Genomic DNA, 115343 nt, shown 5'->3' with positions numbered 1-115343 from the left:
CATCTTTGGCCTGGATGACAGTGTTGCCGTGGTTATCGGGGGAACGGGCGAGCTATGTGGGGCCATGGCGGAGGGCCTGGCCGGAGCGGGCGCCCATGTCGTCCTGGTCGGCCGCAGTGAAGAAAAGGCGCGGATCCGGAGGCAGCGCATCGAGTCAGCCGGAGGTTCAGCCTCCTTCCTCGCGGCGGAGATCAGCGAGCGCGTCGGGCTGGAAAAGCTCCATGATTCGGTCATGGAGGCCTACGGCCGCGTGGACATTCTGGTCAATGGAGCCGGGGTGAATTCGCCGACCCCGTTCCTTGATATTTCGGAGGAGGAATTCGATCGGATCATGAACATCAACGTGAAGGCGGTCTTTGGCGCGTGCCAGGTTTTCGGGAAGACCATGGTCGGGCAGAAGTCCGGTTCGATCATCAATGTCGGCTCCATGTCGGGCCTGATCCCGCTCTCCCGGGTCTTCACCTATTCAATGTCGAAGGCGGCCATCCATAATCTTTCAAAGAACCTCGCCCGCGAATGGGCGCCCTCCGGAGTCCGGGTGAACACCATTGTCCCGGGTTTCTTTCCGGCAGAACAGAACCGCAAGGTCCTCACCCCGGACCGGGTGTCCAGCATCATGGGACACACGCCGATGAAACGTTTCGGTGAGGCTTCCGAGCTGGTCGGGGCGACTCTTCTGCTGGCTTCCAGGGCGGGATCCTTTGTCACGGGAACCGAGATCGTGGTGGACGGTGGCTACGCGGCCATGACGATATAGAGGAACGCGGGTCGGTGCGGCCGCGGCGCACGGAGAGGGGGTCGCCTGCATTCGGATCCGCCTTTAGGAGTCTGATGGATTGATTTGTGCTTTTCCCGAGGCAGGGTAGGTATTCTGTATGAATCGATTTGTCTCAGCTGCTGTCTCAGGGTTCTTCCTGCTACTCTCATTCGGTTGCGCGCGCAGTGATCGGTCGGAATCGGCGGTCACGGGATCGGACCCCGGCACCATCGTGGTTCAGTTGGACTGGGTGGCTGAACCGGAGCACGGCGGCTTTTACCAGGCCGAAGCCCTGGGGTATTTCACCGAGGAGGGACTGGATGTCCGACTGGTCCAGGGTGGGGCGAACGCTTTTGTTCACCAGAAGATCGCGACCGGGCAGGCGCAGTTCGGCCAATCGGATTCCACCAACACACTGCTGGCAATGGCCCAAGGCCTTCCCCTCATCAACGTGGCCGCTGTCTTTCAGCACGATCCCTCGGTTCTCATGCTCCATCAGAGCAATCCGATATCCAGTTTTGAGGAGTTGAACGGAAAGACGATCATGGCCCGGCCGGAATGGGCGTTCCTGGCCTACCTGCGTCAGAAATACCGGATCGATTTCAATGTCATTCCGCAGAATTTCGGGCTCGCCCAGTTCATCGCAGACCCCGGGTTTATCCAGCAGGGATTCTATATAGCGGAGCCGTTCTTTCTCGAGCAGCAGGGGGTCACGCCGAAATTCCTCTACGCATGGGACGCGGGGTTTGATGCCTATACCGTGATCATCGGCAATCGGGATTTTGTCCGTGATCATCCCGAAGCGACCAAAGCATTCCTTCGTGCCTACATCAGGGGTTATCGAAGCTACCTGACGGGGGATCCCGGACCCGCCCATGCGATCATGCTGCAAATCAATCCGAAGGTCACCCCCGACTACCTTGAGTTTTCCCGGGGGATGATTCTCTCGGAGAAACTCGCCACCGGGCCTGAAGGCGATATGGACACGGTCGGTCGGATATCACGTGATCGATTTGCGACACAGATTGAACAACTGGAGACGCTTGGAATTCTGAAGCCCGGATCGGTTTCTCTGGACCGTGTGATGATCGATTGATCTGGAGCGGGGCGAGCCTGACGCAGATACGGTTGTATAGGAAAAGACAGATCGAAATAGGATTGCCTTTATTGAATGTGCTTTGATAAATTATAGCTTATGTTAACTGAAATTCTCAAAGAGATCGATCATCAGAAATCAAAACTCGAAGCACTCGGGCAATCAATGCTTGAGAATCTCCATTCGATGCTGGGATACGAGAGTCGTTCTGATCTGATCAAGAAATTACAGGGTCTTGGTGCTCCGAAGAAGGCGACCCGAACCAAGCGCAAAGCGGCCGCCAGGTCGTCGAGCAGGAAGGCTCCGAAGGCCGCCAAGAAAGCACCGGCAAAGGCCGCGAAAAAGGCGCCTGCCAAGAAGGCTGCCAGGAAGGCGGGCGGGCGCCGCAAGCGGACCACGATCACGCCGGAAATCCGCGATGGCGTCATCGCGGCAGTCAAGGGCGGGGCAACCAGCGGTGCGGTGGCGGCTCAGTTCGGTGTTTCCGTTCCGACCGTTCAGAACATCAAGAAAGCAGCCGGTCTCACCAAGAAGAGCTGAGGTCGACAGAATTCTCCATTAAAGAGCCCGGCTGCGATGCGGCCGGGCTTTCCTTTTTCCGGGGAAGCGACCATCCTCATGGAAATATCGATGCCCTATATCCAGGCCAATTCAAACGGGATGCTTCACGATGCCTCCCAACCCTCGATCTCCCCGCTGGATCGGGGTTTTCTTTATGGAGATTCGGTTTATGAAGTCTGGCGGACGTTTGGCGAGCACGTCTTCGCCTTTGGTGAGCATTGGGAACGTCTGGAGCGTTCCGCCGGAGCGATCGGCCTCGTCCTTCCGGTGGACCGATCAACGGCGATCCGGGAAATCGCCCGGACGATCGCGGCCTACAGGCAGGTGACTTCATGGTCGGGCGCCTGCTATATCCGCCTACAGATCTCGCGCGGCAGCGGACCGATCGGTCTGGATTCCGCTTTGGCCGATCGGGCCCGCTATTTCCTTTATGTGCAGAAGCTGACCGAATTGAGCCCGGCCCAATTGGAAGGCGGACTCCGTCTGCATCCGGCCCGGCGTTTTCAGCGCAATCTGCGGACGGCGGTGGATCCCTCTTCGAAGACCGGAAACTATATGAACAATCTCCTTTGCCTGCGGGAGGCGAAGGAGGCGGGAGCCGATGATGTCGTCATGTTCAATCAGGCCGGGGATGTGACCGAGGCCGCCACCGCCAATCTGTTTTTTGTCAAGGGCAGCCGGGTGGTGACGCCACCCCTGTCCAGCGGTATCCTGGGCGGAGTGACGCGGCAATTGCTCCTTTACCGGATCGAGCGCCCCGAGGGCCTCCAACTGATTGAACGGAGAATCCCGGGCACGGAGATCGAGGCCTTTGACGAATGTTTCATCGCATCGACCACCCGTGATATCGTGCCGGTTGCGGGGATCGGCGGGAAGGGCTACCGCACGGGAGCCGGCACGGTATCCAGGCGATTGAAGCGGGCTTTTGAAGACTACCTCAGCGCGTATCCGGGCGTGAAATACACGGACTGAAGGGTGTGCCCTTCCGACCGTTGGGCCCTGCCGCGGCCTGGTCCTAATAACGGGGGATCTTCGGATCGACGGTCCGTGACCACGCATCGATGCCGCCGCGGATATTGACGACCTTCTCGTAGCCGCGGGCGCGCAGAAACTGGACGACCCTTGCACTGCGGTGGCCGTGGTGACAGAGAACGAGGAGGGTTCGATCCTCGGGTATCTGATCCAGTGAGCCGGGAATCTGCCCCATGGGCAGGTCGAGGGAGTCGTCGATCCGGCAGATCGCCCGTTCATAGGGTTCACGGACATCGAGGACCATGGAAAGGGGGTCCGACTGAAGCAGGAGGTGGACTTCGGCGGGGTCCATTTCGAACGGCAGGTCCGTGCTCATGGGGGGCGGGTCGGGTGGTGGTTTGCGGTGGGAGGCCAGGGAGGTGATGCCTGGCGAGACCGAGCAAAGCGGACAGTCCGGATTCTTCCGGATGCGGATTTTTTGAAAATGCAGGTCGAGGGCATCCACAATGAGCAGGGTGCCGCTCAGGCCCTGGCCGATGTCCAGAATCCGCTTGATGGTCTCGGTGGCCTGAAGGCTGCCGATCACTCCGCACAGGGCGCCGAGGACTCCGGCTTCCGCGCAGTTGGGGACGGCCTCCCCGGTCGGTGCTTCGGGGAAGAGGCATCGGTAGCAGGGGCCGCCTCTCGCCGTGTCGAAAACGCTGACCTGGCCCTGGAAGCGGAAGAGGCTGCCGTAGACGAGTGGTCGCCGGGCGAGATGGGCGGCGTCGGCGGTCAGGTAGCGGGTCGGGAAATTGTCGCTGCCATCGAGAATGAAGTCGTAGGCCGAGAAGAGCTCGACGGCGTTGTCCGGAGTCACGCCCTCCGGATGCAGTCGCACGACGAGGTGCGGATTCCATTCGGCAAGGGCATCCCGTCCGGATTCGGTCTTGGCCCGACCAAGATCCCGGTCGCGATGAAGGATCTGGCGCTGTAGATTATGGGCTTCGACCTGGTCGAAATCGGCCAGTCCGATTGTTCCTATGCCGGCTGCCGCCAGGTATATGGCGGCAGGGCTCCCCAAACCACCGGCGCCCACGACCAGAACCTTCGCCTGCTTCAATCGGCTTTGACCCTCCAGACCGATCTCCGGCAGCATGAGGTGGCGACTGTAGCGGACAGTCTCCTCTGCCGAGAGCTTTGCGGCGGGAGCGGAAGAGTCGGGTGAGTCGGAATCGGATCGGGCGGGCATGGGAACGGGCAGTGGATGAAAGGAAGCCGGGATTTCGGGGTGCGTCAACCGGTCCCTTGCCTCCGGTCTTCCTCGTTGACCTGTCCGGCCGGCGAACAGATGGTAACGCGGATGAAGAATCGATTTGTGGTGGTCATGGCCGGAGGGAAGGGAGAGCGTTTCTGGCCGGAAAGCCGGCTTCGGCGGCCGAAGCAATTACTCCCGATTGCCGGCGAAGAGCCGATGCTTGTCCAGACGATCAATCGTTTGCCGGGGCTGGTCCCGCTGGAAAACGTCCTCATCCTGACCAATCGCGAGCAGATCGCCGCCGTAAGGGAGGCTTGCCCGCATCTTCCGGCCGAGAATATCGTGGCCGAACCGGAAGGCCGAGATACGGCGGCCGCTGTCGGTCTGGCGGCCCTCATGGTCAGAAGCCGTTGCGCGACAGCCACCCTGGCCATGCTGCCCGCGGATCACGTCATCCGCGATGGCGCCGCCTTTCGAACCTCGCTCGAGGCAGCCTTTGAAGCCGCTGAAGCCGATCCGGTGCTGGTCACCCTGGGGATTGTCCCGACGGAGCCGGCCACCGGATATGGTTATATCCAGCGGGGCGAGCCTTGCTCCACCGCGGCGGAGCAGAGTGTCTACCGGGTCCGGCGTTTCGTGGAAAAGCCGGATCTGGAAACGGCAAAGGCTTATCTGGCTTCCGGCGACTATTTCTGGAATGGGGGCATCTTCGTCTGGCAGGTCTCCACGATTGAAGAGGCCTTCGAAAGGCACGCCCCGGAACTGCGCGAAGGATTTCGGACGATCGAGACCGCCCTGGCGGCGGGTGGGGATTTCGCGACCGTTCTCAGGGAATTCTTTCCGGGTCTGCGTCGGATTTCCGTGGATTTTGCCATCATGGAGAAGGCGGACAATGTGGTGACGATTCCGGCGGGTTTTGAATGGGACGATGTCGGGTCCTGGCCGGCGGCGGCGCGCCATATGAAGAACGTCGGCGACGGCAATGCGGTGCGGGGGCAGGTCATGATTGAGAGTGGGACGGGCAATATCGTGGTTTCCGGAGAGGGTCACCTCGTTGCTCTGATCGGTTGCGACGATCTGGTGGTGATTCATACAGCCGATGCCACCCTGGTCTGTCCGCGTGGGGAATCGCAGAGAATCAAGGATCTGGTCACCAGGCTGGGCCGGGATCCGGCCTATCGTCACCTGCTCTGATTTCCCGGTTCGGGTTCATTAACACTTGTCATGCGTTGTCTCGGAATCGACTATGGCGAACGCCGGATCGGATTGAGTTACGGGGACGAGATCGGCGTGGCCACGCCCCTGCCGGCGCTCGATGCGATCGATCGCGCCGAGGGATTTGTCCGTTTGGCAAAGATCCTTCAGGATCGCCGGATCAGCGACCTGGTTGTCGGTTACCCGCTGAACATGGACGGGACCGCCGGCTTCAAGGCGCGCGAGGTCGATGTCTTCATCGACGAGCTTTCCGCCCGTTTCGATCTGCCCGTCCATCGGGTGGATGAACGATTGACCACGGAAACGGTGCGGACCTCGTTGCCGAAGGGTCGCGACGACGCCCTTCGCCGTTCGGGAAAGATCGATTCGATGGCGGCCGCCGTCATCCTTCAGGATTTCCTCGACCAACGGACGGGTCTCGAAATGTGGGCACCCGAAGGGGAGGGAGGCTGAAGGATCATGCGTTGGAAGTGTGTCTGTGCCTATGATGGAGGGGCCTTTCATGGCTGGCAGAGTCAGGCCAATGCCCTTTCGGTTCAGGATGCGATCGAAGACGCCCTGGCATCGGTTTTCCGGCGTCCGGTGCGCATCCATGGCAGTGGGCGCACGGATACCGGGGTTCACGCCGTGGGGCAGGTATTCCATTTCGACGGCGAGTGGAGGCATGGAGGAACGCGGTTGACCGGGGCCCTGGGCACCCATCTGCCGCCGACTGTTCTGGTGAAATCGACCGTGCAGGTGGCGGACGGATTTCACGCCCGTTTTGATGCGACCGGGAAGCGCTATCATTACCGGATCATCCTGGGGCGGGCCGAACCTCACGAAGCGGCCTGGTGCCTCGCCTTGCCGGGGCCGCTGGATCTCGGCCTCATGAGGGCGGCCGCCGCTGTCCTGATCGGCCGGCACGACTTCGCCCCGTTTGGGGCGTCCAATGGTGATGAAATTGAGGATACCGTCAAAGATCTGCGGTGCCTGCGGATCTCCCGCCGGGGGCGTCGGATCCGGATCACGGTTGAGGCGAGCGGGTTTCTCTATCATATGGCACGCAGCCTGGTTGGAACCCTTCTGAAAGTGGGTTTGGGGCGCCTGTCGGTTGCGGAGGTCAGTCGTGTCCTGACCTCCGGTCACCGCATTCCGCTGATCGAGACCGCTCCGGCCCACGGTTTGTTTCTTGAGAAGGTCTTTTATCGAAGCGACGGGGAGGCCGGACCTTCGGGGCCACTGCGTCCGGAGGTGCCAAGTAATTCTTGATATGAGGAAACGCGGACAGTGGGTCGGCGGATTCCTGGATGTGATCTTCCCCCGGAGTTGTCTCAATTGCGGCCGGGCGGTGAACGGGGACAGTTTTCGACACCTCTGCCAAACCTGTGGTCGCCGGGTTGTCCATGCGGTGGCACCCCGATGCGACACCTGCGGTTATCCGGTTTTCGGGGCAGTCGAATCGGCCAGGACCTGTCCGCATTGTCTCCACCTCGACCCGGTTTATGGAACCGGCCGAACCGCGGCTCTCTTCCAGGGCCCGGTCCGCTCACTGATCATCGCCTTCAAGTATGAGCGGGCGGAATACGTGGTGGGAGATCTGGTCCGGCTCGCGATCGAAAGCCCGGGCTTCACCGATTTTCTCCGTGGGGCTGTGCTGGTGCCGGTACCCCTGCATCCCCGGAAACGGAGGGAACGTGGCTACAACCAGAGTGAGGTCATGGCGCACGCCCTCGCCCGGGCGGTGGGAGAGGGCACGCGGGTGGCAGATCTTTTGATTCGAGTGGAAGATACGGTTTCCCAGACCCGATTCTCCCGCCGGGAGCGGCAGACCAACCTGAAAAATGCCTTTGCCTTGGCGGCGGATGCCCAGATACTGACCGATCAACGTCACATCATCATCGACGATGTTTTCACCACCGGTTCCACCCTCAACGCTTGTGCACTGGTCCTTCGCCGTTCCGGGCTGAGGGCGCTTGATGTTGCCACCATTGGCCATGGGTGAGGGGGCGGGTCGGGTGGTGAGAGTTGGTGGAAACGGGTTCTCGAATCCAATCTGAGCGGAATTCATTTCATGGCGCTTTTCAGTAAACCTAAGTATTCAACCGTTACTGTTCGCAAGCGGGACATTCCCGAGGGACTCTGGAAGAAGTGCCCGGTCTCCGGAGAACTCGTCTTTGCAAAGGAACTTGATGCCAACCAACAGGTTGTCCCGGGTAGTGGCTATCATTTCCCGATCACTTCCGAGGACCGGATCCGTTTTCTGCTCGATGAGGGAAGCTTTGAGGAGTTCGACGTCGGCTTGCTGCCGATGGACCCTCTCGAGTTCGTCGATGCGGTGCCCTATCCGGAGCGACTGAAAAAATACCAGAAGAGCAGTGGTCTTCCGGAGGGGGTTGTCTGTGGGGTGGGGGCGATCCATCAGATTCCTATTTCATTGGCGGTCATGGACTTCCGATTCAGTGCCGGTTCGATGGGATCGGTCGTGGGTGAGAAGATCACGCGGGCGATCGAACGGGCCGTTGAGCGCAAGATACCGCTGGTCATCTTCTCGGCTTCCGGCGGTGCCCGGATGCAGGAAGGCATTCTCAGCCTGATGCAGATGGCCAAAACGAGTGCCGCCCTCGCCCGATTGGATGATGCCGGGTTGCCGTTCTTCTCCGTGTTGACCAATCCGACTACCGGGGGCGTGACAGCCAGTTTTGCCGTGCTCGGCGACGTCAACCTGGCGGAGCCCGGCGCCCTGATCGGGTTCGCGGGTCCCCGGGTCATCAAGGAAACGACTCAACAGGATCTTCCTGACGGATTCCAGAGCTCGGAGTTCCTCTTGAGGCATGGACTGATTGACCAGATTGTTCCCCGAACGGAAATGCGGGAACGGCTCAGGGATCTGCTTCTGCTCTTCGGTTTCGACCCGAAGGGTGCGGTGATGGCGGGCAAGTAGCCGGACTCGGTCCAATCGGTCGGGCTTGCTCTGAATCGGCGCCTTCGCCAGCGTCCGCGATTGTGAATCGTTCTCCCGATCTCATCGATTACCCCGCAGTCCGGGATTATCTCTTCAGTCTCAAGCACCATGGTGCCAAGTTCGGCATCGATCGGATGCGGCTATTGTCCGAACGGCTCGGGCATCCGGAAAGAGCGTATCCGGTGGTGCATATTGCCGGCACCAATGGCAAAGGATCGGTTGCTGCAATGGTTGACTCCATCCTCCGGCAAACCGGTCTGAAAGTCGGGCTCTTCACCTCGCCGCATCTTGTCCGGCAGGGTGAGAGGATTCAGGTCAACCGGGAGATTCTCCATGAAAATGAAATCGTGGCCTATACGCGGGAATTGCAGCACGTGGCCGAGGCCATGGCCCGGATCGACCCGGAGGATCATCCAAGTTTTTTTGAGTTCATGACGGCGATGGCCTTTCTCCACTTTGCCCGCGCGCGGGTCGATGTCGGAGTGATCGAAGTCGGCCTGGGTGGCCGGCTCGATGCAACCAATGTCGTCCGGCCGGCGGTGACCGCAATCACCTCGATCGGCCTCGATCATTGCGAGATCCTGGGGGATACCATCGCCCGAATTGCGGCGGAGAAAGCCGGGATCATCAAGTCGGGTATTCCGCTGGTTCTCGGCCAGGTTCCCGATGAAGCGGAGGACGTCATCCGGTCGGTCTGTCTGGAACGCGGATCGCCCCTGTTCCCGGTTGACGAACACTTCGGCGAACATATCGACGATTATCCGAGGACCAACCTGGAGGGTGACTATCAGCGCATCAACGCGGGTACAGCGACCCTGATCTGCAGGCGACTCACGGATCGATTCGAAATCCCGGAGGCCGCGCTCAAAGCGGGGCTGGGTGGTGTCAGTTGGCCGGGGCGCTGGCAACGGATGGAGGTGGGAGGCCGTCATCTCATCCTCGATGCGGCTCACAATGTGGATGCGGCCGCGTGGCTGGCCGCCAATCTGGCCCACCTGGTGGCGCTGAACGGGTGCAAACCGAAGGTGGTGGTCGGATGCCTGGGCCGTCCTCGGGCGGTCGCTCTGCTTGCCGTTCTCGCGGAGTATGCCGCCGAACTGTTCCTGGTCGTGCCGCATCAACCCCGGGCCACCGGGTTCGGCGAACTGGAGACGCTCGTACCGGAGGGATTCCCGGGAATCGTTCACCGATCGAACCTGGCGCAGCTCTTTCCCTCCCCAGGAGACTGCTCGGTGGGGGCTCCCGGCGATACCGTGTTGGTGACCGGTTCGATCTACCTCCTGGGTGAGGTGATGGAACGCCTTCACTTCGCTGAATCTCCCAATCAGGGAATGCTTCAGGACGGTTGAGGGCGGGCGATCCGATCTCCGGCCCCGGGGCTTTTCAGGAGCCACCCTCAAGTGGACCGCCGCCTGCAGACAGGGGCAATGATGCATCCGGAACGGGTGGTCGGGCGAACAAGGGTTCGGGACGGGAAACATTCCCGATTCACAAAATCAACCGCAGACACACACACGTTATGAACAGGTTTCTCACTTCACTCGCACTTGTCACTTCCCTCTCGATGGGCGGCACGGCGTTCGGCATGAATCATGGAAAGGCAGACATCGTCGACACGGCGGTTTCGGCCGGATCATTCTCCACCCTGGTGGCCGCAGTGCAAGCCGCCGGGCTCGTCGATACACTCAAGAGCGAAGGTCCCTTCACGGTATTCGCTCCCACCGACGACGCCTTTGCCAAGCTTCCGGAAGGCACCGTCGCTTCGCTTCTGCTTCCAGAGAACAAGGACAAGCTGATCGCTATCCTGACCTACCACGTGGTGCCGGCCAAGGTCATGGCTGCCGATGTCGCGACGGGCGAGGCCCCGACGGTCAACGGGAAGGCCCTTGCGATTGTCGTGTCCGACGCGGGGGTCATGGTGGGGGATGCCAACGTCATCAAGACGGACATTGAGACTTCCAACGGTGTCATCCATGTGATCGACACGGTGCTCCTGCCCTGATCTCGGAGTTATTTGTTTGGTGAAGAGCCCGGCACCGCATGGTGCCGGGCTTTTCTTTTCCGGGCCCCGACCTCGCTTGGATGATCCGCCCCGAAATGGGTTTTCAAACGGATTGTCATCGGACCGGATAGCCGTCTTCATTCGGGACGGTAGGTCGGCCCCCAATCAGGCCACGGCTGCCCAGTCTGATGAAATTGTCGGTAATCATTCCCTGTTACAACGAGCGCTCGACCCTCGAGGTACTGCTCGGTCGTGTTCTCGAGGCCGTGCCGGCAGACAAGGAGATCATCCTGGTCGATGATTGTTCGACGGATGGAACCCGGGAGTTGATCGAGACCAAGTTGGCCCGGCAGGTGGATGTCGTCGTCTTTCACGAAAAGAACCAGGGGAAGGGCGCCGCCCTTGCCACCGGGATCAGCCGGGCGACCGGAGACATCGTGCTGATTCAGGATGCGGATCTGGAGTACAACCCGGCCGAGTATCCGAACCTTCTTCAGCCGATCCTCGACGGCCATGCCGACGTCGTTTACGGATCGCGCTTCATGGGCGGGCAGCCGCACCGTGTCCTCTACTTCTGGCATATGGTCGGCAACCGGATCATCACCCTGTTTTCCAGCATGACGACGAACCTCAACCTCACGGACATGGAGACAGGCTACAAGGTCTTCCGGCGGGAGGTCATCCAATCGATTCAGATCGAGGAGAAGCGATTCGGCTTCGAGCCGGAAGTGACCGCCAAAGTGGCGGCGATGGGGGTTCCCATCTACGAGGTTGGGATCGCCTACCATGGCCGGACCTATGCGGAGGGGAAGAAGATCGGCTGGAGGGACGGGGTCCGGGCCCTCTATGTCATCGCGAAGTATTCGCCCTTCCTGCGTCGTAGGCCGCGATGATTTTCTCCAAGCCCCCCTTTCCGCGTCAACTCCTGGCCGTCCTTCTTGTCGGATCCCAGGCCGCCGCCGTCGTTTTTCTCCTGCTTTCCGTCGCGGGTTTTGCCCTGCCGGGAAAAGGACTGACCCAGTTGATCTCCTTCGGCTCCCAGTTTGCCGGCAGGGCGATGCCCCAGATCAGGAACACGCCCCATTTCATCCTCGAGAACTCGGCGGGCTACGACGGGCAGTTTTATGCCCAGGTCGCGATGGATCCCCTGCTCCGGGACCGGAATCTTCCCCACGCGGTCGACAACTTCAGTTACCGCACGCGGCGGATGCTGATGCCGGCACTTGCCCATGTTGCGGGCCTGGGGCGACCCTTCTGGATCCTCCAGGCATTTTCACTGATCAATGTGGTGGCCTGGCTGGGACTGGCCCTGCTGGTGCTTCGCTGGTTTCGACCGGGTGACCCGGAGGGTTGGATCCGGTGGTTCGGCGTCCTGTTCGGAGCGGGTCTTCTCTACAGCATCCGCAATGCGCTGCCGGATGGGCCGGCCCTGCTGCTGATCGCGCTCGGCCTTGCCCTGGCCGAGCGCAGCCGGATGACCGGCGGAGCCGTTGCCCTGGCCCTGGCCACCCTCACCCGGGAGACCAGTGTCCTCGCCGCGGCCGTCCTGCCGCCTGAGACGGATTGGCGGAAATGGCGGGTGTCCCACCTGCTCCTTCTCGGTCTGATCATCGTGCTGCCGATCGGGTGCTGGCTGCTTTACGTCTCCACGCGTGGGATGATTCTGGATACGGACCGGAGCCTGGGCGCCCGCAACTTCGCCTGGCCGTTCTTCGGGTTGTTCGGGGCCTGGCGCGACACCTTTCTCTGGGACGACTGGACCTCGCGGGTCTGGGTCAATCGCGTGGCCATGATGCTCAGTGTGACGGTTCAGATGGGTTTCTTCCTCTTTCGATGGCGGATCGGGGAGAGGGCGTGGCGATTGGGCCTGGCCACCTGTCTCCTCGGCATGGTTCTTGGACCGGCCGTCTGGGCCGGATACCCGATGGCGACAATCCGGGTACTCCTGCCCCTGAGCCTGGCCTTCAATCTGGCCGTTCCGCGGGGGCGGCGCTGGCTTCCCCTCCTTCTGATCGGCAATATCTCGGTGGTGGCCGCAACCTCGGCCTTGGCGGCGCCCCATCTGAGCCGAATGGCAGTGGTGACCGGGGTGGAGGCCGATGCCATGCTGGACAGTCATGCCGACTGGAGCATGAACTTCGGCCCCGAGTGGTTCCCCTTGGAAAGCAAGGGTCGAAGGCAATGGCGCTGGTCTCCGGGCGAGGCGACGGTCCTGGTGGAGAACAAGCTGGATCGGACGGAGAGAGGGGTCTTGTCGTTGGCCTTGCGGGCCCGTGAGTCCTGTGACCTGACGGTGGCGGTCGGGGGAGAAACGCTCTGGTCCGGGCACCTGGCCAGGGAGACGCAGATCATTGACCTGCCGGTCGAGCTTCCGCCGGGGCGGTCGGTGATCACTTTCGAGAGTCCGACCGCGCCGGTGGCGGCCTCCTGGCAGGATGAACGCATGATCCTTTACCGGATCGAGCAGATCGAACTGAATCTGCTCGGCCCAGCCGAGCCTACCACAGAGTGATGGCGCGAAGCCGCTGCTCGTAAAGGCCGCCGATAACCTGCGGCGCGAACAACCGGAGGATGGTCTGACGGGCGTTGTATCCGAGTTCCCGGCACAGGATGGGATTGGCGGCGACCTGGCGCATGAACCCGGCGGCGTGATCGATGTCGGGATCGGCCCAGATCTGGCCCTTGCCGTAGGGGCCGATGGAGCGCTCGAGTTCGATCAGGCGGAAGTTGACGGGACAGCCGTTGCCGGGATTGACAAACTCGGCGGTGGCCGACCAGTCGGTCGAGATGACGGGCTTCTCCAGAAACATGGCTTCGGCCACTCCGAGCCCGAACCCCTCGGAACGGTGGAGGGAGACAAAACAATCGCAGGCGGCGATCAAGTCGTAAACGGAAGCGCGGGCGAGGGTTTCGGCGATCAGGTGGACACCGGAGAGTGGGGCGACGGCCTCCGTGAGTTCGGCGAAGGCGGCTTCGTTGCCCTTGAGGCCGTGGACTTTCACCACCAGGCCGACGTCTTCGGCCCCGGAATTGAAGGCACGGGTGTAGGCCTCGATAACCGCCCGAGGGTTTTTGCGCTCCTGATAGCTGTTCAGGTCGTACATCATCAGGAAAAGGAAGCGATCCTCCGGAAGGCCCATTCGATGCCGTGAACCACCGGCCGGCTTAGCGAAATCGATGACGTGCGGCATCGTCAGGACGGGCAGCGGCGATTTCCGGCCGATCGCTTCGGAGGTGAAGCGGCTCGGTGTCCAGACCTCGTCGAAGAACTTGAAATAGCGTATCCACCCATCGGGAAATTCGGGGAGTTCCCAGGCCCAGTAGGCGATGTTGTAGCGATTGCTGCGGAAATCCGGCCCGTGGTGGTGGTCGATATCCGCCGACTGCGGAGCATCGATATGGAAGATGTTGATCGGATAGGGATTGTCTCCCTGGATACGGGACCGGTAAGTGGTGTCCCCCTGGGCGGCGAGGCAATTGAGCCGGCAATCGACGAGGGCGTGAGGGATCTTGGCGGCGTCGATGGCCTTGGCGGCGCAGCGGACGGATTCGCCGACCCCGAGTTCTCCTGCGAACCAGCCCACCAGGTTGATTCCCAGTTGGGTATGGCGCTGGGCAAAGTCGTAGACGAACGGGGAATTCGGCCTGGCGAAGTCGAGGACGTCCTCACCGTTCACACCGATGCGGGTGATCTGAAGCCGTTGGTTGAGGGGTTGCGGTCGAAATCCCTGAAGAGTCTCATGGAGCCGGGCGGGCAGGGGCCAGGTTGCGGTCACGCGCCCGAAATAGGCGAGGGCGTTGCTCCACCCTGTCCCGATGAGCTGGATTTCCAGAACGGAGGACGAATCTTCGTCCAGAAATTCCCTCTCGACCTCGGCGATGAATGGCCCGGTCGGGATCGATCGCAGGGTGGCGATCGAGGTGTCATCCATGATGAGGCGGATTCCGAGGCGGCCCCGGGCCTGTTTCACGCCGGTGGGAGCGGGAAGAACCAGGCCGCGGACATACATGCTGCCGACGGGAATGCCGGCCGGAAGGGTGACCCGGGCGTTTTCCTTGATCCAGGTGGCTCCCTCGACCTCTGAGGAGTGGAATCCCTCGTACTGAAACTCCCGGAGGAGGGAAGGTTTGTCGCGTCCGACACCGCCGCCCAGTTGTACCTGCCAATGATCCTCGGTGACCCCCATTTTCTGACGGACGAGGGCCAGGCTCTCCTTTCCGGGCTCGGATCGCAGACCCATGGCCTGAGCAAGTGCGGTCAGGAAAAGACCGGGTCGGAACCGGACTCTTCTGTGGAAAACCGAATCCAGGTGGTGAGCGGGCCATTTTTGGGCCCCGAGTCGGGCGAGGTGGTCGGGCCACTTGGCAAAAAGACGACGGCAGTTCTCCTCATCCTGTATTCCCGGGAGCCGGGAGGCACCGACGTGGTGGCGGATGCGGCTCCGGTTGGCAACCACGATGCGCCGATTCCGCGCCGTCATCTGGAAGCAGAGGTCGACATCCTCGGCTCCATTGACGAACTGCTCATCAAAACCGCCGAGCTCCAGAAAATCCGACCGCCGGATCATCAGGCAGGCGCCGGTCACGGCCGCGACCGAGGTGGTGGTGCACCATCTACGGGTCAGGCCGGCTTTTCGCAGGTGATGGGGTTTGCCGTCGAGAGCGATGAAGATGCCGGCATGATCGAGGGCGCCGGTGGCGAAGGCGGTTTGGATATTGCCGACAATGCCGACTTCGGGATCCTGCGCGAACGCGTCGAGCATCGGTTCCAGCCAACCCGGTTCGAAGACGAGATCATTGTTGATCAGGCAGAGAAACTCACCTCGAGCGATCCGCCCGGCGGCATTGTTGGCACCGGCATAGCCGAGGTTCTTCTCGTTGAGAATAATCCGGGTGTCGGGGCGATCGATTGTCGTCAGAAATTCCCGCGTGCCATCGCTGCTTCCGTCGTCGACGATGATGATCTCGCGATCCCGACCAAGCGCGGTCTCGGACAGGGTCCGCAGGCATTCACGGGTCAGCTCGAGACCGTTGAACACCGGAATGATGAAAGTGATTCTGGGTGTGGCTTCCACGCGTTGGGTTATTCGAATCGTTCACCGCTTCTCGGGAAGTCCGCGAGAGAAAAGTCATCCTTGCGCAAGGTCAGGTTGCGATTGTAGGCCGGATCCCGGTAGAGGAGATGCCCCCAGCGTTTCTCCATCACGGCGACTTCGCGGGCGAAGGCGTCGACCCGGTCCGGTCGGAGGTCATCCCCGCGGGAGGCGGATTCATGGTGAATGAACTCGGCGAATGGAGTCCAGACGGTCCGGTAGCCCCGTTCCCGGAGGCGCAGGCAGAAATCGACGTCGTCAAAGGCGACCGGCAGGTCGACCTCATCGAATCCACCGACCGCCTGGTAGAGGTCGCGGCGGACAAGCAGGGTGGCTCCGGTCACGGCGCTGTAGTTCTGGACGAGACGGGCGCGGTTGAGCATGCCTTCGGAACCGCGGGCGAATCCCTTGTGGGCATGGCTGGCCACGCCTCCCACCCCGAGAACGACCCCGGCATGCTGGATGGTGTCGTCGGGGTAGTAGAGCATGGCTCCGACGGGGCCGACACCGGGGCGCAGGGCGTGACTGACCATTTCCTCCAGCCAGTCCGGGGTGATGACCGTGATGTCGTTGTTGAGAAGGCAGACCAATTCCCCGCGGGCTTCGGCCACTCCGCGATTGACCAGGGCAGAGAAGTTGAAGGGACCGTCCATCCGGACGACCCGGGTGCAGCCGGCTCGGGCCTCGGCCAGGATCTTAAGTGCCCGTTCCTCGTCGGAATTGTGGTCGACCAGGACGACTTCGTATTCTGGGTAGGTGGTCTTCTCCCGGATGCTGGAGAGGCATGCCTCGAGCAGGCGGCCCGCATTTCGGGTCGGGATGACCAGGGAAACGAGGGGGATGGATGTCAGGGGATAGCGGGTACGCCAGTGTCCCCCGGGGACGGGGATGAGTTCTCCCTGGACGCCGGTCCGCGCGAGGTGCTCGCCCAGGGCCCGCCGGGCGGCATGGAGGGCATAGGTTTTCTCGGTCATTTCCAGCGCCGTCGACCCCATGATCGCCCGCCAATGGTAGAGCACGCGGTCGATATGCCGGATCTGTTCGGGGTGGATCCGCTCGATGATGCGGAGAGCCAGATCCCAGTCCTGGGATCCCTCGAGGCCCGGGCGGAAACGACCGACCCGCTCAACCCAGTCTCGGCGGTAAACGCCGAGATGGCTGATCAGGTTCTGGCCGTTGAAGAGGTCGGGATTCCAGTCAGGCTTGAAATAGGCCTCATAACGGTTCCCCTCTTCGTCGATCTTGTCTTCGTCGGTGTAGATGACAGCGGTTTCGGGGTGATCCGCGATCACCCCGGCGACCCGGAGAAGAGCGTCCGGGGCAAGTTCATCGTCGTGGTCGAGAAGGGCGACATGGCTGCCGTTGGCCAGATCGAGGGCGCTGTTGGACGCGCGGCTGATGTGTCCGTTACGTGGCCGGTAGACAACATGGATTCGTGAATCCATCGCGGCCCGATCTTCGATCACACCGCGGATTGCGGGATCGGTCGAGGCATCGTCGGCAAGGCAGAGTTCCCAATTGGGGTAGACCTGATTGCGGACCGAATCGATGGCCTTCTCGAGGAACCGGGTAGGCGGATTGTAAACAGGAAGGAGGACGGAGATGAGGGGACGGTCCCTCATTTGCGCCAGTTGATCCAGACTGTCCCCCTGGCGCTTCGGGGACCACTCATCATGCTCGACCACCCACTTGCGGTAGGGAGCGAAAGGGTCGATCGGAGCGGGCTCGGTCATGATCAACCCTTGCGGCGGGTGAAGGGATCGATGAAGTGTCGCCGGAGCCAGCGAAGCGGGCCGGTTATCCGCCATGACAGGGTGGCCCGGACCCGGGCATCCCGCTCCACCAGGCGATCGATTTCCTTTCGGGCGGCGATGAGATCCTCGCGCAGGGCGACGAGGGTTTCCCTGCACTCCCGGCCGAGGCGGTGGGCTTCGGCGGCGTCCCGGCGGACATTGTCCCGGTCGGCGGTCAGTTCGCGGGCTTGTCCATCAAGATCGTCCACCTGTTTTCCAAGCAGGAGGATGCGTTCTTCCTGGGTTTCAATCACCCGCCGATCGGCTTCGCGTCCCTGGGTCAGATCCTGGATGACCTGCTCCAGATTTGCCTTTGCCGATTCAAGCCGGACGCAGGACTTCTTCCAATCTTCGCGTTCCACCTCGATGGCATGGGCCAGCTCCTTCAGGATTTCCGTTTGGCCGGCCGTTCCTCCGGTTTCGAGTCGTCTGGCCGCGTCGGAGGCGGTTGCGGCGAGAAGGTGGAATTGATCGCGACCGGTTCCTTTGAGAGACTTCCACGGGGACGCATCGCGCTTGCGGATGATCGCTTCGTAGAAGCCAGCGAGGGCGGCGGCCGCACTTTCCGGGTCAAAGGACTCCCGGGCTCTCGCCACGGCGTTGCCGGAGAGACGGGCCGCCAGATCGGGCTCCGAAAAAACGCGGCGACAGGCTGCGGCGATCTCGAGCGGGCTGCCGGTCCGGAGAAGGAGGGCGTCCTCCTCATGGACCAGCTGCAGTCCGAGGTTGGTCGCGGGAACGATGACCGGACGTCCGGAGGCGAGAAACTCCGGTATCTTGCTCGGGAGTCGGTAGTGATTGAAGGAATCGTCCGATCCGGGCTGGACGAGGACATCGGCAAGGGCGAGAAGCGGCGGGAGTTCGCGTCGGTCGACAAAGCCCAGGTCGATCACCTGGCTCCCGGTATCGTAGCCGAATGATCCGACAAAACCCGGATCATTGTAGCCGGTCCGGATCAGGCGGGTGGGGATGCCATCGCGGTTGAGTAGGGCGACCGCGAGGTAGAGTTTGCGGAGATCGCCCCGGTTGGCGCTGGTCACCGATCCATGGTAGACGATGACCTTTTCACCGGGGGCGATGCCGAGTTTCTGCCGCAACCGTGCATCGGGTGGGCGGGGCGCGAAGAAATCGAGGTCGACGGGCGGGTTCAGGGTGATCCGCGGCGTTTCCGGAGCAAGGAAGTCGGCGAGTGCGGAGGTGATCAGGGTGGCCCCGTCGGCCAGATGAATGAAGGACCGGAACCGGTTGGGATGGCTCAGGTCACGGGTCCAGATGGGGTTGAGCTCGGCCGGCACCCGGTGGCGAAGCTCCTCAAAACTCATGCGGTAATAGGTCTCGAGCAGCCGCTCCTCATTGTCCTCGAGGTGAACGACGACCGGAGCAGAATATTGTCTCTGATAGGCCTCGACAAAAAGGCGGACGCCTTCGCGGGGAGTCCAGGCATGGATCAGGTCGGCCGGCCGGGAATCGGGAAAGTGGTTGGGCACCCGGAGGACATGGTCGAAACCGGCGGGAACGAAGAGGGGATCCGGCAGTAATCGGACAGAATCGGTATTCTTCGGGACGGCGACCAGGCAATCGTGCCCGAGCCGGCACAACTCGTTGGCGAAGCCGGCGATATGGTTGAGACTGTTGGTGGCGAAATCGCCGTAGTTGGCGAAGAGGATGTTCAAGATCGGAAAAAGCGCGGGTCAGGAGCCGCCGCGGTTGAGCAGGTTGCCGAGGTATTCGCCGTAGCTTGATTTGCCGTGCCGTCGCACCTGGGCGCTGAGGACGTCGGCATCGATCCACTTCCGGTCAAAAGCGATTTCCTCGAGACAGGCGATCTTGAGCCCCTGCCGGTTCTCGATGACCTGAACGAAATTGGCGGCATCGGTCAGGGAGTCATGGGTTCCGGTGTCAAGCCAGGCGATGCCCCGGCCGAATCGTTCGACCCGGAGGTTTCCGGCTTCGAGGTAGAGGCGGTTCAGATCGGTGATCTCCAGTTCGCCCCGCGCCGAGGGTTTCAGGTTCCGGGCCTTTTCGGTCACGGTCGCATCGTAGAAGTAAAGTCCCGGCACCGCGTAGTTGGATTTGGGATGGGTGGGCTTTTCCTCGAGGGAAACCGCCCGGCCGTCGCGGTCGAAGGAAACGACGCCGTATTGGCGGGGATTCGACACATGATAGCCGAAGATGGTCGCTCCGGACTCGTGTCGGGAGGCGGCCTGGAGGGCGGACTCGAAATCGTGGCCGTAGAAGAGATTGTCGCCGAGGACGAGGGCGGCAGCCGCTCCGTCGAGAAAGGCCTCGCCGATGTGAAATGCCTGGGCGAGGCCTTCGGGCCGCGGTTGCTCGGCATAGGAAAAGGCGAGACCGAACTGTGACCCGTCCCCGAGAAGGCGTTGAAAGAGGGGAAGGTCATCCGGGGTCGAGATAATGAGGATCTCACGGATATCGGCCAGCATGAGGACCGAGATCGGGTAGTAGATCATCGGCTTGTCGTAGACTGGCATCAGCTGCTTGCTGACCGCGATGGTGAGGGGGTAGAGGCGGGTGCCCGACCCCCCGGCAAGAACAATTCCTTTGCGGGGTTTCATCATGAAAGGGACGGCGGGAGGAAAGGGGGATTGCGTGGGGGATCAACCATCGTTCCTCAGTCAGTGCCGAGACGCTGGCGCTGGTAGCGATTCTCGCTTATATCCGCACACCATTCCTGGTGACCCAGATACCAGTCGACAGTCTCGGCCAACCCGGTCTCGAGGGTGCGGGTGGGCGCCCAGCCGAGTTCCCGGTGGAGTTTGCCGAAATCGACGGCGTAACGCCGGTCGTGGCCCGGCCGGTCCTTCACGTACTTGATAAGGTCGGTGTAGGGCCCCTCCGGACGTGGCCGGCGCTGATCGAGCAGCCGGCAGAGCGTATTCACAATTGTGATATTGGGGTGTTCGCAGGCGCCGCCGATGTTGTAGGTCTGGCCGGGCCGGCCTTGGCGGGCGACCAGCCAGAGGGCGCTGCAGTGGTCTCCGACGTAGAGCCAGTCGCGGACATTGGCCCCGTCGCCGTAGACGGGCAGGGGTTTGCCCTCGAGCGCGTTGAGGATCATCAGCGGGATCAGTTTCTCGGGGAACTGGTAGGGGCCGTAGTTGTTCGAGCAGTTCGTGGTGAGGAAGGGAAGGCCGTAGGTGTGGTGGTAGGCCCGGACGAGGTGATCGGCCGAAGCCTTCGAGGCCGCGTAGGGGCTGTTCGGCGCGTAGGCAGTGGTCTCACAGAAAGAGGGATCGTCAGGTCCGAGGGAACCGTAGACCTCGTCGGTCGAGACATGGAGGAGGCGAAAGGCCTCGCGGGCGGCGGGGTCGAGGTCCCTGAGGTAGTGGCGGACGGCCTCCAGCAGCCCGAGGGTGCCGGTTACGTTGGTCCGGATGAAGGGCTCGGGTGAATCGATCGACCGGTCGACGTGGGACTCGGCGGCGAGGTTGAGGACGAGGTCGATCCGGTTATCCCTCAGCAACCGCCCGACCAGTTCCTGATCGCCGATGTCGCCCTTGACGAATCGGTAATCGGGACGACCTGCGAGGTCGGCGAGGCTGGTCGGATTCCCGGCATAGGTGAGCAGGTCGAGGTTGACGACCCGGGTGGCGGCGCCGTCGGTCGCGGTCAGGAGATAGCGGACAAGGTTGCTGCCGATAAAGCCGCAGCCGCCGGTAACGAGAATGTTCATGGTCTTTGAAAATCGGTTTCGGCGACTTCCGGTTGAGCCGTCGGTCGTTCGGGCTGAAGGTGTTCGACCAGGTCGATGGCCTGATCCTTCCAGGTTCGAACTAGGCGGGATTTCGCCTCCTCCGTCAATCGTTGACGCAGGGCATGGTCTCCGGCCAACCGGATGATGGCCCCGGCGAGGGCCTCGGGGTCGGTGACATCGACGGGGAGACAGCCGCCGCCGGTCGCGTGTTCGGCGGTGGCGCCGGTATGGGAACAGATGCAGGGGCGGCCGTGCCAGATGCTTTCCAGGACAGGCAGTCCGAATCCTTCGAGGAGCGAGGGGAAGACGGTGAAATGGGCGGACCGGTAGGCCTCGATGAGGGCGTCATCGCTGACGCCCTGGAGCCAGGAGAGTCCGGGGAGCCTTCGAGTGGCCGCATGGACCAGCTCGACCAGATCTTCGGCCCCCGAATAGGCATTGCCGATGAGGGTGAAGCGCAGATCAAGCTCGGGATGGTCGCGATGGATGCGCTCGAGCGCGGAAAGCAGGGTGCGGTGATTCTTGCGCGGGTCGATTGTGCCGACACAAATGGCCCGGATCGGAGGAAAGGGGGGCGGATCCTGGAAGTCCAGTTTTCCTTGAAAGGAGGCCCCGTTTGCACAGATCGAGATGGCGGGCAGGGCGATCTGCCGATCCCGGGCAAACGCTTCCAGATCCTCGGCGGATTGGCGTGAAACAGCGAGGATCCGGTCGGCCCGGCAGAGGTGGCGCATGTAGTCGGCGTGCCCCTGGCGGATTGATTCGGACACGAGTTCGGGATGGGTGACCGCGATGGCGTCGTGGAAAATGACGGCGAGTTTCAGGTGCCGGCGGCGGCAGTAGCGAACCACGCCTTTCATCTCATCCGGTTTCATCAACTCGGGGACGACGATCCAGGATCCTTTCGGGGGGTTGAAGCGTCCGGAATCAAGTCGCATGGCCAGCGAGTAGAGTTCCCCTTGGTTGGCCGGGGGCCGGTGAATCCCGGTGCCCGGTGGAATCATCGAAGACTCCTTTGGGTCCTGTGGCGGAGCAGGGGAACCGGCGGCTTCGTCCTGCGCTCTCGCAAGGGAGTCCCGTGTCTGCTTGTAGCGCCAGGCGTCGCGTTCCATGGCGGCGAGATTGAACGCCCGATCCTTCTGCAGTTGCGTGAGGCGCACGATCTGCCGGGTCATCCGGTCGTAGAGCCGACGGAGGGCGACGAGTTCACGGGTATAGCGTCGGATTCGCCGCCGGTCCCTGACCTGCACGGCGAAGTTGATCACCCGCCGGAGACCTCGGCGCAGGCTTCGCCGGCCGGAGCGCGGAATCGGCAGGTGATCGATCAGCCGAGGAACGGCGGGAATCGGGTGACGGATCGACTGGACGATCTGCTCAAATTGATGAATCCGTTCATCTCCAAGCGACGGGAATGCGGTGGAAGACCTCCCGCCTTCGAAGGTCGCTCCGGACACGGAGCCCGTCAGGTCGGGGAGGACGCGGTTGAGGAGGTCGTTGAGGGGGGTGAAGGGCGGACCCCCGTCGCGGGCCAGATTGCGTCGGGCAGTGTCGTCGAGGATGACGAACCGACGCTTTGAAGGCACCCATTCGATCAACTCGATTTGCAGGCCGGACTCCTGGAGTTCCCGGGCCAGAGACCGCGTCACCCGCTGGATCCCGGTGTTTTCCCGGGCGTGGGCCGTATGCCCGGCGGAAAGGAAGATGAGCGGACTGTTCGTCGGAAACGACTTCTCGGAAGACGGGTTGGGGGTGGCCATGGCGGTCGGAAGGCGGTGGCCGGGGGCGGCGGTCAGGCGGTACGCCAGTTCTTCAGTGCCTGCTCGACGGCTTGGTGGACTTCAGTCATCCGGATACCGGTGGCGGCGAGCTTCGAGGTGTCGAGAACACAATTGGAGCGGGGGGTGCGGGCAGCCTTCTGCATGAATTCGGATTCATCGTCAAAGAAGCTGAAGGTCTTGTCACAGACGCCGCTCGCACGGATCAGGTCGACCACCTCCTCAGTGGTGACATGCCCGGGATTGGTCATATTGTAGACCCCGGCCGGCACCCGTCGGGCCCAGCATTCCCAACAGGCGCGGACAAACTCGTCGAGTTGCGAAAGCGAATTATCCGCCTTGAGCAGGCGATCGTAGCGCATCAGCTTGGTCAGGTAGTTGCGGGGCGAGTCGACCTCATTGAAGGGGATGCGGAGTCGCCAGACGTAGCAATTGTCATCGCCGGCGAGGATTTCCTCTCCGAGTGCCTTGGTTCCGCTGTAGAAACTGCAGTTGTTGGTGCGAAAGGAGAAGTTGGGTGCATCGGTCTCGGTAAAGCCGGCTCCGTCGGCACGCCGATGATTGTAAATGCAGCCCGACGAGACCTGTCCCCAGGGCGTGCCGGTCTCACGGCAGGCTTCGGCGATGATGCCGGGCAGGACGGCATTGCCGAAAAGGCAGGCGGCCTTGTCGTCCTCGCAGGCGTCGACATTGGGCTTGCCGGTGTATCCGGCACAGTTGATGAGGAAGTCGGGTTTGCCGGAGCGAAGGGTGGAAAGGAGGATTTCGCGACGGGTGTAGTCGACCGAGGAGCGGGAGAGCGAGGTGAAGGCAATCCCCTGATCCTGCAGGAAGTGTTGGAAGGCCTGTCCGACGTAGCCTGAGCCCCCGAGTAGAAGAATCATCGCTGCAACTTCAGGCAATCCCCGGGAAGGCTCAAGCCTTTGATGCGGGGTCGGATGTGGATCCCGAGTCCGCGGAAACGGCGGATTCGCGTGGTTCCTGCCGGTAGTCGCCTCGACTGAAGTATTTCTCGAGCCAGAGGTAGGCGCAGATGAAGATGTAGCGGCTTCCCATCTCCTTGAGCTTGAGTTTGGGAACGCCCGTCCGACGGTTTCGCCAGGTGATCGGCATGGTCGTCCAGCTGAACCCTCGGACCATGGCCTTGAGCGGGAGTTCGACCGTCAGGTTGAAATGGGGGGCGATCAGGGGGCGGCATCCGTCGATCACGGTCCGGCGGTAGGCCTTGAAGGCGTTGGTTGTGTCGTTCAGTTCGGTATTGAAGGCGATCCGTATGACGAAATTGGAGATCCGGTTGAGCAGGAGTTTGAATTTCGGGTAATCGATGACTCCTCCGCCGCGCATGAAGCGACTCCCGAAAACGCAGTCCCAACCCTCATTGAGCAGTTCCCAGTAGCGGACCGCGTCGCGGCAGTCGTCGGACTCATCGGCCATCATGATGACGACGGCATCGCCGGTGGATACATCGAGTCCCCGGATGACGGCGCGGCCGAAACCGTGTGGCGGCTGGTTCTGAATCGGCACCACGTTGGGAATACGCGACTCGACTTCCGCAAGGATAGACCAGGTACGGTCGGTGCTGCCGTCGTCGACCACCACGATCTCGTGCGGGACTCCCCGGAGTTTCAACTCGACGTGGAGGTGCTCGATCATGGCCCCCAGGCAGCCCTCCTCGTCGCGGGCCGGAATCACGATGGAGAGCAGGGAGAGGGGGGCTCCGGTTGGTCGGGGGCTCTTCATCAGGTTGGGTCGGACGGGCTTTTCGGCGTTTTCATCCCGATGAGAGATCCAGCCAGTCCGGTCGGGCTTCCGCCTGCCGGGCGATTTCCTCAAAGATGGTTTCGACTGGAATCGATGGCCTCCAGTCCCAGGTGCGGGTGGCCAAGGTGTGGTCCAGGACGACCCAGGGGATGTCGTTGGGCCGATCTTCGGGCTGTGCGCCTACCTCGTGGGGCCCGAAACGCCCGGCGCACCAAGTGCTCACCTGGCAGAGTGAGCGGGCTGAGGCGAGGCCGCCGGACAGGTTGATGATGGAGGGACTTGCGGAGGGCGCGGGTTCCCTCATCTGGCGGGTGAGCGCAGTCAGAAGATCCCGCGGATGGAGGCAATCGCGCACCTGATGGCCCCGGCCCCCGAAACCGATATAGCGCAGGGGGCGTTTCTGCTTCCAGGAGTGGATCCAGAAGGAGAAAATCCCCTGATCGGGCCGACCGAATTGTCCGGCACCGGCCAGAACCCCGCAACGGTTGATCCAGACCGGAAATCCATAGGAGGATCCATACTCGAGGGCGAGCGTCTCCGAGGCCAGCTTGGTGGCTCCGTAGAGGGAAACGGGAGCGGTGGTCGGGAAAGTCTCGGCGATTCCGGCCGGACTGTATCCGCCGCCGTCGAGTGGGCACCGGGTGAGCGCGAAGGCGTCAGCGGATTCCTCGAGCGGAAGCGCCCCGAGTGCGCGGATGGAATAGACCCGGCTGGTGCTCAGGAGCACGAATCCGGCCTGCCACCGTCGGCACGTTTCGAGCAGATTGACCGTGCCGAGCAGGTTGTGTTCGACCACCTGGCGGCTGGTGGTGCCACCGGGGCCGCCCAGGCCGGCCAGGACGCTGGGATTGGCCGAAGCGTCGATGACCCAGTCACAGGCCGGGAGGTTCTCGAGGTCGGACGGGGAGCGGACGTCACCGTGGTGAACGGTCAGGCCGGCGAGCCGGAGGCGGGTGCGGTGTTCGTGGCTTCCGGGACGGCTCAGGTTGTCGAGCCCGATCACCGTGACCCCTTCGAGGGCATCCCCCAGGCCGAGGGCGATTTCACTGCCGGCGAAACCGCAGATTCCGGTGATGAGGATCTTCATTCGCTCTTCTTTCGGCGCTGCCAGGCATCGACGATCTGGGCAAAGGTATCCTTCAGGGAATGACGGATGTCCCAGCCGGGAAAGTGGGCGCGCATTTTGCGCAGGTCGCTGTAGTAGCAGATATGGTCGCCCTTGCGGGCCTGGTCGACATACCGGTAGACCTGCTCGCGTCCGGTCAGCGACCGGGCGATGTCGAAGGCTTCGAGGATGGAGCAGGAATTCTCCCGTCCGCCTCCGATATTGTAGACCTCCCCGCAACGGGGCGCCGCGCTGAAGGCCTCGATGAAGGCGGCCACGTCGGCCGCGTGGATATTGTCGCGGACCTGCTTGCCTTTGTATCCAAAAATTGTATACTCACGTCCCTCCAGATTGCACTTCACGAGGTAGCTGAGGAAGCCGTGCAACTCGACCCCGGAATGGTTGGGGCCGGTCAGGCAGCCGCCCCGCAGGCAGCAGGTGGGCAGGCCGAAGTAGCGGCCGTATTCCTGGACCATGAGGTCGGCCGACGCCTTGGAGGCGCCGAAGAGGGAATGCAGGCACTGGTCGATGCCGAAGTCTTCCGGGATGCCGTGCTCGAAGGCGGGATCGGCGTAATCCCAGCGGGTCTCAAGCTCGCGCAGGGCGATCCGGTTGGGGGCGTCGCCGTAGACTTTGTTGGTCGAGAGGAAGACGAATGGCTTCTCGAGGTTGGTGCGGCGCGCCGCCTCGAGCAGGTTGAGGGTGCCGACCGCATTGGTGTCGAAGTCGTCGAAGGGGATGGCGGCGGCCCGGTCGTGGGAGGGTTGGGCGGCGGTATGGACGATGAGGTCCGGCTTGAGCGAAGCGACGGTCTCGAGGACGGCAGCCCGGTCCCGGATGTCGAGTTCGTGATGTTGAAACCCGGGAAGCGTGGATTCGAGGCGCTGCTGATTCCAGCGGGTGTCGCCGGCGGGTCCGAAAAAGGTGGCGCGCTGGTTGTTGTCGACGCCATGGATCCGCCAGCCCCGCGCGGCAAAGTGGGTGCAGACCTCCGAGCCGATCAGGCCGGATGATCCGGTGACGAGTGTGGTTTTCGACATGAAGGAGGGGGACTGCGACGAGGGACGGGCGCCAACCCGAAGCATCAGGACGAGCCGGGGAGGGAGGCAACCAAATTTCGGACGGGTTTGCGATCGGTACGCGACCCGGTTGACGCTTCCTCGGACGGCCCGGCGGTCCGTCCCTACCAAATGCTCAGGCGGTAGGGCGCGACCGCTGGGCGCGCCGGATTGATCCCGGTGACCTCTGTGCTCGGATGCTCCCATCGGCTCATCGGCGGCAACCGCTCAGATGGCGCCGATAAAGGTGGATTTCGCCGGGCCTGGGCTTTGCCGGATGGCTCTACCGGATGGCAGGACTGATCGGGAATCAGCTTCCGGTCGAGGTGTAATGGCGGACCCCGATGCCCCAGAGGCAGAGGGAGAGGCCGAGGAAGGCGAAACCGGCGAGCGGACTGATCCAGGGGAGCCAGGCGGGGGAGTGGAGGGGATCGGTTCGGCCGAGAAATGCGACGACGGGGTAATAGGCGGTGGCGGCGAGGGGAACGACGAGGGTGAAGAAGCGCCGGAGCCAGGGGCCGTAGATGCTGAGTGGATACTGGGCGGCGTGGACACCGCCGTAGGTGAAGCTGTTCATGAATTCGAGTGTTTCGACGGTCCAGAAGGCGATGGTGGCCTGGATGATGACGAGCCCGATGAAGAGGGCGACCGTTCCGCCGATCACGAGAAGGGAAAGTGCGATCCGTTCGGGGGTCGGCGGAAGTCCCAGGGTGTGAACCCCCCAGGACAGGACGATCGCACCCTGGATGAAACGCCCGACGCGTTTGAGGGTCAGTTCCTGCCCGGCGAGTTGAGCGACGGTCGAGCGAGGCCGCAGAAGGATCCGATCGAAATCTCCCATTCTTACAGTGTTCCCAAAAAGGTCGAAGCCCCGGGCAAAGGCGTCGGCAAAGGAAAAGGCGACATTGACGAATCCGTAGAAGACCGCGACCTCGGGCAGGGTCCAGTCATGCAACCGATCGAAGCGGTCGAAAAGGATCCAGATACCGAGGAATTCGATCCCGGTCACGAGGAGATGGCCGGTCGTCTGCAGGAGGAAGGAGACCCGATACTGCATCTGCGAGCGCAGGCTGATCGCCAGGTAGCGGAGATAGAGACCGAGTTCGCTCATGGTTCAGCCACCCTGGATGGTCAGTTTTCGCAGTCCCCGGTGCATGAGGGCGGTGCCGCCAATCACGAGCAGGCCGACCCAGATCCACTGGTGAAGGATGACCCCGCCGATATCCTCGAGCGGGATATGCCCCAGATAGACCCGGTAGGGTGCGTCGACCAATCCTTTGAACGGGAGCCATTCCACGATGGGTCGGGCCCATTCGGGGAAGAGGGGAATGGGCACGAGCATTCCGGAAAAAAGGGTGACGACGGCCGGCAGGAGCTGGATCTGGCCCTCTCCGCTGATGGTCCACATGAGTGAGATGCCGACCAGGACGGTGATGGCGCAGCTCAGAGCGATCGTTCCGACCATGACAAGAAGGAATCCGCATCCGGCCGGCAGGCTCTCCGGTGGACGCATGCCGAAGAAGGTCAGGGCGAGGATGACCATGGGGACGGCCCGCAGCAGAGTGGGGGCAGTCCGCAGGGCGATGGCCCGGGCAAACCAATAGACATAGAGGTTGACCGGACGAAGGGTTTCATAGGCCACACCGCCGGAGCGGACGAGGGCCCGGATTTCAGGATCTCCGTTCCACGGCAGAATTCCGAGCAGGGCCTGCCCCAGCCAGACATAAGTCACGACTTCGGCCAGGGTCATCGGTGGATTCTTCAGATCGCCCGACCGGTAGAAGGCCTGAAAGACCATCGTGATGATCAGGCCGAAGATGATCTGCGTGATCAATCCGGCCACGGCGGCGGCGCGGTATTGCAGCAGCAGGCGGAAGCGGGCGCTGATAATGGCGAAAAAGGGCTTCATGGCGCGTTCTGCTCGTAAAGTCGCGCGATGATCAGCTCGATCGGCGGGTTTTCCACGAAAATGTCCCTGACCGCGGTCTGGCTGGAGACGGCGGCGATGACCCGGGCGGCGGAAATGCTCTCGGGGTCAAAACCGTAGACGACCCGGCGCCCTTCGTGGCGGATCAGCCGAGTCCGTGCCAGTTCTGGAGGATCCCGGTCGGTTTCGAGGTCGACGATCAGCCACCGTTCGCGGGTCACCCGTTCGCGAAGCTGGTCGAGGGTGCCGTCGGAGAGAATGCGCCCGGCGCCGATCACGATGATCCGGCGGCAGAGGGCCTCGATATCATCCATGTCATGAGTCGTCAGGATGACGGTAGTGCCGTCCTCGCGGTTGATCCGCCGGACGAATTCCCGGACCGCCAGTTTCGAGACCGCGTCGAGTCCGATCGTCGGTTCATCGAGAAAAAGAATGGGTGGACGGTGAAGAAGGGAGGCGGCCAGATCGCAGCGCATGCGTTGTCCCAGGCTCAACTGCCGGACGGGGACATCGAGGATCGGAGTCAGATCGAGCATCCCGATGAGTTCATCGATCCGCTGACGGTAACGATCGGACGGGACCCGGTAGATATCGCGGAGCAGCTCGAAGGACTCGATGACCGGCAGATCCCACCAGAGCTGGGTACGTTGGCCGAAGACCACGCCGATGCCCGCGACATAATGGCGGCGGTCCCGCCAGGGCACACAGCCATTGATCTCGCAGAGACCGGAATCGGGAACGAGGATCCCCGACATTATTTTCACGGTGGTCGATTTGCCGGCGCCGTTGGGGCCGATATAGCCGACCAGTTCGCCGGCCTCGAGTTGGAAACTGATACCGACCAGGGCCTCGACTTTCCGGTGGCGCCGCCGGAAAAGGCCGGTCAGGGCGCCCCGAAGGCCGGGGTTGCGCTCCGCCACCCGGTAAGTCTTGACCAGGTTCTCGACACGGATCTGGGGCATGGATGGAGGTGGAAGGGAGTCGTTGGCCGGAGGGGCCGGAAGAGTGATAGCGAATGGCACCTGCCTCCGGCAACCCAAGAGTGGGTCGGGTCCGCTGTGGATGGCACCAAGATGAGCGGTGTTCAGGAGGAATCGTGGGTTGTCGCTGCGGCAGTCTCTTGCCGCGATTACACGCTCAAGCGCCCCAAGAGACTGGGGCGGCTACAACTGACAAACGAACGAGCAAGAATCGAACCTTCGGAGCCTGGGAATCGGCTCAACTGAGTTCCATTCGGGTCTACAGTGTGAACGTTTTCAGAGGCAAACGCATCGACAGGCGTTCCGGATCGGTCAGACTCGTGTGCAGTTTCTTTCCACCCCTTCTTCAGTTCCCCCAGAGAGACGATCCCATGAGTACTTTGCTGACAGACGAACAGATTGAACACTTCATCCAGTACGGATTCCTTCACCTGCCCTCCAGTATAGAGGTGTCCCCGGGTTCAGTGGCCCATCGGTGGGTTGAGGAGAGCTGGGCGCGCAACGGGCTGGATCCGGATGACCTCGCGAGCTGGCCCGTGGACAAGGTGCATATGCCCAATACGGAGAGCCGGGCGGTCCGGGAATTCGCCCCGAATGTCTGGACCGCCATGTGTGAACTCGCGGGAGGTGAGGAACGGCTGGCCGGCAACCCGAGTTTCGGAAACGGTTTCGTTCTGAATTTCGGCTGGGGTCGCGACAAGCCCTGGGTGCCTCCCGGGCCGGACGCGGAGGGGTGGCACAAGGACGGAGATTTCTTCCTCCATTTCATGGACAGCCCGGAGCAGGGCCTCCTGATCGTCGTCTATTATTCCGATGTCGGCGAAAAGGGCGGGGGGACTTTTATCGCACCCGATTCGATCGGCGTGGTGGCCCGGTTCCTGGCGGAACATCCGGAGGGCGTTCATCCCTTTGGTTTTCCAAGGGGTGAAAAGGCCCTCATCCGGCAATGTCGGGATTTCCGGGAAGTGACCGGAAAAGCCGGGGATGTCTTCCTCCTGCATCCCTATATGCTCCACGCCTCAAGCCGGAACCACAGCCAGGTCGCACGGTTCATGACGAATCCTTGTATCCGTCTGGCGGAGCCGATGGTCTTCAACCGGACGGACGGGAGTGTCACCTCGCCGATAGAAAAGGCCGTCCTTCGCGGAATTGGCCGGGAGAGTTATGACTTCGTGCCGGTGGCTCCCCGCTGCGAGATCATCCCGCCGCGGGTGGCCGCGCAGCGCGAATTGCTCCGCAAGGAAGAGGAACGGAGACGCGCCCGGGAGGCCGAAGCCGTGGCCGGCTGAGCGTCTGCTTTTGCGTCGACCTCGCGAGGGGATCGGCCATGGTGGGGGTCGATGTCAGGAACCCCACGATCAGACCCTGCGGCCGGATCCGATGCGTCAACGGGCGGTCCGGGGTGGAGGGATCAAGGCAACCAGGCCATCCTCTTCAACCTGCTCTGGGCGATCGGGACGCTCGCCCATGTCCTGCGCAAGACGAGACCGAACGAGCACGCCGTCTGGCTCCTGATCATCGCCGCGGTCCTTGTCCTCGACCGGCCCTCCTCCCGACTGCGCCTCGGAATGCTGGCGACGACCTACCTGGTGTATTTCTGGACGACGATGCCGTGGATAGGGAACCACGCCCACATGATGGCCTTCGTCAACCTGGGCATCCTGGCCGCCCTGGCCGTGGATTGGGTCCGGCGCCGGGGAGGCGCCTGCGGCGGTTGGCCGCTTCCCGTGCGCTATATCCGGCTGACCGTGCTGCTTTCCTATGGGGCGGCGGCCCTGGCCAAACTCAACTCCGGCTTCTTTGCGGTTGAGACGAGTTGCGCGGTGGGCATGGCCTACAAAGCCCTCGCCGCTCTGGGAGTGGCGCCGGGGTCGCTCCCGGCTGGGGTTGAAGCCGTTCTGCCTTATGGGATCGCCGGGCTCGAGCTGCTCATCCCGGTCCTCCTGTTCGTGCCCGGGGGGCGCCGGACCGGTATCGTGGTCGTGGTGGTCTTTCACTTCATCATGTCGTTCAGTCCGTCGGCCACCGCGATTGATTTCACCCTGGTGCTGCTCGCTCTGGTCTTCCTCTTCTTTCCCCAGCCGACCGCGTCGCGGGTCTTTGCGGACGCAGGGCGGCTTCCCGGGCGCCTGATCCGTCCGCTCGTGGCCAAACGCACCGCGCTCTTCATCGTGGCCGCCTTTGTCCTCGCGGTGGCCCAATGGTCGGGCAAGGCATCGCTTCTGGACAACCGCAACTGGATCCTCCTTGCCGTGGCCACCCTCGTGCTGGGGCCGCTCTTTCTTCATTACGCGATGAAAACGCCCTCGTTCCGATTCCCGCTCTGGCGGCCGGGGCCGGAAAGGGGGACCCCACTCGTGGTGGGGATCGCTTTCGGACTGCTTGTCGCCATCCAATTGGCCAATTGCGCGGCGCCCTATCTCGGGAGCAAGAATCTGGGGACCTTCACCATGTACAGCAATCTGCGCACGGAGGGTGGGGTCTCGAATCATTTTCTCATCCCGAGGTGGCCGGGGAAGGCGAGACAGGACGATCTGGTCGAAATCATCGATTCGTCCAGCGAGTGGCTGTGCGGTATCCGGGATGTGGGGCAGCTCATCAGCTGGCATGAGTTGCGGCGCATCCTGGTTGACTATCCGGACGCCAGCCTGACCTACCGGCGCGGCGGGGTGGAAACGCGGCTGGAGCGGGCCCGGGATAACCCGGAACTGGTCCGTCTGGACCCGGTCGCCCACCGATTCATCGGGATCCGGCTTTACGACCCCCGCAACGACACCTGTCGGCATTGAGACCGGTTCGGTCTATGTAGCCACGCCGTTGTAGCGGTGTGGCTACCGCAACCAGACCGGTGTCACTTCGACACAGCGAAGTGGCTACAGTCTGTTTGGGATAGCCCGCCCTGTTCCTATTCGTTGCCGAAGTGCGGGAGGCCGGCCAGGGCCATGGCGATTTCCTCTTCCGGGTAATCGTAGTCCTGCAGCTTGCCCGCGTGGTAATCGATGTAGGCCTGCATGTCGAAATGGCCGTGACCGCAGAGATTGAAGAGAATGGTTTTGGCCTCGCCGGATTCACGACACTTTTCGGCTTCCCGGATGGCGCCGACCACCGCGTGGTTGGCTTCGGGCGCCGGAATGATGCCCTCCGCCTTGGCGAACTGGATACCTGCCGCGAAGGTCTCGAGCTGATTGAAGGCCCGGGCCTCGCAGAGGCCGAGCTTGAGGGCGTGGCTGACCATGGGGGCCATCCCGTGGTAGCGCAGGCCGCCGCTGTGGAAGCCGGGGGGCACGAAGGTGCTGCCCAGGGTGTTCATCTTGACCAGGGGAGTCAGATGGGCGGTGTCCCCGAAGTCATAGCGGAGCGGACCTTTGGTCAGCGAGGGACAGGCGGAGGGTTCGACCGCGACGACCTTGAGCTTGCCGCCGTCGCGCAGTTTCTTGCCGATGAAGGGAAAGGCGATGCCGGCGAAGTTGGACCCGCCGCCCGTGCACCCCACGATGATGTCGGGGTAGTCGCCCGCCATCTCGAGTTGCTTCTGTGCCTCGAGTCCGATGACGGACTGGTGCACGAGGACGTGATTGAGGACGCTGCCGAGGCAGTACTTGGTATCTTCGTTCTTGGCCGCGACCTCGACGGCTTCGGAGATGGCGATGCCCAGTGAACCCCGGCAGTCCGGATCATCCTGGAGTATCTTGCGGCCGGCGTCGGTCTCGCTGCTCGGACTGGCCACACAACGGGCGCCGTAGGCTTCCATCAGGGCGCGCCGGTAGGGCTTTTGATTGAAGCTGACCTTCACCATGTAGACGAGACACTCGAGGCCGAAGATCTGGCAGGCCATGGCCAGGGACGAACCCCACTGGCCGGCGCCGGTTTCGGTCGAGATCCGCTTCACGCCCTGCTTCATATTGTAGTAAGCCTGGGGGACGGCGGTATTCGGCTTGTGGGAACCGCTTGGGCTGACCCCTTCCCATTTGTAGTAGATCCTGGCCGGGGTCTTGAGGGCCTTCTCGAGGCGGCGCGCCCGGTAGAGCGGGGTGCAGCGCCATTGGGCGAGGATCTGGCGCACCTCGTCCGGGATCTCAATCCAGCGCTCGGTCGAGACCTCCTGGGCAATCAGCTCATTGGCAAAGAGGGGGGCGAGGTCGTCCGGCCCGATGGGTTGCCCGGTTCCCGGATGCAGAACCGGGGGAAGGGGCTCCGGAAAGTCGGCCTGCAGGTTGTACCATGCAGTCGGAATGGCATCATCGGGGAGGAGGTATTTGATGGGCTCCATAGGGATAGAGTTTCTGATCAAGCGGACCACTCCTGTCAATGGCCCGGGGACCTGGATGAAGGCAAACTGCTGAAAACGATCCCTGCCGAAAGGGATGGGGGCAGACGGGGATTGAAGCGCTGTCGATTCATCTTCAGGGTTCGGCTCCATGACACACTTTCCCGGAACCAAAGGATCCCGCTTTGAATGGCGCTTTGAAATGCTCCTGGTGTTTCTTCTCGTCTGGCTGGCACTCGCCCCCATCGTCGGAAACGGGGTCATCCTTGGACTGTGTGCGACGGCGGTTTTCATCTCGGCCGTGACGGCCTTGAGAGAGAGTCGTCTGATGCGATGGATTTCCTGGATCCTTGTCGTGATCGGTCTGGTCGCCCTCTGGACGGCCGAGCTCTCCGGCCGGATCGAGTGGGTGATCCTCTCAAGTGCGCTGGGGTGTGCGTTCTATACCCTGATGGTGGTCGGAATCCTCACCTATGTCTACCGGGCCGAGGTCATCGATGGGAATGTCCTCTCGGCGGCCATCTGCGCCTACCTCCTGATGGGCCTGGGTTGGACGGACCTCTTCATGCTTGTCGAGAATGTGGACCCCGGGTCGTTTTCCAGCGGCCGCCTGGCCTATGGCGGACTCGAGGGACTCGCTTCACCGCGCCTGCAGCAATCGCATTTCTCCTATTTCAGCCTGGTGACCCTGAGCACGCTCGGTTACGGCGATATCACGCCGCTGAAGCCGACGGCCCGCAACCTGGCGGCCCTCGAGGCGATCATCGGCCAGCTCTTCATCGGGGTCCTCGTCGCCCGCCTCATCAGCCAGCAGGTCAGGCGGGATCGCGGACGGGAAAAGAAAAGCTGAAACAAACCGTAGGGTGCTACAGTTTGTTTTCGAGTCGAAAACCCTACGGTCTATGCTACGTTTTGTTTTGCGTTCTGAAACCAACCGTAGCTACTGTGTTGGCCGGGCAAGCGCTGGCGGCTGGCCCGGGACGTCCAGCCCGACCACGGATGCTCTGTGAACGGTAGGGCGAGGGCCTCCGGACCCGCCGTCGAGGGGATGGGCATATCTCTTTCGAAACCAAACGTGGCATAGACCGTAGGGTTTCAGAACATAAACAAACCGTAGTTTGCTACGTTTTGTTTTCAGTTTCCAGACCAAACCCGGTCTGTAGGACTCCCGTGCAGGGCGCGATCGCCGGGCGTGCCCGGAGGCCTCTAGTGGTCAGACACGCATGATCTGACGGGTTGGGCAGGAGAGGCTTACGCCTCGATTCTTGTCCAGACCGGCTCTGGATCGAGGCGTAAAGCCTCTCCTACACACTCTCGTGGATACCTGATACCCATCAGTTGATCCGCGTCAGTCCACTAGTAGAGGTCGACCGCAAATGCCCCCAGGAGGTGTCGCTTCAGGTAGTCGAGAGCAATGAAGCCATGGCCGGCCGCGCCCCAATGCGGGCCGAAGGAGTTCCTGAAAAGCAGAAGGACAGCGTCGGGATCGGACGGATCGGGTTGGTAGCCGATCAGCGTGACGACGTGGGCGGATTTCTCCAGCGGAACCTGGGCCCGGAGGGTGGCGTTCTGGCGGAAGGTATTGGCATTGGGCCAGCGCAGGGCGACGACGACCGGGCGGTTTTGATTGAGGTTGAAGAGGATCTGGGCCAGCGATTGTTCCCCGGTCTGGATGAGGATGGCCTGAAGATTCCTGCGTTGGGCGGCGTCGTTGACCGCGGCGAGGGACGGTTCTTCGACTGCGGTGACGGGTCGGTCGGTCCGGTTGGCGAAAAGGTCCTCCCGGCAGACGCCGTGGATCTGGACGGCCCTGATGATTTCCGTGAAGTGGAAACCCTCGCCGAATTTGATCTCCGGGGAGGTGCGGGAGAGGGCCCAGAGGACAAATTCCTCGGAGAGGGGTGTGGGCACCTGGCTTTTCATCGAATAGGCGTATTCGAGGGCGGTCACCATGGCATAGATGTCATTGACCGGCCGGTGGCCCTGATCTTTGGCACGGGTAATTGCGGGTGGCTTGTCTTCGCGGAAATCAATCTTGAGGCTCAGGCGGGTGTATCCGGCCGGGGTCTCAGGTGTCGCGGGCCGGACAGGCTTCCGTTCGAGGATCGCCTGCCGGGCCTGGGCGGCGATCTTGGCCTGATGGCGGGCGGCGACCGCGGGATCGTAGTCCAGGCGTTCCTGCCATTCCGGTGGAAGGTCGGAGAGGGCGATCTGGGAGATCCCCTTGTCATGACTGACCGTCAGGTGGGAGGGTGAGGTCGATCGGACAACGACATTCTCGTAGACGACACCTTTGACCTCGAGGGATTCCGCCCGACTGGCAGGGCAGCAGAACAGGATGACGAGGGTGGAAAAGCTCGTCGCAAGGGTAATCGCTCGATGAGTCTTTGTGCGCAGGCCCACAAAGAGGGCATCGACCGGAATCGGGTCGGGTTAACCCGAGAGCCGGGGCGTCCTCAACCCTGCCAGGGTCCGGTGATGGCCAGGGTCAGGCCGGGGCCCTGGAGATTGACAAAGAGGGTCCCGTCGACAGGAGAGAAGCAGACTCCGGCCAGTTCGGTGTCCCCGGTTGCATTGCGGGCGATTTGGTAGCAGTCGCCATTGGGCCGGATCCCGACGAGGAAGTTGTCGCCGCCGCCGTCTTCACAAACCACGACGTCCCCCCAGGGCGAGACGGTCAGGTTGTCGGCGTTTTCGATGATCGTCCCATCGTTGGGTTCGACAAAGAGTTCCAGGGTGCCGGGTTGGTTCGACTCGCGGTCGGTGCCTTCCCGGGGACTGGGGCGATAGCGGAATATCTGGCCCAGGAGTTTGGCGCCGCCGTTGGTGCAGGCGAAGTAGACTTCGTTTTTCCCGAACCACATGCCTTCGCCACGGGCGAAACGTGCGGCTCCGGAGTCAAATCCGCGGTAACGCAGGTCATCTTTGGGGGCATCGATTTCTTCGAGATCGATCCATTCGACGTCAAAGGGGGTGCCGAGGGGAAAAGGATCGGCGTCGAGTCCCTCCCAATTGCGGGTATCGCGTGAGGGATCGCCCTTGATGGCGAGAGCCTGGAGGCGTCCGCCATTGATGAGCCGACCCGGTGTATTGGGGATGAAGCGGGTGATAAGTCCGTCGGGACGGTCTTCGGTCTGGTAGACGATCCCGGTGCTGGGATCGACGCAGACAGCTTCGTGATTGAACCGCCCCATCGCGGTCAAGGGAATCGGGTCAGCCAGATGTGGTTTCTCGGTGACAGGCACCTCGAAGTTGTAGCCATGGTCTTTCTCGATGTTATCGTCGCGGTCGGCAAGTGTCACGGCTTCCTCGCAGCTGATCCAGGTATTCCAAGGGGTGATTCCGCCCGCGCAATTGCGGTAGGTGCCGGCCAGGCTGAGGAATTGGGTGACGAGCCGTTCCGAACGGCTGTCGTAGACGAGGGTAGTGGTGCCGCCGAGACCGGGCATTCGACCGTTTCCGTAGTCGTAGAAGGCTTCGGGCTCGATCTTGGAGAGGCGTTCGTAATCCTTTCCGAAAGCACCACTGGCCGACGGGTCGGCCCCGTTCTCGTGGTTGCGAACCAGGATGGTTCGACCATTTGTCCCGGCAAAGGCACCCATCCCGTCGGGTGTCTTGGGCACGAGAAGACCGTCCGTCATGATATCGCCGGCCTTGGAAATGATACGGTAGGTGAACCCGCCCGGGAGGTCGAGGATGCCCTTGGGGTCGGGAAGCAGCGGTCCATAACCGGGCAGATTCATTGCTTCGGCGGATCCGGCGGCGGCCATCCGTTGGGCAAAGTGACCCAGGCCGGTGAACCCGAGGGTGATGAGGGCGGATTGTTTGAGGAAGCGGCGCCGGGAGGAATTCATGGTGGTGTTCGGGATCCTAATCAGGTGGATCAGCGGGTCAACCGGGGAACGGGAATGTCACGTGAATGTGCCCGTTCCTGTTCAGGGGAAGTGGATATCCTCATTGTGTTCCTTCAGGTCATTGCGCCAGTGTGACTCCGGGTGATCGGATGGGCCTCGCGTCGTGCGTTCGTGCCACCAGGCCCGCAGGCCCATGAGAAGGCAGAAAAAGAAGACGACCGAACCGGCAACCAATCCCATTCCGGGTCCTGATCCCAGGAGCGAACGACCGGTTGGGTCATCAAAGGAACTGCGGATCTGATTCCACCCTCCGAGGATAAAGAAAAAGCCGACGAATCCTGCCGGAAACCAGAGCCTGGCCGGGATCCGATTGAAGAACCCGGGAACCGGCTCGGAATCGGTTGATCCCTTGGGCGAACGGTGATCGCCTTCGCGGGATTCCTTCCTTTCACTCATAAACTGATGATGCCTGGATGGGCGGATTCTTGAAATAACAAAGATGCCAGGGGAATTCTTTCGATTGATTCGCCTTCCGAAACGTGGGTTGGTGTTCCGGGTCTCCCGCCTCCGAATAAGGACAATTACCCGTCAATCTCCGTGCACAGCGTAACTGAAATCGTCTCGTGGACCCTCCTGGTTGTTCTGCTTCTGGGTGGTCTGGTCGGGGTCTTTCTGCCGTTTCTTCCGGGGGCGCTGATCATTTTCATCGGGGCCCTGCTGCACAAGGTGCTGACGCCGGAGTGGCTGAGCTGGACGACTGTCGTGATCCTCGGGGTGATGGTCCTGGTCGAGCGTCTGCTCGATTTGCTCGGGACAATGGTGGGCGCACGATGGCTGGGGGCGACCCGTTGGGGCATCCTCGGGGCGGTGGTCGGCGGAATTGTCGGCATCTTCTTTGGTCTGCCCGGCCTGATCCTGGGGCCGGTTTTCGGGGCTTTGGTCGGCGAGATCATCTTTGCCCGGAGGTCGCTTGGGCTCTCGGCCAGAGCGGGTTTCGGGGCGGCGGTCGGTTTCGGCATTTCGACCATCCTGCGGATCGCCCTCGCCCTTTTCATGATCGCGCTGGTGGTGGCGGACGCGTTGAGGGGGTAGGAGCGGAGGACCTGGTGGACCCTGTTTTTTTCTTGCAGGAGAGGCTTCATGCCTCGAACCGACGGTTGATCGAGGCGTAAAGCCTCTCCTACAAATTCCTGCTTGAGCGAACCTTCGGCCCTAATGATCCTCCTGCACGTCGGTGTTGGCGGCGGCGAGTTTCCTCTTTTCGAGCAGTTCGTAGACGTTGGGGGGGACGAACGGGCGGATATCCGCCCCGAAGTGGCTGACCTGTTTGACCAGACGTGAGCTGGTGTAGCTGTAGGCGTCCTTGGTCATGACGAAGATGGTCTCAATGTCCTGGTCGAGATGGCGGTTCATCAGGGCCATCTGGAACTCGAATTCGAAATCGGTGAGGGCACGCAGTCCGCGGATTAGGGCGCAGGCGCCCAGCTCGCGCGCAAGATTGACGGTCAGCCCGGTGAATTTGGTGGCCGTGACGTTGGGAAAGGGGCCCAGGTTGCCTTCGATCAGGGAAACCCTTTCGTCTGCGGTCAGAAACGGGCTCTTGCCCGGGTTTTCCGCCACCGCCACCACGATATGGTCGAAGAGGCGGGAGGCACGGGCGACCACATCGAGGTGGCCGTAGGTGACCGGATCGAAGGTGCCGGGGTAGACGCAGGTTCTGCTCATGAAGGGTCGTTGGTTGGCGGGCGGGTCGGAGGTTGCTTTTTGACTTCTGACGGATTCCACTGGGTTTTGCAATTCTGCCATGAACCTCGCGAATCTACTGACGCTCTCGCGGATACCGCTGATGTTTATCATCGTGGCGCTTCTCTACGTCGACTGGCTTGGAGCGGCCACGGTGGCATTCGTCCTCTTTGTGGTGGCGGGGGTCACGGACTGGCTCGATGGTCTGGTGGCGCGCCGACAGGGGCTGGTTTCGACCTTCGGGATCCTCATGGATGCGTTGACCGACAAGGTTCTCATGCTCGGGCTGATGATCGCGCTGGTCGATCTGGACAAGGTCAGCATATTCCTCGTTCTCCTGATTCTCGGGCGCGAGTTCATGATCACCGGCATGCGCCTGGTGGCGGCGACCAAGGGCGTCGTCGTCTCGGCTGAGCGGGCGGGCAAGCAGAAGACGGTCACCCAGATTCTCTCGATCGGAGCCTTTCTCCTGGCCGGGATGGTCCGGGTCGACCTGGCATCGTGGTTCTCGGTCGATCTCTCGGTGATGGCCCAGTATCTCGACTGGCTGGGTTTGGTGCTGTTTCTGTTGGCTACCGTTTTCACGCTGACCTCGGGCTACCGGTATTTCCGGAAGTACGGAGCGATGGTTTTCGCTGAAGACTAGAGGCTGTCTTTGCGATGATGATTCGGCAACCGCTCTGGATTCGGACACTCCCTTCCCCGGTCGTGGTCAATGTGGCCACACTCGGTCCCTTGGGATCATTGAAGGCACCCGGGACCTGGGGATCGGCCGCGGGGATTGTATTCTATACCGTGGTCTATTACCCGATGACGCCTCTTGGGGCGGCGTTGCTGACCGCCTTTCTGGTTTATGTGGCCCTGGTCTTCTGCGGCGAGGCGGAGACCCGGCTGCAGCAGATCGATCCCCCTTCGGTCATCCTCGATGAATTTGCCGCCATTCCGTTCTGCTTTCTGGGCCTCCAGCCCTTTCTCAGTTCGAAATGGGCCTGGCTGGTGTTCCTGGCGGGATTCGGGCTCTTCCGGCTCTTCGATATCTGGAAGCCCTTCGGGATCCGCGGCCTCCAGCGTTATCGCGGCGGGGTGGGTGTCCTGATCGACGACATCGCGGCCGCCCTGGCCACCTGCGTGGTCCTCCACATTGGGATACGCTGGCTGGTTCCGTTGCTGATGGGTGGTTCATGACGACCACGCCGGGCAGTCGAAGCGACCCGCCGCGGGTCACGATCGTTGTTCCGTCGTTCAATCAGGGGCGGTTCATCGGGGAGGCGCTCGATTCGATTCTGAACCAGGGCTACCCGAACCTCGAGGTCCTCGTCATGGACGGTGGCTCGACTGATGAGACCCTGGCGGTTCTCAAAAGCTATGGCGACCGCATCGCCTATGAGTCGGGTCCGGATGGCGGGCAGGCTGCGGCGCTGAATCGTGGCTTCGAGACCGCGTCGGGCGAAATCGTGGCCTGGCTGAATTCGGATGATCGGTATTGCGCGGGTGCCATCCGGAACGCGGTGGCGGCTTTGGAGGCGGAGCCCGAGGCGGGGTTTGTCTACGGGGAAGGCGAATTGATCAGCGAAGACGGACGCGTGCTCAGCCGGTTCCCGGCAACCCGGCCGTTCGACCTCTGGTTCCTGACCCATGTCAGCGATTTCATCATGCAGCCCACGGTATTCATGAGGGTTGGCCCATTGCGTGAGGTGGGCGGCCTTGACGCGGCGCTGCGTTACGGGATGGATTGGGACCTTTGGATCCGGATGGCGGTCAGGCGACCGGTTGCCTATTGCCCGCTCATTCTGGCGCAGACCCGCGAACACGGACAATCGAAGACATCGTCCGGCGGTTTCGCCCGTTGGCTCGAACTGAGGAGCATCCCGGCCCGGCACGGAGCGGGGAGATGGTCTCCGGCTGCAGTCTGCTATGGTCTGGATACATTGAGACGGAAATGGCCGACGGTTTTCGGACCAAGCTCCGCGGCCGATCTAGAGGCGGCGCGGGACAACGCCAATGCCCGGGTCTTTCGACCGATCCACCGCTTGACAACCCGACTGATTGAGCGTCGGTTGAGGGGTTCCCAGGGCATTTCGATCGATCGCTGGACCTCGGATCGTTCATTCCTGGCCATTCCCTGGAGCGGGAAGGTGGCGCGCCTGTCGGTCTTCGGCGAGGTACCGGCGCCCCCGGAGTATTTTCCCGTCACCATCGAGGTGAAGGCGGCGGGCCAGACCGCGAGTGTTGAAGTGACCAGGTGGGGCGAATTCCGGGTGGATCTCGACATGAAGGAAGACGGGCGTGGACCGCGACCACTGGAGGTCGGAATGCGCGCTTCCAAGGTGTTTCGGGCGAAAGACGATCCCCGCCGATTGGCCTTTCGGGTGAGAGAGGTCCGGCTGACGGAGTCAGACGACGTCAGGATTGTCCGACCGTTTGGCGAATCCGGTGGTTCCGGCGGAACCTGACAACCTCGAGAGAAAGAACGCCGCTGATGAGGAGTCCGCCGATCACGGCGAATTCGGGACCGAGCTTGGCCAGTTTCATCGCCATCCAGGTGAAAAATCCCATTTCGACCGGATTGCTGATGGCGATCCAGGTATCCGGATTGTTGTCGGTAACGGAGACGACAAAGGGACCATCGGGACGGAACGTATTCAGGTTCATGAACCGCACCCCCGGGGTCTTGCTGATCAGGGGGTCGACCATTTCCGCGGAATCCATCCCGATCAGGGTCATGTTTTCCTGATCGAGGGGAAAGGTTCCGGCGATGGTCATCCGCAGCATGGGCAGTTTGGGATCGATCGGTTGGCTCCGGTAGTAGCCCTCCTGGCGGATCCCCTTGTCGGTGAAGGAACCTTGGGAGGGCTCAAGTGGCTTGGCGTGGGTTTCCGGAGGCACGCCGTTGGGAATGAACCCGTGGGTTGAGAATGTATCGGTCACCAGGGGGATGGGAGGGTGGATGCTGACCGGAAGGATGGACCGGATGGTCGGGTCGGTCAGAAAGGCGGCCAGGCGATCGGCGTCCGGATAGGGTATGCGGAGCATGGGTTTGTCCCGCAGGTTCTCGGGATCGCCGGTCGCGATGAACCTGCGGAGGTTCTCGATCTGGGCAGGATGGGAGCGCAGCAGTTCACGCTGGTGCTGGCGGTCACCCCAGAACGAGTGGTAAACCACCCCTGAAACGACAAGCACCGACCAGGCAAGTGCGAGGATCGCAGTCTTCTGCCGCCGGCGGATCCCCTGAGGTGAGTTGTTCAGAAGAACGGCCAGGGCGGTGGCTGAGGTGATCACGCCGATCGCAAGGAGATCACTGTAGCGCGAGGCGTAACCCAGGGAAACCCCACCACGAGCATAGGTGAGACCGGCCGCCTGAATCCAAGCCCAGATGCCCAAACCGGTGAGGAAGAGAACCTGGGGGGCTTCCTCCGCTCTTCGGGCCGCACCGATCATCACGAATAGCAGGGGTGCAACCATGATGATCGCGGCTGGAAAAAACGGGAAAGGCCAGGCGAGGAGAGCGGAATAGGAATGAAGGCCGGCCAGAATGGAATCGGGCCGGAGCCTGTCGTGCCAGGGGGCGGGGATGCGCAGGAGAAACCCGCAGAACAGAATGAGCAGGGAGACACCCGCGGTGATGAGGTCGGCGCGGTCCCTTTGCCGGAGTGCGACCGCCTTGTATCCGAGAACGATGAGAACCGCCACGGATGAAACGGCTCCGGACCCCATGCAGAAGAGGGCGGCGAAGCCCGCCGCTTGACCACCCCACCAAGCCGGACTCAGCGGGCGTCGGGTCAGGCTTCCATGGAACTGGGCGAGGCTGAAGAGGAGGAGAAAGTAGAATTGGGATTGGAAGCCCCGGACCGTGTTTTCCCAATTGAAGGGAAGGGCAAAGAGCAGAACGAGGAGCAGAAGGAAAGCCGATTTCTGCCATCCGCGGAAGAGCGGACCCAGGAGATGGAGCAGGATCAGTGCGCCGGCGGCGTGGAGGAAGGCATTGGCGACGGCCTCGAGGCGGGCATCCCATTGTCCGTTCAGGATGAAGAGGCCGAGAGCCCAGGCCCGGGTGAAGAAGGGACGGTGTTCGTTGTGGGGCGCGAACAGTGAGCCGAAACTCAAATCGCCCTCGACCCATGGTTTGATGAGCAGTTCGCCCTCGACATCCCATTGGTCCCAATGCGGCACATCGGATCCATGACTCTGAATGAGGATGAACTTGCCGCCAAGTATGACCAGCAGAAGCCCGACCGGAATGAACCAACGTTGCCAGTGCCGCCGGATCAGGTGAGTATAGCGTTCGAGTTTGCCGGGATGAGTCGTCAAGGTGATTGAAGGATTGGATGCACGCCTGGTTTTCGCGTCAACCCTATCGGCAGCGGCGTGAAAATGCCCGGATCAACCTGACCAGCGGTTGTCTGCGGGGTGCGGTGCGGGGAATCAGCCACCGCAGCGGGGATCGGGTCTCGAATTTCAGGTAGTGCAGGTAGGATTCGATCCATCGGGAATTGATCTCTCCGAGGTGACGACGGGATATGGAGAAGATCTCCTGAAAGACGAGATCCCGATCCCGTCTCGTCTTCGTCCCCGGGTAATCCCGGGATTGGGCGAGAACCTTGTCCAGAAATCGAAACTGTCCGCCCGATTGGTGAATCCGGATCCAGAAATCGTAGTCGAGAGCGGTCTGGAGGGATTCGTCGAGGAGGCCGACTTTGTCCTGGATCTCCCGGCGCCAGAATGCCGCCGGCTGGCAGATGGTGCAATCCGCGCGGAGTTCCTCGGTGACCGTCGGTTGGGTTCGATAGAGGCCCAGGACCTGTCCGTCTTCGCCGATCATCTCTGCCTTTCCGTAGATGACATCGGCCTGCGGGTGGTGTGCGAAGGCTTCGGCAATGGCCCGGCAGGCGCCGGGGACGAGCACGTCATCGCTGTTCAGGTAGCCGAGAATCGCACCCCGAGACCTTTTCAAACCGGTGTTGATGGCGGCCGCCTGACCGCCATCGGGTCCGGATGTCCACGTGATCCGGTCGCCGTAGCTCTTGAGTATCTCGACACTTCCGTCATCCGAGCCTCCATCGTTGATGATGTACTCCACCTCGGGATAATCCTGGCTGAGGACACTGTCGATGCAGGCTCTCAGAAATCGGGCCTGCTGGAATGACGGTGTGATGATGGAAATCAGGGGATCCATGCGTGACTTTCTGGTGGTAAAGGCAGGACGCTGTTTTTTTTCTCGGTTTGGTCTCGGGAAAGCAGATAAGATCGCCCGCGTCGCGACAATCACATCTCCACATGGCGCCCAATTCCAATGACCGATTGATTGAGATCCTACGCGCCTTTGCAGGCAAACGGATTCTGGTGGTCGGTGATGTCATGCTTGACCGGTTTGTGCTTGGGCGGGTGGATCGGCTGAATCCGGAGGCGCCGGTTCCCATTCTTCTCGCGGAATCCGAGCAGGCGGCTGCAGGGGGTGCGGGAAACACGGCGAAGAATGCGGCGGTCCTGGGGGCCACGGTCACCCTGATCGGGGTCACTGGCGCGGGTCCGGTCGCGTCTGACCTGAAAGCCGCTGTCGGTCGCGAGGGTTTTCGTTCGATCCTGATCGAGGATGCCGCCCGCCGGACAACCGAGAAACGGCGCTACCTGATCCGCAGCCAGCAGATGCTCCGGGTTGACAGCGAGGAGACCAGGCCGATTGGGGGGCAGGTTGAAGGCCAGGTGGTGGAAGCGATCGAACGCGAGGCGGCGGAGGTGGATGCCATTCTGGTGTCGGACTATGCCAAGGGTGTCGTCACTGAAAAGGTGGCTGCGGCGGTCATGGGGGCGATGAAGAAACACGGCCTGCTTGTGATGGCCGACGTGAAGCCCCTGAATATCGAATTCTTCCATGGAGTGACCGCGATCTCACCCAATCTCCAGGAGGCCCATGAATACCTGGGATTGAATCGGATGCAGGCACGGTCGCCCTGGCCGGAACTTGCCTCCGGGCTCCACCAGCGATTTGGCACGGATGTCTACCTGACGTTGAGCGAAAACGGGGTTTTTGTCTGGAGCCGTCAGACGCCCGGTCGCCACGTACCCCAGGCCCATCGAATCGAGGTGGCGGATACTTCGGGTTGCGGGGATACCGCGGCCGTGGTCCTGCTCATGGCCAGACTCTGCGGGGCGACGGATGAGGAAGCGGCCGAGTTGGCCAATGCTGCCGGCGCGATCGTCGCCTCCAAGATCGGCGCGACTGCGCCGCCCCGGCAGGAACTGATCGAACTCCTCGGTCGAACCGAAGATTCAAGCCGAGGTGTCGAACCGTAAGGTCATCTTCCTGGATCGGGATGGCACGATCAACGTGGATACGGGTGCGGTCCACTCGTTGGCGGATTGGCGTCTTCTTGATGGGGCGGGTGAGGCCCTGCGTCTGCTGCAGGATGCCGGTTTTGCCCTGGCGGTGGTGACGAACCAGTCGGCGATCGGCGACGGCCGGCTCGCGGAGGAGTCCTTGCGTGGGATTCACGGGCAGATGCGGCGCGACCTGGAGCGCTTCGGGGTCAACCTGGACGCCGTCGCCCACTGTCCTCATCGCCGCGATGCGGGCTGCGATTGCCGAAAACCGCGGACAGGCCTGTTTGGTCCGATCCGCGCGAAGATTGGGCTGATTGACCTGGCCGACTCGTGGATGGTCGGCGACAAGGAGTCGGATATCGGCTTTGGCCGCGCGATCGGGGTGCGAACAGCCTTGATCCGGAGTCGTTACTGGGGCTTGGATACATTGGGCATGAAACCCGACACGGTGGTGGATTCACTTTTTCAATTCGCCCGTGACCTGTGCCCGGCACCATGAAACTTGACGCGACAAATTGGCGGACTGAGAAAGTCCTGGAACCCGATGCCGCGCAAGCGGTGGCCGGGCGGTTGCGGGCGGAGGGTAAACGGCTGGTCACCACGAACGGATCCTTTGACCTTCTGCATGTCGGGCATCTGGACCAGTTGGAGGAGGCGAGGGCGCAGGGCGACATTCTCTTTGTCGGTTTGAACTCCGATTCGGCCGTTTCGGCAGCGAAGGGTCCGGGACGCCCGCTCCTGCCGGAGGGCGCGCGGTCGGCCATGTTGGCGGCACTGGCCTGTGTGGATTATGTCGTGATCATGCCGGGCAGTTACTCCGAGGAGCCAATGCGCTCACTCCTGGAGACGGTTCGTCCTGATGTGCATGTCAACGGTCCGGATTACGGCCCTCCGGAGACTTGGGCGGAGTGGCCGACCATGCAGCGCCACGGGACGGCGGGCCATTTGATCACAAGGCGCAACTCGATCTCGACTTCGGCCCTGGTGGCCCGGATCCGGTCGGCATCCACCTGAAACACGCTATGTGCGCATGGCGCCTCCCTTTCCGTTCGAAGCGGAAGATCAGGATCGCGGTTGACCTGGTCCGGCTTCTTCCCGGGGGCGAAAATGGCGGAGTCAAGCCGGCCGTCTTTGCCTTCCTGCAGTGGATGATCCGAACGGAAGGTGACAGGGTCGAGCTGGTGTTCATCGCAAACGAGGCTACGCATGGCGAAGTCTCGAGTCTGGCCCGGCCGACGGATCAGATCTGGTGCAGTCATCAATCTGCGGCGGATCCGGAACCGGGATCGGGCCCTGATCCGGTCGACACCGAGCGACTGGTCACCTCCGGAGTGGACCTGCTCTACAATCCGTTCGGGCCCGATCGTCTCGGTGGTGGGAAGGTCCCTTTTGTGAGTCTGCTCATCGATCTGCTGCACCGCGAGGTCCCGGAGGCGCTTCCGCCGGAAGAGGTGGATCACCGGGAGCGGTTCTTTGCCGATGCCTGTGCCCGGGCCGTGGCCATCCAAGTGATTTCCGACGATGTGGGAAGACGGCTTTCAGAGGCCTATGGTCTGGGTGAAAGGAGGATTTTCCGGACCTACCTGCCCCTGCAGCAGGTCCATTCATCCGACCGGGGAAATTCAGGGCGGTCAGCGGCTGATGGCCTGTTTTTCATCTATCCCGCCAATCCATGGCCGCACAAGAATCACCGGAGGTTACTGGAGGCCTTTTGCCGGTTTCTGGACGGCGCTCCCGATGGGAACGGTGACTGGAAACTGGTGCTGACAGGCGCGGGAACCGAATCGGCTGATCCGCTTGGTCTGATCATCGATCGCCTTGGTCTTGGGGGCGGCTCGGTCATTCGAGCAGGCCATCTCGATCAAGCGGATTATCGGGCGACGCTCCGTGCGGCCCACGGAATGATCTTTCCCTCCCTGAACGAAGGCTTTGGCATTCCGATTCTGGAAGCTCAGCAGGCGGGGATTCCCTTGGCGTGTTCAAACGTCGGTTCGTTGCCCGAGGTGGCGGGCACGGGCGCCCGCTACTTTGATCCGAAGCAGGTCGGTGAAATCGCAGACGCATTGTCTGAAATGGCGCGCGATGAGGGCCTTCGCCGACGGCTGATTCAGGCCGGCCGACAGAACCTGGGTCGATTCGATTTCGATTGTGAGGCCAGGGGATTTGCCCAGGCCTTGCGGAAGGCGGCGGCAGGCTGAGAGTCGCGCCCGTAATCCTCCACCGCGGAAACACCGGTTCAGTCGCGCCTGTTCTGACCGCTGATCTTTTCCTCGATCTCGTAGAGGCGGGTGTGCATCCGCTCGAGCAATTGCCGGTTGACCGCAATCAGGTCGGTCACAATCCCGATGACCAGCAGGAGGGAGCCCATTCCCATGAGCATTGAGGCGAGAATCAGGGACTGGATCCGTCCGCCACCGTCGCCGATGGCAAAATAGTAGACGAATCTAAGGCCGAGGACGAAACCGGGAAGAAAGGTGATGACCGCGGCAGTGGCGAAGAATCGCAACGGTCGGTAGACAATGAAGACCCGCAGAATCGTGGCGATGGAGCGGCGGATATAGTCCGGGATGCTCCGAACCAGCCGGGACTTGCGGGTCGGCTGGTTCACCCGGATCGGGACGGAGGCGATGGCCATGTGCTTCTGTCCGGCCTGGATGATGGTCTCGAGCGTATAGGTGTATTCGTTGAATACGTTCAGGCGCGCGGCGGCCCTTCGGGAAAACGCCCTGAAGCCACTCGGCGCGTCCCTGACCTCGGTCCGACTGAAGAACCGGACGGTGGCGCTGCCAATTCGTTGAAGAATCTTTTTGGCCGGGCTGAAATGCTGGATCGAGTCGATTGGTCGTTCGCCGATCACGATGTCCGCTTCACCCTTCAGGATGGGCTCGATCAGGGCCGGGATGTCATCCGCACAGTATTGGTTGTCGGCATCGGTGTTGACGATGATGTCGGCCCCCAGTCGCAGGGCATGCTCAATCCCGGCGGAAAAAGCCCGGGCCAGGCCCTGGTTGCGGGGGAGGCGGACAACGTGATCAGCTCCCGCTTCCCGGGCCGCCGTGGAGGTGGCGTCGCGGCTGCCGTCGTCGACCACCATGATCTCGATCACTTCGATTCCCGCGATCTTCCCCGGTATGGCACGGATCGTCTCCCCGATGTTCTCCTCTTCATCGAAGCAGGGAATCTGGACGATCAATTTCATGGGAGGGAGAGAAAGCGAGGGGGCTTGATTCGAATCGGGTCCGGGCTGGTTTTGCCCGACATTGGGAATGCGGTCAATGCAATGCAGTGGCCGATCGATTGTGGAGACCCGGGACTCCGGCTGCGGTGTCTTCAGCTTTTGCGCTGAAGCAGATAGAGCGTCCGCTCCGAACCCGGAATGGGCTGTTTGTCCACAACTTCGAAATGCGCGCCAAAGGCAGACTCAAACCCGTCCACCGTGTAATCATCGAAGATATCCTCCCGATTCAGCAGGAGCTCCTTCACCTTGGAGTCGCTCTTGGGGACAAACTCGACCACGGCGTTGGGTGCGAGATCGGCATAGGCGGAAGCGACACTGGCCAAAGGAACATTGTTGCCGATGGCAATGTGGTGAATCAGCGCCAGAGAGAGGATCAGATCGGGTTTCCCGTGGCGGCTGAAAAAGGAGTCTCGCTCAGCGTTGGCCCAACCCAGACCCGGAGACGGGTTGCTCAAATCGATGATGGCCGGATAGAGATGGGTCTCCTTTTGCCGGCGGATGTCGCGGTAGTTCAACTCAACCGCCGTCGGATCGATGTCCCAGGCTACGGTATTGATTCCCTTCCTGCTGGCCAACCGGCTGAAGTGGCCGTTATTGGCTCCGAGATCCCAGACCGAGCGGGGCTTGACCCTCTCGATCGCCGCCGTGACCAGGTCCTCCTTGGCGCGGAAGGAAGCGTCGGTGTAATTGGTGATGGCGTAATAGTCGCCCCATTCCGTATTCGCGGGCAACCACTGCAGTTTTCGGACGTTGGCTTCCAGGTTCCCGATAATCCCGAGAAGACCATTCCTGGAGATGCGGCGGTCTTTGACGTCCTGATTCTTGTTGGTGTATTTGCCCTGGGATTTCGCGTGAAGGTGGAGATGGAAGAGAAGGCCGGGGCGGAATTTGCTGCGTCGGGGCAGGAGCCGGGAGGCGAGGTCGAGCGGGATCCCGTCGATAAATATCCGGGTCAGTTTGGAGAGGCGGACATCCTTCAGCGCCATCAGGGCGAGTGGGGCGAGGAAATGCTGGCAGAACTGGCGATAGGCAATCCAGGGACTGCCTTCCTTGTAGGTCTCAAATGAGAGTGTATCGATGAGAACCGGGCGACCGTCGACGAATTGGATATTGTAGGCGCTGGCGTCCTTCAGGGTGAATCCGTTTTCGATGGCGAGTTTCTGGATCTCGAGGGTGGCCAGGGCGGCATCCTTGAATTGGCCGAAGCTCCATTCGTAGGGGTAGGAAACGAAGGCGAGCTGATCGGGACGGATCGTGATCTCGTCGCCGCCGGCCGATGGGTTCTCGACCTCCTGGTGGGGTATGAGAAGGCCCCGGTCCCAGAGCTTCCTGAAGAATCCCGAACCGGTCAGCGCTCGGAATTCGGGCAGATAGGACGAATGGATCCGGCGGAAGAGGACGCCGTCACGCTTGAAAATGAAACCCGAACGATCCCTGAAGGAGCTTGCAAGTGGCTGAATTCCGGAGGGTTGCGTTGTCACTTGGGTCGAAGACATCTGCTTCCGGACCTGACGGGGAACTGGCGAGCCGGGCCGGCTCAGGAAGGATCCTGGGGAGGTTCCGACTTGGTCGACTCGACCGAGGTCTCAACCTCATCCTTGCGGAAAAAGCCGGTGATCTTGTGCCAGAATATCTTGATTGCGACCAGGGCTCCGAAAAAGCCGGCCACGATCGACTGGAGGATGATGCTTCCGGTGCCCGGATCGAGATAGGCGAGGACGATGTTCATTGGCGCGGTTGTTACGGGGTGGTTACGGTGTCACCTGACCGTAGTACTCCGGATAGGGCTGTCCAGAACAAAACAAGCAGTGGGTTTGCCTGGGAATTCGACTAACGACTCTGGAAATCCCGTGAGGCAAGCGGTCCCCCGTTTATTTGGCTTGAGGTTCAACTGATCGGAACCATCCATGGGGAACAGGGCTCCGCCTTTTCTCATGTTTGCCAAAGAACGATTGAAAACCTCCGTCGCTTCAGCGGCACTGATATCCCTGACTGCGTGCTTGTTTATCCCTGCGCAGATTCAACTCACGAACACCCGTGAATTCCCGTTCACGTTTCTGGACATCCTGGGACCTCTGGCATTGCTTGCATTGGCATCCCTGCTGCTTCTCTCGATCCTTCTGCTGGTGGTGCCCTCGCTTTTGGGAGAGATCTTGGGGTCGCTTGTATTCGCGGTTGGTTTCCTTCTCTACCTTCAGGGCAATTGGATACTCTGGGATTATGGTACGTTTGACGGTCGCGACATCGCTTGGTCGTCCTACCGTTACCGGGGCATCATCGATGGGCTGATCTGGATTTCCCTGCTGCTGATCTGTCTCAAGTTTGGTCGTCGATTCCGCCGTATTCTCAACTGGATTGCCGTCATTGCGCTCGGCGTTCAGGCTGTCAACTTGGTTTCGCTGCTTTTCGCGACTCCCGGGGCCCTGTCCCGCTCGGAACGAGAAGGATCACCGGAGGATCTTTTCACTTTTTCCAAAAAGCAGAATGTCCTGATCATTCTGCTGGATACGCTCGAGTCCGACGTCGTTCAGCAGGTGTTTGACGAATTTCCTTCGGACCAGCAGGTATTTGATGGGTTTGTCTTTTACAGGAATTCGCTGTCCGGGTACCCGACCACTAAAGCAAATGTGCCGTTGATCCTCTCCGGGGAATACTACCGGAATAGGATCAATGCCTATACCTTTGCCGAGAATCTTTCGAAATCTGAAGACAATCTGCCGAGGTTCCTCAAAGACCGGGGCTTTCGAACACACCTGATCGGGACACGGAATCTGTTCATTGCCGACAATGCGAATTCCGACATTCAGATCGACTACCTTCGAAATGCATCCGGTGTCGATCTATCCCGGGAGCTTCTTTCCCTGGCCGATCTCACAGCGTTTCGTGTCGTCCCCCATTTCCTGAAAAAGCGGGTCTACAACAACCAGCGATGGTTCTTCATCAATCTGGGGGCGGATCACGAACTGGACGACATGCCGGCGGTGGAGAATCTTTACGATCTGAAATTCACTCGTGCATTGGAGAGGCAGGCATCGGTTGATGACGGTAAGCCCGTTTTCAAATACATCCACTTCTGGGGTGCGCACCCGCCGATCCGGCTGAACGAGAAACTCGATTATGTGGAGTTGCCGCATAGCAGGGAAAATCTTGTCACGTACACGCGGGCAGGAATGGAAATGCTCCATCGGATCTTCCGGAAAATGAAGGAGATCGGAGTCTATGATAATACTCTGATTGTCGTAACCGGAGACCACGGGGCCGGATTTCACCAATATGCAGCCAATCCTCTGGCGGGTGGAGTTGCCAAGGACCTCATCGAGGATACCACGGTCGAACGACTGGTAAAGTCATCCGCACTCGCTGCGGTTTTGGTGAAGAAGATTGATTCGCGTGGTCCCTTGCGAATTGATGACCGGCCCGTGACTATTGGCGATTATTCGGCCTCAATCGCCGGAAGTCTCGGGCTGGACAATCGTTTTCCTGGAGTAGATTTCCTGAATGATGATGTCGACCCGGCAAGGGAACGCTTTTTTTATTTCTATCAGGGCTATAACACGAATTCCGACAATTTCTTTGAAGGATTCACCCAGTATCGCGTTAGCGGTCACAGTTGGCTGGATCAATCATGGGAACGATTTGACGGAATCGTCACAGATGGAGACCTGCCCACAGCATCCTATCGATTGGGTGAACGGATCGATTTTGTTCTCGGTGGTAACTATGCGCAGTATGCACCATTTGGATTTTCGATCCCGGGTCCGGATTTTGCCTGGTCCGATCGCAATGTCGCGGGATTTACCGTCCGATTCTCCGAACCTCCCGGTGAGCTGGTGTTTCGGGTTAATCTGAAGATGGTCTGGGGAACGAACCAAAAGATCGAGGTTTGGGTCAATGGGACACTTCAGGTCGCAGATTGGCTCTATGAAAAGGGTTCGGAGTCGGATGAGATCAAGGAGGTTCGAATTCCAACTGGATCAAGCAAGGATGGTTTGATGGCCATCGAATTCAGACTTCCCTATGCAAACCTTTCGCCTAAGGAAGCCGGGTTGTCTTCCGACGGCCGACGTTTGGGGATCGGCCTGGGCTGGGTCGAGTTTGCGGATCCGAAAGGCCAGGAAGAACAGACGGACAAATAATCAAGTCGGGACGGATTACCACGGCCTACGGAGGTTTCCGATTCAGCGTCCGTGACGGTCCAAGGCAGACTTACCGTCCGGCGACGGAATGGGACCTGGAAGGAAACCCACATGAACATGCTGAGGTGTGTTGAACCGTCCCTTGAGCGTAGTCCGGACTAACATCCCTCTTTTTGACGGGACAGCAGGTCGATCGCATTGGCTTTCCGGTCAGCGGTGACCTCTGGAAGGAGCTTTTAGAAGTCGCCGGTGACGCATCTCACGTCCCGGAATTTCGGAGCCGGAGTTTTCTCTAGAGTCGGGTCAATGTCGATTGAGACAACGCATTCTGAATATCCGGCGATTGTCTGGAGGCTTCCGCCGCGAGATATCCCGATCTCGATGGCTGCCTTCGGCTTCAGCCTCTGGAGGACAGTCTCCAATGCGCGGCGTTCGGCAGGAACCGTGTTCCAATCAGAGTGAAATTCGCTCTCAGGGAAGAGGAATTGATAGACATTTCTTGGTGCTGTCGTGACTCCGTCATCCGGGCGGGGTCTTGGATCGGGCGACAATTCAGATTGATTCGATCCTTAGTGAGAAGATTGCTGCAGCCAGGTCACCGGATGGTTCAGGACTCTGGATTGACCTGAACCGCAACGTCAGCGCAGATTGGCTTTCCATCGGGGGAAGGTCTATTCTCAGGTCCGGTTGTTCAAGGCTTGGATTGCTGAGGTTCGCGCGGAGGGAATCGTGCCAGAGGAGACCTTTGGGGCCGTCGATTTCGAGATCCAATCCATCGACGGGCGTCTGCAGGACCATCCGCAGACGGGAATTCACGGCAATTGGCCGTATGAATCGAAAGGTCGCCTCGGGGAATCGGGCCCAGACGAGTGGCCACGGCAGGTTCATCTCGGGATAGGGGCCCTCGGGAACGCGGAATCCGTTGCCGAGGGAAATCTCGGCGTGGGAATAGATGCCGTGTGCATCCGTCAGGTAGTAGCGGCGCTGCCGGGGGAGTGATGTCAGCCAGGCATCGGTGTAGTGCTGAACCCGGCGTTTCTCCTTCCGGCGACCGAATGACCAGCCGGGGTCGAACGGGGCGGCGCCGGGGACTTCAGCCTTGAGCAACTGGCCGAGCGGACGCAGGGCGTCAATGTCGTCCAGCATCCCGCCGGAATCTCCGGACATCGCACAGGTCGACTCCGCCTTTCTCACGGTCATCCGGGCCGGCTTTGCACGGGCAACTGCGGCTGCATAGAGCCCGAGGTAGTTCCTGGCCTGGGTTTCGAGCGGGTAGTGGGTTTCGATCGATCGGCGGGCGGCGGTGCGGATTGACCGGCGGGATTCTGGTGAGCGGGCACATCGCATGATGGACTCACTCAAGGCTTCCGGATCACCAACCCTGGCCAGGTATCCGTTCTCCGAATCGGTGATCATGTCGGGAAGGGCGCCGACGGCAAAGCCGGCCACGGGCGTCCCGCAGGCCATCGCCTCCATCACCGTGTTGGGTTGATTGTCTTCGAGGGAGGGGAGCAGAAAGAGGTCGGCTGCGCTGTAGGCCAGACGGAGTTTCTCGTCGTCGCGGATATAGCCCAGTTCGTGCTTCGTGACGGGAATCTCGGCCAGGTCGTCCGGAGTGTTGCCGAAGTAGGCCAGATGGAGGGGAACCGAGTCGCCCAGTTTTCTGGATACACGATCCAGCGCCGCGTGAAGATGATGCCATCCCTTGCGCTTCTCCGCCAGATGATCGGCGCCGAAAAGCAGAATGAATCCGTCGGACGGCAGGCCCAGGGCCGCCCTGGCCTCGCCCTGATCGGCAGGGCGGAAGATATCCGTCTCGATCCCGTAGGGGACATGGTGAACGGGTTGGTCGCGGAGCAGGGTGCTGCGGCGGGCGCAATCGACGATCCAGCGGCTGGGGCCGACCACGTGGAGTGTGCGATTCCTGAGTTGACGTCGTCGTTCCCGGTGGATGGCGGCGGGCAGCCGGGAAAGCTCGCCGGCCAGTTGAGGACAATCCCGGCAGTCGCGGGTGTAGCCTTCACAACCTGCCGAATAGTGGCAGCCGCCGGTGAATGCCCATTGGTCATGGATCGTCCAGAAGACGGGCTTCCCCAGGTCCATCAACCGGCCGAGAGTGACCGGTGAGAGCAGGTAGGAAGGCCAATGCAGGTTGATCACGTCGGCCTCCTGAACCTTGGGGTGTGCGACCAGATCGAATCCGGGAAACGGAACAGTAAAGATCGAGGTGCAGGCCTCCGTTCGGTGGACATCCGCTCCTTTGTGCTGGAGGAAGTAGCCGAAGAGCTGCTCGTTCAGGCGGGAAGTTTCCGGGATTTCCGCCTCGAAGCGATCGGTGACCTCGTCGGTGGCATCGCCTTCCCGCACCAACAACCGGCTCTGGGTTCCGCAGGCGACCAGCCCGCGGTGCAGCCGGAGCATCGAGCGGGTGGCTCCGCCGCTGCTGCTGTGGTAATTGATGTGGAGGACTCTCAAGGTGAAGGATCTCTCGGGATGCACTCAATGCGACTGAAAATCACGGCGAGCGGTCGGTCATCCGTAGCCCAGCACCTCGAGCGAATCGCCAGTCGATGCTTCCCGGGCGGGAAGGGCAAGCTCACTTCTGCCTGAAAGGGTTCGATCGGTTGTTCGCCGAAATTCTGGGGCACCTCGATCGAATCGATGGTCCTGTCGGCGACCAGGAATTCGAGCACCTGATTGCCATGGTAGTTCTTGATCTCGAGGGTCAGGCGGTGGGGGCCGTGGTCCGGGGTTTCGATTTCGAGAAGGCACTCCGGACCATAGGCCCAGAAGAATCGCGGGAGGTGAAACTGCGGGGTTGGGCCCTCAACCGGTCCGAATCCCGCCAGCGGGCGTACTCCGGGACCGCAAACAGGGTGCTTTTCCTCCATTGAGTTCACGATCCCGACGCGCCGCCGATGCCGTTTGGGGGTAAGGGCGATGGCGCCGTGCTGCCACTCGTTGTGATGATGACGGAATCCCTCGGTTCGGACCCGCTGCAGTTCACGGAGAGTATAGGCTCGAGCCAATGGTGTGAAGACGGATTCGTTCTGATCTTCGGCATCGAGGAAGCTGCCATAGACGCGGGCTTCATCGAGCGAAGGGCATCGGGCAAAGAGTTCCAGCTTCAACAGCGTGTCGCGGATCAGCGGCTCCGGGTCGAACGAAAACGGGGTCTTTTCGCAGAGGGTCCGGGTCAGATCGAGCATGGCCTGCTGTTGGATCCCCACGCCCCATTCGAGACCACGTTCGTTGTCCTCGGTTCGGAAGGTCGGTTCGACTCCTTTGGAGCTGAGCCGATAGCCGGACACTCCACCATGGGTGGCGGCGAGGAAGAGCTCCAGAAGCGGGACGATGGAGTCGAGTGCATCGACCACAGTGGGATCAAAGGCATCTGAGAAACAAGGGACGAGAATGTCCTCCGGTTTGTATTTTTTGGTCCCGCGAAGACCGAAATAGAAACCGGTCAGCGGGGTCTTCCGGCCGGTTGAACTGAGAAGCCTGCTCAGACACCACTGGAGGGTTCCCCGCCACCCGATATCGACCACCGCAAAGCGGGGGTCGTCCGCCAGCAGTCCGCTCTGCTCCAGATAGACGACGGCTGATTCGCGGGAAACCTGCGCCTGTTCGGTGATCCGCTTGGCAATCTCCGGCCTCAGCAGAAAGGACCGGAACTCCTGGCGACGTTCAAGGCTGAGTTGTCGGTCCCAGTCGGTCGGTCCGAATCCGGCGGCATCCAGCAGGTCGGTCAATTCCTCCGGCCGGATCTCGACGCGTTTCAGGACGATCCTCGGAGTGAGGATGGCTGTCGGCGCCATGATCCAGTCGAGCTCATCGTCGAGGGGCTCCCTCAGGGACGGAAGCAGGAGGGCCTGGCGCGATACATAAAGGTAGTGCAGGGCGACGGGCAGTTTCAGTCGATCGTTGATCAGGCGGGCGATCCGGACGAGGATTTCGCCGTCACGGGAAAAGAAATACAGGCGGTTGATTCCGCGTCGATGGGCTTCCCGAAGACACCAGGCGGCATAGGACACCGCAAGGGGACCGGAAACACCCAGGGTGGTTTCGCGAATGATGCGGGTCCTCCGGTCGGCGGCCGGACTCTCAAGGCGAAGACGCCGCTGGGTGCCGCGGAGCAGAGACAGGGAAAGGCGGTCGTCAGGGTCATCTATACCGGGACCCGGGACTTCGTAACGCACAGGTTCGGTCGGCCGAAAAAGAGAGGCTTTCCACCCCGCGGCTCTGGCCTGATGGACATCGCTTTCTTCGTTGTCGCCGATGTGGAAGATGCGGGACGGCTCGAGATGCTCCGAGTGGGCCACGTGGGCGAAGAGTTCCCCCGTGGATTTCATCCGGCCGCTTTCAACGGAAAGATGGAGGCGATCGCCGTCGGTCAGAATTCCAAGATCAACCAGGATGGGCTCGAGAAACGACTTCGGAAAGTAGGTGTCGGAAACGAACAGAATCCGCTTTCCCCTTCGCCGCGCGCGATGAAGCTGGGCCAGACCCGCCGGTACCGCAAAAAGAGTTTCCCGTTCGGCTTCCAGTTCCATGGCCATGGCCTGCCTCTTCCAGGACTCGGGTTGTCCCCGTTTCCCCGCGAGTGCATCGTGAATCTGCTCAAGAGAGACCTCGCGCTGGAAGCCTCCCCTCTGTCTCAGCTCGAACTCGACCGCCTCGCGCTCCCCCGCGAAATCCCGGCAGGGCAGGGCGGCCGCCCTGAGGCGTCGTTCCACTTCAAGGAAGAGATCGACCGGTCGGACGAGGGTTCGACCGAGAAGGGTGTCGAAAAGGTCAAAGGAACAGGCGGCAATGCGCCAGGGCAGCGAGGGTCCCTCCATTGAAGTCAGATGATGGGAAGCAGGGTGAGGTCCCAACAGTCGGTTCCGAAGTTGAAGGAGGCGGTCCGCCCGACGAGCCAATCCCAGTCGAGGCCGAAACCTTCAATCCAGGGCTTTCCCTGCTCCGGATTGAAGAACAAGCGGCTGTCATCGGGATGCAGGGTGAGCCATTTGTGAAGGGATTGCCAGCCGGGTGGTGGACGTTGAAGCGGCGGGAGCTCCGAGGCATAGGTTTCAGGATTGGCGGTCACCTGGTCGCCGTGGAAACGGTAGCCGCCAAGGAAGGAATTGACCTTCACCAGATCGGCGTGTTCGGCGAACACCTGCCAGAGACGAAAGTCTGCGGCATAGCGCATTGACTCGTCGAGACCGCCTCCGGCGTTCTTCCAGAGAACCGACCGCCAGAAGCAGCAATCCTGGGCGATCCAGTTGAAGCCGGCATCGAGATTCTCGAACCGGTAGAGACCCCGGCGGATGAATTCCCGCGAATAGGCTCGGGGAAAGGTGTCGTGGCCGGTGCGGCTCCCCCGGCGGTTGAATGAATTGGGAATCCCGGTCAGCCAATAGACCGATTCGTGCCGGTGGAGTACCTCCGTGACGGTCTGAAAAGCGCCGGGATGGTAAAGGTCATCGGTATTGATCCAGGCCATGGCCTCCCCGTCGGTTCGAGCAAAACCCCGGTTGAGGCCTTCATACATTCCGGAGTCCGGTTCGTGGAAGACGCGGAAGTCGATACCGCGACATGACGGTTGGAAACTGCCTGAATCGATGGAATCGGCCCATCGATCCAGGATTTCGCGAACCCTCGGCGAACTCCCGGCGTTCTGGACGATGTATTGGATCTCAAAGTCCCCGGCCTGGTTCAAGACACTGCTCAGGGTCGACTCAAGGTACTCAAATCGGTCGTGGCAGGGCGTGACGATCGAGATTTTCATTTCGTTGTTTCGTTCTTCTCAGGATCACTGCGAAAGCGGTCGAGGATTCCAAGGATGGCCCGGCAGGCGGCGATTTGATCGTAGCGATTGAAGCGGGCAGTCATAGCTTCAAGCTGACCGGATACCATCGCGAGTCGCCTGGCGAGTTCATCCCTTGAACTCTTCTCCTCACGGACATGCTGTTCTTTTGTTCGAAGCGAGATCTCGAGGTGCTGGATCCTTGTCTGACATTGCTTGAGTTCCTCCTGAAGCCGGAGGCGCCAGGCCTTTTCCTCCTCCGCCCAGGCGGTGCGGTCATCCCTCTGCTTTTCGGCATCACCGAGGACCTTTTCGAGATTCCCGCGGACGGCTTGTTCTTCTTGCGCCCAGGCAACGGCAGCGTCGCGCTGGCGCTCGGCATCTTCACGAAGTCGGGTGGCCTCGACCCGAAGCGCCCGCTCTTTCTCCGCCCAGGCAACGGCAGCATCGCGATGGCGTTCGGCATCTTCACGAAGTCGGGTGGCCTCGACCCGAAGCGCCCGTTCTTCTTGCGCCCAGGCAACGGCAGCGTCGCGCTGGCGCTCGGCGTCTTCACGAAGTCGGTCGGCCTCGACCCGAAGTGCTCGTTCTTCCTCCGCCCAGGCCGTTGCCTTGGTCCGCTGTTCTTCGGCATCGGTCAACGCCTTTCCAAGGGTCTTGCGCTGCAGTTCTTCTTCTCTTGCCCAGGCAAAGGCATCGTCCCGCTGTTTCTCCGTTTCCTTGCGAAGAGCTTCGGCCGTCTTCCGCAAGCGCTCCTCTTCCCGGGCCCACTTGAGCTGGCTGTCTCGTTGCGCCTCCGTTTCCCTGAGCAGCGCCTCGGCGGCCTCGCGCCGTGACTTCTCATCGCCAGCCCATTGAAGGTGGGCATCCCGCTGCTTCTCCGTTTCGCTCAAAAGGGAAAGGGTCTTTTCCCGTATCCGCTGTTCCTCCAGAGCCCACTTGAGGTGGCTGTCGCGCTGCGCCTCGGTTTCCCTCAGCAGATTCTCGGCGGCCTCCCGCCTTGTTTTCTCTTCAGCGGCCCATCGAAGATGCGCGTCGAGCTGACTCTCTGTTTCGGCAAGCAGAGATTCAGCCGCTTCCCGCAGTCGCTGCTCTTCGCGGGCCCACTTCATATGACTGTCGCGTTGCACCTCGGTTTCCCGCAGCAAGGCTTCGGCAGCCTTACGGCGCAGTTGCTCCGCCTCGGCCCAACTGCGGGCTGCTTCGCGCTGTTCCTCGGTTTCCCTGACCAGTCGCGCGGCTTCGGCTCGCAGTCGTTGCTCCTCCCGAATGGCCGCCGCGAGGTCGTCGCGTTGCCTTTCGGCGTCCGCGAGGAGCCTCGAAGCTTCTTCCCGCAGGCGCTTTTCTTCCTCAGCCCACCCGCGGATCTCGTCACGCTGCTTCTCGGCGGACTTGAGCAGGGTCTGCGCTTCGCTCCGGAGGCGGGCTTCTTCCTCGGCCCAGCCACGGTGGCTCGTGAGCCGCGCATCGATCTCCTCATTGAGGGCCTGAAGCTTTTCCCGTCCGCGTGCCTCGGCCCGGGCCCATCCTTCAAGGTCTTTTGTCCGCTGTCGCAATTGGCAGAGCCATTCACGCTGCCGGTTGTTCTCATCTCTGAGACGGGCGGCTGCCTGGCCGGTTTCCTTGAGGGCGGAACGAACCTCTTCTGCGGGGACCGGCGCCGGAGTATCCAAAAAATGGATTCCTGGAGACCTCCGGCCGGCCCGTTGCGCGGCCAGTCCTTGGGCGATCGCTTCCGGGCGGAGGTCAGTGATGCATTTCCATCGGTCGAACACACAATGCCACTCACAGCCGCTGCAGGGCATGCTGGTATGGACGACGGTCATGTCGCCGAGCGGAGGGAAAAAGCGCCGCCAGTGCCCGAGGCCCCAGAGGGCGACGCTCGGTGTCTTCAGCAGAGCGGCCAACTGGGCGTAGAAAGTCTCGTGAGTCAGGAAGAGTGAGGTCCGGCCGAGCAGGCTGGCCAGACGGGGAAGCCCATCCGCATCGAATCGGAATCGGGTTGGAGAAATGCCTTCCTTCCTCAGGTATCGCGACAGTTCCGAAACGATCGCTCGGTCAAGTGGGCCTTCGACCAGCAGGCATTTCGGGTCGAATTCATCGGTCGACTTGAGGAATTGGGCGATGCCGCGAGCCAGGGCTGCTGAGTTGGTCCGCCGCCTCGGATCGCCGACCCCCGGGGCCACCACGAGCGACCGGCTGAGGTCTTTTCGGGAATGCCTCAGGTTCACCTCGGGCGGCGCGATGGTCGGACGGATAGGACCCTTCACCCCGGAGGCGGCTTCGGCCAATCGCCCAAGGCGTCCGGCTTCATCAAGCTCGTCCGCAAAAGGGATCTCATCGCTGAGCGCGACCGGTTGCCCGGGAATTAGCGCGTAAACGTCGTCCGCAAGTTCCTGCGAACCGTTGGATGCGCCGAATCCGATCCGTCGGGACGCCCGGCTGGAACCGACCAGAAACTGATCGAGCCAGTTGCGGGTGGTTGAACCGACCACTGCGGTTTCGGGGCGCAGTCGTCGGGTGAAGCGACTCCACCATCGCAGGACGGGCGGCAGGTCTTCCTGATGGGCCTTGTAGGGGTTGATCGGAACCGCCACGAAGAGGACCCGCCCCCAGAGTTCGCCCGGATTGACGAGGGCCTTGAGGGCGCGCTTTGCCTGATCGGCGGGCGGGCGTTCGGGATCGACCACCGCCACCGCGGCACCCCTGAGAAGCGAGGCCAGCGATTCGTTTCCGGTCCGGACCATCCAGACAATACGGATATCCGGGTCCGCTTCCAGCAGGTGGCGGACGAGTCCCGTGGCGAGGATCTGGTCGCCAAGGGCATCGGTTTTGGACAAGAGCAGAATCCGCGGGACCGATCCCGGCTCTGGCCTGGCTGATTCAGCTCGCCGCATGGGAGGCTTCCGGAGCGTCCTCAGCAGCCGTTGATGAGGGCTCGGGTTTGGATTCGGAAAGGCTCTCAAACGTCAGTTTGAGGGGCAACTGGGCCATGCCGTAGAAGGGCCACATCTGGTTGGCATCAAAGTGAACCGAAACGGGACCGAGACCTTGAACGACATCCTGAAACGCCCCGTGATTGGGTCCTTCCTCGGTGGGCTCGCTGCAGTCGACCGTCAGGGTGTAGTCCGCGGGATTGACGGTCAGGTCGAGCTGGAAGCAGATGAGGATTTCCCGACCGGCGTCGATCGGGGGAAGATGGATGCCCAGCTGCCGGTTTCCGGCGGCAAAGACCAGGTTGTTCATGCGATCGACCAGCTGGACGCCGGCGCCGACGTAGTCGATCCGTTGGTTTGCCTTGAGGAGGGCGCAAATCCGGACGGTTTCGCCCAGGCCGAAGCTCTTGCAGGGCTGGTTCTGTTCATTGAGAATGGCGATGGCGGTATATTCCATCCGCCGTTCCCCATGCCGGCTGGTCTGGGTTCCGATAAGGTTGTTCTCCAAGGTGGGTGTGCGCAATTCGTCGGAGAGCCCCGTGTCACTGGCTGCGCGGCGATGGCCCTGAAAGCTGATCCGCCGGTCGGAACCGAGGGAGAAATAGCGGCTCCAGCAGGTTTCCGGGGTACCTTCATGCGTGACTGCACCGTTGCGCAGCAGAATGGCCCTTGAACAAAGATTCCTGACCGCGCCGATGTCGTGTGCGACAAAGAGCAGGGTGGTTCCTCTATCGAGAATCTGGTGGATTCGCTTGAAGCACTTCTGCTGAAAAAACACGTCGCCCACACTGAGGGCTTCGTCGACAATCAGGATGTCCGGGTCGATGCTGATGGAAACGGCGAACGCGAGACGAACCATCATGCCGCTCGAATACGTGCTGACCGGTTGTTCGATGAAGTCGCCGATGTCGGCGAAAGCCGCGATCTGGTCGAAGCGGTTTTCGGTCTCCTCCCGGCTCATGCCGAGGACCGCGGCATTGAGAAAGACGTTTTCGCGACCGGTGAAGTCGGGGTTGAAGCCCGAACCCAGCTCGAGAAGCGCGGCGATCCGGCCCGTCACGTCGACATCGCCGCTCGTCGGTTGTAGCGTTCCCGCAAGCATTTGAAGCAGGGTGCTCTTGCCGGATCCGTTGCGTCCGATGATGCCGAGGGCTTCGCCGCGCTTGAGCTCGAAACTGACATCCTTGACCGCGACAAAATCGCGGTAGTGGTGGCGGGCTCGCCGGCGAAGCCATTCGGCAGGCCCGGACTTCCGGGGCAGGAGTCCGGCGGCCGCTTCAAGGGACGGAGCGACCAGTCGGGAAGACGGGCGTTCCCAGATCCGATAGACCTTCGAAAGGTTTCGCGCCACGATGGCGGTGTCCGTTGTCAGGTTTCGTTCAGAGGACATCGGCAAAGGCGGGCTTGAGGCGTTTGAAAACCGCAAAGCCCAATGAGCAAACGGAAAACGCTCCGATATAGAGCCACCCAAGGGTCGACCAGGAGATGGGTTGCGACCAGAGGACGGCTTCGCGGGACATCTCGACCGTGTGCAGGAGCGGATTGAATCGTAGGAAAGACCAGGCGAGCGGAGCCTCGGTCTGGACCCGAATGGCCGGGTAAAAGATTGCGCTGGCAAACATTAGGGCGCTGGCGAGGGCGCCGACGATCTGTCCCAGGTCGCGGAAAAACACGCCGAAGCTCGCGAGAAGCCAGGCCAGACCGAGGCAGGTGATGAGGATCGGCAAGAGGACGAGAGGAAGCTGGAGGGTGTAGATATTCAACGGGTGTCCGCCGATGACGACGCCGGTGGCGACCATCCCGAGGGTGACCAGCATGTGAAAGGCGCCCGCCCCGACGGCCGCGGCGGGCAGCACCTCCAGGGGAAAGACCACCTTTTTGACGAAATTGGGTTGGGTCGTAATGATGTTGGGCGCCACCATCATCACTTCCGCCACGAGTTGAAAGAGGGCCAGTCCGAGGAAGATACCGAGACCGTAGTCCCATCTCGACTCACTTTCGACCACCCCGAAACTGCCGCCGAAAACGAATCCGAAGACGAAAACGTAGACGGCAAGCGTCAGGAGCGGGTTCAGAACCGCCCAGACGATGCCCAGCATGCTCCCCTTGTGACGGATCTCGACGTTGCGCACGATGAACTGCCAGAGCAGGTCCCGGTGGCGCCAGAGGGCGAGAAGCGGGGCGACGGGATTGAGCAGTGAGAGGAGGGGCGGCTGTCGACGCGGATCCATGGTCGTCTATCGAACGGGAAACCGCGGTTTGGCTGCCTCGCTCTGAGCGGCCTCCAGATCGGCGTCCACCATCAACTCGGCCAGGGCTTTCATCCGGGTCTGGGGCTCCCAGCCGAGTTTTTCTTTCGCCTTGCTGTAGTCGCCGATCAGCAGATCAACTTCGGCGGGGCGCAGGAAACGCTCGTCAAAATCGACATAATCCTTCCAATCCAGGTCGAGTCGGCCAAAGGCGACATCGAGGAACTCGCGTATGGTGTGGGTCTCATTGGTGGCCAGCACGAAGTCGTCGGGTTTATCCTGTTGCAGCATGCGCCACATGCCCTCGACGTATTCCTTGGCATAGCCCCAGTCGCGCTTGGAGTCGAGGTTGCCCAGGGTGAGCCGCTTCGAAAGTCCCGTTTTGATCCGGGCCGCCCCGCGGGTGATCTTGCGGGTCACGAAGGATTCCCCCCGGCGGGGGGACTCGTGGTTGAAAAGGATCCCGCTGCAGGCGAAAAGTCCGTAGGACTCGCGGTAATTGACGGTCAGCCAATGGGAGAAGACCTTGGCACAGGCGTAGGGGGAGCGCGGCCAGAATGGGGTCGTCTCCTTCTGCGGTACCTCCTGGACCTTGCCGAACATCTCGGACGACGAAGCCTGGTAGAAACGGACCTTCTTGCCGATGCCCGATTCGATGATCGCCTCAAGGATACGACCGGTGCCGACCCCGGTCACATCGGCGGTGTATTCGGGGATGTCGAAACTGACCCGGACGTGGCTCTGTGCGGCCAGATTGTAGATTTCGTCGGGCTGGAGCTGGTAGAGGAGCTTGACCAGTCGAACGCTGTCGGCGAGGTCGCCATAGTGGAGGAAGAGCCGTTGATTGTCTCCGTGTTCGTAGGACCTGAGATGATCGATTCTTGAGCGGGTGGTGGTGCTCGATCTGCGGACAATTCCATGAACTTCGTAGCCCTTCTCCAGAAGGAGTTCGGCGAGGTAGGAACCATCCTGGCCGGTGATTCCTGTGACGAGGGCGCGTTTGGGCATGATTCAGTCGGATTTCCTGAGTTCGAAATCGATCAGTCGGGCGATGATCTCGTTGAATGGTATTGTGTTTTCCCAACCCAGCAGGCGTTTGGCTTTGGCCGGATTTCCGCAGGCAGCGATCGGTTCGACGCTGGTCACGAGGGCTGCGTCGTGTCGAACATAATCCTCGTAGTTGAGCCCCACGTGCTCAAAGGCGAAGGTGACAAGCTGCTGGACAGTGTGAAGCCTGCCGGTGGCGAGAATGAAATCGTCGACGGGCTGCGCCTGGAGCATCATCCACATGCCCTCGACATAATCGGGCGCCCAGCCCCAATCCCGCTGCCCTTTCAAGCTGCCCAGGACCAGTTCGGATTGCCGTCCCTGTTTGATCCGGGCCACGGCCCGGGCCACCTTCCGGGTTACGAAACTTGTGCTGCGTCTTGGGGACTCATGGTTGTAGAGAATGGCGGAGCAGGTCTCGAGTCCGTAGGCCATCCGGTAGATCCGGGCCATCTGCTGGGAGAGGGCCTTGGCGGCGCCGTAGGGCGTCGTCGGGTTGAGCGGTGTCAATTCATCCTGGGGTGAGTGGACCGGGGAACCGAAAACCTCACTGCTCGACGCGTAAAGGAATTTGGGCGGATTGGGAATATCCCGAATGATTTCCAGTAGGCGGAGAGTCCCCATGCCGATACTGTCGACGGTGGTTTCTGGAAGCTCCAGGCTCAGCCGCGGACTGGACTGGCCGGCGAGATGGTAGAATTCGTTTGGCTTCGATTTGAGGATGATCCGGCGCAGGTGGGTAGCGTCTTCGAAGGCGCCGTTGTGAAGGAAAAGGGTTCGGTCCAGGATCTTTGGATCCTGGACGAGATGGGCGATGTGGCCGTTGGCCAGCTGGTCCGGGCGATGGACGAGGCCGTGGACCTCGTAGCCTTTGGCGAGAAGCGATTCGCAAAGGTAGGATCCGTCCTGTCCGGTGATTCCGGTGATGAAAGCGCGTTTCATTGAGTTCGGATATCTCCCAAGAAAACGGGGGACCGGCAAGCGTTTGTTCTCCAGTCGATATCCAGGTGCGATGCATCGTGGGATAATGCATTGATTTTCAGGCACGGCTTGTCAGGTTGGCTCAGTCCCTGAGTCGAGCTCATTCGGTGGCGGCTCTTGCCAAGTGAGACGTTGCTTCCCAGAAGTGTCGGGTCAGCCCGGCTCGGGCATGGGAACCGGGTCCATCGACTCTCTTGATCGAATGAATGCAAAGCTCATTGTGGGGATAGGTGCTCAGCGCGCCGGGACGACCTGGTTGGCCGAATACCTGACGGGGCATCCCCAGGTCGGCTTTTCGCCGATCAAGGAGCTGCACTACTTCGACACGGTTTATCGGCCGGATCTGTGCGCGGGTTTCCTCCCGATCCTTCAGGAACAGCTGGTGGAGCTGAGGTCCAACCCGGCTCAGGCCGCAAACCCCGGGCAATTGGAGCGCCTGCGCTGTCTCACCCTGCGACTCGAGATGGAATCGGACGAACGGCGCTACGGGGAGTATTTTGACCTGCTGGCCAGGGGAGACCTTGTCGTGGTGGCGGAAATCACTCCGTCTTACTCGCTGCTCAAACGGGATGGCTTTGCCGCCATCCGCAGGGTCCGGCCGGATGCCCGTTTCCTTTTCGTTCTCAGGGATCCGGTGGATCGCTACTGGTCGCAATTGCGTTACCATGAGACCGTTTTTGGAGCGGAAGCGTTCGATGCGCGGCGCAACGCGATCGAATGCCTGTCCAATCCCGGGTTCACTCTCCGTTCCGATTACCGGCGGACTCTCGAGGAGCTGCTGTCGGTGGTCGCCCGCGAGGATGTGCATCTCGCTTTCTTCGAGCACCTGTTCGACCCGCGAACCACGGCGGATGAGTTGCAGGGGATCACCGATTTCATGGGTATTGAACCCCGCGCCCCGGGAGATTTGCCCCGGATGAATGAATCGGGACAGATGACGATCGATCCGGAAGCGGAGTCGGCGGCCGGGGAGTTTTTTGGGCCGGTCTATTGTTATGTCCGGGAGGTGGCGGGTCGACCGCTTCCAGATCGATGGCTGAATACCGGACTTTGAGGCGAGTCTCGATACGGACCACGAGAGGCCGTCTTTCGGGAGCCTGCCGCATGCTCCGGGAAGGCGGCCGGCAGGGGGATTTCAAAATGGGCGTTGACCCTGTGAACAGCGGTCGTTTTCTGCTGTCGATTGGTCCATGACGAAAAACCGAATCCGCCGTCTGTCTCCGAGCGCCCGTTCAAACGGTCATCAACCATGTTGCTGACACATCGGGTTACCGCGGTACGGGAGCATGGTGGGGGCGGCCCTGGGGTGACTCTTCGTCATCGGTCGCCGACTCCATGTTGCCTTCTGCTGGTGATCGGGACGATTGCCATCACAGGGTGGGCTGAAGAGCCCGGTGATGGAGCGGTGGTCGCAGGAGAGCAGGAGGCTTCTCCGCCTTCGATTTCTGAGTCGATTGCGGGCGACGCGTCGGCTGCGAAGACCGATGCGAGCGATACGGACGAACTGTCGGCGGGTGGCGCCGGTGGGAAGGAGGAAGAGACGGTGCCGGTTGAGCTTCTTCTGGCCGAGGATCTTTTCCCGCAGCTGCGCCCCATCCTGTTGAGCGCGGCCCAACAGGCACCGTCCATCCTTTCACGGAACGTGGAGGTTGCCATCGCCGAGGCTAATTCGGTCATCGCCAATGCGGATCGCTATCCGTCAGCGGCGGGGCTTCTGCGCTACGACTATCGCAAGGAAAGCCGCCTCGACCGGCCGGATATCGATTATTCGAACAAACTGTTCTACTTCTTTCAGGCGAGTTACCCTCTTTACCATTGGGGGGCGATCCAGGCGGCCGGCGAAATCGGAAAGATCGGGATCGAACTGGCAGAGGGCCAGATGGAGTCGGCCTACCGCCAGCTCGTCCAATCTGTCCGGTCGCAATACCTTGGGCTCGTCATCCAGAAGATGGATCTGAAGAATGCCGAGGCGGATCTTGAGAAGCGACGCAACGAGCTGGCGGATCTAAAGGAGCAACTGGAGGCCGGAGCGATCGCGGCCAACCGGGTGGGCAGCGCCGGTTTCAGCCTGCAGGAAGCCGAGCTGCGTTATGATCGGCAGGCCTCCGAGTTTGCTTATTCACTGCGGCAATTCGGACGCCTGGTCGGAGATCTGTCGTTTTCGCAGGAGCATGTGGCCGACGAATTCCCCGGGGTCGGGCACAACCCGGAACAATTGGGCGAATTGCTCGGCGCCTTTGTCCATGGAGGGTTCAAGGATGATCCTCGGGTGATGGCGACCGAGCTCGAGATTGAGCGGGAGGAAATGAATTACCGCATCCATAATGTGAGGAACCGCCCGAAGTTTAATCTGATCACCGGTATCAGCCAGGACGAAATCAGCTACGACGCCAATATTGCCAACAAATATCAGACCACCGCGCTCTTTGCGGGTGTGTCCCTGAACTGGAATATCTTCGACGGCTACGAGACGCGGGGGTTGCGAACCGCGTCGCTTCTTCGTCTGAACCGATTGCGGATGTCGCGGCGGGAGATGGATGCCCAACTGGCCGATGAGGCCGCTCAAGCCTCCGATCGGGTGAGTTTTGCCGCCCGGGCGCTCGCCTTGGGCGAGGTCACCGTGAACGGCGTCAGGCGTGCATTGGAGATAGCGGAGAGGGATTTCGCCGCCGGATTGACTTCTGAGGAATCGGTCGAGTCGGCACGCGGCCGTCTTTTCGACTATGAAATCAGCCAGGCGCGTCGCAAGGTGGACTACCTCAATGCCGTTTCCGCCTTTGTCGCGCTGGTCGGAGCCGACACCCTGATCGGAGAACTCGAGGAGAATCGCCCTGAACTGGGCACTGAATATGAGCGGAAACCGTAGGAGTCTTCTCTGGCCCAAGATCCTGGTCGTGCTGGCGGTTGTCGCCGGGGCGGCCGTCTTTGGCCTGCGTTGGATGCGTCCCGTCGTCACCGTTGACGCAGCCTGGATCGATACGGCCGTCGATGCCATTCCAGGGACCGTGACGGTGCGCTCGAAACAGGAAACGGAGATCAAGAGCGAGGTTGGCGGCCGGGTGGTGGAGAGCCGGCTGGAAATCGGCGACCGGGTGGCCGCGGGTGATCTGCTGGTTCAGATCGATTCGGCCGATGTGGAAATCGAGATTGAGCGGCTGAAGGCTGAAATCCAGGGAATCAAGCGGCAGATCGAGATCGGTTCCCAGATACGCTACGACCTGATCGATGCCAAGGAGCGGCTGGAGGGTGCGGAACGCAACTTCGCCAGGGGCAGTCTTTCCGAGGCGGAACTGGCCAAGCAGCAGCGGGTGGTCCAGCAGATCGAGGATCGAATCGCGCTGGAGGAATTGCGCAATGAGCAGCAGTTGGCGGCGACTGACAATGCACTGAAGACGCGGGAGCGGCAGCTGGAGAAGATGTCCGTCTATGCCCCGATCGACTGTATCATCGCTGATGTCTTCGCCTATCCCGGAGATCTGATCGGCGGGGGCGCGCCCATCGCCAGGATTATCTCTCCGGTCAAACTGGTTGAGGCACGCATCAGCCAGGAGGATATGGCCGGGCTGAGCATTGGACAGAAGGCTTCCGTTCGCCTGATCGGCGAGGGCTCAAAGGTCTACGATGCCAAGGTGGTCAAGATTCTTCCGGTTGCCGATGCGGAAACCCAGCGCTACATCATCAACCTGGAGGTCGATGTTGACCCCGACCGTCTGGTACCCGGCGTGACGGGCGAGGCCAGCATCGTGATCGCCCGAAGGGAGAACGCAGTCATCATCCCCCGGCGGGCCCTGATCGGAAAGGAAGTCTACGTGGTCAAGGACGGTGTGATTGACGTCCGCACGGTTGAGCCGGGTTTTGTCTCGCTGAACAAGGTGGAGATCCGATCCGGACTCTCGGAAGGCGAGTCGGTCGTGACCGAGGACTTTGACCGACTTCAGGACGGAGACCGGGTCAGGATTGGTAATCGCTGAGCGTTCGGGCGCGCGAGTTTCACCGGCATGAGCCCCAATCTCCGCATTGCGATCCGATTCCTCGTCGCCAAGAAGCGTTCGATGGCGATGAGTCTGGCGGGAATCGTTTTCGGAGTGGGCTTTTTTATCGTGACCCAGGCCCAGACGAGTGGCTTCGAGGAATTTTTCATCCGGACCATCCTGGGGACGAACGGCGCGATCAAAATTGAAGACCGCTTTCAGGACACCCTTCGCAGTATGGCCGCGGCGGGGGAGGATGGGGGCTCGGGCTTCCAGATTTCCCAACGGGAGAGCCGCAACTACATTCCCGGGGTGCAGGACCCCCGGACGATCCGGGCGGAATTGGAGACCTTTTCAGGGGTGACGGCAGTTTCCGAAGTGGTTCGTGGAAATGTGGTCGCCGAGGGCCCGGGCGCGCGGACCGACCCCGCCCAGGTGTTGGGAATCAATCTTGAGGATCACCTCAATGCCTCCGATCTGGCCCAGCAGATCGTGCGCGGGGACCTGGGTGAGTTCCGGTCCAATCCCAACGGGGTCCTTATCGGACTGAAACTGGCCCTTCGGCTGCAGTTGGAGCCGGGAGACACCGTTGTTTTTCAGACGCAGGGAGAGAAACGCCGTTACCGGGTCTCGGCCATCTACCAGACTGGGGTGACCGACATCGACGGGGTTGTGGTCTACATGCACATGACTGCGGCCCGATCGCTGTTGCGGATCCCGCACGGAGTGACCTTCATGCAGATCAACGTGAAGGATCGGGACCGCGCCCCGGCCATTGCCGCCCACATCGAGAAGGTCCTGCAGCACAACGCGATCAGCTGGCAGGAACGGGAGAAGGTCTGGCTCGATGTCTTCCGGGCCCTGCGGATCTCGTCGGCCATCACCGTTTCGACCATCATCCTGATCTCGGGTCTGGGGATGTTCAATACCCTGGCCATGGTCGTGATGGAGAAGACCAAGGAGATCTCCATCCTGCGGTCGATGGGATATACCCGAAGGGACATTTCGAATATCTTTCTCTGGCAGGGTGTCCTCGTTCTATGTGCCGGTTCGCTTCTGGGGTCGGGCCTGGGGGCGGGCCTGACCTTTGGGGTGTCCAACCTCCCCATCCGGGTCCGGGGCATCTTTTCCACGGACAGTTTTGTGGTGAACTGGTCGGGCTGGCACTACGTTGCGGCCGTGCTCACCGCGGTCATCGTGGTGATGTTTGCCAGCCTGATTCCCGCTCGCCGGGCCGCCCGGCTCGAACCGGGCGACGTGATACGGGGGACGGCCCAATGAGCGGGAACCCGATCCAGCTGGACCAGCCGGTCATTTCCTGCAGCGGGATCGACCGGTACCTCGGTAGCGGTGAGACCCGGGTTCATGTCCTTCGGGGCGTCAGCCTGGCCGCCGGACGGGGTGAGGTCAGCTCGATTGTCGGACCCTCCGGATGCGGCAAGAGCACATTGTTGTATCTGCTGGGCCTGCTCGATCGACCGGATGGCGGAGAGATCCGGATCGGCCCGCGGGATGTCGTCGGAGCATCGGACGAGGACCGGACTTCGATTCGCTGCGCGCAGATCGGATTCGTCTTTCAATTCCACTTTCTCCTCGCGGAGTTTTCGGCCCTTGAGAATGTCATGCTCCCGATGCGCAAGCTGGGCACTCTCGCGCCCGATGAAATGCGGGACCGGGCCCATGACCTGCTCAGGGAGGTGGGTCTGGCTGAAAAGACCCATCGCCTGCCGACCCAGCTTTCCGGAGGGGAACAGCAACGGGTGGCGGTGGCACGCTCGCTGGCCAATTCGCCAACCCTGATTCTGGCGGATGAACCGACCGGGAATCTCGATGTCACCAATTCGAACCTCGTCTTTGACCTGCTCATGCGCCTGGCCAAGGAGAACGGGCAGGCGGTGGTCCTGGTGACTCACAATCCCGAGATCGCGGCCCGTTGCGACCGCCGCCTCGTCATGCGGGACGGCCGGTTTGTCAACGAAGGGTAGAGGGGGGACGGGAGGCGTTTTCGCCCGGTTTCGACCGGTCGAACGGTCCGCAGGGTTGTTTATTAGGAATTCTTTTGACGCAAACAGATTGGGTAATACCAAAACGCATTCCGATCCATTCAAGTTTTAGGTTTGCATTCAGCATTTAACCCAATTTTTCTCGCGCTGTTTACAGCCCTCTCGAGCTCAAAATCTGTGTCCAACGATTGTTCCCGAAAATCCTTCTTATCCGCGTTTTTTGCTCTGCTGGGCGGCCTATTTCTGGTCGGCCGGATGCCGAAATCCGCCTCGACGACATTGCAGGACCGCGACCTCCCGGGTTCCGCATCTCTGAAACCGCGACCGGCACCGCACACGGTGTCGCGCATGCCCCGCGTGGGCTGAGCCATCGGGCCTGAACCTGCGAAAGGGCGCATCCACTTATGTCGAAGATTTTTCCGAAGTGGTCCAATCGGCTTCCGCTTCTCATCGTCATCTTTGTCTTCCTTCTCGCGGGGACGGTGACAGCGGGAATCACCTACTATTTCACTCCGAAGTACACCCGGGTCGGCTACCAGCCGGACCAACCCGTTCCCTTCGATCACAATCTGCATGCCGGCCAGCTCGGTCTGGATTGCCGCTACTGTCACACCTATGTCGATCAGTCGGCCCACTCCAACATCCCGACGACTGAGACCTGCATGAACTGCCACAACCAGATCCAGACGACCAGCGAGTTGCTCGCCCCGGTCCGGGAGAGTCTGGCCAGTGGCGATGCCATTCCCTGGGTGCGCATCCACAAGGCGCCGGATTACGTCTATTTCGATCACTCGGTCCATGTGAACCGGGGGATCAGCTGCGTCTCCTGTCACGGCAAGATCAATGAAATGGAAGTGGTGCGCCACGACCAACCCCAGAGCATGTCCTGGTGTCTGGATTGCCACCGGGCTCCCGAGAATCATATCCGGCCGCTGGATCAGGTCTACAATCTCAACTGGACGGCCGAATCCCCGGAGGTGCAGGTCTCCCAAGGCCTCGAACTGGTCGAGAACTGGAACGTCAAACCGCCTCAGAGCTGCTCCGGCTGCCATCGATGAAAAGGATCTTTCAGCACCCGCAACCCTCTCTGGCCGAATCGACCGGGCCGCGCTATTGGCGCAGCCTGGATGAGTTGTCCGCATCACCTGAATTCCAGGAGTACCTGGAGCGCGAGTTTCCCCAGGGAGCTTCCGAAATCGAAGGTGTTGATCGTCGTCACTTCCTGAAGATCATGGCGGCCTCTTTTGCGCTTGGCGGAGTCGGCCTCGCCGGTTGCCGTCGGCCCGAAGCCCATTTCGTTCCCTACGCGAAGTCACCCGAGCACATCATTCCGGGTCTTCCCCTCTACTATGCGTCGGCCCGACCTGTTCGCGGCGGCGCCGTTCCGGTCGTGGTGGAAACGCACGAGGCCCGTCCCACCAAGATCGAGGGCAACCCTTCCTACGCACCCTTTGGCGGTCGGGCGGACCTCCAGACGCAGGCCTCGGTTCTCGACCTTTACGATCCGGATCGCGCGATCGTGCATACCTCGGGTGGTGCGACCATGCCCCGGGCGGACCTGAACGACCTGCTGGCAGCGATCAGCTCGAAACACCTCTCAAACAAAGGTGCCGGTCTGGCCTTCCTGGCCGAGCCGTCCACTTCTCCGACCCGGCTGCGCCTGGTCAAGGCGATCCAATCGGCCATGCCGCGGGCGGTCTGGGCCGAGTACGATCCGCTTGGCAACGACGGGGCGGAAACCGCTGCCGGTGAGATCTTCGGTCGACCCTGCAGGCCGGATTACGCCTACGGGAAAGCCAGACGTATTCTGAGCCTGGATTCCGATTTCCTTCAGAACGGCAGTGGGCAGATCCGCTCGGCCCGGGAGTTTGCCGATGGGCGACGGGTCGAGAAGAACGGGGGCGAGATGAATCGTCTCTATCAGGTGGAAAGTCACCTCACGGTGACCGGAGGGATGGCGGACCACCGCCTGCGCCTGCCGAGTTCGCGGATGGCCGCCGTGGCCGCGCACCTCGCTGAGAAGCTCGGGGTCAAGGACGCGGTCGCCGACAGGAATGTCGCCCGCGAAGTCGGGGCCCACACAGCCTGGATCGACGCCTGTGCCGAGGACCTGGCCGCTCACAAAGGAGCCAGCCTTGTTGTGGCCGGCGCGCACCTGCCTCCGGAGGTCCACGCCATCTGCTTCCTCATCAACCAGAGCCTGGGCAATCTCGGCAAGACCCTGACGTTTCTGGAACTGCCGGAGACCGGCGCGACGACCATTGAAGAACTGGCCTCAGCCATTCGCGGGGGATCGGTCCAGACGCTGGTCATCATCGATGGCAACCCGGTTTACAATGCACCGGTGGATCTCGACTGGGCCTCGGTCCAGCGCTCGGTTGCTCAGGTCATCCGCCTGGGCTACCACCCCGACGAGACTTCGGCCGCGGCGGATGTTCATGTGGCTGGGGTGCATTTCCTTGAGTCCTGGGGCGATGCCCGGACCGTGGACGGCACCCTGGTTCCGGTGCAGCCCATGATCCTCCCGCTTTTCGACGGGGTGTCGGATCTTGAGCTGCTCGGCCGGATCCTTGGTCTCGAGAACCCGGATCCCTACACCCAGGTGCGGAAGTCGTTCGACGACCGGGCAGGGGGAGGGGACACCGAGACGGCCTTCCAGACTTTCCTGCACGATGGATTCCTTCCGGATTCAGTCTACCCGACCATCGGTCGTTCGGTCCCGGCCGACAAGGCGGAGACCATCGCTGCGAAGATCCTCATTCCCGCAGCGCCGTCCAGGGACAGTCTCGAGGTCCGGTTCTTTGGTGACTACAAAGTCGACGACGGCCGCTTCGCCAACAACGGTTGGTTGCAGGAGTGTCCGGATCCCATCACCAAATCGACCTGGGACAACGCGATTCTTGTGAGTCCCCGTCTGGCGGTGGAACTGGGAATCGATCCGGCCAGTTCCCTGATTCAGGTGGCCCGCAAGGATCCCAATGCCGGAGAAGACGGCCGGCTGCGCGCGCCTGTGGTCCAGATCACGGTCGGCGGTCGATCCGTGGAAGGGCCGGTTCAGATCCAGCCCGGACTCGACAACTACACCATCGTTCTGCCGCTTGGCTATGGCCGGGCGAAGACCGGTCGGATCGGCACGGATGCCGGTTTCGACGCCTACACGATCCGGACAGCCTCGTCGCCCTGGTATGTCGGGGGGGCGACGCTCACCCTGACCGGAAAGACTTACGTTCTGGCGAACACGCAGGAGCACTGGTCGATGGAAGGGCGGGCCATCGTCCGCGAAGCCAATCTCAGCGACTTCCAGGAGCATCCCGATTTTGTGAATGAGCTCGGGATGGAGTCCCATTCCCCTCCGATCTACGGCAAGGAATCGGATATCGATCAGGACCTGAAGATCACGCTGACCCCCAAGGGCAATTCCCTTTACGAACACCCGAATTTCGACGGGGTGCACCAGTGGGGCATGACCATCGACCTGAACACCTGCACCGGCTGCAATGCCTGCGTGGTGGCCTGTCAGGGCGAGAACAATATCCCGATCGTGGGCCGTGACCAGGTACGCCGCGGACGCGAGATGCACTGGATCCGCCTCGACCGCTACTACTCGAGCGGCTCGACCGACAATAGGGAAATCCCGGAGGATCCCCAGATCTCCCTGCAGCCGGTCGGTTGCATGCAGTGCGAGACCGCTCCCTGTGAAATGGTCTGCCCGGTCAACGCGACCGTCCATGACTCCGAAGGGCTCAACGTCATGGCCTACAACCGGTGCGTGGGCACCCGTTACTGCGCCAACAATTGTCCCTACAAGGTGCGGCGGTTCAACTTCTTCGACTTCAACCAGCGCCAGCTCGACAAACTCTATCAGGGCCCCCTCTCCAAGAAAGGTATGCCGGAAATTCTCCAGATGGCGCGTAATCCCAACGTGACTGTCCGGATGCGGGGTGTCATGGAGAAATGCACCTACTGCACCCAGCGGATCCAGCAGGCGAAGATTGCCCGGAAGGTGGAGGTTCGCGACTCGGCTGATGTGGCCGTCCCCGACGGAACCTTCCAGGTGGCTTGTGAGCAGTCCTGCCCGACCGATTCAATCGTTTTCGGCAACCTGCTCGATCCCGAAAGCCGGGTTTCGAAGATGAAGGCCCTGGAGCGGGACTACAGTCTTCTCGGTTACCTCAACACCCGTCCACGGACAACCTACCTCGCGAAATTGCGGAATCCCAACCCGAAGATGCCGGATTACCAGACCCTGCCCCTGAGCCGGGTGGAATACGACAACAAGAACCACCCCGGTGGTCATGGAGAGAGCGCCGGACATGAGAGTCCCGGAAGTCATGACAGCCATGAGGTCGTCACCGAAGGAGGACACCACGGATGAGTGACGCTACGCATTCGGCCACGGGAGTGGCGGAGGTCCCCGCCATCCTGCGGGAGGTCAATCCGGTCCAACTCGAGCGTCCCGTCCTGGTCGGACATGGGCGCAGCTTCAATTGGATCACGGAGAAGATCTGCGGCATCATTGAGGAAAAGACACCGAGGTGGTGGTGGATCTGTTTCTGCGTGGCGGGCTTCATCGCTTCCTTCACCGTGATGGGACTGGCCTACCAGGTGAGCACCGGCGTCGGTGTCTGGGGCCTGGCCAATCCGATCAATTGGGGATGGGCGATCGTCAATTTCGTGTTCTGGATCGGTATCGGCCACGCCGGTACACTGATCTCCGCCATTCTCTGCCTGCTCAAACAGAAGTGGCGGACCTCGATCAATCGGGCGGCTGAGGCCATGACCATATTCGCGGTGGTCTGCGCGGGCATTTTCCCGGTCTTTCACATCGGTCGGGTCTGGTTCGCCTACTGGCTTTTCCCGCTGCCCAATGCCAACGCCATCTGGCCCAATTTCCGCAGTCCGCTGCTCTGGGACGTCTTTGCGGTATCCACCTATGCGACCGTCTCGGTGCTCTTCTGGTATGTCGGTCTGATTCCCGACCTGGCCACTGTGCGGGACCGGGCGAAATCGAAGATCCGCCAGGTCCTCTATGGCATCTTTGCCATGGGTTGGCGGGGTTCGAACCGGCACTGGAGCAATTACGAAATGGCCTACCTCCTCCTGGCCGGCCTCTCCACGCCGCTGGTTCTCTCGGTTCACACCATCGTTTCCTTCGACTTTGCCGTTTCCCTGGTTCCCGGCTGGCATACCACGATCTTCCCTCCCTATTTCGTGGCGGGCGCCATTTTTTCCGGTTTCGGGATGGTGCTGACCCTCATGCTTCCCCTCCGGGCGGTCTACAAACTGGATGACCTGATCACCCAGTATCACATCGATTGCATGTGCAAGATCACCCTGGCGACCGGCACGATGGTCGGCTATGCCTACGCAATGGAGTTCTTCATCGCCTGGTATGGAGCCAACCCCTACGAAGGATTCGCCTTCGTCAACCGGGCCTTCGGACCCTATGCCTGGGCCTACTGGATCATGATCTCCTGCAACGTGATCTCGCCGCAGCTCTTCTGGTTCAAGAAGGTGCGGCAGAACACCGCCCTGGTCTGGGTCATCTCCATTTTCGTCAATATCGGGATGTGGTTTGAACGCTTCGTCATCACGGTCACTTCCCTGGCCCGCGATTTCATGCCTTCGGCGTGGGGCTATTATTCCCCGACCGTCGTGGATATCTTCACCTACTTCGGAACCTTCGGCGTCTTCTCCGTCCTCTTCCTCCTCTTCGTCCGCTTCCTCCCGCTGATGGCGATGGCCGAAATCAAGGCGATAACCCCTCAGGCGGATCCCCATCATGGCCACTGATTCTTACGGAATGATGGCCGCGTTTGACACCACGGCCGACCTCATCAAGGCGGCGGCAAAGGTGCGCGACGCCGGCTTCCAGCATTGGGACGTGATCACCCCGTTCCCGATTCACGGGATGGATGGAGCAATGGGCCTGAAGAGGTCCCGCGTTCCGCGCTTCTCCCTGGCCGGTGGGATCACCGGATTCACCACGGGCATGCTCATGGTCGCCTACATGAACTGGTTTGATTATCCGCTCATCGTGGGTGGCAAACCCCTGTTCAGCCCGATCTTTGCCTTCCCGGTCTCCTACGAACTGACCATCCTCTTCGCCTCCTTCGGCTCGATCATCGGGATGTTTCTCCTCAACCGGCTGCCCATGCATTATCATCCGGTCATGAACCGCGACCGCGTCAGGCAGGCATCGGACGACCGTTTCTTCATTGTGATCGAAAGCTGCGATCCTCACTACCGCAAAGAGTCCGTCAGGAGCCTGCTCGATCAGGTCGGCGGGAAGGACATCGAGGAATTGGAGGACTGACATGCGTTACGTTTACGTCATCTTCCTCCTGCTTGTCGTGACCGCGGTTTCCATCCTGGGATTCCGAGGGTCCGCGTTCAAGAAACCCCCGCTGGAAATCTTCCCGGACATGGACCATCAGCCGAAGTACAAGCCTCAGTCGCCCAGTCTGTTCTTTGCCGACGGGCGGACGGACCGGCCGGTTCCCGCCCATACCGTGCCCCGCGGCGCCATCATCGGCAATGCCCACCTGACCGAGGGCAAGACACCGTCGGGCGAGTGGGCCCGGACCTTTCCGATGGACGTGACCGACGAACTCCTCGACCGTGGCCAGGATCGTTTCCAGATCTTCTGTCTTCCCTGCCATGGTGCGCTCGGTGACGGCAATGGCATCACCAAACAGTATGGAATGGCGGCCACCCCGAGCTATCATGATCCTCGCCTTCGTGAAATGGCCGAGGGCGAGATCTTCAACACCATCACCCACGGCAAGAACCTGATGGGCCGCTACGGCGACAAGCTCACCCCCGCCGACCGCTGGGCCGTCATCGCCTATGTGCGTGCCCTGCAGACGGCCGCACAGGGCACGGTGAACGACGTGCCGCCGGCCAACCGATCGGAGCTCGGGCTATGAGCACCACCACCGCACAGGCATCCTCAATTCCCATGGCCGGGCAGAATTCATCCTTCGGCAGGCGGGCGCTCATCATCGGACTGGTCGCCCTCGTGATCAGCGCGATCGGTTTCCTGCTCGGGCCCAAACAGGCCGCGGCCTCCTGGCTGCTCGCCGTGACCTTCTGGACCTCGATGGCGATCGGGATGCTCTTCCTGATCATGCTCCATCATATCTTTGATGCGGGCTGGTCCACCATCGTGCGGCGTCCGCTGGAACATGCGGTGGCCGTTTTCCCCTGGCTGGCCCTGTTGTTCCTTCCACTGGTGGCGCTCTCGCTCTTTTACGATCCGGGGATTCTCTGGAAGTGGATGGATCCCAATTACGATCTTTCCTCGGTCGGGGGGCATGGAACCGTCGGTCAGGATATCCTCTGGGCCAAGAAGTCCGGTTACCTGAGCCAGCCGTTTTTTGTGCTGCGCTACCTGCTCTACTTTGGCGCCTTTGCGTTGCTGGCCAGTCGCTTCCGCCGGCATTCCTTTGCCCAGGACCAGGACGGTGATGTCGGCCACACCCACAGCATGCGCAAATGGGCTGCGCTCGGAATCCCGCTGGCGGCCCTCTGTGCGACCTTCGCCTCGATCGACTGGATCAAGAGCCTCGATTATCACTGGTTTTCCACCATGTTCGGCGTCTGGTTCTTTGCCGGTTCGATGCGCCTGGCCCTGGCCGGCACCGTCCTGATCTGTCTCTTGCTCGTGCGGGAAGGACGCTTCAAGGGTCTCCTGAACAAGTCCCATCTCTACGATCTCGGGAATATCATGTTGGCCTTCACCGTCTTCTGGGCCTATATCAGCTTCTCCCAATATTTCCTCATCTGGAACGCCAACATCCCGGAAGAAACCTTCTGGTATGTCATCCGGGAAAGCGGCAATTGGTGGTATGTGGGACTCTTCCTCATCTTCGGGCATTTCCTCTTCCCGTTCCTCTACCTTCTCGGCTACCGGAACAAGATCCTGCCCGGACGGATCGCCTTTATCAGCGCATGGTTCATCCTCGCCCAGCTGGTCGATTTCTACTACAATATCATGCCTTACCAGAAGGACGCTTTCGGCGATCCGAAGGCCTTCTCCGTTTCGATCTGGGATATCAGTTCACTTCTGGCCGTTGGCGGCATCTGTGCCTGGGTGGTCGCCAACAGTCTGAACCGGACCCGGATCATCCCGATCCGGGATCCTCGAATCCTCGAATCCGTGAATCACCATGAGTGACCACAGACCCAATCCTTCCCTCTTCAGTCAGGGAGTCTCGACCATCCTCGTGGTGGCCGCGTTCTTGATTTTCCCCATCATTCACCACTTCAATGATTTCCCCGGCCAGCCGACCAGCCGTCCGGTAGGCTCGGTTCCTCCGGCGGAGCGCGCTGCCCGATTGAGCGAGCTTCAGGCCAACGTCGCGGAAACCGAGGGGTCCTATCAATGGATCGACCAGTCCGCGGGCACCATCCGCCTCCCGATCGACCGGGCGAAGGAGTTGACCCGGCAGAAACTCAGCGGAGACACCCAGTGATCCCCGTTCCTAAGACATGAGCCAGAATTCCAACCAGGCACCTTTATCCGCCGACGCCGATCCGGTTCATGGATTGGGCGCCGTCGATCGTTCGGTCCGGTTTCCGGTCCTGATCCTGATGGGGCTGAGCCTTCTCTGGCTTCTTACCGCGACGGTTCTTTCCGTCATGGCCTCATTCAAGCTGCACACCCCCGGCTTTCTTGCCGACCATGAGTGGCTGACCTACGGCCGGGTTCGCCCGGCGGCCACCACCGCCATGATCTACGGTTGGGCGACCAATGCGGCCTTCGCGTTGGCCGTCTGGTTGATGGCGCGGTTGAGCCGGGCCAGACTCCTCCATGGGGGGCTCGTCATCGTGGGCGCGGTTTTCTGGAACCTCGGAGTGGATCTCGGCATCGCCGGGATTTTGCTCGGCAAGGGTCTCCCCTACGAGTGGATGGCATTGCCCGGCTATTCCGGTCCCCTGCTGCTCGTCGCCTACATCCTCATGGCGATCTGGGTGGTGAATACCTTCCGTTACCGGCAGGACCGGCATGTCTACGTGTCGCAGTGGTTCCTGCTGGCAGCGCTCTTCAGTTTTCCGTGGGTCTTCTCCGTCGCCCAGATCATGCTGGTCCAGATGCCGGTCCGCGGCACCATGCAGGCCCTGGTCGGTGCGTGGTATGCACAGAATCTGATCGGACTCTGGCTCATGCCGGTCGGATTGGCCTCGGCTTACTATTTCATTCCAAAGGTTCTGGGAAAACCGATCCACAGCTACTACCTGGCGGTGGTCGGATTCTGGTCCCTCATCTTCGCCGTATGCTGGTCGGGTCCCGCCCGCCTGGTCGGGGGGCCGATTCCGGCCTGGGTGATTTCGGCCGGGATCGTTGGCTGTGTGCTCCTGCTCATCCCGGTTGTCGTGACCACCGTGAATCTTCACCTGACGACACTCGGCAGCTTCCGGCAGGTCTGGAACAGCCCGACCCTGCGCTTTGTCGTTCTTGGCTCGGTTGCGTTCACCCTGGTCGCGTTCCTGTGGGCGATCACCTCTTTCCGCACCGTCGCCGAGGTGACCCACTTCACTCTGGTTGAGGAAGCGCTGAACCAGTTGGCGGTCTACGGGTTCTTCAGCATGACCGCCTTCGGCGGCTTCTATTTTATTGTCCCCCGCCTGCTGGAGAAGGAATGGCCCTCGGCCTCCCTGGTCAGCCTGCACTTCTGGAGCGTGGTTCTCGGATTCCTGATTCTGATGGTCGGCCTTTTCCTCGGAGGGGTGCTTCAGGGGCTGTGGATGAATGATCCGGTTCTGTTCCCCGAATGGGTCACGATCGTTCATTCCCTTGTGCCCTACCTGCTGACCGGCACCGTCGGGTGGATCCTTATCCTGCTGGGACATCTGACCTTCTTGATCAGCTTCATCTGGATGCTGATCAGCCCCCGATCCAATGAGGTGACCGAACCGACCCTTTTTGCATCATCGGCAGCCCTCAAGTCTTCTGCGTCATGAACAACGGACTGCTTCTGTTTCTAGGCATCTTTTTCTCGGTCGGGCTCTCCTGGCTCAGCCTTCTCGTGGGCAACCAGGTCAATCCCGATTTTGGCGGTCTGCAGCCGTTCTCCGATCAGAACACCGGCGCCGTCGTGCCGACGCTCATGCCGGGATTGGCCCGCCAGGGTGAGCAGGTCTATCAGGATCTGGGGTGTGTCAACTGCCATACCCAGCAGGTCCGCCGGGAGGGAGTCGGTGCGGATATCGAACGTGGCTGGGGACAGCGCCAGAGTGTCAGCCGCGACTATATCAGCCAGCGCCAGGTCTTCCTGGGGGCGTCGCGGATCGGTCCGGATCTGCGTAACGTAGGCGAGCGTCTCCCTTCGGCCGAGTGGCACCACCATCACCTGATCAACCCGCAGATCAACACGCCCGGCAGCATCATGCCGGCGCACGCCTTCCTCTATGAGACACGGAAGATCGTCGGTCAGCCTTCCTCCGATCGACTGACCTTGCCGGGTGAATTGGCGCCTCCGGAAGGCTACGAGGTGGTTCCGACCTGGAGGGCCAAGGCCCTGGTGGCCTACCTCCTCAATCTCAAGACCAACTACGAACTGCCCGAGGCGCGCGCGTCCCATGAGTGATTCAAGATCAGAGAATGCCGCCTCCCGGCGCGCGCCGGACAATTCGGACCGGGCCGTAGCGGATTCGCAGCTTCAAACGGTCCATGCGCAGCTCATGCGCGAAAAGCCCGAGCCTCAGGAGGGATTTTCTCCCATTCCGATTTTCCTGCTCTTTGTCTTCAGCGGACTGATCTTCTTCGGTGGCGTCTACATGGCCGAGTTCTCCGGAGGATTCAATGCGCTCGCCTTCAATGAGACCGTCCACATGGGGAGGGGAGAGAGTGCCGAACCGCCACCCCCGCCGGATCCGGTCGCCATGGGCAAACGACTCTTCACCCAGAATTGCGTGGCCTGCCACCAGGTCACCGGCCTGGGTCTTCCTCCCGTTTTCCCGCCTCTGGCGGGTTCCGAGTGGGTGCTGGGTTCCGAACAGCGGACCATCCGTATTCTTCTCAACGGTCTCAGTGGCGAACTGGTCGTCGAGGGTAACACCTACAACGGTGTCATGCCGGCCTTCGGACCGTCCTCGGTCAACTGGAGCGACGACCAGATCGCCTCAGTCCTGACCTATATTCGCCAGGAGTGGGGCAATGATGCTCCTCCGGTCCTTCCGGCCACCGTGGCCGAAGTCCGCGCCGCCACCGCAGGCCGGACGACGTCCTGGACCCAGGCCGAGCTGGAGCCCCTCGGGCAGTAAGGCTGAGGAACGGTTGCGGATGGCGAAGGGCTTCGAAAGAAGCAGTCCGTCGCAACGCCGCTGCGTCGACGTTCGCCCGATCGGTTGAGGCACTTCGACAAAGCGAAGTGGCTACTCCTTGAGGGCGGAATGAATGTTCGGTTGACGCGGCTGTCCGGAATCTACCGTCATCCCTCCGCGGAAAGCTCCACCGAGCGATTCCTGGCTGCCAGGACGGCCGATCGGATCAGTGAACGAAACCCGGCCTTCTCCATCACCTGGAGGGCGGCCAGGGTGGTTCCCTTCGGCGACGTAACCTCGTCGCGCAGGGCTTCAGGGTCCATCTTGAGGCGGGCCAGAAGGCGGGCGGAACCAAGGACGGTTTCCAGAGCGAGTTGGTAGGACGTATCCGGATCGAGCCCGGCCTCCACTCCGGCATTGCGGAGTGCGGCGACGAACTCGAAAACGTAGGCTGGTCCGCTCCCGCTGACCGCCGTCACGGCATCCAGCTGACTTTCGTCGACCGCGATGAACTTGCCCATTGCGGAGAGCAGATCGCTGACTTTCTTGAGGTCGTCAGCCTGAAGCGGGTGTTGGCAGCAGTAGGCAGTCATACCCGCGCCGATCCGGGCCGGGGTGTTCGGCATGGTCCGGACAATGTTTCTCGTTTGAGGAAAAATGGTCTCCAGACGGGCGAGCCGGGTGCCCGCGACCACGCTGATCACGAGTTTCCCTCTCGAGCTTTCGCCGATGGATGGATCGAGGGTGTTCAGTTGCTGGGGCTTGACCGCAAGGACAATCGTATCCGCCCCGGACACGAGGTCGCGTATCGATCGCACATGATGCACGCCGAGCTTTTCCGCGGTCTGGCGGGCGGTGTCATCCGGTTCGCTGATACAGCCAATCTCACCGGGTTGGCAGGCGCCCTTCTGGATGAGGGCTTCGATCATGGCGGACCCGAGTCGTCCGGCTCCGATAAACGCGTAACGCATCATGGGTTTTTGTTTTTCTGGACGGGAAGGTGAAAGATGGCGGTGGTTCCTCCCTGCGGTCCGGCCGTGAGGGTCAGGTCGCCGCCGAGATTTCGAATGGAATGGCGGGCCACGGTCAGACCCATCCCGACGCCGACTGTGCGCTTGCTGCTGATGAAGGCATCAAAGATATGATCCCGGATGTCTTCGGGTATGCCGCGACCTTTGTCGCTCAATTTGAACGCAATGACCGGAATGCCTTCGCGTTCTTCCCGGTCTATCCGCAGGTGAATCGGCCGCTGCAGGGAGGTCGGCTCGTAACTTTCGGCGGCGTTGAAGAGAAGCTTGACCAGGACGTCTTCGAGGACCTCCGCGTTCGAACAGACCCTGGCTTCGGGAATCAGGTTGTCGACTTCGACCGGGATGGCCTCGCTGAATTCCCGGTGAAACCGCGCGATGGCATTCCCAATCGAATCAGCGACGTCGATCAATCCGAGCGGGGGGCGGCTGCGGGTCGAGACCGAGGTCAGCTGCTTGATGATCTCGACCATCCGGTTGACGGCGCTCTCGATCCGACCGAGGTTGCGCTGGGCTGCTTCCGGGTTGTTCAGGGAGGTCTTGGTCAGGTCGATATAGCCGACCACCACACCGAGGAGATTGTTCAGGTTGTGAGCGATCCCCTGGGTGATCGCTCCGATTGCCGCTGCGCGGCGTGCTTCGCCCAGGCGGGTCTGCAGTTCGACGTTCTCCTTGTTGATGGCCTGGAAGCGCAGCTGGGTCTGCACCCGTGCCAAGGTTTCATCGATATCGATGGGCTTGGTGATGTAGTCGACCGCACCGGCCTCGAGTCCCTGCAGCTTTCCTTCCTTCCTTGTTTCGGCCGTGATGAAGATGACGGGGATGGACCGGGTCTCCTCTTTTCTTTGGAGTTCCTGACAGACTTCGAATCCGTCCATGTCGGGCATCATGACATCCAGCAGGATCAGGTCGGGCAGATTCTCGGCGACCCTCTGGAGGCATTCCCGACCATTTTCGGCCGTCACCACCTCCATCTGCTGCTTTTCCAGGACCCGCTTGAGGAGCCGGATATTGATCGGTTGGTCGTCGACGACGAGGATGCGCGGATTAGCAGACACGTTGAGTTTCTCAGGAACGGGTGGAACCGCGGGTTTGGGCCTGTTGAAAAGCCTTCAGGGTGTTTTTCATGAGCATCGCCACGGTCATGGGACCAACTCCTCCGGGGACCGGGGTGATCTTGGAAGCCAGAGCGGAGACCTTCTGAAAATCCACGTCGCCGGTCAGTCGATAGCCCCGCTTGCGGGTCGGATCGGGAACACGGTTGATGCCTACGTCGATCACCACCGCGCCGGGTTTGACCATGTCCGCCGTCACGAATTCAGGCCGGCCGATCGCGGCAATGAGGACATCGGCCTGGCGGGCCAGCGCCGGCAGATCGCGTGTCCGCGAATGGCAGACGGAGACGGTGGCATTGGCCCAGGGTTTCTTCTCAAGAGCCAGCAGGGCGACGGCCTTGCCGACGATGAGACTGCGGCCGATGACGACCACGTGCTTGCCGGCGAGAGATACATTCGACCGCTGGAGCAGTTCGAGGATTCCGGCCGGGGTGCAGGAAATGAAGCCGGAATCGTCTTCCTGAAAAAGCTTGCCGGCATTGACGGTATGGAATCCGTCAACGTCCTTCTCCGGGTCGACCCGGCAGAAGGCCTCCACGTCGTCGATCTGCGGGGGCAGGGGAGCCTGGACAAGGATACCGTCCACCTCGGGGTCGGCATTGAGCCGGTCGATGCAGGCAAAGACCTCGGCGGCCGAAGCGGTCTCCGGAAATGTCTCAAGGCGGGTCAGCATGCCGATCTCCGCCGCGGTCCGGTTCTTCTTGTTGACGTAGGAGACGGAGGCCGGGTCTTCGCCCACGCGGACGAATGCAATGCAGGGTTTGCGCCCGGTCAGCCCGTCGACCACCTGCTTCAGCTCGGTGGTGATGGCCTGGGCGATCTGGTTTCCGTCAATCAGTTCCATGCGCGGTATGAGGGACCGGGGACCACTGGATCAGGGCTGGGCCACTCTCAGGGTTTCGACCCGGAGAATAAGGGCCTTGCTTTCGGCGGGTTTCCGGGGAACCCCGAAGACATTGACGACCAGACCAAGGAAGGCGTCCACCGGCTCGGTCAGGATGAGGGAATCGGTTTCAAGGTAGGCGATCACCTTTCCCTCCTTGCCGATCAGCTGGTATTCCTGATCGGGTCCCCGGCCAAAGACCCGGCGGGTCCGTTCGAGGCGACCATTCATCAGGATCGGGGCGACGTCGGCATTGGGCGCAGCGGTCGTCATGGGCGGAGGAGGAAGGACGGCTGGGGTCGGCTCGATTGCGGCAGCTGCCGCCACCTGAGCGACTGGAGCCTCGGATTCAGCCACGGCGCCGGCATCGATGTAGCCGACGAGGGGTTTGCGGATGATGATGCGCGACCACTCGCCGGTCACATCCGTCACCTGCGTGATATCGTCCATCTCGACCACGGTGAGAAGGGGTGCTTCGAGCGATGCTTCCATGAGAACGCCGGCTCCGACCTCCGCCGTGAGATTCTTGAGCACCTCGTTGTTGTTCACGTAGCCCTGGTAGTCGGCCTCAAAGCGGATCGCCGACCATCCCTCGGGCAAAGGTGACATGCCGGTGGGCAAGTCGCTCTCGTCCACCACCGCGAATGAGTCGCCCGGGGAAAGGCTCTGAACGACAGGCGCGTCGGAAGCCGGCTCGATCCTCATCGGAGTCGGGTAGGAGACGGACTCGCCGAACATCAGTGCCGGACAAACGGCGAGGCAAAAAATTGGAAAAGTTGCTTTCATGACGAATGGGTGGTTTCCGTTGGAACGGTATTCTGTTCGATGTGAAGCAGTTGGTTAATCTCCTTCATAGTGAGCACCTTGACCCCACGTAAAGGAAAACCACGCAACGAAAAAGACCCGATCTGGTAGCGACGCAGGCGTTTGACCGTGAAACCGAGCGCCTGAAAGAGGCGACGGATCTCCCGGTTCTTCCCGTGATGCATCCTCAGGTCGACGTGGGTGGAGGTGTCCATGGTGCGGGAACCGACGATCGCCGCCCGTTCCACTTTGAGGTGTTCACCCTCGGAAGTGACTCCGCGGACAAGCAGACTGGTCTTGGACGCAGGAAAGGGCTGATCGAGAGCCACCCGGTATCGTTTGTCGATCAGGCCCGAAGGGTGCATCAGTCGGTTGGCCAGTTGGCCGTCGGAGGTCAGGATGACGAGGCCCTCGCTGTCCTTGTCCAGGCGACCGGCGCAAAGGAGGCGGCGCTTGCGCAGGGATTTTGGCAGGAGATCGAATATCGTGTCCGAGTTGTGAGGGTCGTGGTGGCTGCAGATCAGGCCGACCGGCTTGTTGACCGCCAGGGTGATGGTTTCCTGGGTTTTGCGGGCGACGACCCGATTACCCACCTTGACCACGTCCTCGCCGGGCCGGACCCTTTCCCCCGGCTCGGCAACCCGTCCGTTGACCCGCACCCGGCCCTCGAGAACAAGCGCGTCGGCTTCGCGGCGTGAGCAGTAGCCCTGTTCGGCGAGGTATTTCTGGAGGCGGATGGTTGTATCCATGGTCTGGGTTGCGGGACTGTCTGATTAGTCGGCGACGGTTTCTGCGGCAAGGCTTTGTGTCCCGTCACCCCGGCTCCTGGCCGTCCAAAGATGGGCTTGTAAAGGTGGTTTGGGCGTCCATAGAGTTTTGGTAGATGCCTGATCCTGACGAACCTGCGGGCTATAACAAGGACAACCCGTTTTCGGCCACTCTGACCGTCAACCGGATTCTCAACAAGCCGGGTTCGGCCAAAGACACGCGTCATCTGGTTGTCAACGTGGCCGGCAGCGGATTTCGCTACAAGACCGGCGATTCGCTCGGCGTCTTTCCGTCCAACCATCCGGAGGTGGTCGACGGTGTCTTGAAACAGGGAGGGTTCAGCGGGCAGGAGCCGGTTGCCCTGCCCAAGGTTGAGGGTCTGCTCCCGCTGCGCGAAGCGTTGAGTTCGAGATTGAGTCTGGCCCAGCCAACCCGGAAATTCCTCGAGTTCTTCATGACCCGGACTTCCGATCCCTCGGAGAAGGCGCGACTCGAGGAACTCCTGTCCGGCGAAAAGGCGGAAGCGTGCCGCGAATACCTGCTCAACCGGGAGGTCCCCGACCTCCTGGAGGATTTTCCGGGGGTCCGGCTGTCCGCCCAGGATCTGGTCGATCTCCTTCGCCGGCTGAATCCGCGGCTCTACTCCATCGCATCGTCTTTTCTCGCCTACCCCGAGGAGATCCATCTGACGGTCGCCCCGGTGCGCTACACGACGAACAATCGGGAACGTCACGGAGTCTGCTCCACCTTCCTGGCCGACAGGGCCAGGCCCGGAATCGACCAATTCCCCGTTTTTCTTTCAAGTTCGCACTTCGGCCTGACCGAGGACAAGGCCCGGGATATCATCATGGTCGGTCCGGGTACGGGGATCGCTCCGTTCCGCGCTTTCCTTCAGGAAAGGGAAGCGACCGGCGCCTCCGGCAGAAACTGGCTCTTTTTTGGCGACCAGCATGCCGCCACCGACTACCTTTACGGCGAGGAATTCGAGGATTACGTGAGGAAGGGGATCCTACATCGGGTCGATCTCGCCTTTTCGCGCGACCAGGACCACAAGATCTATGTTCAGGACCGTCTGAGGGAAAGCGGCCCCGAGATATGGAAGTGGATTCGCGATGGCGCCATCTTCTATGTTTGCGGCGATGCCAAACGGATGGCGAAAGATGTCGACACCGCCCTCAGGGACATCTTCATGCAGGCGGGCGGAATGAGCGAAGACCAGGCCGCCGAAGCAATCAAACTCATGCGTCGCGAGAAGCGCTACCAGCGTGATGTCTATTGAGCAGAAAACACCCATTTGATGACACTTACCTTTGAAAATCGAACCGCCCTGGTGACCGGAGCCGGTCGGGGCATCGGGAAAGCGATTGCCGAGACCCTGGCCTCCAACGGGGTCGAGGTGATCTGTGTGAGCCGGACCGCCGAGACCTGCACCGCGGTGGCGGACGGGATCATCGCGTCGGGAGGCAGGGCACGGGCCCTGCCGGTCGATGTTGCGGACAGTGCGGCCGTCCAGGCGGCCAGTGACTCCCTGCTGGCCGAATTCGGCGTGATTGATATCCTCGTCAACAATGCGGGGATCACCCGGGACGGATTGCTCTTCCGCATGTCGGACGCGGATTGGCAGGATGTCCTGCAGACCAATCTCTCCAGCTGCTTTTACTGGGTGCGCGGATTGGGACGGGCCATGACCCGCAAGCGCTGGGGCCGTATTGTCAACATCAGCTCGGTCTCGGGCATCGCGGGCAATGCCGGGCAGACGAATTACGCGGCGGCGAAAGCCGGGATGATCGGACTGACCAAGAGCCTGGCCCGGGAATTCGCGTCCCGTTCAGTCACCGCCAATGCGGTCGCTCCCGGATTCATCAGGACCGACATGACGGCTGCCTTCACCGGAGAAATCGGAGAGAAGATCCTCGCGGGAATTCCCCTGAAACGATTTGGGGAATCCGTCGACATTGCCAACATGGTGGCCTACCTCTGCTCGGAAGAAGCCAATTATATCACAGGCCAGGTTTTTACCGTTGACGGCGGCATGGTGATGTGATCCCAAGATCAACCCTTCAATTACTTCAGCAAGACTATGGCCGACCAGAAAACCATCGAACAGCGGGTTAAAGAGATCATCGTTAACCAGTTGAACGTTAACGAAGAACAGATAACGCCGGAAGCCTCCTTCCTTGACGACCTCGGGGCCGATTCGCTCGACACAGTCGAGTTGATCATGGCCTTCGAAGAGGAGTTCAAAGATGAGATCAATGGTGAGATTCCCGAGTCGGATGCCGAAAAGCTCCAGACGGTCGGGGATGTCATCAAGTACATCAGCGAGAAGTCCTCAGGCTCCTGACTTCGGCGCTCACCGGATTGTTTGCTCTGCTCATGGGTCCGTGATGACCGCGTGAGCAGGGCTTTTTTCATGGAATACCCCAACGACAAACGCCGGATAGTGGTGACCGGCCTCGGAGTGATCACCTCTCTGGGGCAGGACATCGATGCGTTCTGGGCCAGTATCCTGGCCGGCAGATCCGGGGTGAGTCGCGTCCAGGCTTTTGACACGACGGAGTATTCCTGCCAGATCGGCGCCGAGGTCGCCGATTTCAAGGCGGAGGACTATATGCCGCCGAAGGAAGTCCGCCGCAATGACCGCTACACTCATTTTGCCGTGGCGGCGACCAAGCGCGCCGTCGAGGACGCGGGACTCGATACCTCCTCGTTGAATTCGGAACGCTTCGGCGTCTTTGTCGGCTCCGGTATCGGGGGAATGTGGACGATCGAGAATCAGTCCCGTATTCTCTTTGAGCGGGGGCCACGCAAGATTTCCCCCTTCATGATTCCGTCGCTCATCGCAAACATGGCGAGCGGCATCATCGCGATCGAAGTCGGCGCACGCGGTCCGAACATGTCCATTGTGACAGCCTGCGCGACCGCCACCCACTGCATCGGAGAGGCGCTGCGCACCCTCCGGTCGGGAGGCGCCGACATCATGCTGGCGGGTGGCAGCGAGGCCGCCATCACCCCTCTCGGATTTGCCGGTTTCTGTGCGATGAAGGCGATGAGCACCCGCAATGACTCTCCCGCCCAGGCGTCGCGCCCCTTCGACATCGGCCGCGATGGGTTCATCATGGGCGAAGGATCCGGCATTCTTGTGCTGGAGACCCTCGAACACGCCAGGGCCCGCGGCGCCCGGATCTACTGTGAGATCAGCGGCTACGGATCTTCCTGCGACGCCTTTCACATCACTCAGCCCGATCCCGAGGGTCGTGGTCTTTCGTTGGCCATGCGAGAGGCGCTGAAGGATGGCCGGATCAATCCGGACGAGATCAACTACATCAACGCCCACGGCACGTCGACGCCCTACAACGACAAATTCGAGACGATGGCGGTCAAAGCCGTTCTCGGGGAACATGCCTACCGGATCAAGATGAGTTCGACCAAGTCGATGACCGGCCACCTCCTGGGCGCGGCCGGCGGGATCGAAGCGGCCATCACTGCCAAGGTCCTCCAGACCGGTTCCATTCCGGCAACCATCAATTACGATGAGCCGGATCCGGAATGTGACCTCGACTACGTGCCCAACGTCGCCCAGACCGGTTCCGTCCGGGTTGCGATGAGCAACAATCTGGGTTTCGGCGGTCAGAACGCTTCGCTCGTTTTCCGGGCGATCTGAAGGAATCCGCTCGACCCCGGGGTCGAATCTCCGCGGTCCGAAAGCGGCGAATTCAATGCTTTTCAACGCATCTCCCGATGCTAATCTCACCGAATCTATGGATAGAACTCTTATCATTTTTAAGCCCGATTGCATGAAGCAGGGCCACGTGGGCCAGGTGTTGGCTCGTTTCGAGAGCACCGGCTTCAAGGTCGTTGGTTGCAAGATGATCCAGTTGACTCCCGCTTTGCTGCGTGAGCACTACGCACACGTTGCGGACAAGCCGTTTTACCCGGAGATCGAGAATTTCATGAGCTCCGAGCCGGTCATCGTGATGGCCCTTGAAGGGGAGGGGATTGTCGACAAGGTCCGCACTCTTCTCGGCCCGACCGACTCGAGCAAGGCGGAGAAGGGCACCATCCGGGGCGATTTCGGCAAGGACGTCATGGTCAACGTGGTTCACGCCTCCGACAGCGACGAGAATGCCGCCATCGAACTCAAGCGCTTCTTTGCGGCCGGCGAATTGTTCTAGGGCTGCCCCGAACAGCACCAGGGAAAGCGGTATTTTTTCAGCTGTTCGGATTTGGAAGACGGCCACGGAGGCATTGCGTTACGTAATGCATGCCAATGCGATCGTCGCGCTCTGACCCCTCTGGGAACTCAGTAAAAGACATTCCGGTCGAGGCTGCGGTACTGGATGGCTTCGAGCAGGTGGGATTGGCCGATTGATTCGGCGCCGGCCAGGTCGGCGATTGTCCGGGCGACTTTCAGGATCCGGTCGTAGGCCCGTGCCGAGAGCGACAATTGCTCCATCGCTCCCTGAAGCAGATCGCCCAGTTTGTCGTCAATCCGGCAATGTTCACGAATCTGCCGTTGGCTCATCCTAGCATTGCAGGGAGTTCTCCGCGAACGCAACCGTCGCCGTTGCCGGTCCCGGGCCTTTTCGACCCGGCCTTGAATGACCGAGGAGGACTCGCCGGGCTCCTCACGGCGCAGTTCGCCGATGCCGAGGGCGGGAGCCTCGATGTGAATATCGATCCGGTCCAGCAGGGGGCCGCTGATCCTGGCCCTGTAGCGCTGGATCTGGCTCGGGGAGCAACGGCATTCGCGTCTGGCATCCCCGAGATACCCGCAGGGGCAGGGATTCATCGCGGCGACCAGCATGAAACTGCAGGGCAACTCGACCTTGCCGGCGCTGCGCGAGATGGAGACGGTGCCGTCCTCGAGAGGCTGCCGGAGTACCTCCAGGGCCGAGCGCTTGAATTCGGGGAGTTCGTCCAGGAAGAGAACCCCGTTGTGCGCGAGCGAGATTTCACCGGGCCCCGGGATGGATCCTCCTCCCAACAGGCCGACGTCGCTGATCGTATGGTGAGGCGAACGGAAGGGTCGCTTCATGAAGGGAAGCCCGCCGTTGATGGTCCGACCGGCTGCCGAATGGATCCGGAGGACATCCAGGAACTCGTCCAGTCCCGGCGTGGTCATGATGGTCGGAATCCGCTTGGCAATCATTGATTTGCCTGATCCGGGAGGGCCGATCATCAGGAGGTTGTGCCCCCCGGCAACCGCGACCTCGACTGCGCGGCGCACCGCGGCCTGACCCTTGATCTCGGAGAAGTCATTGCCCGGTTCAGATTGCGGATCGGCCGCCGGAGGATCGGCCGACAGCGGCTCAAGGGGACATTCTCCTTCCAGAAATCGAACCGCCTGGTCGAGCGAATCGACCGCATAGACCGGGATGTCCCGGACCAGGGCGGCCTCACGGGCTGAAACGGTGGGGAGGAGGATGCCGCGGCGACCGAGTTTCTTCGCCAATTGGGCCATGGCCAGGCCGCCCCGGATCGGCCGGGTGGCGCCGGAGAGGCTCAGTTCACCGGCCAGCAGGTAGTCATCAAGATTCTCGACGGCGTGAAACTGATTGGTGGCCGCGAGTATGCCCAGTGCAATCGGCAGGTCGTAAATCGGGCCCTCTTTCTTCAGGTCACCTGGTGCCAGATTGATCGTCGTCCGGAGTCGGGGAGGATCGAAGTTCGTATTGGTCAGAGCCGAAAAGACCCGGTCGTCGGACTCCTTGACCGCGGCATCAGGCAGGCCGACCAGGATGAGCCTGGGATCGCCGGACTGGCCGCTGTTGACCTCGACCGTGACCGGGACGGCATCAATCCCCTGCAGGGCGGCAGAACAGACGGTGGCGAGCGACATGGGCGGGACGAGTCAAAGGAGCACCCGGGTTTCTGTCAATCGCGATAGGGTTCATTTGTTCACCTTCATGCAAATCGGGTAAACCTGCGGAATCCCCGTGGACAAACCCCGGGAATTCTCTTCCTTCAGGTTTTGTTTTCATCCATTCTCACTGTCCTCCAAGCCGGAGGCAGAACCCCCTCTTCACCTTTGAATATCGGACTCACCGGAACCATTGGGTGCGGCAAATCCACCGCCGGGCGATTGCTGGGCGAGCGGGGAATCGAACGGATCGACTGCGACGAGATTGTCCGGGAGCTCCTCGTCTCGGATTCGCAGGTTCTCCGGGAGATCGTCGACGCCTTCGGGACTTCCGTCTTTGCCGCTGACGGATCTCTCAACCGCAAGGCTCTCGGGGCGATCGTCTTTGCCGATCGATCCCGCCTTGCCGTTCTCGAAGAAATCCTCCATCCGCGGGTCTCGGATCGCTGGCAGGGGAGGATTCGAGGGGAGCCGGACCGGCACCATGTCGTGGAGATCCCGCTTCTTTTCGAGAAAAACCTCCAGAAATGGTTTGATTTCACGATCTGTGTAGCCTGTGATCGGCGGACACAGCTTGAGCGGCTTGGCCGGCGTGGGATGACTGCCGAGGAAGCCGACCAACGCATTGCCGCGCAGCTTCCGCTTTCCCGAAAGATCGATTTGGCGGACTGTGTTCTGCTCAATAGCGGCACGCTCCCTTTTCTATCCGACCAGATTGACTGGTTGACCCAAACAAGAAACCTCACCTAAACCACGCCTTTTCGATTCCGGGATTTCCCGGAGACCTCAACCGCACGACGGGTCGGTCCGGATAAGGTGTGTGTCTGCCCGAAGCATGGATAACGAGATGGATACAAGTGACGCCTCCAAGGCCGCGTCTCCCGCCGCCGAAGCCAAGGCGGAGTCGAAACCGAAGACCCGGAGGACTCCGAACCGGCGGTCCCCCAGGAAGGCAGCCAGAGGAGAATCTTCCGAAGCTCCACCTCCGGCTGCCTCGGAGGAGCGGCCGACGGCGGCCCCGGAAACAGTCGAAAAGGCGACCCCACCGGCATCGGCCCCCGTGCAGGAAAACCCGCCTGCTGCGACCGGAAACGAATCCCAATCCGCGAAGGCGCCGGAGGCCGAGCGATCGGTCCCTGAAACGGGAGATCGGGGGGATCGGGGCGGTCCCAGATCGGAAGGCAATGGAAATGGCTACCGGATTCGTCCCGAGCAGCGCGGCGACGATTCGTCGTTTCGCGGCGATGATCGCCGCGGTCATGGATTCGGCCAACAGGGTGGATTTCGCAAGAAGGGCAAGAAGGGCAAGAAGGGTCGGGGAGGAGGCGGCGGAGGAGGTCCCCGCAACGAGACCCCGGGTTGGATCCAGCCGCTTCCGCCGGATGACCTGGTACAGCTTTACGGGGATCTTCCCGACCCGTCTCATTATGTCAGTCTGGAAGAGATGTCCGCCCGAGCCGCCGAGATCGAAGCGAGTGGGGGGGACCCGGTCTTCCTCGATCAGGTGGACGCCCTCAATCTGGGCGAATTGACCGCCTTTGTTCAGGGTCGCGGAATCAAGGTCGAGGGGCGCCCGAGCCGCCGGCAGTTGCTTCGCGATCTCTTCAACCAGGTGCGGGAGTCCAGGACCCCCTTGATCGATCGAGGACACCTCGATCTCTCTCCGGAAGGCCACGGATTCATCGTCCACAGTTCGAACAATTACCGCCTTCTGCCGGAAAGCAGTTTTCTTTCGAGCGCCTTCATTCGCAGCTTTGGCCTGAAGCGGGGGCACGAGATCGAAGCCCTTGTCAAACCGCCCGAGGAAGCGGAGCGCTGCCCGGCAGTCCTCAAGATCAAATCAGCGATGGGTCGGGATCCTTCGACCGTGGCGGACATCGCTCCGTTCGAGGATCTGATTCCGTTCTATCCGACCGAGCGAATCCTGCTCGAGGTGGTTTCGGAAAAGCCGGCCAAGGAAGTGTCGATGCGGGTCTTCGATATACTCACCCCGATCGGGTTCGGCCAGCGTGGGTTGATCGTCGCGCCGCCCCGGACCGGCAAAACGATCCTGCTTCAGGGAATCGCCAATGCCGTGGCCATCAACAGTCCCAATGCCCGGCTCATCGTGCTCCTGATCGACGAGCGGCCGGAGGAGGTCACCGATTTCCGCCGCAATGTCCGCGGAGAGGTCGTCAGTTCGACATTCGATGAGAGCCCGGAAAGCCATGTCCATGCCGCCGAAATGGTCATCTCCAAGGCCCGTCGCCTGATCGAAATCGGCGAGCACGTGGTCATCCTTCTGGACTCGATCACCCGGTTGGCCCGTGCCTACAATGCACTCGCATCCAACAGCGGGAAGATAATGTCGGGCGGTCTGGAGGCCACGGCCCTCCAGAAGCCGAAGCGCTTTTTTGGAGCCGCCCGCAATATCGAGGGGGGCGGCAGCCTGACCATCATGGCCTCGGCCCTGGTGGACACGGGCAGCCGGATGGACGAGGTTATTTTCGAAGAATTCAAAGGGACCGGGAATATGGAGGTCCATCTCGACCGCGACCTCGTCAACAAGCGTATCTTCCCTTCTATTAATGTGGAGCGCAGTGGCACCCGGAAGGAGGAGTTGCTCTATCACCCCGAGGAGTTGAGCCGGATTTACGCCTTGCGCCGGATCATGCAGGGCGTGCCACCGAGCGAAGCGATGGAGATGCTCATCACGCGTCTGCGCAAGACCCGGACCAATGCCGAATTCCTCATGTCCCTGAATCGTTGATTGTTGCCGGATGGCATCGACCGTTTCTTATCTGCCATGGTGAGCACCAGGGACGACTATGTGGTCCGGCTCCTTCTGGAGAAGGGGTTGGTCGATCCTGAGGTCGTCGACGAGATCCGCGGTCGCCGGGTCGAGAATGAGGACCTGACATCGGCACCAAGGGGGCTGATCGACCTGCTCATCAGCGAGAGGAGGATCGAGCCGGCCGCCATCACCCAACTGCTGGCGGCCGAGTTCCGGATGCCGATCATCGACTTCAAGACGTTCCGGCCGGATTTCGGAGCGATCGAGGCCGTCCCCCGGGAGATGGCTGAGCGCTTTCACGTCCTTCCTTTGTCGATTGAGGGGAATGTCCTGCGGGTCGCCATCAGCGATCCCCTCGATGTCCAGGCGGTCGACACCCTCAGTCATGTCCTGCGATTTGAGGTTGAGCCTCATCTCGCGGCCTATCACGAGATCAGTGAGGAGATCACGCGCTGTTATGGGGTCAATACGAACACGATGGAGTCCTTCCTCGATGACCTCGCCCTTCCAGGGGGCGACAGGATCGAAAGCAGGGCCCCCGCGACTGACATTGACCGGACGTCGACTGAGGCGGACGCGCCCATCATCCGATTGGTCCATGTCATCATCACCGAAGCCTTCCGCCGGCGCGCTTCCGACATCCATCTGGAGCCGCTCGAGAAACGCTTCCGGGTGCGCTACCGGATCGACGGGGTCCTTCAGGAGGTCGAGAATCCGCCCAAACGGCTGCAGATGGCCATCATCTCACGGGTCAAGATCATGTCGAATATCAGCATCGCCGAGAAGCGGGTTCCCCAGGACGGCCGCATCCAGTTGCTGATCGAAAACCGGACGGTCGATCTTCGCGTTTCCTCGCTGCCGACCGCCCACGGCGAGAGTATCGTAATGCGGATCCTCGACAAGGAGGGGTTGCTCCTCGGGTTGCCCGAGCTGGGGTTCTTTACCGATGACCAGAGCGTTTTTGAGCGCCTGATCACGCTCCCGGACGGCATCATACTCGTGACCGGACCGACCGGCTCCGGCAAGACGACCACTCTCTACGCCTGCCTCAACGAAATCAATCGACCGGACCGGAAGATCATCACGGTTGAGGATCCGGTCGAATACCAGATCAACGGGATCAACCAGGTGCCGGTCCGTCAGGATGTCGGGATGACTTTTTCCTCGGCATTGCGGGCCATGCTCCGCCAGGCGCCCAATATCATCATGATCGGTGAGATCCGGGATCTTGAAACCGCCGAGATTGCCATCAATGCCTCCCTGACCGGCCATCTGGTCTTCAGCACCCTCCATACCAACGACGCCCCCAGCGCGGTCAGCCGCCTCGTCGATCTCGGGGTCAAACCCTTCCTCGTCGCCACTTCTCTGCGGGCCGCCATGGCCCAACGCCTCGTCAGGAAGGTCTGCAAGGCCTGCGCCGAGCCCGTCGTGCCCGAAGCTCACGAGTTGGCCGCCCTCAACCTGACCGATGAAATCCGCAAACAATCCACCTTCCGCAAGGGTATGGGGTGCGTCGAGTGCTCCAATACCGGCTACCGCGGCCGGATGGGGATCTTCGAGATTTTCCTGATCGACGAAAAGGTGCAGGAACTGGTTTTCGAGGGGGCCAGTTCCTTCCGGTTGCGGCAACGGGCCCGGGAGCTCGGGATGCACTCAATGCGCGAAGACGGTATCCGGAAATCAGTTGCGGGTCTGACGACCCTGGAGGAAGTCATCGGCAACACGGTGGGCGACCTCGACTGAGGCACTTCAGAACGCGGCCGAACGGCCGATGCTATGGGCAATCATGAGCATCGCCAGTTTCGCCCCCACCAACACCTCCAGTTACGAGATGAATGATCTCCTCGACCTGGTGGTGGAAGAGAACGCTTCCGATCTTCACCTCCAGGTCGGTCAACCGCCCACGCTCCGGATCAGCGGCAGCATGGTGCCCATCGACGGCCCGTCCCTCACCGCAGAAGATACCGAGCAGCTCATGCTCGCAATCACCCCGGACATGTATCAGCAACAGGCCAAGACCGAGGGTGGCGCTGACTTCGGTTTCGCCTTCATGGACAAGGCGCGTTTTCGGGTAAGTGTCCTTAAGAGCAAGGGCAACTACGGGCTGGTCCTGCGCCAGATCCCGAACGACATGTTCAGTCTCCGGGACATCGGTCTGCCCGACAAAATCAAGGAACTTCTTTATCGTCCCCGCGGATTGATCCTCGTCACCGGGCCGACCGGTTCGGGCAAGAGCACGACCCTGGCTTCCATGGTGAACTACATCAATGAGAACAGGGAAGGGCATCTCATCACGATCGAGGATCCGATCGAATACTATCACGAGCACAAGCGTTGCCTCGTCACCCAGCGTGAAATCGGAGTCGACGTGACCAATTTCTCCGAAGCCATCCGGCGTGCCCTGCGCCAGGACCCCGATGTCATCCTGGTCGGGGAAATGCGTGATCTTGAGACGATCGAGGCGGCCATCAGTGCGGCCGAGACCGGTCACCTCGTCTTCGCCACCCTCCATACGAATGGTGCCGCCAAGACGATCGACCGAATCGTCGACGCCTTTCCGGCCAATATGAAGGACATGATCCGGACCCAGTTGGCCTCCTCGGTGGTGGCCGTCCTCTCCCAGGTCCTCTGCAAAAAGATCGGTGGTGGGCGCATTGCCTCCTACGAGTTGATGGTCTCGACCAGTTCGATCCAATCCCTCATCCGGGACAACAAGACTTTCCGGATCAACTCCGAGCTGCAGACCGGGGCCGCCATGGGCATGATCACCCTCGATACCCACCTGCTCAGCCTCTACAACCGGGAGTTGATCTCGGCCGACGAATGCGCTGAAAAGGCCCAGGATCCGGCCACCATGCGCGAGAAGCTGCTCTCGATTGGCGCTCGACTCAAAGACCTCTGATCTGTGATTCTTTGGGACAGCGGGGGATTCGCCCGCCATCCCATGTTTGAGGCCCAGAGTATCGCTCTCTATGAAATGCTCCGCGATCGCGGGCTGGTTGAGGCTGCGCGATTGGAAACCTGTTTTCAGGAACACCGCGACGGCGGTAAACCTCTCGCCCGGCTCCTGATCGATCAGGGTGACCTCGTTCCGCAGAGTCTTCTGACCGAGGTGGCCGATTACCTGGGATGGGAGTGCCTGCTCCGTCCGCCGGCCGATATTCCCGAAGAGATTCTGGCCACGATTGATGGCAATATGGCCCGCATGTACGGGGTGGTTCCCCTGAAAGCGGATTCGACCACAGTCGACCTTCTGGTCAAGGATCCCTTCAACAGCCAGATTGTCGATGACCTGACCTTTGCCCTCCGCCGTGATGTCCGCCTCGTCGTGGCGGACAGCGAGCAGGTTGACGCGCTCATCCGGCATTATTACGGGGAGGACGACAGTTCCATCGAGGGTTTGATTGAAGAATTGACGGCCGGTCCGGTGGCCGCGGTCGACGACCTGTCCGAGCAGGACATCGAGGCCATGGCCGGCGAGACTCCGATCATCCGCTTCGTCAATCTGGTACTCAGCCAGGCGGTGAGGGACAAGGCCTCGGACATCCACTTCGAGCCGTTCGAGAACGAATTCAAGATCCGCTACCGGATCGACGGCTCACTCTACGAATTGGCGCCTCCCCCCGTGCAGCTGGCGCTTCCGATCACGTCGCGACTCAAGGTGATCGCCTCCCTCAATATTGCCGAACGCCGGGTTCCCCAGGACGGTCGGATCAAGATCACCATCGGCGGGCATCAGGTCGATCTCCGGGTTTCCACCCTGCCGACGCAGTTCGGGGAAAGCGTGGTCCTGCGGGTCCTCGATCAATCGGTCATCCAACTCGATGTGGACAAACTGGGCATGCCCCAGGATGTCTACGATCATGTCAACGCGGTGATCAGACGGCCCAACGGCATCTTCATCGTGACCGGTCCGACCGGCTCCGGCAAGACGACCACCCTCTACAGCTGCCTGCGCGTGCTCAATCATCCGGACGTGAAGATCCTCACGGCGGAGGACCCGGTCGAATACGAGATCGAGGGCATCATGCAGGTCGCCGTCCGACACCATGTCGGGCTGAGCTTCGCCGCAGCCCTGCGTTCCTTCCTCCGTCAGGATCCCGACATCATCATGGTCGGGGAGGTCCGGGATCTGGATACGGCCCAGATCGCCATTCAGGCCTCCCTGACCGGACATCTGGTCATGACCACGCTCCACACCAATGACGCGCCGGGCGCGGTCACCCGCCTGATCGACATGGGTGTGGAGCCGTTTCTCATCGCGTCGTCCCTTGAGGCGGTCCTCGCCCAGCGGTTGGTCCGGCGGATCTGCCCCGATTGTCGTCAGCCCTACCGCCCGGGCAGTGCGATGCTCGAGCAACTCAAACTGGCGCAAGCAGAGGACGGCGATCAGAGGTTCTTCCATGGAGCGGGATGTGATCTCTGCCACGACAACGGCTACCGGGGGCGGATGGGTATCTTCGAGATGCTGCGGGTCACCGACCCGATCCGTGAACTGCTCACCCAGCAGGCGCCGGCCATGGCCATCCGTCATCAGGCGCTCAAGGACGGGATGAGAACCCTGCGCGATGACGGGATGAGGGCCATTCACAATGGCTTTACGACCATCGAGGAGGTCATCAAGTATACCTGACCATGCCGAAGTTCACTTTCACCGCGATTGATACCGGAGGACGCGAACGGACGGGCCTGCTGGAGGCACCGACCGCCGAGCTGGCGTCGTCCCAGATCAAGAGCATGGGTCTGTTTCCGACCCGGCTGGTTGAAGACGCCGAGGACCCTGGGACCAAGCGGAAGAACCCCGGCTTCAGCCGGAATGGATCCGTAGCGGCGAAGCGAAAAAAGCCGATTGTCATCGGCAAGCCGGTCAACCTCAAGGGCCTGACCATCTTCACCCGGCAGTTGTCCATCCTCCTCGAGTCGGGTCTGCCCCTCCTGCGGGGACTGGAGGTTCTCGGGAAGCAGGAAAAGAAACCGGCCTTCAAGGCGGTCATCGAGGAACTGTCCGACAATATCCGATCGGGCAATACGTTCTCCGAGGGCCTGGAACGAAACCCCAAGGTTTTCAACCGACTCTATGTCAACATGGTGCGGGCGGGTGAGGCCGGCGGGGTTCTCGATGTCGTGCTCGAGCGCCTCTCCCGCTTCATGGAGAAGGCGGAGAAGATCAAGGGCAAGGTTCGGGCTGCCATGGTCTATCCGATCATCGTCCTGCTCGTGGCGGTGGGCATCCTGATCGGCCTGTTGATCTTCGTGGTTCCGAAGTTCCAGATGATCTTTGACGACATGCTGAAAGGCGCCAGCCTGCCCGTGCTTACCCAGATCGTCATGGATACGAGTGATTGGGTGAAAGGGAATTTCATGCTGACCATCGGCGGAGCCGTTGGATTCTACCTCCTTTTCAAGCTGGGGCGCCGCACTCGGCCCGGTGCCTTCGCCACCGACTGGGCCCTGCTCAACCTGCCTCCACTCGGCGAGCTCTTCCGCAAGGCCTCGGTTTCCCGGTTTGCCCGGACCTTCGGGACCCTGCTTTCCAGCGGCGTGCCCATCCTGCAGGCCCTCCAGATCACCCGGGACACCATCGGCAACACCATCCTTATGCAGGCGATCGACGATGTGCATGACCGGGTCAAGGAAGGAGAGGGCATCTCGGGGCCGCTCGAAGCGACCAGGGTCTTCCCCGTCATGGTCACGAGCATGATCGAGGTCGGGGAAGAAACCGGTCAGTTGCACGAAATGCTCAACCGGATCGCCGACACTTACGACGAGGAGGTTGACAATGCGGTGGCCGGTCTGACCTCGATCATCGAGCCGGTCATGATCGTGATGATGGCATTGGTCGTCGGCGTCATCGTCATCGCGCTCTTCCTCCCGATCATCCGGATCATCCAACAGCTCAGTTAGGGTCGGGCCTTTATCGTGACCCGGGGAAATAAAACCGCCGGCGTCCTTGTGGAACACCGGCGGGTTAGGTTGGTTCAGATTGTGGGTTGGAACTCAGACATCACCCGTCGGGATGATCACCGTGTCGATGACGTGGATGATGCCATTGGTGGCGTTAAGGTCGGCCTCGATCACGTTGGCGTCGTTGATCTGCACGCCGCCATTCTCAGTGGCCAGAGTGGCCGACTTGTTGTTGGCCATCGTGATATTCCCCGCGGTCACCAGGGACGAACTTACGGTCGCGTCCGGGAAAAGGTGATAGAGGAGGATGTCGGTCAGGGCCGGGATGTCCCCGAGGAGAGCCTCGACCGTTCCCTCCGGCAGTTTGGCGAAGGCTTCGTCATTTGGGGCGAAGAGAGTCTTCGGTCCCGCGGCATTCAGTGCGTCAACCAGGCCGGCGGCGGTCGCGGCAGCCAGCAGGGTGTCGAAGCCCGATCGCTTGGCCAGTTCGTCAACCAGAGTCCCCGTGCCGGATTCCGGAGGCAGGATCACCTGGTCGATGACATGGATGACTCCGTTGGAGGCAGCGAAGTCGACCTCGATGATGTTGGCGCCTTCAATCTGAACTCCGCCGTTTTCGGTCGTAATGGTGGCCTTGAAGCCATTGGCCATGCCGACTTCGCCGGCGGCGACGTCCTTGGAGTAGACTGCTGCTCCGGATACCACGTGGTAGAGCAGGATGTTGGTGAGAGCCGGTATGTCGTTCAGGAGGGCTTCGACGGTGCCGGCGGGCAGAGCATCGAAGGCTTCGTCGGTCGGCGCGAAGACCGTGAAGGGTCCGTCGCCGCTCAGGATGTCGACGAGATCGGCCGCCACGACCGCCGCGACCAGGGTGCCGAAGTTGTCGGCGTCAATCAGGCTGGCGGGGATGATCTTCAGGGCGATTTCGTAAGCTTCGCCGAGGGCGATGCCATCCATGTCGCCGGCCACTTTCATGGTATAGAGGCCGGGAGCCAGCATCGCGATGCCGCCGGATTCCAGGTCGTTCATCGGAGCCAGACCGGTCGAAGAGATGAACTGGGGCTGCTGGTCCTTCCAGTTGTCGTTGGTCCAGATCAGAGTCTCGGCGCCCATTTCGTCGCGTGAGAAGATGCGGACGTCGGTGTCCCCGACAGCGTTTTCGACCCCGAGGTCTCCAAGGCTGGGACCGAGGGAACGGAAGAAGATCGGCACGGTTTCACCGACCTCACCCTCGACGACGAGGCCGACGATCATGACATTCTCACCCGTGCCGACTTGGCTGCGGGTGGAAACGTTGATCAGGTTGGCGGCACTGACCGGCAGGGCCAGGGCAGCCGCGAGCAGACTTAGTGTAATGGATTTCTTTAGACGGATTTTCATTGATTGTGCGTTGGTGGGTTAGCTGCAAGGCGGCCCCCGAAGAGGTCGCCGTGTGGTTATCCCGTCTTTCGCACCATCCGGTCATCCGGATGCACAAACCGTCACTTTTCCGAATTATCTGGCCGTCATCAGCGCTCTGCGCGCACTCTGGATTGCCTCAGTATCCAGCCGGTCGCCCGTCCTGACGCCATTTGCCTTGAACCAGCCGTGGTTCATTTCGAGGGCGTAGAAAATATCATCCCTTCGCGAGACCACCTTTGTTTCATCGCGGGGAAACATCGGATATACTTCGCGAAGGGTGCCGTCTTCGGTGAAGAAACCGATGTCGAGTGGAATGAGGGTGTTACGCATCCAGAAACTCTGCCGTCGGGGACGTTCCGAAATGAAGAGCATGCCCTGGTTGTCTCCCAGCGACTCCCGATACATCAATCCACGGGCCTGGGTCGCCTGGTCGATCGCGAACTGGACTTCGAATGCGACCGCGCCAATCTCGAGTTTGAACCAGGCATCCTTCGCCACCGGCTCCGGGTCGCAGGCTGACACGAGCAGAGGCGCCAGAAACAGAACCAGACACCTCAACGGGGAGACGAAGCGGTGACGCAAGGACGGATATTCAGAGGAATCGGGCATCAGCTGTAACGGACTTTGAGGGAATCGTTGCCGAGTTTTGGCGATTTGGCGTGTCGTTGACAAACTGCATCTGGCAGACTGAGTGGAATTATGAAGGCCAAGCAAAAAAGCCGATCGGTCCGGCAAGAGACACCGATACTTCAATACGCCGACACCCGAAAAAGTGCCGACCAGTTCTATTCGGGAGGCTTCCAGGTGCCGGATCCCTTCATTTCAATTCATCTGGAAGGCGAGAAAATCGGTTTCTTCAGTCGGCTCGAAATCGGCCGGGCCGGCCGTGAATCGGGCTTTGACACGATCTTGTCCCTCGAGGAATGGCAGGAACGGGCCAGGAATGGGAAGAAAGGCGCCGTCCCGGGACCGTCGGAAGTCATTCGGCTCTTCTGTCGCGAACGGGGCATTCAGACTGTCCGGGTGGGATCGGACTTCCCGGTGGGCCTGGCCTTCGCCCTGACGTCCGGCGGCCTGGCCGTCGACGTCGCCCGGGGAATGCTTTTCCCGCAGCGGGAATTCAAGACGGATGCCGAGGCAGCCGCCATTGCCGAAGGCAACCGCTGCAGCGCGGCGGGTATCCGGGCCGCCGAACGGGTCCTGCAGTCCTCGCGGATCGTCGGCGAGTTCATTGTTTACCAGAATCGGCGCCTCACTTCTGAACGGCTTCGCCTCGAAGTGGAAAAAGCCTGCCTGGAGCGGGGGGCTGTTTCGGAGGACACCATCGTTGCGGGAGGTGTCCAGGCCTGCGATCCCCACTGCCGCGGCTCCGGCCTCCTGCGGGCGAATGAACTGATCATCGTCGACGTCTTTCCCCGGGTGACCGCGACCGGTTTTTACGGTGACATGACCCGGACGTTTCTCAAGGGGCGGGCCTCCGAGGCTCAGAAGAAACTGGTGGCAACCGTCCAGGAAGGACAACGGATTGCCCTGGAGCAGATCAGGTCCGGGGTCTCCGGGGCGTCCATTCATCGCAAGGTGTCCGCCTGGTTCGAGGCGCAGGGGTACCGGACGACCGAGACGTCCGACGGGCCGGTCGGATTCTTCCACGGGACCGGCCATGGACTGGGTCTGGAGGTGCACGAGCCTCCGAGGATTTCCGCGGTGGGACCACGTCTTCGCCGAAACCAGGTTGTGACGGTCGAGCCCGGCCTTTACTATCCGGGAATCGGTGGATGCCGGATCGAGGATGTCGTCCGGGTGGGCACCAAGGGACCGGAAATGCTCTCGAAGCTTCATTACCGCTGGCAGATCCGGTGATCGAGGGAGTCGTCGTTTGCCCTGTCCTTCCCGATCATGCCTGAACTCGCCGAGGTCGATTTCATGCGACGGCGCTGGGATGCGGGAATTGGCCGTCGCATCCTTTCGGTCCGCCTTCATCGAGGGGCGCGTGTCTTTCGGGAAACCGACCTGAAGGAATTGAGCCGATCACTCCCGGGCCGGATCCTGATCGGATCCGCCGGCCGGGGCAAACAGATGCTCTTCGAGTTTGAAGAGGAAGGATGGCTCGGTATCCACCTTGGTATGACAGGAGAGCTTCGGGTGGAGTCCGCGGATCACCGGCCGCGGCGCCACGAGCACCTGGTCCTCGAAATGGAAGGGCAGTCTCTTGTCTTTGAAGATCCCCGCCTCTTTGGCCGGGTGCGGTTCGCAACGGGAGTCGATGCGCCCGACTGGTGGCGGTGCCTGCCGCCACCACTGGAGGGACCGGACTTCCGCCGGTCCGACCTCGATGCCTTCCTCAAGCGCCGCAAGGGCTCCTCCCTCAAGGCGGTCCTCCTGATGCAGGAGCGCTTTCCGGGGATCGGCAACTGGATGGCGGATGAAATCCTCTGGCGCAGTCGTCTGCACCCGGGGCGCCGGGCCGGGTCGCTGGAATCCGACGAGCGGGCGCGCCTCTACCGCGAAATCCGGACGGTGGTTCGCGGTGCCCTCAAGCATATCTCCCGCCCCGGTGATCATTGGGGCGACCCGCCTCCCGGCTGGCTCTTCCATGAGCGATGGGCCGACGGTGGGCGGTGTCCGAAAACGGGACGGAAGCTGGAGCGCTCGACGATCGGCGGCCGCACGACCTGCTGGTCCCCGGCCTGGCAGAAGTAGGCATGTGATGTCTCCCGAGCCCTGCCGCGAAAGGCTTGTCAGGTGTGCCCCGCTCAACGATGCCCGCCCGTCGGATCAGAGGCTGTAGCGGACAGTGAGTAGAAGCATGCGTGGTTCGGCCACTGTGATCAAGCCGCCGCTGGTCATGCCAGCCTGGATGTTGGCATTGAGGAGATTGTGTGCGGCGAGTCCGACCGACCAGGGGGTCCCCGGCCATCGGGTGTTTATCGCCAGATCGACCGTGGTGGCGGAATCGAGTGACCGGGTGTTCAGGGGATCTTCGAACTGACTCGATGAATGGTTCAGCCGAACGGATCCGTCGGCCGACTCTGAAGGCCGCCAGTTCAATTCGAAGGCAAGCCGGTTGGCGGGAGCCTGGGAAAAGGAAAGGCCCTCGAGGGCAGGCTGGGTTGGTGCTGTTTCAAACCGGGTTTCAGTATGAACAAAGTGGATGTTCCCGCTCAGGTTGCGGGTGAAGTCGGCGGACAGTCGGAGTTCGCCACCGAGGGCACTCGAGCGTTCGACGTTTTGGCGCTGGCTGCCGGTGCCTCCGGCCGGGACAAATCCGAAAATCGGATCAAAGACGGGTCCGGCCACCCGGAAGACATTGGTGATCATGTCGTCGAGCCGGTAGGCGAACGCCCGGACATCCGCTCTGATGGGTGAGGACCCGTCGAAGGAGAGTCCCCACTCCAGGCCAAGAGTCGTTTCGGGCTGAAGTCCGGGATTTGATTCGGTGAGGTCATTGCCGACCCGGAACGGGCGGTAGAGTTCATTCAGGGTGGGGGAGCGGAATCCCCTGGACAGGCGAAGGTCTGTCTTCCAGTCCCGGGCAATCTTGACTTCCATTGCCAGCCCAAGAGTCGGCTCCCAGCCGGAAGTGTCCGTGTATTCGGCGTCACTGAGGATGACGCTGGTTTGCAGGTCCTTTTCCCGTCGGAAGCCATCGCTGCCGCGCCAGTGATCAATTCGGAGAGTTCCCTCGAAACTCAGCAATGGGGAGGCCTCATAACGCAAACCCGCGAACCCTCCGGCAAAAAGTTGTCGCCCGCCGGCGGATCGATCGCGGGTGAAACCCTGTCCCAGATTCCGGAACATCTCGTTGACCTCGCCGTCGACCGTTCTGAGGTCAATTCCGGCGAGAAGGTTCCATTTGTCGGTGATGAGTCCGCCCCAGCTCAGACTGGCGCCTCCGGCATCCGCAGGAACGTCATATTGGTCAAGGGCGGGTTGCTCGGCCGTCCTGTCTTCATTGACCGAGGTGAAGACGTTTCGAATTCCCCGGCGCTGAAAAAAAACGGTGGCCTGCCAGGTGGAGTCCGGACCGCTTGCGCCATTGATCTCGATTGAGAGGTCGGAACCGGTGGAGTCGTTGCCGGAAAGGGCCGTCCCGTTGCCTCGTTCCTCCCTGAAGATAGAGATCGCGGCGTTGACCCTGAGAGTATCATTTGGGTGATGCTCGATCCGGGCGCTCGCCGTGCCAAATCGGGACCAGGCCTTTTCATCGACCGGCCCTCTCTGTCTCGCGGCCACCGGCACATACCCACCCGTGGTGAAAGCCGTCCCGTCGACTGCGAAGGTCGTCCGTTCATTGACCGGAAAGACCTGACCGGCCGTCAGTTGGAACGTCTCGAGCGATCCGGCCTCGACGGTGATCCGCCCGGCCCGTTCGGAGAGCGGTTCGGGGGTCAGGCTGATGACCCCTCCGGAAGAAAGGTTGCCCCAAGCCGCCTGTTGCCCGTTCGCATAGAGGCGGATGGATTTCAGTCCTTCGAGGGGCAGTCGGTTCCACTCGATCCAGCCCCCGAATGGGTCATTCTGGGGCACCCCCGCGAGCAGGACCAGAGCCCGCGAGGTCGCATTGGTCGCGGTGTCACGAAGGCGCACCCCCTGGGTCGTTGGGTGGGCGGTCAGGCCTGTGGTGCGGCGGTAGGTCGAAACGGTGGGATTTTTCTTCAGGAGGCCATCCAGTGTGACCGGCAATTCGAGGTCGATCCTCCGCTTTGACCAGGTTGGTTGCCCGATGGCTCCGCCATTTCCGGCAAATGTCCGCTCGGCGACGACCACGAACGGATCCAGGGTCACGGTGTTTTCGGCTGCCGTTGACTCTCCGGTCACTGACTGGCCTCGGCCTTCCGGGACCGAAGCCAATGCGAGGGCAAGGGCAACGAACCCGACAGGGGCGCCGTTGATGCGCGACAGGCGCAGAACTCGAGCGGGAATATCGATCATGCCGGGAAATTCGGAGGGAATCTGGTTCCGATCGGCGGGTTGCGCAACCCCCGCAGTGTTCTTTCGCTGACCCGGTCTCCCCGCATCCGCATGAAATCACGCCTTTGGGCGGCAACGTCCGACAACCAATCCCAGGCGAGGCAACTCCGCGGGTTCCGGCGATTCAGGCGGCACAACAGGATTGACACAGAAAACGCGGTGTGAAACCTCGGTCCCTTGCCTGAAAGTGGTGGCTGTAGCTCAGTTGGTTAGAGCACTGGATTGTGATTCCAGGGGTCGCGGGTTCAAGTCCCGTCAGCCACCCCACTTTTGGAAGAGAAATCGGAACTGTCGACCCCGAAAACCACAGAGTTTTCGGGTCCACACACAACGGTCCAAAGCCATTCTACTGTCGTAATTTCGTCTTCGTCCGCTTCTTGACCTTACATCTCCAGTTTCGTCCAATCCGGCAAAAAGATGCTGTGCGGAGGTCAAAATAGCCTGATTCTCCGATGAAATCTCAACCGTTCTGACTCCACGCGATCGGAGAACCACAGTCTTGTCTGCTCTGTTATGCAGCCGGGCTAGCCGGAAAACCGCGACCCGTCGGGATGACCGGTTTGCATCATGACCTCGCCAAGCCGGCGTTTCATCTTCGCGGCGAGGGTCGGTGAATCCTGAATGAGGTTGTGCAGTTCGTGGGGATCGGTGTGGTGATCGTAGAGAACGTGCTCTCCGCCTTCGCTGTAGATATAGCGGCCATCATAGACGCCGTCCCACCCTCGCATGCCCATGGGCAAGGCATCGTGAAGTTCTTGGGATTCGCCCCGGCAGTGTGGGGCCATGCTGCGACCCTGCCACGAAATCGGTGCGGACAGGCCGGCCAGGTCGACGATGGTTGCCGGGAGGTCGGGGGAGCCGATCAAGGCTTCTGTGCGCTGGGCCCTTACTCGGCCGGGCCACCGAATCATCGTCGGCACGCGGAAAGCGGTGGCATAAGGCTTCCACTTTCCTCGTAGTTTTCCGTGGCTGCCGAGGACATCGCCGTGATCCGAACAGTAAAGAACAATGGTGTTGTCAGCGACCCTCATCTCTTCGATTCCGCGCAGAATGCGGCCGATCTCATGGTCGATGGCAGTGACTTGGGCGTAATACACCCGCAGTTCCTGGCGAAGGCGGGCTTCGTCCGGGAAATTCCGCTTTTGTGCAGGGGAGAGCGTGAAACTTTCTGGATCATAGCGATCGAGAAACTCCCGTGGGCATTGGTTCGGTTTGTGAGGTGGGCCGTAGCTCGCGTAGAAACACCACGGCTGTGCCTCCTCGCGATGACGCTGGATGAAGTCGAGCGTCATGTCGGTGTGCCACGCCGGTTCCCAGTCGTAACCAGGTACGCGGACCTTTTCCCCGGCTGTGTTGTAGCGGAAGACATCGAAATATTCGTGATTGCGCTCATAGCCCCACCATTCGCGCCACCCCTGGCGGCGGGGGCCCGTCGGAATATAGCCACCGGGGTTGTCGGACGGATCACCGCCATCGAGGTGCCATTTGCCGATGTAACCGGTATGATAGCCACCTGCCTGGAAAACTTCGGCCAGGCAAGGGAAGCCGGTCCACAGGCGGACGCCGTTGGCATCAACACCGTGGGTATGCCAGTAGAGTCCAGACTGGATCGAGGCGCGACAAGGACTGCACACGGGACTGTTTGCCACCGCACGGGTAAAGTAGGTGGACTCGGTGGCGAGCTGATTGAGATGAGGGGTTTGCACCTGCCCATGGCCCGCGCAACCGAGGATGAATGCGCTGTGTTGGTCGGGCTGCAGGATGAGCACATTCGGCCGCCGACTCGGCGTGGAGGCGGAGGCGGCTTGGACTGACGGAACCAGACCCGCGGACAAGGCCGTGGCGGAGACTCCGAGTCTGTGCAGGAAATTGCGACGTTTCATGGAAGTCAATGGGGCAAAGAGACAGGCATCCCCTTTCTGGAGGATGCCCTAGGCGGGGCGAAAGGCAAGGGTTTCGGCATCAGCCTGTCCCTCCCACCAATTACGTCCGGTGCTGGGAGAAGGGGAGGTTTGGCACTGCGTTGCAGTATGCCGATCTGATGCCGTAGCGCAAAACTCTCGAAGGCCAGTTTTCGACGACTCAGCACGGCGGAGATCAGGGTCCCGAACAGCGTTGCAATCATGCGAGTTGTGGTGGTCCAATACGGATGCATGTTCGATTCCTTCGACCGGGACGCGGTTTTTGGAAGGCACAAGCGCGCAGATGGGGAATCGTCAGCTTCAGGGCGAAGCGCCGTAAGGAAGGTGAGCCAATTCGCGTCAACCACCCCACCAAAGAAGGATGGAGTCAGAAATAGGAAGGCAGAAGCGCCGATCGCTCTACCCGATTTCCTGCGTTGATTGCACTAGCCCACGTTCGACAGCTACGGGAGTAGCTTTGTGGATTTGCAAAGGTTTACGTTTTCGATAGGTCGATTTTCTCCACTACATTTTTGGCCTTTCTGGGGATTTTGAGTCCGAGACGAACCAAGATTTCAGCTGCGAGGGCTAGAGTCTGGCTACGATTCGCAACCGGGTTTGAGTGCCGTCTTTGATCGGTAGGATAACGTCCATTGAACGGATGTTGGCGATCTCCTTGATGACCTGTCGGAGCAATCGCCCAGCCCCTTTGCCCTCAGCCACATCTGCAGGGCCCTCCACATGGCCAGAGCGATGAAGCAGACGAAGACATGCGCCTGCACGCGCGTCTGTATCTGGTGAAAGACAGGGCGCAGGCCCAAGTCGCTTTTTCTGGTTCGGAAGGCGTCCTCAACCTCGGTGTTGTGGATATACCAATGCCAGAGTTTGCCTGGATCTTATTCGGTGCAGTTGGTTCGCAGCAGATAGGCTCCCTGGGCCGTCCCGGCCCAGTCGAGTTTGCTTGGGTCCTTCTTGATCTCCAGGCCGGCGGCCTGGCCCTTTTCGAGGATGACTTTGACCTCGAAGATTTTCTCGGCGGCGGTGCTTCGCCCCAGCCATTTGCCGATTCGCCGCTCGGTCAGGTCAGGTCGCGTCGAGGGCTTCTTTCGCAAGGAAGCATCGATTTGGAGCAGCTTGTCCTCCAGGCGATGCAGCTGTGCGTGCAACATGGCGGCCTCTTTGTGATGACGGCTCTGGCTGCGGCCAAGCACGTGGCGTTCGTTGCCCCGGGAGTCGGGATGGGCGATGAGTCTGACTTCGACACTCCGGGTTCGACCTGGTGCCAGTCGTTGCTTTCAAGCAGGTGTTGCTCAACCGCCTTGAGCTTGCTCTTGGGCGTGCCCACTATGCAGACGGCGTTCTTCTCTCGCAGGTAATCGAGATTGTCCGCGCTGACCATTCCCCGGTCCATGACCCAGATACGATCGGCAATGCCGTATTTGTGCTCCATCAACTCGACAATCTACTCGACGGTGGTGACGTCGCTTCGGTTGCCGGCAAACACTCCGAAGTGGATGTCTGGATCATCTGGTGTTATTTGGTGAGCGATCACTGGTGAAAGCGCTCAGAGAATTCGAGAAGCATTACAACAGTGAGCGTAACCATCAGGCACTCGAAAATCGGATCATTCAGCCAGATCCACAAGTGTTTGAGGGGCAGGGCGCTGTCCACTGTGTGGAACACCTGGGAGGGTTGCTGAAGTTCTCTTGAAGGAAGGCAGCCTGAGATTCACCCAGAATTCCAAATTCCTTCGGATCCTGTACCCATTTTCGGGATGGGCGGGTCTCCACCGCGATGAAGGGAAATCAATTCAAAGGCCCGTGTCATCTGCCCCGGATGCAATGGTACTGCTGGCAGTTGCTGCAGGAAGCCGATGGCGGATTTGAGACCGGCTAAGGTTTCGCTTTCTCAGAATGCCGAGAGCCGGAATACGGCTCGTATCGAAAAATCCGGTGGTATTTCATCCTTCGGTCAGCCTGTTGAAAGGCAGGATCTCAGGAATCGTCATTCAGGATGCAATGAATCCATCGGGGATGCATTCCTTTCGGGCAGGGTTGTGTCCCGTCCTGGGATCAATATACCGATTTTCAATAGTTTATGAACCTGTTTCTTATGCGGAGACAGGTTTGTTTTCGTCCCCTCGGGGATCCCACTTCATGAGGTTTGTTTGGAGGCGTGAGAAGAAAAATGGTGGGGATCGGACAACCGGAAACGGTTTGGCCCTAGATAACCCTGTCCCGCGGTGGGCGGCTCTGGATCTCGCCGAGGCGTTCGATGATCCCGTCAACCGTCCGGTCGAGTGCCCCGCGTCCGGCATTCGCCACTTCCCGGGCCCTTTGACCCATGGCAAGGCGTTCTCCCGGAAAATCGAGCAGGCTTGAGATGGCGGGTTCGAGTTCGTCCATGGTGGAAACCTGAATGAGCGCATCCTCTTTCAGAAAGTGGGGAAGAATGGACTTGAACGTCTCCATCCTGGGTCCGGTCAGGATCGCCTTCCCGAGAACGGCGGGCTCGATGGGATTCTGTCCGCCCCCTTCGATGAAGCTTTCCCCGACAAAAACGATGTCGGCTTCGCCGTAAAAACGGCGCAGTTCACCGATGGTGTTGACGATCAGGCAATGGGGTGAACCGGAGATGTCGGGCGGTGTCTCGGGGAGTTCTGTTCGCTTGAGAATCCTGAGGCCCATGGGTTTGAGCTCACGGGCCACTTCGTTGACCCGTTCAATGTGTCGGGGAACGAGAATCAGGAAAAGATCCGGGTGCCTCTGCCTGAGGGAGAGAAAGGTCTGGGCGAGCAGGCGTTCCTCGCCGGCGTGGGTGCTTCCCCCGAGAATAACCGCTGCATTACGCGAAAGACCGATTCCGTCGAGCAGGGCCCGCACATCCAGTTCGCAATGGTCCGGTTCGGCGGCCGTGTCGAATTTGGGGTGCCCGACAACGTGGATCGCCTCGGACCGGAATCCGAGGCTGCTCAGGCGCTGTGAATCGGACACATCCGCACAGAAGATACGGTCAAACGAGGCGAAGAGGGGGCGGAAGAGGAACTCCACCCGCCGGTATCTGCGTGCTGCCCGTTCAAGGATGAGGGCATTGACCAGCAGGACGGGGATATTGGCCTCCCGGGCCTCCCAGAGGAGGTTGGGCCAGAAATCGGCTTCAATCAGGATGATGGCCCTGGGTCGAAGATCGGCCATCGTCCGTCGAACGGCCGACCGCAGATCGATCGGGTAGTAGATGGGAATGACATCTTGGGGCAGCTTTTTTCGCAGCTCGGCCATTCCGGTCGTCGTGGTCGTGGAAATCACGATTTTGAGCCCGGGCAGACGGGTGCGCAGGCGGGCGATGATCTGAATGGCCAGGTTGACCTCGCCCATGCTGACAGCATTGATCCAGATCACCTCCCGGTCGGCCCATTGGCCTTTCAGCTCCCTGTCGTGGAATCCAAGGCGTTGCCCGAAGCCTTTCCTCCACTGGCCCCGTTTGAGCATCTTGAGAATGAGGAAAGGAGAAGCGATCAGCAGGAGGACAGCGAAGAGCAGCTGATAGACGACGCGGACAACGTCGTTGCGGGCCGGCGATGCGGCGGATTCTGCTTTCCTCTCCGGTTTGGCCATGAGCAGAGATGAAAGCGATCCCTGCCCGCCCCGCGAGGCTTAACTGTTCGAGCCGGGTCGCTTCGTTCGTGGAGATCCCGGGGCAACTTCCTGCTGGCAAAGCAGCGACGAGAACCCTTTACTCCCGGGCTTCTAGACAGTCGTTGTGACCGGTGTTGCCCGGTTGAAACCCAGACAGATCAAGGAAAGACAAAATGCCAGGATTCGAGTGGTTTGGAGATGAAGAACGGGCCGAGGTCAATGCGGTCCTCGAGTCCGGTGTGCTCATGCGTTACGGATTCGACGGAGTCCGCGGTGGTCGCTGGCCGGCTCGGGAGCTGGAGGCGGCGCTTTCCGAGAAGCTGGGAAGCAACCATGTCCATCTGGTCGCGAGCGGCACTTCCGCCGTGTCCACCGCATTGGCGGTCTGCGGGGTGGGGGCGGGAGACGAGGTCATCCTCCCACCATTCACCTTCGTAGCCGATCCGGAGGCCGTGCTCCTGGCTGGTGCAGCACCGGTATTCGTGGATATCGATGAAACCC

The 115343-nt window shown here is 61.1% G+C and carries 99 protein-coding genes and 1 tRNA gene (2 of these 100 cut by a window edge); 56 read left to right on the top strand and 44 right to left on the bottom strand.

Annotated features, from left to right (window positions below):
- From R3F07_07775 to R3F07_07760, 4 genes are all read left to right on the top strand, one after another.
- Positions 1-757, top strand: partial view of an SDR family oxidoreductase gene (locus tag R3F07_07775; GenBank protein ID MEZ5276261.1) — the 3' portion only. 26 nt of this gene lie to the left of the window's left edge; the window shows 757 of its 783 coding nt (coding positions 27-783); its start codon lies beyond the left edge, outside the window; it ends in the stop codon at positions 755-757.
- A 118-nt stretch (positions 758-875) separates the two neighbouring features.
- Positions 876-1853, top strand: a complete 978-nt coding sequence (locus R3F07_07770) for an ABC transporter substrate-binding protein (protein ID MEZ5276260.1) — start codon at positions 876-878, stop codon at positions 1851-1853.
- 99 nt (positions 1854-1952) lie between these two features.
- Positions 1953-2393, top strand: coding sequence for a hypothetical protein (locus tag R3F07_07765; protein MEZ5276259.1), 441 nt, complete (start codon positions 1953-1955; stop codon positions 2391-2393).
- A 78-nt stretch (positions 2394-2471) separates the two neighbouring features.
- On the top strand, positions 2472-3386 hold the full coding sequence (locus R3F07_07760; protein ID MEZ5276258.1) for an aminotransferase class IV: 915 nt from the start codon (positions 2472-2474) through the stop codon (positions 3384-3386).
- A 43-nt stretch (positions 3387-3429) separates the two neighbouring features.
- Here R3F07_07760 and moeB read toward each other — a convergent pair whose 3' ends face one another.
- On the bottom strand, positions 3430-4617 hold the full coding sequence (gene moeB, locus R3F07_07755; GenBank protein MEZ5276257.1) for a molybdopterin-synthase adenylyltransferase MoeB: 1188 nt from the start codon (positions 4615-4617) through the stop codon (positions 3430-3432).
- Positions 4618-4728: 111 nt separating this feature from the next.
- Here moeB and R3F07_07750 point away from each other — a divergent pair, with 111 nt between their 5' ends.
- From R3F07_07750 to R3F07_07710, 9 genes are all read left to right on the top strand, one after another.
- Positions 4729-5817, top strand: a complete 1089-nt coding sequence (locus R3F07_07750; GenBank protein ID MEZ5276256.1) for a sugar phosphate nucleotidyltransferase — start codon at positions 4729-4731, stop codon at positions 5815-5817.
- Positions 5818-5847: 30 nt separating this feature from the next.
- The gene (gene ruvX / locus R3F07_07745; GenBank protein MEZ5276255.1) at positions 5848-6291 is read left to right on the top strand and encodes a Holliday junction resolvase RuvX; all 444 of its coding nucleotides are present in this window, start codon (positions 5848-5850) and stop codon (positions 6289-6291) included.
- Positions 6292-6297: 6 nt separating this feature from the next.
- A complete protein-coding gene (truA, locus tag R3F07_07740) occupies positions 6298-7089 on the top strand; it encodes a tRNA pseudouridine(38-40) synthase TruA (protein MEZ5276254.1) in 792 nt (263 codons plus the stop codon).
- 1 nt (position 7090) lies between these two features.
- Positions 7091-7822 carry a ComF family protein gene (locus R3F07_07735; GenBank protein ID MEZ5276253.1) on the top strand — a complete coding sequence of 244 codons (732 nt, stop codon included), beginning with the start codon at positions 7091-7093 and terminating at the stop codon, positions 7820-7822.
- 69 nt (positions 7823-7891) lie between these two features.
- Positions 7892-8761, top strand: coding sequence for an acetyl-CoA carboxylase, carboxyltransferase subunit beta (gene accD, locus R3F07_07730; protein ID MEZ5276252.1), 870 nt, complete (start codon positions 7892-7894; stop codon positions 8759-8761).
- A gap of 62 nt (positions 8762-8823) precedes the next feature.
- Positions 8824-10131 (top strand): folylpolyglutamate synthase/dihydrofolate synthase family protein, encoded by a 1308-nt coding sequence (locus tag R3F07_07725; protein ID MEZ5276251.1) that lies wholly within the window; start codon positions 8824-8826, stop codon positions 10129-10131.
- A gap of 170 nt (positions 10132-10301) precedes the next feature.
- Positions 10302-10784 (top strand): fasciclin domain-containing protein, encoded by a 483-nt coding sequence (locus R3F07_07720; GenBank protein MEZ5276250.1) that lies wholly within the window; start codon positions 10302-10304, stop codon positions 10782-10784.
- A gap of 188 nt (positions 10785-10972) precedes the next feature.
- Positions 10973-11677, top strand: a complete 705-nt coding sequence (locus R3F07_07715) for a glycosyltransferase family 2 protein (GenBank protein MEZ5276249.1) — start codon at positions 10973-10975, stop codon at positions 11675-11677.
- Complete coding sequence (locus tag R3F07_07710; protein ID MEZ5276248.1) at positions 11674-13296, top strand: hypothetical protein; 1623 nt, start codon at positions 11674-11676, stop codon at positions 13294-13296. Before R3F07_07715 ends, R3F07_07710 begins: the two co-directional genes overlap by 4 nt.
- On the opposite strand, the gene R3F07_07705 is transcribed toward R3F07_07710, so the two are convergent.
- The 13 genes from R3F07_07705 to R3F07_07645 all read right to left on the bottom strand — a co-directional run bounded on the left by R3F07_07705 (position 13283) and on the right by R3F07_07645 (position 29973).
- A complete protein-coding gene (locus tag R3F07_07705; protein ID MEZ5276247.1) occupies positions 13283-15859 on the bottom strand; it encodes a glycosyltransferase in 2577 nt (858 codons plus the stop codon). The two genes, R3F07_07710 and R3F07_07705, sit on opposite strands and share 14 nt — an antisense overlap.
- Before the next feature lie 8 nt (positions 15860-15867).
- A complete protein-coding gene (locus R3F07_07700) occupies positions 15868-17610 on the bottom strand; it encodes a glycosyltransferase family 2 protein (protein ID MEZ5276246.1) in 1743 nt (580 codons plus the stop codon).
- A 2-nt stretch (positions 17611-17612) separates the two neighbouring features.
- Entirely contained in the window at positions 17613-19343 is a 1731-nt protein-coding gene (locus R3F07_07695; GenBank protein ID MEZ5276245.1) for a glycosyltransferase, read from the bottom strand.
- 18 nt (positions 19344-19361) lie between these two features.
- Positions 19362-20246: a glucose-1-phosphate thymidylyltransferase RfbA gene (gene rfbA / locus R3F07_07690; GenBank protein ID MEZ5276244.1), complete on the bottom strand. Its 885-nt coding sequence runs from the start codon at positions 20244-20246 to the stop codon at positions 19362-19364.
- Positions 20247-20302: 56 nt separating this feature from the next.
- Complete coding sequence (gene rfbB, locus R3F07_07685) at positions 20303-21364, bottom strand: dTDP-glucose 4,6-dehydratase (protein ID MEZ5276243.1); 1062 nt, start codon at positions 21362-21364, stop codon at positions 20303-20305.
- Entirely contained in the window at positions 21361-23142 is a 1782-nt protein-coding gene (locus R3F07_07680; protein MEZ5276242.1) for a glycosyltransferase family 1 protein, read from the bottom strand. Before R3F07_07680 ends, rfbB begins: the two co-directional genes overlap by 4 nt.
- A 32-nt stretch (positions 23143-23174) precedes the next feature.
- Positions 23175-24044, bottom strand: a complete 870-nt coding sequence (locus R3F07_07675) for a sugar nucleotide-binding protein (GenBank protein MEZ5276241.1) — start codon at positions 24042-24044, stop codon at positions 23175-23177.
- A gap of 31 nt (positions 24045-24075) precedes the next feature.
- The gene (locus R3F07_07670; GenBank protein ID MEZ5276240.1) at positions 24076-24900 is read right to left on the bottom strand and encodes a glycosyltransferase family 2 protein; all 825 of its coding nucleotides are present in this window, start codon (positions 24898-24900) and stop codon (positions 24076-24078) included.
- 31 nt (positions 24901-24931) lie between these two features.
- Positions 24932-26008 carry an NAD-dependent epimerase/dehydratase family protein gene (locus tag R3F07_07665; protein MEZ5276239.1) on the bottom strand — a complete coding sequence of 359 codons (1077 nt, stop codon included), beginning with the start codon at positions 26006-26008 and terminating at the stop codon, positions 24932-24934.
- Positions 26005-27066: an NAD-dependent epimerase/dehydratase family protein gene (locus R3F07_07660; protein ID MEZ5276238.1), complete on the bottom strand. Its 1062-nt coding sequence runs from the start codon at positions 27064-27066 to the stop codon at positions 26005-26007. The genes R3F07_07665 and R3F07_07660 overlap by 4 nt, the downstream gene beginning before the upstream one ends.
- Before the next feature lie 328 nt (positions 27067-27394).
- Positions 27395-28195: an ABC-2 family transporter protein gene (locus tag R3F07_07655; GenBank protein ID MEZ5276237.1), complete on the bottom strand. Its 801-nt coding sequence runs from the start codon at positions 28193-28195 to the stop codon at positions 27395-27397.
- A 3-nt stretch (positions 28196-28198) separates the two neighbouring features.
- Positions 28199-28993, bottom strand: coding sequence for an ABC-2 family transporter protein (locus tag R3F07_07650; GenBank protein ID MEZ5276236.1), 795 nt, complete (start codon positions 28991-28993; stop codon positions 28199-28201).
- A complete protein-coding gene (locus R3F07_07645; GenBank protein MEZ5276235.1) occupies positions 28990-29973 on the bottom strand; it encodes an ABC transporter ATP-binding protein in 984 nt (327 codons plus the stop codon). Before R3F07_07645 ends, R3F07_07650 begins: the two co-directional genes overlap by 4 nt.
- Positions 29974-30362: 389 nt before the next feature.
- Between R3F07_07645 and R3F07_07640 the strand changes: the two genes are divergently transcribed.
- A complete protein-coding gene (locus R3F07_07640; protein MEZ5276234.1) occupies positions 30363-31280 on the top strand; it encodes a phytanoyl-CoA dioxygenase family protein in 918 nt (305 codons plus the stop codon).
- Between the two features lie 51 nt (positions 31281-31331).
- On the top strand, positions 31332-32780 hold the full coding sequence (locus R3F07_07635; protein ID MEZ5276233.1) for a hypothetical protein: 1449 nt from the start codon (positions 31332-31334) through the stop codon (positions 32778-32780).
- Positions 32781-32896: 116 nt separating this feature from the next.
- Here the strand turns inward: R3F07_07635 and R3F07_07630 are convergent, their stop codons facing one another.
- A complete protein-coding gene (locus tag R3F07_07630; protein MEZ5276232.1) occupies positions 32897-34261 on the bottom strand; it encodes a TrpB-like pyridoxal phosphate-dependent enzyme in 1365 nt (454 codons plus the stop codon).
- 148 nt (positions 34262-34409) lie between these two features.
- On the opposite strand from R3F07_07630, the gene R3F07_07625 reads away from it, so the two are divergent.
- Entirely contained in the window at positions 34410-35108 is a 699-nt protein-coding gene (locus tag R3F07_07625) for an ion channel (GenBank protein ID MEZ5276231.1), read from the top strand.
- A gap of 506 nt (positions 35109-35614) precedes the next feature.
- On the opposite strand, the gene R3F07_07620 is transcribed toward R3F07_07625, so the two are convergent.
- The 3 genes from R3F07_07620 to R3F07_07610 all read right to left on the bottom strand — a co-directional run bounded on the left by R3F07_07620 (position 35615) and on the right by R3F07_07610 (position 38568).
- Positions 35615-36661, bottom strand: a complete 1047-nt coding sequence (locus R3F07_07620) for a C1 family peptidase (protein ID MEZ5276230.1) — start codon at positions 36659-36661, stop codon at positions 35615-35617.
- A 53-nt stretch (positions 36662-36714) separates the two neighbouring features.
- Positions 36715-38112 carry a DUF839 domain-containing protein gene (locus R3F07_07615; GenBank protein MEZ5276229.1) on the bottom strand — a complete coding sequence of 466 codons (1398 nt, stop codon included), beginning with the start codon at positions 38110-38112 and terminating at the stop codon, positions 36715-36717.
- An 81-nt stretch (positions 38113-38193) separates the two neighbouring features.
- Entirely contained in the window at positions 38194-38568 is a 375-nt protein-coding gene (locus tag R3F07_07610; protein ID MEZ5276228.1) for a hypothetical protein, read from the bottom strand.
- Positions 38569-38709: 141 nt separating this feature from the next.
- Here R3F07_07610 and R3F07_07605 point away from each other — a divergent pair, with 141 nt between their 5' ends.
- Positions 38710-39204, top strand: coding sequence for a DUF456 domain-containing protein (locus R3F07_07605; GenBank protein MEZ5276227.1), 495 nt, complete (start codon positions 38710-38712; stop codon positions 39202-39204).
- 120 nt (positions 39205-39324) lie between these two features.
- Here the strand turns inward: R3F07_07605 and coaD are convergent, their stop codons facing one another.
- On the bottom strand, positions 39325-39837 hold the full coding sequence (coaD, locus tag R3F07_07600) for a pantetheine-phosphate adenylyltransferase (protein ID MEZ5276226.1): 513 nt from the start codon (positions 39835-39837) through the stop codon (positions 39325-39327).
- Positions 39838-39916: 79 nt separating this feature from the next.
- Here coaD and pgsA point away from each other — a divergent pair, with 79 nt between their 5' ends.
- From pgsA to R3F07_07585, 3 genes are read left to right on the top strand one after another with little or no spacing between them, the layout of a single operon-like run.
- Entirely contained in the window at positions 39917-40501 is a 585-nt protein-coding gene (gene pgsA / locus R3F07_07595) for a CDP-diacylglycerol--glycerol-3-phosphate 3-phosphatidyltransferase (protein MEZ5276225.1), read from the top strand.
- A gap of 14 nt (positions 40502-40515) precedes the next feature.
- Complete coding sequence (locus R3F07_07590; GenBank protein MEZ5276224.1) at positions 40516-41040, top strand: phosphatidylglycerophosphatase A; 525 nt, start codon at positions 40516-40518, stop codon at positions 41038-41040.
- Positions 41037-42308: a glycosyltransferase family 2 protein gene (locus tag R3F07_07585; protein ID MEZ5276223.1), complete on the top strand. Its 1272-nt coding sequence runs from the start codon at positions 41037-41039 to the stop codon at positions 42306-42308. The genes R3F07_07590 and R3F07_07585 overlap by 4 nt, the downstream gene beginning before the upstream one ends.
- On the opposite strand, the gene R3F07_07580 is transcribed toward R3F07_07585, so the two are convergent.
- Together R3F07_07580 and R3F07_07575 are read right to left on the bottom strand one after the other, a co-directional pair.
- On the bottom strand, positions 42259-44163 hold the full coding sequence (locus R3F07_07580; protein MEZ5276222.1) for a hypothetical protein: 1905 nt from the start codon (positions 44161-44163) through the stop codon (positions 42259-42261). The genes R3F07_07585 and R3F07_07580 overlap by 50 nt on opposite strands.
- A 43-nt stretch (positions 44164-44206) precedes the next feature.
- A complete protein-coding gene (locus tag R3F07_07575) occupies positions 44207-45028 on the bottom strand; it encodes a glycosyltransferase family 2 protein (protein ID MEZ5276221.1) in 822 nt (273 codons plus the stop codon).
- A gap of 101 nt (positions 45029-45129) precedes the next feature.
- Between R3F07_07575 and R3F07_07570 the strand changes: the two genes are divergently transcribed.
- The 4 genes from R3F07_07570 to R3F07_07555 are packed head-to-tail and all read left to right on the top strand — an operon-like array spanning position 45130 to position 48371.
- Positions 45130-46146 carry a PfkB family carbohydrate kinase gene (locus R3F07_07570; GenBank protein ID MEZ5276220.1) on the top strand — a complete coding sequence of 339 codons (1017 nt, stop codon included), beginning with the start codon at positions 45130-45132 and terminating at the stop codon, positions 46144-46146.
- Entirely contained in the window at positions 46133-46672 is a 540-nt protein-coding gene (locus R3F07_07565) for an HAD family hydrolase (protein ID MEZ5276219.1), read from the top strand. Before R3F07_07570 ends, R3F07_07565 begins: the two co-directional genes overlap by 14 nt.
- Complete coding sequence (locus R3F07_07560; GenBank protein ID MEZ5276218.1) at positions 46669-47187, top strand: adenylyltransferase/cytidyltransferase family protein; 519 nt, start codon at positions 46669-46671, stop codon at positions 47185-47187. Before R3F07_07565 ends, R3F07_07560 begins: the two co-directional genes overlap by 4 nt.
- Positions 47188-47195: 8 nt before the next feature.
- Positions 47196-48371 carry a glycosyltransferase family 1 protein gene (locus R3F07_07555; GenBank protein ID MEZ5276217.1) on the top strand — a complete coding sequence of 392 codons (1176 nt, stop codon included), beginning with the start codon at positions 47196-47198 and terminating at the stop codon, positions 48369-48371.
- 38 nt (positions 48372-48409) lie between these two features.
- On the opposite strand, the gene R3F07_07550 is transcribed toward R3F07_07555, so the two are convergent.
- From R3F07_07550 to R3F07_07540, 3 genes are all read right to left on the bottom strand, one after another.
- Positions 48410-49372: a glycosyltransferase gene (locus R3F07_07550; GenBank protein ID MEZ5276216.1), complete on the bottom strand. Its 963-nt coding sequence runs from the start codon at positions 49370-49372 to the stop codon at positions 48410-48412.
- A gap of 131 nt (positions 49373-49503) precedes the next feature.
- Positions 49504-50907: a hypothetical protein gene (locus R3F07_07545; protein MEZ5276215.1), complete on the bottom strand. Its 1404-nt coding sequence runs from the start codon at positions 50905-50907 to the stop codon at positions 49504-49506.
- 41 nt (positions 50908-50948) lie between these two features.
- Entirely contained in the window at positions 50949-51140 is a 192-nt protein-coding gene (locus R3F07_07540) for a hypothetical protein (protein ID MEZ5276214.1), read from the bottom strand.
- Positions 51141-51345: 205 nt separating this feature from the next.
- On the opposite strand from R3F07_07540, the gene R3F07_07535 reads away from it, so the two are divergent.
- A complete protein-coding gene (locus R3F07_07535) occupies positions 51346-53547 on the top strand; it encodes a sulfatase-like hydrolase/transferase (GenBank protein MEZ5276213.1) in 2202 nt (733 codons plus the stop codon).
- 552 nt (positions 53548-54099) lie between these two features.
- Here R3F07_07535 and R3F07_07530 read toward each other — a convergent pair.
- The 8 genes from R3F07_07530 to R3F07_07495 are packed head-to-tail and all read right to left on the bottom strand — an operon-like array spanning position 54100 to position 66515.
- Complete coding sequence (locus R3F07_07530) at positions 54100-56046, bottom strand: glycosyltransferase family 4 protein (protein ID MEZ5276212.1); 1947 nt, start codon at positions 56044-56046, stop codon at positions 54100-54102.
- A complete protein-coding gene (locus R3F07_07525; protein MEZ5276211.1) occupies positions 56019-58388 on the bottom strand; it encodes a hypothetical protein in 2370 nt (789 codons plus the stop codon). Before R3F07_07525 ends, R3F07_07530 begins: the two co-directional genes overlap by 28 nt.
- A gap of 5 nt (positions 58389-58393) precedes the next feature.
- Positions 58394-59323, bottom strand: coding sequence for a glycosyltransferase (locus R3F07_07520; GenBank protein MEZ5276210.1), 930 nt, complete (start codon positions 59321-59323; stop codon positions 58394-58396).
- Entirely contained in the window at positions 59320-62181 is a 2862-nt protein-coding gene (locus R3F07_07515; protein MEZ5276209.1) for a hypothetical protein, read from the bottom strand. Before R3F07_07515 ends, R3F07_07520 begins: the two co-directional genes overlap by 4 nt.
- Positions 62182-62224: 43 nt before the next feature.
- Positions 62225-63667 (bottom strand): ABC transporter ATP-binding protein, encoded by a 1443-nt coding sequence (locus R3F07_07510; GenBank protein MEZ5276208.1) that lies wholly within the window; start codon positions 63665-63667, stop codon positions 62225-62227.
- Positions 63657-64508, bottom strand: coding sequence for an ABC transporter permease (locus R3F07_07505; GenBank protein MEZ5276207.1), 852 nt, complete (start codon positions 64506-64508; stop codon positions 63657-63659). The genes R3F07_07510 and R3F07_07505 overlap by 11 nt, the downstream gene beginning before the upstream one ends.
- A gap of 6 nt (positions 64509-64514) precedes the next feature.
- The gene (gene gmd, locus R3F07_07500) at positions 64515-65534 is read right to left on the bottom strand and encodes a GDP-mannose 4,6-dehydratase (GenBank protein ID MEZ5276206.1); all 1020 of its coding nucleotides are present in this window, start codon (positions 65532-65534) and stop codon (positions 64515-64517) included.
- A 3-nt stretch (positions 65535-65537) separates the two neighbouring features.
- On the bottom strand, positions 65538-66515 hold the full coding sequence (locus R3F07_07495; GenBank protein MEZ5276205.1) for a GDP-mannose 4,6-dehydratase: 978 nt from the start codon (positions 66513-66515) through the stop codon (positions 65538-65540).
- Between the two features lie 241 nt (positions 66516-66756).
- Between R3F07_07495 and R3F07_07490 the strand changes: the two genes are divergently transcribed.
- The 15 genes from R3F07_07490 (at position 66757) to R3F07_07420 (ending at position 83796) form a co-directional block, all read left to right on the top strand.
- Positions 66757-67608 (top strand): sulfotransferase, encoded by an 852-nt coding sequence (locus R3F07_07490; protein ID MEZ5276204.1) that lies wholly within the window; start codon positions 66757-66759, stop codon positions 67606-67608.
- A 297-nt stretch (positions 67609-67905) separates the two neighbouring features.
- Positions 67906-69420 (top strand): TolC family protein, encoded by a 1515-nt coding sequence (locus R3F07_07485; protein ID MEZ5276203.1) that lies wholly within the window; start codon positions 67906-67908, stop codon positions 69418-69420.
- Positions 69404-70525 (top strand): efflux RND transporter periplasmic adaptor subunit, encoded by a 1122-nt coding sequence (locus tag R3F07_07480; protein ID MEZ5276202.1) that lies wholly within the window; start codon positions 69404-69406, stop codon positions 70523-70525. The genes R3F07_07485 and R3F07_07480 overlap by 17 nt, the downstream gene beginning before the upstream one ends.
- A gap of 27 nt (positions 70526-70552) precedes the next feature.
- Positions 70553-71806 (top strand): FtsX-like permease family protein, encoded by a 1254-nt coding sequence (locus tag R3F07_07475; protein ID MEZ5276201.1) that lies wholly within the window; start codon positions 70553-70555, stop codon positions 71804-71806.
- A complete protein-coding gene (locus R3F07_07470) occupies positions 71803-72510 on the top strand; it encodes an ABC transporter ATP-binding protein (GenBank protein MEZ5276200.1) in 708 nt (235 codons plus the stop codon). Before R3F07_07475 ends, R3F07_07470 begins: the two co-directional genes overlap by 4 nt.
- A gap of 422 nt (positions 72511-72932) precedes the next feature.
- Positions 72933-73586: a cytochrome c3 family protein gene (locus R3F07_07465; GenBank protein ID MEZ5276199.1), complete on the top strand. Its 654-nt coding sequence runs from the start codon at positions 72933-72935 to the stop codon at positions 73584-73586.
- The gene (locus R3F07_07460; protein ID MEZ5276198.1) at positions 73583-76903 is read left to right on the top strand and encodes a TAT-variant-translocated molybdopterin oxidoreductase; all 3321 of its coding nucleotides are present in this window, start codon (positions 73583-73585) and stop codon (positions 76901-76903) included. Before R3F07_07465 ends, R3F07_07460 begins: the two co-directional genes overlap by 4 nt.
- The gene (nrfD, locus tag R3F07_07455) at positions 76900-78321 is read left to right on the top strand and encodes an NrfD/PsrC family molybdoenzyme membrane anchor subunit (protein MEZ5276197.1); all 1422 of its coding nucleotides are present in this window, start codon (positions 76900-76902) and stop codon (positions 78319-78321) included. Before R3F07_07460 ends, nrfD begins: the two co-directional genes overlap by 4 nt.
- On the top strand, positions 78311-78844 hold the full coding sequence (locus R3F07_07450) for a DUF3341 domain-containing protein (protein ID MEZ5276196.1): 534 nt from the start codon (positions 78311-78313) through the stop codon (positions 78842-78844). Before nrfD ends, R3F07_07450 begins: the two co-directional genes overlap by 11 nt.
- Position 78845: 1 nt before the next feature.
- A complete protein-coding gene (locus R3F07_07445) occupies positions 78846-79457 on the top strand; it encodes a cytochrome c (GenBank protein MEZ5276195.1) in 612 nt (203 codons plus the stop codon).
- Positions 79454-80707, top strand: a complete 1254-nt coding sequence (locus R3F07_07440) for a hypothetical protein (protein MEZ5276194.1) — start codon at positions 79454-79456, stop codon at positions 80705-80707. The genes R3F07_07445 and R3F07_07440 overlap by 4 nt, the downstream gene beginning before the upstream one ends.
- Positions 80700-81005, top strand: coding sequence for a hypothetical protein (locus R3F07_07435; GenBank protein ID MEZ5276193.1), 306 nt, complete (start codon positions 80700-80702; stop codon positions 81003-81005). The genes R3F07_07440 and R3F07_07435 overlap by 8 nt, the downstream gene beginning before the upstream one ends.
- 16 nt (positions 81006-81021) lie before the next feature.
- Complete coding sequence (locus R3F07_07430; GenBank protein MEZ5276192.1) at positions 81022-82494, top strand: cbb3-type cytochrome c oxidase subunit I; 1473 nt, start codon at positions 81022-81024, stop codon at positions 82492-82494.
- A complete protein-coding gene (locus R3F07_07425) occupies positions 82491-83120 on the top strand; it encodes a cbb3-type cytochrome c oxidase subunit II (protein ID MEZ5276191.1) in 630 nt (209 codons plus the stop codon). The genes R3F07_07430 and R3F07_07425 overlap by 4 nt, the downstream gene beginning before the upstream one ends.
- Positions 83113-83796 carry a cytochrome c gene (locus R3F07_07420; GenBank protein ID MEZ5276190.1) on the top strand — a complete coding sequence of 228 codons (684 nt, stop codon included), beginning with the start codon at positions 83113-83115 and terminating at the stop codon, positions 83794-83796. Before R3F07_07425 ends, R3F07_07420 begins: the two co-directional genes overlap by 8 nt.
- A gap of 167 nt (positions 83797-83963) precedes the next feature.
- Here the strand turns inward: R3F07_07420 and proC are convergent, their stop codons facing one another.
- The 5 genes from proC to R3F07_07395 are packed head-to-tail and all read right to left on the bottom strand — an operon-like array spanning position 83964 to position 88375.
- Positions 83964-84770 (bottom strand): pyrroline-5-carboxylate reductase, encoded by an 807-nt coding sequence (gene proC, locus R3F07_07415; protein MEZ5276189.1) that lies wholly within the window; start codon positions 84768-84770, stop codon positions 83964-83966.
- The gene (locus R3F07_07410; protein MEZ5276188.1) at positions 84767-85882 is read right to left on the bottom strand and encodes a response regulator; all 1116 of its coding nucleotides are present in this window, start codon (positions 85880-85882) and stop codon (positions 84767-84769) included. The genes proC and R3F07_07410 overlap by 4 nt, the downstream gene beginning before the upstream one ends.
- 10 nt (positions 85883-85892) lie before the next feature.
- Positions 85893-86783, bottom strand: a complete 891-nt coding sequence (folD, locus tag R3F07_07405) for a bifunctional methylenetetrahydrofolate dehydrogenase/methenyltetrahydrofolate cyclohydrolase FolD (protein ID MEZ5276187.1) — start codon at positions 86781-86783, stop codon at positions 85893-85895.
- A 30-nt stretch (positions 86784-86813) separates the two neighbouring features.
- Positions 86814-87560 carry a hypothetical protein gene (locus R3F07_07400; GenBank protein MEZ5276186.1) on the bottom strand — a complete coding sequence of 249 codons (747 nt, stop codon included), beginning with the start codon at positions 87558-87560 and terminating at the stop codon, positions 86814-86816.
- 44 nt (positions 87561-87604) lie between these two features.
- Positions 87605-88375 (bottom strand): pseudouridine synthase, encoded by a 771-nt coding sequence (locus R3F07_07395; protein MEZ5276185.1) that lies wholly within the window; start codon positions 88373-88375, stop codon positions 87605-87607.
- Positions 88376-88509: 134 nt separating this feature from the next.
- Between R3F07_07395 and R3F07_07390 the strand changes: the two genes are divergently transcribed.
- From R3F07_07390 to ndk, 5 genes are all read left to right on the top strand, one after another.
- Complete coding sequence (locus R3F07_07390) at positions 88510-89673, top strand: sulfite reductase subunit alpha (GenBank protein ID MEZ5276184.1); 1164 nt, start codon at positions 88510-88512, stop codon at positions 89671-89673.
- 18 nt (positions 89674-89691) lie between these two features.
- Positions 89692-90438, top strand: coding sequence for a 3-oxoacyl-[acyl-carrier-protein] reductase (fabG, locus tag R3F07_07385; GenBank protein MEZ5276183.1), 747 nt, complete (start codon positions 89692-89694; stop codon positions 90436-90438).
- A gap of 36 nt (positions 90439-90474) precedes the next feature.
- The gene (locus R3F07_07380) at positions 90475-90738 is read left to right on the top strand and encodes an acyl carrier protein (protein MEZ5276182.1); all 264 of its coding nucleotides are present in this window, start codon (positions 90475-90477) and stop codon (positions 90736-90738) included.
- 51 nt (positions 90739-90789) lie between these two features.
- Positions 90790-92058 carry a beta-ketoacyl-ACP synthase II gene (gene fabF, locus R3F07_07375; GenBank protein ID MEZ5276181.1) on the top strand — a complete coding sequence of 423 codons (1269 nt, stop codon included), beginning with the start codon at positions 90790-90792 and terminating at the stop codon, positions 92056-92058.
- A gap of 97 nt (positions 92059-92155) precedes the next feature.
- Positions 92156-92569 (top strand): nucleoside-diphosphate kinase, encoded by a 414-nt coding sequence (gene ndk, locus R3F07_07370; protein ID MEZ5276180.1) that lies wholly within the window; start codon positions 92156-92158, stop codon positions 92567-92569.
- Between the two features lie 128 nt (positions 92570-92697).
- Here the strand turns inward: ndk and R3F07_07365 are convergent, their stop codons facing one another.
- Complete coding sequence (locus tag R3F07_07365) at positions 92698-94236, bottom strand: YifB family Mg chelatase-like AAA ATPase (protein ID MEZ5276179.1); 1539 nt, start codon at positions 94234-94236, stop codon at positions 92698-92700.
- Positions 94237-94425: 189 nt separating this feature from the next.
- On the opposite strand from R3F07_07365, the gene coaE reads away from it, so the two are divergent.
- From coaE to R3F07_07335, 6 genes are all read left to right on the top strand, one after another.
- The gene (gene coaE / locus R3F07_07360; GenBank protein MEZ5276178.1) at positions 94426-95007 is read left to right on the top strand and encodes a dephospho-CoA kinase; all 582 of its coding nucleotides are present in this window, start codon (positions 94426-94428) and stop codon (positions 95005-95007) included.
- Positions 95008-95104: 97 nt separating this feature from the next.
- Positions 95105-97006 carry a transcription termination factor Rho gene (gene rho, locus R3F07_07355; protein MEZ5276177.1) on the top strand — a complete coding sequence of 634 codons (1902 nt, stop codon included), beginning with the start codon at positions 95105-95107 and terminating at the stop codon, positions 97004-97006.
- 36 nt (positions 97007-97042) lie between these two features.
- Positions 97043-98773 (top strand): ATPase, T2SS/T4P/T4SS family, encoded by a 1731-nt coding sequence (locus R3F07_07350; protein ID MEZ5276176.1) that lies wholly within the window; start codon positions 97043-97045, stop codon positions 98771-98773.
- A gap of 43 nt (positions 98774-98816) precedes the next feature.
- Entirely contained in the window at positions 98817-99932 is a 1116-nt protein-coding gene (locus R3F07_07345; GenBank protein MEZ5276175.1) for a type IV pilus twitching motility protein PilT, read from the top strand.
- Positions 99933-99935: 3 nt separating this feature from the next.
- The gene (locus R3F07_07340) at positions 99936-101663 is read left to right on the top strand and encodes a GspE/PulE family protein (protein ID MEZ5276174.1); all 1728 of its coding nucleotides are present in this window, start codon (positions 99936-99938) and stop codon (positions 101661-101663) included.
- Between the two features lie 2 nt (positions 101664-101665).
- Entirely contained in the window at positions 101666-102934 is a 1269-nt protein-coding gene (locus tag R3F07_07335) for a type II secretion system F family protein (GenBank protein MEZ5276173.1), read from the top strand.
- A gap of 93 nt (positions 102935-103027) precedes the next feature.
- Here R3F07_07335 and R3F07_07330 read toward each other — a convergent pair whose 3' ends face one another.
- Together R3F07_07330 and R3F07_07325 are read right to left on the bottom strand one after the other, a co-directional pair.
- On the bottom strand, positions 103028-104314 hold the full coding sequence (locus R3F07_07330) for a fasciclin domain-containing protein (GenBank protein MEZ5276172.1): 1287 nt from the start codon (positions 104312-104314) through the stop codon (positions 103028-103030).
- Between the two features lie 114 nt (positions 104315-104428).
- On the bottom strand, positions 104429-104944 hold the full coding sequence (locus R3F07_07325) for a DUF192 domain-containing protein (GenBank protein ID MEZ5276171.1): 516 nt from the start codon (positions 104942-104944) through the stop codon (positions 104429-104431).
- A 90-nt stretch (positions 104945-105034) separates the two neighbouring features.
- Here R3F07_07325 and R3F07_07320 point away from each other — a divergent pair, with 90 nt between their 5' ends.
- Together R3F07_07320 and R3F07_07315 are read left to right on the top strand one after the other, a co-directional pair.
- Positions 105035-106195, top strand: coding sequence for a Xaa-Pro peptidase family protein (locus R3F07_07320; protein MEZ5276170.1), 1161 nt, complete (start codon positions 105035-105037; stop codon positions 106193-106195).
- A 36-nt stretch (positions 106196-106231) separates the two neighbouring features.
- On the top strand, positions 106232-107035 hold the full coding sequence (locus tag R3F07_07315) for a DNA-formamidopyrimidine glycosylase family protein (GenBank protein MEZ5276169.1): 804 nt from the start codon (positions 106232-106234) through the stop codon (positions 107033-107035).
- A gap of 75 nt (positions 107036-107110) precedes the next feature.
- Here R3F07_07315 and R3F07_07310 read toward each other — a convergent pair whose 3' ends face one another.
- Positions 107111-109267 carry a TonB-dependent receptor gene (locus R3F07_07310; GenBank protein ID MEZ5276168.1) on the bottom strand — a complete coding sequence of 719 codons (2157 nt, stop codon included), beginning with the start codon at positions 109265-109267 and terminating at the stop codon, positions 107111-107113.
- 229 nt (positions 109268-109496) lie between these two features.
- Between R3F07_07310 and R3F07_07305 the strand changes: the two genes are divergently transcribed.
- A tRNA-His gene (locus R3F07_07305) sits at positions 109497-109573 on the top strand.
- 257 nt (positions 109574-109830) lie between these two features.
- Here the strand turns inward: R3F07_07305 and R3F07_07300 are convergent.
- On the bottom strand, positions 109831-111189 hold the full coding sequence (locus R3F07_07300) for a sulfatase (GenBank protein MEZ5276167.1): 1359 nt from the start codon (positions 111187-111189) through the stop codon (positions 109831-109833).
- Positions 111190-112103: 914 nt separating this feature from the next.
- Positions 112104-112376, bottom strand: a complete 273-nt coding sequence (locus tag R3F07_07295) for a hypothetical protein (GenBank protein MEZ5276166.1) — start codon at positions 112374-112376, stop codon at positions 112104-112106.
- A gap of 110 nt (positions 112377-112486) precedes the next feature.
- On the opposite strand from R3F07_07295, the gene R3F07_07290 reads away from it, so the two are divergent.
- Positions 112487-112765, top strand: coding sequence for a hypothetical protein (locus R3F07_07290; protein ID MEZ5276165.1), 279 nt, complete (start codon positions 112487-112489; stop codon positions 112763-112765).
- A gap of 664 nt (positions 112766-113429) precedes the next feature.
- On the opposite strand, the gene R3F07_07285 is transcribed toward R3F07_07290, so the two are convergent.
- The gene (locus R3F07_07285) at positions 113430-114821 is read right to left on the bottom strand and encodes a 3-deoxy-D-manno-octulosonic acid transferase (protein ID MEZ5276164.1); all 1392 of its coding nucleotides are present in this window, start codon (positions 114819-114821) and stop codon (positions 113430-113432) included.
- A 194-nt stretch (positions 114822-115015) separates the two neighbouring features.
- Here R3F07_07285 and R3F07_07280 point away from each other — a divergent pair, with 194 nt between their 5' ends.
- A protein-coding gene (locus tag R3F07_07280) for a DegT/DnrJ/EryC1/StrS family aminotransferase (protein MEZ5276163.1) crosses the window boundary here: on the top strand, positions 115016-115343 show its 5' end (the start). The gene runs 857 nt beyond the window's last position; only the first 328 of its 1185 coding nucleotides appear in the window; it begins with the start codon at positions 115016-115018; its stop codon lies beyond the right edge, outside the window.

The sequence above is a fragment of the Opitutaceae bacterium genome (assembly GCA_041395105.1).
Taxonomy (GTDB): Bacteria; Verrucomicrobiota; Verrucomicrobiia; order Opitutales; family Opitutaceae; genus B12-G4.
This window is presented reverse-complemented; position numbering and strand designations above follow the sequence as displayed.

What these genes read in the sequence shown, in the direction of transcription:
- R3F07_07770 (MEZ5276260.1), top strand. Translation starts at nt 876, where the DNA reads ATGAATCGATTTGTCTCAGCTGCTGTCTCAGGGTTCTTCCTGCTACTC.
- R3F07_07765 (MEZ5276259.1), top strand. Translation starts at nt 1,953, where the DNA reads ATGTTAACTGAAATTCTCAAAGAGATCGATCATCAGAAATCAAAACTC.
- R3F07_07760 (MEZ5276258.1), top strand. Translation starts at nt 2,472, where the DNA reads ATGGAAATATCGATGCCCTATATCCAGGCCAATTCAAACGGGATGCTT.
- moeB (MEZ5276257.1), bottom strand. Translation starts at nt 4,617, where the DNA reads ATGCCCGCCCGATCCGATTCCGACTCACCCGACTCTTCCGCTCCCGCC.
- R3F07_07750 (MEZ5276256.1), top strand. Translation starts at nt 4,729, where the DNA reads ATGAAGAATCGATTTGTGGTGGTCATGGCCGGAGGGAAGGGAGAGCGT.
- ruvX (MEZ5276255.1), top strand. Translation starts at nt 5,848, where the DNA reads ATGCGTTGTCTCGGAATCGACTATGGCGAACGCCGGATCGGATTGAGT.
- truA (MEZ5276254.1), top strand. Translation starts at nt 6,298, where the DNA reads ATGCGTTGGAAGTGTGTCTGTGCCTATGATGGAGGGGCCTTTCATGGC.
- R3F07_07735 (MEZ5276253.1), top strand. Translation starts at nt 7,091, where the DNA reads ATGAGGAAACGCGGACAGTGGGTCGGCGGATTCCTGGATGTGATCTTC.
- accD (MEZ5276252.1), top strand. Translation starts at nt 7,892, where the DNA reads ATGGCGCTTTTCAGTAAACCTAAGTATTCAACCGTTACTGTTCGCAAG.
- R3F07_07720 (MEZ5276250.1), top strand. Translation starts at nt 10,302, where the DNA reads ATGAACAGGTTTCTCACTTCACTCGCACTTGTCACTTCCCTCTCGATG.
- R3F07_07715 (MEZ5276249.1), top strand. Translation starts at nt 10,973, where the DNA reads ATGAAATTGTCGGTAATCATTCCCTGTTACAACGAGCGCTCGACCCTC.
- R3F07_07710 (MEZ5276248.1), top strand. Translation starts at nt 11,674, where the DNA reads ATGATTTTCTCCAAGCCCCCCTTTCCGCGTCAACTCCTGGCCGTCCTT.
- R3F07_07700 (MEZ5276246.1), bottom strand. Translation starts at nt 17,610, where the DNA reads ATGACCGAGCCCGCTCCGATCGACCCTTTCGCTCCCTACCGCAAGTGG.
- rfbA (MEZ5276244.1), bottom strand. Translation starts at nt 20,246, where the DNA reads ATGAAACCCCGCAAAGGAATTGTTCTTGCCGGGGGGTCGGGCACCCGC.
- rfbB (MEZ5276243.1), bottom strand. Translation starts at nt 21,364, where the DNA reads ATGAACATTCTCGTTACCGGCGGCTGCGGCTTTATCGGCAGCAACCTT.
- R3F07_07680 (MEZ5276242.1), bottom strand. Translation starts at nt 23,142, where the DNA reads ATGGCCACCCCCAACCCGTCTTCCGAGAAGTCGTTTCCGACGAACAGT.
- R3F07_07675 (MEZ5276241.1), bottom strand. Translation starts at nt 24,044, where the DNA reads ATGATTCTTCTACTCGGGGGCTCAGGCTACGTCGGACAGGCCTTCCAA.
- R3F07_07670 (MEZ5276240.1), bottom strand. Translation starts at nt 24,900, where the DNA reads ATGAAGAGCCCCCGACCAACCGGAGCCCCCCTCTCCCTGCTCTCCATC.
- R3F07_07665 (MEZ5276239.1), bottom strand. Translation starts at nt 26,008, where the DNA reads ATGAAGATCCTCATCACCGGAATCTGCGGTTTCGCCGGCAGTGAAATC.
- R3F07_07660 (MEZ5276238.1), bottom strand. Translation starts at nt 27,066, where the DNA reads ATGTCGAAAACCACACTCGTCACCGGATCATCCGGCCTGATCGGCTCG.
- R3F07_07655 (MEZ5276237.1), bottom strand. Translation starts at nt 28,195, where the DNA reads ATGAGCGAACTCGGTCTCTATCTCCGCTACCTGGCGATCAGCCTGCGC.
- R3F07_07650 (MEZ5276236.1), bottom strand. Translation starts at nt 28,993, where the DNA reads ATGAAGCCCTTTTTCGCCATTATCAGCGCCCGCTTCCGCCTGCTGCTG.
- R3F07_07645 (MEZ5276235.1), bottom strand. Translation starts at nt 29,973, where the DNA reads ATGCCCCAGATCCGTGTCGAGAACCTGGTCAAGACTTACCGGGTGGCG.
- R3F07_07640 (MEZ5276234.1), top strand. Translation starts at nt 30,363, where the DNA reads ATGAGTACTTTGCTGACAGACGAACAGATTGAACACTTCATCCAGTAC.
- R3F07_07635 (MEZ5276233.1), top strand. Translation starts at nt 31,332, where the DNA reads ATGTCAGGAACCCCACGATCAGACCCTGCGGCCGGATCCGATGCGTCA.
- R3F07_07630 (MEZ5276232.1), bottom strand. Translation starts at nt 34,261, where the DNA reads ATGGAGCCCATCAAATACCTCCTCCCCGATGATGCCATTCCGACTGCA.
- R3F07_07625 (MEZ5276231.1), top strand. Translation starts at nt 34,410, where the DNA reads ATGACACACTTTCCCGGAACCAAAGGATCCCGCTTTGAATGGCGCTTT.
- R3F07_07615 (MEZ5276229.1), bottom strand. Translation starts at nt 38,112, where the DNA reads ATGAATTCCTCCCGGCGCCGCTTCCTCAAACAATCCGCCCTCATCACC.
- R3F07_07610 (MEZ5276228.1), bottom strand. Translation starts at nt 38,568, where the DNA reads ATGAGTGAAAGGAAGGAATCCCGCGAAGGCGATCACCGTTCGCCCAAG.
- coaD (MEZ5276226.1), bottom strand. Translation starts at nt 39,837, where the DNA reads ATGAGCAGAACCTGCGTCTACCCCGGCACCTTCGATCCGGTCACCTAC.
- pgsA (MEZ5276225.1), top strand. Translation starts at nt 39,917, where the DNA reads ATGAACCTCGCGAATCTACTGACGCTCTCGCGGATACCGCTGATGTTT.
- R3F07_07590 (MEZ5276224.1), top strand. Translation starts at nt 40,516, where the DNA reads ATGATGATTCGGCAACCGCTCTGGATTCGGACACTCCCTTCCCCGGTC.
- R3F07_07585 (MEZ5276223.1), top strand. Translation starts at nt 41,037, where the DNA reads ATGACGACCACGCCGGGCAGTCGAAGCGACCCGCCGCGGGTCACGATC.
- R3F07_07575 (MEZ5276221.1), bottom strand. Translation starts at nt 45,028, where the DNA reads ATGGATCCCCTGATTTCCATCATCACACCGTCATTCCAGCAGGCCCGA.
- R3F07_07570 (MEZ5276220.1), top strand. Translation starts at nt 45,130, where the DNA reads ATGGCGCCCAATTCCAATGACCGATTGATTGAGATCCTACGCGCCTTT.
- R3F07_07560 (MEZ5276218.1), top strand. Translation starts at nt 46,669, where the DNA reads ATGAAACTTGACGCGACAAATTGGCGGACTGAGAAAGTCCTGGAACCC.
- R3F07_07555 (MEZ5276217.1), top strand. Translation starts at nt 47,196, where the DNA reads ATGTGCGCATGGCGCCTCCCTTTCCGTTCGAAGCGGAAGATCAGGATC.
- R3F07_07550 (MEZ5276216.1), bottom strand. Translation starts at nt 49,372, where the DNA reads ATGAAATTGATCGTCCAGATTCCCTGCTTCGATGAAGAGGAGAACATC.
- R3F07_07545 (MEZ5276215.1), bottom strand. Translation starts at nt 50,907, where the DNA reads ATGTCTTCGACCCAAGTGACAACGCAACCCTCCGGAATTCAGCCACTT.
- R3F07_07540 (MEZ5276214.1), bottom strand. Translation starts at nt 51,140, where the DNA reads ATGAACATCGTCCTCGCCTATCTCGATCCGGGCACCGGAAGCATCATC.
- R3F07_07535 (MEZ5276213.1), top strand. Translation starts at nt 51,346, where the DNA reads ATGTTTGCCAAAGAACGATTGAAAACCTCCGTCGCTTCAGCGGCACTG.
- R3F07_07525 (MEZ5276211.1), bottom strand. Translation starts at nt 58,388, where the DNA reads ATGGAGGGACCCTCGCTGCCCTGGCGCATTGCCGCCTGTTCCTTTGAC.
- R3F07_07520 (MEZ5276210.1), bottom strand. Translation starts at nt 59,323, where the DNA reads ATGAAAATCTCGATCGTCACGCCCTGCCACGACCGATTTGAGTACCTT.
- R3F07_07510 (MEZ5276208.1), bottom strand. Translation starts at nt 63,667, where the DNA reads ATGTCCTCTGAACGAAACCTGACAACGGACACCGCCATCGTGGCGCGA.
- R3F07_07505 (MEZ5276207.1), bottom strand. Translation starts at nt 64,508, where the DNA reads ATGGATCCGCGTCGACAGCCGCCCCTCCTCTCACTGCTCAATCCCGTC.
- gmd (MEZ5276206.1), bottom strand. Translation starts at nt 65,534, where the DNA reads ATGCCCAAACGCGCCCTCGTCACAGGAATCACCGGCCAGGATGGTTCC.
- R3F07_07495 (MEZ5276205.1), bottom strand. Translation starts at nt 66,515, where the DNA reads ATGAAACGCGCTTTCATCACCGGAATCACCGGACAGGACGGATCCTAC.
- R3F07_07490 (MEZ5276204.1), top strand. Translation starts at nt 66,757, where the DNA reads ATGAATGCAAAGCTCATTGTGGGGATAGGTGCTCAGCGCGCCGGGACG.
- R3F07_07480 (MEZ5276202.1), top strand. Translation starts at nt 69,404, where the DNA reads ATGAGCGGAAACCGTAGGAGTCTTCTCTGGCCCAAGATCCTGGTCGTG.
- R3F07_07475 (MEZ5276201.1), top strand. Translation starts at nt 70,553, where the DNA reads ATGAGCCCCAATCTCCGCATTGCGATCCGATTCCTCGTCGCCAAGAAG.
- R3F07_07470 (MEZ5276200.1), top strand. Translation starts at nt 71,803, where the DNA reads ATGAGCGGGAACCCGATCCAGCTGGACCAGCCGGTCATTTCCTGCAGC.
- R3F07_07465 (MEZ5276199.1), top strand. Translation starts at nt 72,933, where the DNA reads ATGTCGAAGATTTTTCCGAAGTGGTCCAATCGGCTTCCGCTTCTCATC.
- R3F07_07460 (MEZ5276198.1), top strand. Translation starts at nt 73,583, where the DNA reads ATGAAAAGGATCTTTCAGCACCCGCAACCCTCTCTGGCCGAATCGACC.
- nrfD (MEZ5276197.1), top strand. Translation starts at nt 76,900, where the DNA reads ATGAGTGACGCTACGCATTCGGCCACGGGAGTGGCGGAGGTCCCCGCC.
- R3F07_07450 (MEZ5276196.1), top strand. Translation starts at nt 78,311, where the DNA reads ATGGCCACTGATTCTTACGGAATGATGGCCGCGTTTGACACCACGGCC.
- R3F07_07445 (MEZ5276195.1), top strand. Translation starts at nt 78,846, where the DNA reads ATGCGTTACGTTTACGTCATCTTCCTCCTGCTTGTCGTGACCGCGGTT.
- R3F07_07440 (MEZ5276194.1), top strand. Translation starts at nt 79,454, where the DNA reads ATGAGCACCACCACCGCACAGGCATCCTCAATTCCCATGGCCGGGCAG.
- R3F07_07435 (MEZ5276193.1), top strand. Translation starts at nt 80,700, where the DNA reads ATGAGTGACCACAGACCCAATCCTTCCCTCTTCAGTCAGGGAGTCTCG.
- R3F07_07430 (MEZ5276192.1), top strand. Translation starts at nt 81,022, where the DNA reads ATGAGCCAGAATTCCAACCAGGCACCTTTATCCGCCGACGCCGATCCG.
- R3F07_07425 (MEZ5276191.1), top strand. Translation starts at nt 82,491, where the DNA reads ATGAACAACGGACTGCTTCTGTTTCTAGGCATCTTTTTCTCGGTCGGG.
- R3F07_07420 (MEZ5276190.1), top strand. Translation starts at nt 83,113, where the DNA reads ATGAGTGATTCAAGATCAGAGAATGCCGCCTCCCGGCGCGCGCCGGAC.
- proC (MEZ5276189.1), bottom strand. Translation starts at nt 84,770, where the DNA reads ATGATGCGTTACGCGTTTATCGGAGCCGGACGACTCGGGTCCGCCATG.
- folD (MEZ5276187.1), bottom strand. Translation starts at nt 86,783, where the DNA reads ATGGAACTGATTGACGGAAACCAGATCGCCCAGGCCATCACCACCGAG.
- R3F07_07400 (MEZ5276186.1), bottom strand. Translation starts at nt 87,560, where the DNA reads ATGTTCGGCGAGTCCGTCTCCTACCCGACTCCGATGAGGATCGAGCCG.
- R3F07_07395 (MEZ5276185.1), bottom strand. Translation starts at nt 88,375, where the DNA reads ATGGATACAACCATCCGCCTCCAGAAATACCTCGCCGAACAGGGCTAC.
- R3F07_07390 (MEZ5276184.1), top strand. Translation starts at nt 88,510, where the DNA reads ATGCCTGATCCTGACGAACCTGCGGGCTATAACAAGGACAACCCGTTT.
- fabG (MEZ5276183.1), top strand. Translation starts at nt 89,692, where the DNA reads ATGACACTTACCTTTGAAAATCGAACCGCCCTGGTGACCGGAGCCGGT.
- R3F07_07380 (MEZ5276182.1), top strand. Translation starts at nt 90,475, where the DNA reads ATGGCCGACCAGAAAACCATCGAACAGCGGGTTAAAGAGATCATCGTT.
- ndk (MEZ5276180.1), top strand. Translation starts at nt 92,156, where the DNA reads ATGGATAGAACTCTTATCATTTTTAAGCCCGATTGCATGAAGCAGGGC.
- R3F07_07365 (MEZ5276179.1), bottom strand. Translation starts at nt 94,236, where the DNA reads ATGTCGCTCGCCACCGTCTGTTCTGCCGCCCTGCAGGGGATTGATGCC.
- rho (MEZ5276177.1), top strand. Translation starts at nt 95,105, where the DNA reads ATGGATACAAGTGACGCCTCCAAGGCCGCGTCTCCCGCCGCCGAAGCC.
- R3F07_07350 (MEZ5276176.1), top strand. Translation starts at nt 97,043, where the DNA reads ATGGTGAGCACCAGGGACGACTATGTGGTCCGGCTCCTTCTGGAGAAG.
- R3F07_07345 (MEZ5276175.1), top strand. Translation starts at nt 98,817, where the DNA reads ATGAGCATCGCCAGTTTCGCCCCCACCAACACCTCCAGTTACGAGATG.
- R3F07_07335 (MEZ5276173.1), top strand. Translation starts at nt 101,666, where the DNA reads ATGCCGAAGTTCACTTTCACCGCGATTGATACCGGAGGACGCGAACGG.
- R3F07_07330 (MEZ5276172.1), bottom strand. Translation starts at nt 104,314, where the DNA reads ATGAAAATCCGTCTAAAGAAATCCATTACACTAAGTCTGCTCGCGGCT.
- R3F07_07325 (MEZ5276171.1), bottom strand. Translation starts at nt 104,944, where the DNA reads ATGCCCGATTCCTCTGAATATCCGTCCTTGCGTCACCGCTTCGTCTCC.
- R3F07_07320 (MEZ5276170.1), top strand. Translation starts at nt 105,035, where the DNA reads ATGAAGGCCAAGCAAAAAAGCCGATCGGTCCGGCAAGAGACACCGATA.
- R3F07_07315 (MEZ5276169.1), top strand. Translation starts at nt 106,232, where the DNA reads ATGCCTGAACTCGCCGAGGTCGATTTCATGCGACGGCGCTGGGATGCG.
- R3F07_07310 (MEZ5276168.1), bottom strand. Translation starts at nt 109,267, where the DNA reads ATGATCGATATTCCCGCTCGAGTTCTGCGCCTGTCGCGCATCAACGGC.
- R3F07_07300 (MEZ5276167.1), bottom strand. Translation starts at nt 111,189, where the DNA reads ATGAAACGTCGCAATTTCCTGCACAGACTCGGAGTCTCCGCCACGGCC.
- R3F07_07295 (MEZ5276166.1), bottom strand. Translation starts at nt 112,376, where the DNA reads ATGTTGCACGCACAGCTGCATCGCCTGGAGGACAAGCTGCTCCAAATC.
- R3F07_07285 (MEZ5276164.1), bottom strand. Translation starts at nt 114,821, where the DNA reads ATGGCCAAACCGGAGAGGAAAGCAGAATCCGCCGCATCGCCGGCCCGC.